Origin of the sequence: Klebsiella africana, from assembly GCF_020526085.1 — a bacterium.
GTDB lineage: Bacteria > Pseudomonadota > Gammaproteobacteria > Enterobacterales > Enterobacteriaceae > Klebsiella > Klebsiella africana.
Window position 1 is genome coordinate 4100126 of record NZ_CP084874.1, and the last position, 115343, is coordinate 4215468.

The following is a 115343-nucleotide window of genomic DNA, read 5'->3' on the forward strand; positions in this document are numbered from 1 at the left end:
TCGCGCAGCGGCGTGCCGTCGCTGAGATGTTCGGCATCGCGCAGCGTAAAGGCGTACCAGGCGCGGGCGCGGGGATACTCCTGCAGCAGGGCCGCCAGGGCCTGGATCTCGGCGAAGGACGGCAGGGTTTCACAGGCCAGCAGATCGGCGCCGGCATCCAGCAGCGCTTCGACGCGCGGGCGGTGGAAGGCCTGGAACTCTGCCGCGCTGCGCTGATAATCACCGCGATACTCCGAGCCATCGGCAAGAAACGCGCCATACGGTCCCACCGAACCGGCGACCAACAGCGTGCCGGCCTGCGGGTTCTCGGCGAGGTACGCCTCGCGCGCTTTGCGCGCCAGCTCGACGCTTTTGCCGATCAGCGCCCGGGACTGGGCCTCATCCAGCCCGCGCGCGGCAAAGCCCGCCGGAGTGGCCTGATAGCTGGCGGTGATCGCCACCTGCGCCCCGGCGCGAAAGTAGTCGAGATGCACATCGCGGATCAGCTGCGGGTTCTCCAGCAGCACTTTCGCCGACCACAGGCTGTCGGCCAGATCGCAGCCGCGGGCCTCAAGTTCGGTGGCCATGGCGCCGTCCAGCAGCACGAAAGGCTGGGCGGCAAGCAGGGCGGTAAACGGATTAGTCTGCGACATGTTGGGGCTCCTGAGTCATATTCCGTGAACGAGTAAGATACCAGGCACCATAGCACAGGGCCACAAAGGGGATCCCGCACCACAGCGCAATTCTCTGGCTCGGGTCAAAAGCGAGGCCCACGCAGGCCACCAGGCACAGCACAAACCCCAGCACGGGCACCACCGGATACCAGGGAGCGCGATACTGCAGATCGCTCAGCGCCTTACCCTGCTGCAGATGGCGGCGGCGGAACATAAAGTGCGAGGCGCAGATGCTCAACCACACCGCCACCACCGCAAAACCGGAGATCGCCGACAGCGCGACAAACACCGTATCGGGCGCCACCACGCTGGAGAACAGCGCCAGCACGCCGCCCAGCATACTCACCGACAGGGCGGTCACCGGCACGCCCCGTTTATTGACTTTGGCAAAGCAGGCCGGCAGCGTCTTCTCGTTCGACAGCGACCAAAGCATCCGCCCGGAAGCATACAGGCCGGAGTTAGCCGCCGACAGGATCGCCGTCAGGATCACGAAGTTGAACATGTCCGCCGCATAAGGGATGCCCACCTTTTCAAACACCAGCACAAAGGGGCTTTTCTCCACCCCCGCCTGCTGCATCGGGATCAGCGCCGCCAGCACAAACACGGTGCCGATAAAGAAAATAATCAACCGGGCGATGGTGGTGCGGATGGCGACCGGAATAACCTTATGCGGGTTTTCCGTCTCTCCGGCGGCAATGCCGATAAGCTCCGTCCCGGAGAAGGCGAAGTTCACCGCCACCATGGTCATCAGGATCGGCAGGCCGCCGTGCGGGAACCAGCCTTCGGCGGTGATATTGTGCAGGCCCGGCGCCGGGGAGCCATCCTGCATCGGAATGATGCCGAAAATGGCCGCGCCGCCGAGAATAATAAACGCGATGATGGTGATCACTTTCACCAGCGAGAACCAGAACTCGCCTTCGGCGAAGAAGCGCGTCGAAATGATATTAAGGCCGAAGATCACTGCGCAGAACACCACGCACCAGATCCAGACCGGCACCTGCGGGAACCAGTACTGCATGCAGAATCCCGCGGCGGTAAAGCTCGACCCGAGCGCCACCGTCCACGTCAGCCAGTAGAGCCACGCCACGGTATAGCCCGTCGCCGGGCCAAGGTAGCGCGCCGCGTAAACGTGGAAAGCGCCGGTCTCCGGCATCGCCACTGACAGTTCGCCGAGGCACTGCATCACCAGCCAGACCACCAGGGCGCCAATCAGATACGCCAGCAGCGTCCCGGCCGCGCCGGTGGTGGAGATGATATAGCCGGTATTAAAGAACAGGCCGGTGCCAATCACGCCGCCAAGCGACAGCATAATCAGATGGCGCGTTTTCATGGTGCGCTTCAGCTGCCCACCTTGTTGTTGTGTTGTGCTTTGCATTTTATTTTCTCACGCCAGCCCGCTTGCCCGGGTCATGATGCGTATAAACGTATAGACATCTAAACATCCAAAAGAAGAAGTGTTATACCGTGCCGCCGCTGAAAAAGCAAAGCCGCTGCACCAGGGCACGCGCCGACAGCGTGCAGCCTGCCCCATTTTTGCGCAGCGCCAGCGGGCGCACCACGCGCTGATGCCTTATCGCAGCAGACCACGTTCTGGCACTCTCTTTGCAGCCTGTCGTTCAGAACCTTTCTATCTGGCGAGGCAACACGTATGACAGAGCACACCACCACCTTAAAAAGAACGCTCGGCAGTTTTCGTTTATGGGGGATCGCCGTCGGACTGGTGATATCCGGGGAGTACTTCGGCTGGAGCTACGGCTGGTCGCAGGCGGGCACGATGGGGTTTATGGTCGTCGCCCTGGCGGTCGCCGCGATGTACTGCGCCTTTATTTTCAGCTTTACCGAGCTGACCACCGCCATCCCGCACGCTGGCGGCCCTTTCGCCTATGCCTACCGCGCCTTCGGGCCCACCGGCGGCTTTATCGCCGGTTTTGCCACCCTGATTGAATTCGTCTTCGCCCCGCCGGCCATCGCCATGGCCATCGGCGCCTACCTCAACGTGCAGTTTCCGGCGCTGGATCCGAAATGGGTCGCCTGCGGCGCTTACGTGATCTTTATGACGCTCAATATTCTCGGCGTCGGCATTGCCGCCACTTTCGAGCTGATCGTCACCCTGCTGGCCATCTTCGAGCTGCTGGTGTTCATGGGCGTGGTCGCCCCCGGCTTCTCCTGGAGCCACTTCACCACTAACGGCTGGGCGGGCGCGGAAAGCTTCAGCGGCCTGGCGCTGCCGGGGATGTTCGCCGCCATTCCGTTCGCCATCTGGTTCTTCCTCGCCATTGAGGGGGCCTCCATGGCGGCCGAAGAGGCCAAAGATCCGCAGCGCACCATTCCGCGCGCCCTGGGCGGCGGCATTCTGACGCTGACGGTGCTGGCGATCGGCGTGATGGTCTTCGCCGGCGGCGTCGGCGACTGGCGCGCGCTGTCCAATATTAACGATCCGCTGCCCCAGGCGATGAAGACGGTGGTGGGCAATGGCAGCGGCTGGCTGCATATGCTGGTGTGGCTGGGGCTGTTTGGCCTCGTCGCCTCCTTCCACGGCATCATTATGGGCTATTCGCGGCAGATCTACTCCCTGGCCCGCGCCGGCTATCTGCCCGCCGGGCTAGCGACCCTCAACCGCCGCACCCGCACCCCGCACCTGGCGATCCTCGCCGGCGGCGTGGTCGGTATCGCCGCGATCTTCTCCGACTCGCTGATCACCATCAGCGGCATGCCGCTGACCGCCTGTATCGTCACTATGTCGGTATTTGGGGCTATTGTTATGTATATCACTTCCATGGCGGCGCTGTTCAAACTGCGCCGTAGCGAGCCGAAGCTGATCCGCCCATTCCGCGCCCCGCTCTACCCGCTGGCGCCGGCCTTTGCCCTCGGCATGGCGGTGCTCTGCCTGGTGGCGATGGTCTGGTATAACCTGCTGCTGGCGCTGATTTTCGCGGCGATGATGCTCGGCGGCTACCTGTGGTTCCGCAAAACCGCAGCGGCCCGTGAACGGGCGCCAGTGGATCCTCAACTGCGCACGGTCTCCTGAGGAGGCGGCATGTATAAAACCACGCTATCGGGCCAGGTATGGCGCTTTGATAGTCTGAAAACGCTGATGGCGAAAGCGTCGCCGGCCCGCTCCGGCGACGCCCTCGCAGGGGTTATCGCCACCTCAGCCGAAGAGCGGATGGCGGCGAAAATGGCCCTCGCCGAGGTGCCGCTGACCGACATTCTCGACAACCCGCTTATCCCTTACGAGCAGGACGAAGTGACGCGCCTGATCCTCGACACCCATGATGCGCAGGGCTTTGCCGCCCTGCGTCACCTGACGGTCGGCGATTTTCGCGACTGGCTGCTGGATGATGCTACCGATACCGCCACGCTGCAGCGGGTCGCCCGCGCCATCACCCCGGAGATGGCGGCGGCGGTCAGTAAGCTGATGCGCAATCAGGATCTGATCCTTGCCGCCAGCAAATGCCAGGTGGTGACGCGCTTTCGCAACACCATCGGCCTGCCCGGCCACCTCAGCGTGCGCCTGCAGCCCAACCATCCTACCGATGACCTGAAAGGCATCGCCGCCAGTATGCTCGACGGGCTGCTGTACGGCGCCGGGGACGCGGTGATCGGCATCAACCCGGCCAGCGACAGCTTACCGGTGCTGGCGCAGCTGAACGTGATGCTGGACGATATTATTCAGCGCTTCGCCATCCCTACCCAGTCCTGCATTCTGACCCATGTGACCAATACGCTGCAGCTGATTGAGCGCGGCGCGCCGGTGGATCTGGTGTTCCAGTCGGTGGCCGGTACCGAAGCGGCCAACAGCGGCTTCGGCATCAACCTTGCCATGCTGCAGGAGGCCCGCGAGGCGGCCCTCAGCCTCAGGCGCGGTACCCTCGGCAACAATGTGATGTATTTTGAGACCGGCCAGGGAAGCTGCCTGTCGGCCAACGCCCACCACGGCGTCGATCAGCAAACCTGTGAGGCGCGGGCCTACGCGGTCGCCCGCCACTTTGAACCGCTACTGGTCAATACGGTGGTCGGCTTTATCGGTCCGGAGTATCTCTACGACGGCAAGCAGATTATTCGCGCCGGGCTGGAGGATCATTTCTGCGGCAAGCTGATGGGCCTGCCGATCGGCTGCGACGTCTGCTATACCAACCACGCGGAAGCGGATCAGGATGATATGGACACCCTGTTGACCCTGCTGTGCACCGCCGGGCTCACCTTCCTGATCGGCGTGCCAGGGGCGGACGATATCATGCTCAATTACCAGAGCACCTCGTTCCATGACGCGCTGTACGCTCGTCGTCTGCTGGGCTTAAAGCATGCCCCGGAGTTCGCCGACTGGCTGGCGAAGATGCAGATTATCGATCCGCACGGCGCGCTGCAGCTCACCGACGCCCGTCATCCACTGTTGTCCGTCCTGCCGCAAGGAGCCTCCGTATGAACCGTCCAGATGCCTGGAACCCGCTGCGTGAATTTACCGATGCGCGGATCGCCCTGGGGCGCAGCGGCGCCAGCCTGCCGACCCGCGAAGTCCTCAACTTTGGTCTGGCCCACGCCAGAGCGCGGGATGCCATTCATCAGCCATTCGCCAGCCAACAGCTGGTAGCGCCGCTGGCGGCGCTCGGCCTCGATGCCCTGACGGTGCGCAGCGCCGCGCCGGACCGTCACACTTATCTGCGGCGCCCGGATCTCGGGCGGCAGCTCGCCGACGAAAGCCGTGCCGACCTTGCCGCCAGCGGCGTCCGCCCCGCCGACCTGCTGCTGGTGATCGGCGATGGCCTCTCTTCCTGGGCGGTAGAGCGCCAGGCGGTGCCGTTGATCCGCGCCCTGCTGCCCTATCTGCAGACGCTGGGGATCGGCCTGGCGCCGGTGGTGCTGGCGCATCAGTCGCGGGTGGCCCTCGGGGATGAAATTGGCGAAACCCTGAAAGCCCGCGCGGTGGCGATCCTGATTGGCGAACGGCCGGGTCTCTCCTCGCCGGACAGCCTCGGCGTCTACCTCACCTGGCAGCCCCATCGTCAGCGTCTGGAATCTGAGCGCAACTGTATCTCTAATATTCGTCCGGAGGGATTAAGCCATGACGCAGCCGCCTTTAAACTGGCCTGGCTGCTGGAGCAGGCTTTTTTGCGCCGGCTTACCGGCGTGCAGTTAAAAGATGAAAGTGATAATCCGGCGCTGCATGGAAAAATAAAACCGTTGCCCCCTATAAAATAATAAGTCACGCCAGCCGCAGAAGAGATTTTTAATAGTACCGGGCGCACCTGAATATTATATTCGGGTGCGCGCTGAAATTGCCCGGCGGCGCTGGCCTGCGGACACCGTCCAACTGGTTTATATGGCGTGTTTTCCAGTCCGGGTAAGGCATCTATCGCCATCCGGCAAAATGCGTTCACCGCACCAAGAACCGAGTTGTCACCAGCCTTATGCCCTTCCCTTCAGGTAATAAGAATATTGCATGAGTAAAAACGAAACGGACGTTGTAAGGTAAATCCGCGCATTAAAAATATCCGTCATACTTCAAGTTGCATGTGCGTTGGCTGCGTTCTCTCTCCTCAGTCACTTACTTCTGTAAGCGCCTGGGGACTCGCTCACTTGCCGCCTCATGCGACTCGAATTATTTAGGGTATATATCTCGTTATCTATTCAACATAACAGCCAATAATTCGTCAGATACGCTGGCGAGTTATTCCGCAATGTTATGCAGTCATTGATGGTAATAAATAATCGACCGACGGAGAAATACCAATGAAATCGTTTTCCGGGAAAGCGTCTTTAATGGCCACGCTGATTGCCGCGCTGGTCGGCGCCAGCAGCGCGCAGGCAGCGGAAATTAAAATCGGGGTGGTATTACCCCTGAGCGGCGCCCTCAGCGGCTACGGCCAGCCGTCGCAGAAAGGGCTGGACATTATTCAGGCCATCACCCCAACGTTAAAAAATGGCGATACCATCAAGCTTATCGTTATCGATGATAAAAGCGACAAAGTCGAAGCGGCCAACGCCATGCAGCGGCTGGTCTCCAGCGATAAAGTGGATGCCGTGATCGGGGAAGTCACCTCCTCCAACACCCTGGCGATGACCAAGATCGCCGACGACAGCAAAACGCCGCTGGTCTCCTCCACCGCCACCAACGACCGCGTCACTCGCAACCATCCGTACGTCAGCCGGGTCTGCTTCTCGGACAGCTTCCAGGGGGTGGTCGGGGCCAATCTGGCCTCCCGCGATCTGAAAGCCAAAACCGCCGCCATCGTGTTTGACAGCAGCAACGACTACTCCGTCGGCCTGGCGAAAGCGTTCCGCACCCAGTTCCTGAAAAACGGCGGCACCATTCCCATCGAGGTCCAGGCCCCGGGCGGCAGCAAGGACTTTAAAGCCCAGCTGGCAAGCGTCAAGGCGAAGAATGTCGACATGATTTATATGCCGATCTACTACACCGAAGGGGCGCTGATTGCCGTGCAGTCTAAACAGCTGGGGCTCAACAAACCGGTGGTGGGCGGCGACGGTCTGGCCGCGGATCAAGTCTTCTTCGATGTCGGTAAAGACGCGGTCAACGGCTATATGACCACCGATTATTACTCGCCGAACGCCAAAGAGCAGACCCCGGCCGGGGAAACCTTCATCAAAGCCTGGGAAGCCAAATACCAGCAGCCGACCCATACCTGGGGCGCAATGGCGGCGGACGCCTATAACGTCATCGTCAACGCCATGAACCAGTGCAGCGATCCCCACGATCGGGTCTGCGTAAATGAAAAAATCCGCGCCACCAAAGATTTCCAGGGCGTGACCGGCACGCTGACGTTACAGAACGGCGATGCCATTCGCAGCGCGGTCATCAACGAAGTGAAAGATGGCAAGCTGGCGTTTCGTACCGTGGTTAACCCTTAAGTTGTGACGAGGCTACAAAATGGACGGCGCCATTTTTCTCCAGCAAGTGGTCAATGGAATGAGTCTTGGGGGCATGTACGCCCTGATTGCCATCGGTTATACGATGGTTTATGGCGTGCTACGGCTGATCAACTTCGCCCATGCGGACGTGATGATGGTCGGCGCGTTTAGTACGCTGTTTTTATTTTCTTCGGTTGGGCTACCCTTCGGGGTAGCCGTTTTCCTGACCCTCGGGCTGTGCGGTCTATTCGGCATGCTGATTGACCGGGTCGCCTATCGTCCGCTGCGTCAGGCCTCGAAAATCTCCATGCTGATCACCGCCATCGGTGTCAGCTTCTTCCTCGAAAACCTGTTTAACGTGCTGTTCGGCGGCAGCTCGCGTTTCTTCTCCGCCCCTGACTTTTTCAACCAGACCCGCGCCTTCGGCAGCGTCATCATTACCAACGTGGCGTGGATTGTACCGCTGATCACCGTCCTGCTGCTGCTAGCGATCCTCTGGCTGCTGTACCGCACCCGCTATGGAATGGCGATCCGCGCAGTGGCCTTTGACGTCAACACCGTGCGCCTGATGGGCATTGACGCCAACCGGATCATCTCCCTGGTCTTCGCCCTCGGCAGTAGTCTCGCGGCGCTCGGCGGCGTGTTCTACTCCATCAGCTACCCCACTATCGATCCCCTGATGGGCGTGCTTATCGGCCTGAAGGCCTTCGCCGCCGCCGTGCTGGGCGGGATCGGCAGCGTCACCGGCGCGGTGCTGGGCGGCTTTATCCTCGGTTTTACCGAGGTGGTCGCGGTGGCGATCTTCCCCGAACTGGGCGGCTATAAAGACGCTTTCGCCTTCCTGTTCTTGATTCTGGTCCTCTTGTTCCGCCCGGTCGGCATTATGGGCGACGAACGTCTGGAAAGGAGCCGTTTCTGATGCTCAACGCGACGACGACCGCCGGGGCGCAGCTGCGCAACCTGGCCATTATTGTCATCTGTATCGCGCTGCTGGCCGGAATCAACGTGGTTTTCAATGACTACATTGTTCGTGTCATCAGCACCATTTTTATCTTTATGATCCTCGCGGTCAGCTACAACCTGATCAACGGCGTGACCGGCCAGCTGTCGCTGGAGCCGAACGGCTTCGTGGCGGTGGGCGCCTACGTGACCGCCCTGCTGATCCTCTCCAGCGACAGCAAGATAGACATGTTTGAAATGGCCGCCCCCAGCCCGTGGATCCTCAGCCTGCACGCGGGTTTCCTCCCCGCCCTGCTGATAAGCGGCCTGTGCGCGGCGGCGCTGGCGGTGTGCCTCGCCGTACCGGTCTTCCGGGTGCGCGGTGACTACCTGGCCATCGTCACCCTCGGCTTTGGGTTTATCATCAAGATCCTCGCCATTAACAACCCGCAAATCACCAACGGCGCCATCGGGCTGAACGATATTCCGCAGCAGCCGCATCTCCTGTTCTGGTGCGGGCTGTTCGCCCTGCTGGCCACCGGCATGATCCTCCAGCTGGTGTGGTCGAAGTATGGCCGGATGATGAAAGCCATTCGCGACGATGAAGATGCGGCGATCGCCATGGGGGTCAACACCTTCCGCATCAAAACCTGCGCCTTCGCCACCAGCGCCTTCTTCGAAGGGATCGGTGGCGGTCTGCTGGCTTCGCTGCTGACCACCATTTCCCCGGGGCTGTTCGACTTTATGCTCACCTTCCAGCTGCTGATTATTATCGTTCTCGGCGGACTCGGCAGCACCACCGGCGCCCTGCTCGGCACCGTACTGGTGGTCGGCAGCGGCGAGTGGCTGCGCTTCCTCGACCAGCCGCTGCAGTTTTTTGGCCACGATCTCGGCGCGTATCCGGGCCTGCGAATGGTGGTGTTCTCGCTGCTGCTGCTGATCATCATGCTTTTCGCCCGCGAAGGGCTACTGGGAAAAAAAGAGATTTGGCAGATCGGAAGAAGGAGCCGCGGCTATGGCGGAAAATAAAGTCATCCTGCAGGTGCAGGACGTTACCATGCAGTTTGGCGGCCTGCGGGCCATCGACAACGTCAGCTTCCATGTTGACGAGGCGGAGATCTTTGGCCTTATCGGCCCGAACGGCGCGGGCAAAACCACTTTGTTTAACGTCATCACCGCCAACTATAAACCCACCTGCGGCAACGTCACCCTGGCGGGCACGTCGCTGAAGGGGCTGAAGCCCAACCAGGTGGTGAACGCCGGGATCGCCCGTACCTTCCAGAATATCCGTCTGTTTAACTCCATGACGGTGCTGGAGAACGTGATGGTCGGACTCGACCGCGCCAGCCGCTACTCGCTGCTGGAGGCGGCCCTGCATATTGGCCGCTACTTTCCGGCCGAGCGGGCGGCGAAGGCCAAAGCGATGGCCATTCTGGAGGACATCGGCATCGCCCACTTCGCCCATATGCAGGCCACAAACCTGAGCTATGGCAACCAGCGCAAAGTGGAGATCGCCCGCGCGCTGGCCACCGCACCGAAGCTGCTGCTGCTCGATGAGCCAGCCGCCGGGATGAACCCGAAAGAGACCGAGGATCTGGCTGAGCTGATCTTCCGCATGCGCCATGACTATCAGCTCAGCGTCCTGCTGATTGAGCACGATATGCCTTTCGTCAACCGCCTGTGCGAGCGGGTGATGGTGCTGGAGTACGGTAAGCCGCTGTTCAGCGGCCTGATGGCCGAGGCGATCCAGCATCCGGACGTCATTTCCGCTTATCTGGGAGACGCCAGTTATGCTTAACGCCCGGGAACTGAAGGTCTTTTACGGCGTGATCCAGGGGCTGAAAGGCGTCGATATCGACGTCTATGACCGGGAAATCGTCACCCTGATCGGCAGCAATGGCGCCGGTAAAACCTCCACCCTGAACGGGATCGTCAACCTGGTACGCTCCAGCGGGCGCGTCAGCTTCCTCAACGACGATATCTCACGCAGCCAGACCCACCAGATTGTGCGCCGCGGACTGGCGCTGGTACCGGAGGGACGTCGGGTCTTTACCAACCTGACCATCGAAGAGAACCTGCGCATGGGCGCTTACAATAATCTCGCCGGCTACAGCCGCCTGCGCGATCGTATGTACGCCCTCTTTCCACGGCTCAAGGAGCGGCGCCATCAGATGGCGGGCACCATGAGCGGCGGCGAGCAGCAGATGCTGGCCATCGCCCGGGCGCTGATGAGCGAGCCGGTGTTATTGATGCTGGATGAACCGAGCCTCGGGCTGGCGCCGAAAATTGTCGGCGAGCTGTTCGGCATCATTAAGCAACTGCGCGAAGAGAATATGACGGTGCTGCTGGTGGAGCAGAATGCAACGGCCGCGCTGGCGATCGCCGATCGGGCGTATGTCCTGGAGAATGGGCGCATCACCTTGTCAGGCGCGGCGCGGGAGATGCTGACTAATCCGGAAATTAAGCGGATGTATCTGGGGGGATAAGCGTGGTCAAAACTGCCTGGGCTGCGGCGGCGCATCCTGTGATGCCGCAACCTCAGGCAGTCTCGTGCTACACAAAGCACACCTCGTTCCAGTAGGCTTCACGCGTCCTGCGTCGCTCAGTATGTCTTATCATGACGGAACCACCGGGTTTCCACGTTGCCAATGTCCACGCCATAGAGGCTGGCCACCGGCAGGATCGCCTCCATGACGCGCTGGGTATCCTGCTGTCCGGCTTCACCGTTGGACAAAAAAGCCAGCCAGCCCGTTAACCGTTGCCACAATGCCACTTTCGTTTTCTCCTCTGTCGGGAAGCGAATCGCCTGGGTCTATTTCAACCACAGTTGGCCGGGGGCGGGAAATATTAATTCCGAATTTGCAATCCTGGCTGGCGCATATTACCCCCGTTCCTTTCCCCTCACCCTAACCCTCTCCCTGAGGGAGAGGGGACCGCCCGGCAATCGTTGCCGCCCCGGTATACACCGCGGGGCCACAGGGAAAGGCACATACCATTTTTAACGGATATGTTCTGATTGCTATGAAATGGCTCCTGAAACCTACGGGCGTGCAGCGGGCCCGATTCCCGCTGAAATCGGCGAACCGGAGGTCAGCAGACAAGGGCTGGCCGCCACGGAGGGCGGCCAGAGGCGATTCGAGACACGACGTCGAGTTGAGCCGACCGCAGGCTGATGACCGGGAGGTGAGCGTAGTGCGCAGCACCGATTTCTCTGCGGGACCGGGGGGATTGTAAAGGGGGAGACGGTTTTCTCCCCCTTTACCCGTTCACCGGCAAAGAACCACCAATTTCTCGCAAACGCAAAGTGAACGGAAAATTACCCCTACCCCTCCCACTCTCTCCGGAGGGAGAGGGAACCGCCCGGCGTTCGTTGCCGCGCCGGTAAAACGCCAGCGGCGCATAAAGAATACCCACATGTTTGTTAAGTTCTTTTTGGTTATAGATAAGAATTTTTTCTTCTTTGCCGCCGACGGGCAATTTGTGGGAGCGTGATGTCCACAAAACAAAACAGGGATTCAGGGGAAAAACTATGCGCAATAAAACCACAAAAATCGCACTGGCGCTGGGTATGCTGCTGCTCGCCTCGCAGGCACAAGCGGACCAGCTGGCTGACATCAAAGCCGCCGGTGTCGTAAAAGTCGCCACCTTCGACGCCAACCCGCCGTTCGGCTCCGTAGACGCCAAAACCCACCATATCGTCGGCTACGACGTCGATTTTGCCCAGGCGCTGGCGAAAGCGCTCGGCGTCAAACTCGAGCTGGTGGCGACGAACCCGGCCAACCGTATTCCGCTGCTGCAGTCCGGCAAAGCCGACCTGATCGTCGCCGACATTACTATCACCCCGGAGCGCGCCCAGGTTATTGATTTCTCAACACCGTATTTTGTCACCGGCCAGCAGTTCCTTGTGCCGGCCGGCTCTCCGGATAAGCTCGATGAGTACAGCAAAGCGCGCATCGGCGCGGTGAAAGGCACCACCGGCGAACAGGCCCTGCACCAGCGTTTCCCGCAGGCTCGCGTTCTCTCCTATGACGATATTCCGCTGGCCCTGACCGCCCTGCGCAACGGCAACGTCCAGGCCATCACCCAGGACAGCACCATCCTCGCCGGTCTGCTGGCGGAAGCACCGGATAAAGCCAAGTTTAAAATTCTGCCCGACCTGCTCAGCAAAGAAGAGATTGGCGTGGGCGTGAAGAAAGGCGAACCGGCCCTGCTGAAAGCCGTCAACGATGAGCTGGTGAAGCTGGAGAAAACCGGCGAAGCCGCGAAAATTTACGATGTCTGGTTTGGCCCTGCCACTAAAACGCCGCAGCCGCGCGCCTTTACCATAGAAGCGAAATAATATGTTCTCGGGTTTACTCTCCCACTCCGCGGCTCCGGCCGCGGATTTTTCACGTCTGCAGCGCGCCAGCATTACGTTTCGTGATGTGGCCAAGCGCTACGGCGATCATCAGGTGCTAAACGCGATCAACCTGCAGGTCGAACCCGGCGAAGTGGTGGCGATCCTTGGCCCTTCCGGTTCGGGAAAATCGACGCTGATCCGCCTGATCAACCAGCTCGAATCCTTAAGTGGCGGCGAGATCCTGATCGACGATAAACCTACCAGCCGGCTGAGCGGCAGCGCTTTGCGCCAGCTACGCAGCCGCGTCGGCTTTGTCTTCCAGCAGTTCAACCTTTACGCCCACCTGACGGCACAGGAGAACATCACTCTGGCGCTGGAGCGCGTCCACGGCTGGGGAAAAAGCGCGGCTCAGGAGCGGGCGCTGGCGCTGCTGCGCCAGGTCGGACTGGAAGAAAAAGCGCAGCAGATGCCGGCGCAGCTCTCCGGCGGCCAGCAGCAGCGGGTGGCCATCGCCCGCGCCCTGGCCTCCTCGCCGCAGATTATCCTGTTCGATGAACCCACCTCGGCGCTCGACCCGGAGATGATCGGCGAAGTGCTGCAGGTGATGAAAACCCTCGCCCACAGTGGGATCACCATGCTGGTGGTGACCCACGAGATGCAGTTTGCCCGCGAAATTGCCGACCGGGTGGTGTTTATCGACGGCGGCGACATCCTCGAAGTCGCCCCGCCGGCTGAGTTTTTCGCCCATCCGCAGCATGCCCGCGCACGGCGTTTTCTGCAAAAGGTGCTGGATCCGCTGCACCAGGAGAGCCTCGAGTGACGCCGATGCTTGACTGGCACGGCGTCCTGAGCGGGCAGCCGTTGCAATGGATTATCTCTGGTTTTCTCACCACCGTCTGGGTCAGCGTCGCCGGGATCCTGCTCGCCACCCTGCTGGCGGTCCTGCTGCTGGCCCTGCGCCTCGGCGGCGGCCGTGCGGGGCGCGGATTGGTGGCCGTGTGGGTCTCGCTGTTTCGCAATACTCCGCTGCTGGTCCAGCTGCTGTTCTGGTACTTTGCCGCCTGGAACCTGCTGCCGCTGGCGGTGAAGAACATGGTGAACGACGAGCACGCCTGGTCCATTCTGCCGGGTAACGTCTGGTGGCTAACGCCGGAATTTCTCTGCTCGATGTGGGGGCTGGGGGTCTTTACCTCCGCCTTTCTGGTGGAAGAGATCGCCTCCGGACTGCGCGCCGTCAGCCACGGGCAGCGGGAAGCCGCGCTGTCGCAGGGCTTTACGCCGTGGCAGGAACTGCGCTTTATCCTCCTGCCGCAGGGGCTGGCCAATGCCTGGCAGCCGATTGTCGGCCAGTATCTTAACCTGATGAAACTCTCGTCGCTGGCCAGCGGCATCGGCTTTGCGGAACTGACCTATCAGGTACGACAGATTGAGAGCTATAACGCGCATGCCCTGGAGGCGTTTGCCGTCGGCACCGCGCTGTACCTGGCGCTGGGGGTGGCGATGGGCGTGGCGCTAACGCGTCTCGGCCCGGGAAGAAAACTGCAACGGAGCGCCCAACATGAACGCTAATCTGGCGGTGATCGCCGATAACCTCGATTACCTGCTGTGGGGCCGGCTGGCGGAGGGCCAGCCCGGCGGCGTGGCGCTGACCCTGCTGATGGCCATCGGCGCCACCCTGCTGGCGCTGCCGGGAGGCATTGCGCTGGCGGGGCTGGCCTGGCGCTACGGCGGGCTGGTGCGGCGTCTGCTGTTTCTGTGGGCGGAAATTATCCGCGGCATCCCGCTGATATTTGTCATCTTCTGGCTGTGGTATCTGCTGCCGATGCTGACCGGCGGCGATCTGCCCGGCGCGGTGACCGTGACCCTGGCGCTGGCGTGGTTTACCGCCGCCTCGGTGATGCACTCGGTGCTGGCCGGGCTGCAGTCGCTGCCGAAAGGACAGTATGAGGCGGCGCTGACCCAGGGGTTCGCCCCCGGGCAAACGCTGCGCCTGGTGCTGCTCCCGCAGGCGCTGCGCAACGTTCAGCCCTCGCTGGTGGGGATTTTTATCGGCCTGCTGAAAGATACTTCGCTGGCGTTTATCGTCAACGTCCCGGAGCTGACCACCGTGGCCGGCCAGGTCAACAACCGGGTGCAGATCTATCCCCTGGCGATCTTCGTCTTCACCGGCGCGGTGTACTACCTGCTGTGCTGCGGTCTGAGCCTGCTGGCCAGCCGGCGCTTTACCCGCCGCGCGACCGCCGGATAAGGCTCACTCCGCGGGACGGGGCTTCAGCGGACAGGTATCGCTGATCTTAATAAATTTGTCGTTATAAACCAGATAGTGGTTCCCCGGCTGGCGCAACGCCGGCTGGCGAACCACGTCCCCGGGACGCAGATACCACGCGTCCCCCTCCTCTTCGGTCGAATCGCATCCGGGTTTAATCAGCAGCTTAAACCAGGTATTGCCGGTGTTGCTCACCGTCCCGGCCACCTTATCGAAAGACCATTTAAACTGCACCTCGCGCGGGCGCACCACCAGAATGGTATCCATCACCACCACCGGCTCCATGCTGACCTCGCCGCCGGTCGGGCTGCGCCTCGTCAGGTTGCGGGTGGGGATTTCGCGAAACGAGACCCGATAGTAGCGCTCGCGGTTATCCCGCGGCCCATGATAGTAAAATTTAAAATACTCGCTCTCACCTGCCTGCAGCACCAGCTGGCGGGGGGCGAACAGCAATTCGCCATCCACCGGCCGGGAGCGGACTTCGCTGCCGCCCGGGCGATCGATGGCGCTGACGGCGATGCGGTACAGCCGCGCGCTTTTATTGTTGTTGACCACCCGTTTGCTGGCGAAATCCGCTTCGGCCGGCAGGGAAAAGGTCAGGTTGCCGACCGAGATCGCCTGCGTCAGCGGCGCTGCCAGCAGGCAGCCCACCATCAGCAGGGCCTTAGTTAATGTTGCGCCACGTCGCCTGGACATGAATCTCTCCTGAAGCGCTGACTTCGCCAAACCAGCCGTTATCGTCTACCGTCCGCAGCGAAATGGCGTTATCCATCGGAATCGAGAATTTCACCGTGGTCTTATCCATTTGCCCCATTTCGCCGGAGATATCGGTCCACGGCGTGGTCAGCCACAGCGCATCGGTCATATCCCGCCAGCTGTCATCGCACCCGGCATCGTAGGTCTGCGTCGTGCCGCTGCGGGTGATAAAAGAGAGCGTCGCCGGGAACGGCACTTTCGCCGTACCGTCATCGGAGCTAAAGAGACAGTAGGAACGCCCGCCAATCACCTGCGCCGGTCCGCTCACCTTGATCAGCACTTCATCGGCGGCCGTTTTACCGCTGGTGGTGACGATATAGCCGAAATCGAGCGCCGGTTCGCCGCTGCCGACATACCCCTCGCGCGACGGCGCCGAGGTATATTCGTCGGAGATAATGCTGATGCTGAAATCACGGGGCTTGATAATCAGCGTGTTGGAGGTGGAAAACTCATACCAGCCCGACTCCGGTGAGGTGGTGTTCTGAAAGCGAAAGTTGAACAGATCCTTGGTGTTGATATCGCTGATCCCGAGGTTCACCATCTGCTTAAAGAAGTTGCTGGAGAAGAAAACATAGATCGAGTCTGAGCTCTTCATCTCGTTGAAGGTGTAGTAATAAGCGGTATTGCTCACCGGCTTCCATGAGCTGCCATTGAGGCTGAACTGCATATCATACGCCCCGACGGCCGAGGCCAGCGACGAGTTGGCGATTGCGGGGAAAATATGGATCGAGGTATTACTTAACCCGTTGGTCTGCAAGGTATAGTTGACCATCTTACAGCTTAATCCTGAGCGGCTGTCAATGGTCTGCGTCCGACAGTCGGCATTCCCTTCGCCCAGGGTCGGCACGCCGTCGCTGTTGATAAACACCTCTGCCAGCGAGTGGGTGTTAATCAAGCGCAGGTTCGCCGCTTTGGTGTGGGTGACGTTGCGCACATACCAGTTGCCGGAGGCCTGATCCTTACAGCGCGCGCCGCTGCTGGCATCATAGTTCACCGAGGTCTGACAGGCATTGATGGTCATCGTAAAGCTGCCGCCGACCGGCATCTGCTGCAAATATTGATAAAACGCGTCCGACATCATGCCGTGCATCCACTTCGCGCCGCCGCTGGTCACCGTCGCGCCATAGAACCCGCTGGCGTCGGTGGTTTGCGGCAGGATCAGGCTGGTGGCCATATCGCACCCGGCGTACCAGTTGATGCAGCGCAGGCCGGTTAAGGGGTGCGAAACCGGCGAGTTTTCCAGCCACATATCAAACTTCCAGTTGGCATTGAGCACGGTGTTGTAGCCGTTATCGATATAGCCAAGGCTCTGCTGATAGATGGTCCCGGAGCCGGTGTATTTTAAGCCGGTCCAGCGGTTAGCGCCGGTCATACGCGGATCCAGCACCCCGCCAGGGGTGACGAAAAAGTTGTCGTCGGAATTGTTTTCAACAAACACAAACTCGCGCGCCGGCGCATCCGACCAGGTGGTCTTGGTCACCGCCGCCCGGAGCGCGGCTACCGGCCAGAGCAGCGCGAGGATCGCCAGCGCCATCAGTGCATTAACTCTCATTCTCTTCTCCTGTCTGCTGCACCGCCGCCCACGACGAGAGGCCGCTGCAGACCACATCCCCGACCCAGACGGCGCCGCGCGCCTGGCTGAGCTCCAGCGCCACTTCGCAGGTTTTATTGCCGCCGTAGCTAAAATCGATAGTGGGGTATTTCTTATCCACGTCCATGACAAACTCACCGTTTTCATCGGTGCGGGTACGGCCGATATGGTTGTTAATCCGCGCATTTGCCAGCAGCGTACCGTCTTCCGCCCGAATACGACCGGAGACGGTGACCATCTGCTTCACCTCTGGCTCAATCACTGCGACGTTGCCCGGATAAAGGGTCAGATGACTCTTGCGCCCGCTGACGATGTCGTAGCTGTCGAGCGAGTTTTTGCTGTTCTGCAGCTCCACCTCATAGCGGCCATAGGGAGAGAGCGGCAGGTAGTTACGCTTGCCGCTGAGCGGGAAGATCCGCCCATTAACCCTGGCGCTGATCTGGCCATCGTCCTCCAGCCCGGTGTTGAAGATCACCCCGGCGTTACCGTCGGTTCGTCCGCTGGCGGCGATGTTTTTGCCCTGCCAGCCGACGCTGCCGCTGGCGGTGAGGTTGGTGTTGACGTAGCCGTCCGCCGCGCTGTTAACGTTCAGCGTGCCGCTGGCGTAGCGGGCGTCAAACTGGGCATACGCGCCGCCGCTAAGAGTTTTGTCATCCCCGGTATCGCCGGAGATGGCCCGCGACAGGTTGGCGCCGATGGTGCGAATAGTGCCTTCATCAAACTGCTTACGCGCTGAGAGGTTAGCCATGGTGTAGCCGTTCTGATGGGTCATCCCGGCGCTGAACCAGTTACCCAGCGGCAGCGACAGATCGAGGGCGATATATTTCCCGGTGTTGCCGCTGCTGTCGCCATTGTTATAGCGCTGGATCCCCGCCCGCAGGCCGAGCGATCCAAACGCGCCGCTGTAGACCGTCTGATAATAATCCGCGGTGTAGTAATGACTGTTGTAGCGGCGGTCATCGTTGTAGCTGACGCTGAACGTCCCCAGCTTCGACCACAGCGCATTCAGGTTGAGGGTGCCGCCGATCGCCCGGTTGTCGGCATCGCTGCGCCGCAATTGATCGCCAATCCGGGTCTTCTCCTGGTTAACCCACACTGAACTGAAGCCCCCCGGCAGCGTGGCGCTGATGCTACCGACGCTGCTCCAGGAACTGTCGCTGGCCAGCATATTCTGCAGGTTAACGTTGATCGACTCGCCCAGCGGCAGCGTCAGGCGGGTTTCACCCACCGCCTGGTTGTCGTAGCCATAGCCCGTTGCCGCCCAGCTCAGGGTGCTGAGCGACCCGGAGGTCGAAAGGCCCGCCAGCCAGCTCTCTTTTGCCGGCCGGGTCTTTTTTCCGTTTTCCGACCAGCGATCCATATGAAAGCTGCCGCCCCATACCTGCCACGCCAGCGGCGCGCCGATGCCGCGTCCCCGGCTGAACAGCTTATTGACCCGCTGGGTGCGTTTGCTGACCACCCGACCATTGACGATCACCTCCACTTCCACGTCGTAAATACCGTACGGCAGGCCACGGGTATCCACTTCATGGTTGCCCATGGCGAAGTTCTGGACGCTCAGCAACCGGCCGTCACGGGTGAGATGCACCTCGCCCGCCGCCGGTAAAAAAGCGATCACCGGCGTGGCCGACTGGCTGTTATCGAAGACGGTGGAGCTGGCCTGATTCCCCCAGGAAAGGCCGTAAATCTTGCCCGCCGAAATGGCGGTCATCGGTCCCAGGGACTGCAGGTTCCAGGTGTCGAGCATCCCGCCGGCAAAACGGTGGCCGGCGAAATCGCGCTCATACATGGCCTTATATAATTCACTGTCCTGTTGGCCGCTGCCGATCCCGTACAGCGAGCCGTCGAGCACCACGTGATGCTCCCGCAGCGCGGTGACGTTATTCAGCGACAGGTAGCTGGAGGTGTTGCTCCCGCCGTTGCGCATCTGGTTGTTATAGACGCCGAGGTTATAGCTCAGGTTACTGCTGAGGGTATTCACGCTGGACTGACCGATATCTTCGCTGCGCGAGCGCAGGACAGTGCCCAGCGCTTCACGCTTGACCACCAGTTGCAGCAGCAGCTGACGCAGGCTGAGGTCCAGCTGCGCGCTAGTAGTCAGGGGAATGGTGAGCGCCTCATTGAACGGAGCGTTGGCCAGGCCAATCAACTGCTGGCGGGTCTGTTCGCTAACGCTGGCGTTACCTTCACTGTCCTCCAGCTGGATCTGCCGGACGCGCAGCTGGCCGCCGTCCAGCCAGATAAAGGCGCTGCCGATCCGCTGATCGTCCCGGATGCCCTGGCTGCCGGCAAGATGAATATAGAGCGGGACACTCATGCCGTCCTGCAGCGCCTGGCTGAAGGCCTGCGGAATAATCACCCCACCAATCTGCTGCGCGCCTGGGGCAGCTGCGCTGGCGTCGGGCTGAACAAACAAAAAGATCATGCCAAAGGCGAGCCGTGTTTTCAGTCCTGGGGTAATCCGTCGTAGAGGCATCGTCGTTATCCATCTGCACAGCTGTCTATTTCACGGGAACAAACTGCTCACCCTGCCAAAGCGCAACCCGTCCTTTTTTATCCGCCGTGTCCACGCGCGTAAAACGGCGCGATTTACCCGGCATCAGGTAGTAATTCTCTTTGCACTCCTTACCGTCGGCGGCCTTCAGGCAGGGGCCGTAGGCGAGGATCCGCAGCGTCGCATTCCCGGTGTTGGTCAGAGAGCCGTTGGCGTACTGAAAGCGGTAGTTGACCTGCCGGGGCGCCACCACCAGGATGGTGCCGATGCGAGCGGAAGCAGTGGCCACCGCGCTGCGGTTGGCGTTATCGCGTTGGGCATCGCTGAGCGCCTGATCGAACCAGACAATGCGGTAGTAGCGCTCTTTGTCATCCGCCGGGCCTTTGTAGAAGAAGCGGATCACATCGCTGGCCTGAGCAGGTAGCAGCAGGCTGGCGGGGGTAAGCAGCACCTCATCCGGTTTGTCCATCGGGATAACCTGCCCGCCGTCCAGCGGGGAAGAGAGCCGTTCGAGATGGATATTGATCAGTCGACCGCTGTCGGTACTGTTTTTGATCGTTTTGCTCAGCGTGCTGCTGCCGCTGTTCATAAAGGATGAAATATCGCCGACATCCAGCGCCTGCGCCGGCGACACCCCGACAAGCAGCAGCCCGAGGGCCAGAAGGTGCTTTTTCATAACAATTCCGTCCGTGAAAAAAGCAGGGGGAGCGCCCCCTGCTGGTGCATCAGAAGGATCAGCTGGTCCAGGTGGCGTCGAACTGAACGCTGACGTCGCCGCTCCAGATCCCTTCCGGCAGGGTGCTGTAATCGGTCACTGCGGTGGTGCCGTTAGTGGTGCCGCTGATGATGGAGAAGGTAAAGCCATCCTGCGCGGTGGTACGGCCGGTCGCGTTGTAGCCGTTAGCCAGCGCGCTGAGGTTGCCGCCCAGCACACCGTTAGCGGTATCGATCATCACGGTATCACCGGTTTTTTCGACCGCGGCGCCGTTATAATCCACACCCACGCTCAGCGTGGAGCCGGAGGTGTCCAGCTGGGTTAAGGTGTTGGTGATAAGACGCGAGGTCAGCTTAAAGGCGGTCGCCGTTGCGTCACCCTCAATCGCCACGTCAAACAGACCTTTCTGCGAATTAAAACCTTTAATGCCTTCGGCGTACTGGAACGCCAGACTGCCGAGCGGGGTCACAACCAGCTTGCTGGTGGTGTCTTTTTTAGCGGTCGCCGACCAGGTTGCTACAGCCTGAGCCGTTACGTCAGCAGCCTGCGCTACGCCCATACCGGTAAACGCGGTTACCAGAGCTATTGCCAGAACCTTTTTTTTCATCGCTTTTTCATCCTGAGTTGAATTAAGGACATGATGTCCCGGTGAACCATTTAAAAAACAGAATTGCCTGGGTGTTACTGAACTAATTTATATATTTTGGAATACAGTTTGGCCTCGGCATTGCGCCGATGGGTATAAACCGTCTTCACACTACAATTTTCAATTCTGGCGATTGATTTCGGCTGCATGCCCTGAGCGGTCATGCGGATTATTTTCATTTCCCGGTCAGTAATTTTATCTTTCTTAATATCTTTGCGCAGAAACCTGCCATTAATAACATAGGCCAGCTCTTTTCGAATATCACGACTCAGGCCAACATATACCACGCCACGAATATCACTATTGTAATACCAGTAATTTGCTAAAGCTTCCGACTTTCTGGCCGCAATCAATACGACCTGTTTCCCCTTTACCGCGGAGAGCCATTCGCTATCGCGCCTGATAAATTCGTTTAAAGAAGCCGTATTGAGATTAATGAATACAAAATCTTTTCTGATTTTCTCCTGCGACAGATAAATTAGCTCGTCGATATCTACAATCAGTTCGGATAGCCCTTTATAGAAGTAGGAGTCATCGGCAGACCAAATATACTTATCGGAACAGCATTTATATTCCATATAGTTTTTAACCTCATAGTCCTTGAAGTAATCATTTTTTACAACTTCACTGCTTGCCAGGCCTACAAAGTTTACTGGCGTATTCGATTCCTTTAATAAACCGCCATAAAATGAAACACGCGTTACTTATCAATATTTGATAAACGAGATTTAATTATTTTTTGCTTGGAGTTGAATTTAAGTTTTTTCCTATGGAGTGTCAACATGCGGACAGGCGATGGATTTCGCATCTGGGTCAATATTTACAAAAACTGAAAATATCGTATTTTTGAGAAGGGGAAAAAGACATTTATTTTCATAAGGTTATTAACAATATAACCCTCGATTCTTATTTGGATTTTATATTGTCCAGGATCTTCACCCTCATATCTTAGGAATATTCTTAATGGCACTCATAAAGGAGTTATCGAATAAACCATAAATAACAAAAAAGAAAGAATATAAAACCAAAAAAACTCAATAACCAGGATGATTCACTAACATATAAGACGCATGAATAGATTAACGTGCCGCACAAAATAGTTATATATATGTTAATCCTGTCCAATGTTGAATGCTAAACAAAGGCAGACGCATTATCTATTCGATAAAACAGACCCGAATAACAAGATTAAGCGAAGATTGCTGATGGCGTTCTGCAGCTCTGCCCCAGCGCCATCCGAAAGCATAGCCGCTTTTCCGCGCTTCGCCAGTGGGCAGCGGCTGTCGCTCTTTCGCGCCTGTTCACGGTTTGTTCGCAATACCGTCATCGAATTTTCATATAAAGACCTATTAATAGTGGCCAGTTAATGACGAACCTGGACACTCTTATGAACAGCTCTCTTGCCGCAGTGGCCGAAACTGATTTTCAGGCGTTCACTGATCTCAATGTCGGCCGGCAGCGGAAGGTCTTAAGCGTGCGCAACCTGACTAAAGCCTATCATGCTCAGCACAAGGTGCTGGACGGCATCAGCTTTGACCTGCACGCCGGCGAAATGGTCGGGGTCATTGGCCGCTCCGGCGCCGGTAAATCGACGCTCCTGCATGTCCTGAATGGTACGCACAGCGCCAGCGGCGGCGAAATTCTTAGCTATCCGGAAGTCGGTTTGCCACACGATGTCTCACAGCTGAAGGGCCGCGCGCTCAATGCCTGGCGCAGTCAGTGCGGGATGATTTTTCAGGACTTCTGTCTGGTGCCGCGCCTCGACGTGCTCACCAACGTCCTGCTTGGCCGCCTGAGCCAGACTTCAACCCTGAAATCGCTGTTGAAAATCTTTCCTGAAGCCGACCGGGCGCGCGCCATTGCGCTGCTCGAGTGGATGAACATGTTGCCGCACGCGCTACAGCGGGCGGAAAACCTCTCCGGCGGGCAGATGCAGCGGGTAGCAATTTGCCGGGCGCTGATGCAAAACCCCGGGATTTTGCTGGCCGACGAACCTGTCGCCTCGCTGGATCCGAAAAACACCCAGCGCATCATGGATGTGCTGCGCGAGATTAGCGAGCAGGGCATCAGCGTGATGGTAAACCTGCATTCGGTAGAGCTGGTGAAGAGCTACTGCACCCGGGTTATCGGCGTCGCCAGCGGCCAGCTTATTTTTGACGATCATCCCTCCCGGCTAACGCAGGATGTGCTGCAGCAGCTGTACGGCGATGAAGTTAGCCAATTGCATTAATTTCACTCACACGGGCAACATAATGAAAAAATATATAACTGGCGCAGTTCGTTTATCCGCAGTGGTCGCGGGCATGATGATGGCATGGCAGGCGGCGGCAGCGCAGCCGAAAGAGCTCAATCTGGGCATTCTCGGCGGCCAGAACGCTACCCAGCAAATCGGCGATAACCAGTGCGTAAAGGCCTTCCTCGATAAAGAACTGAACGTGGATACCAAACTGCGCAACTCTTCCGACTATTCCGGGGTGATCCAGGGTCTGCTGGGAGGCAAAGTCGACGTGGTGCTAAGCATGTCCCCCTCCTCTTACGCTTCGGTTTATATCAATAACCCGAAAGCCGTGGATATCGTCGGCATCGCCGTGGACGACAAAGATCAGTCTCGAGGCTATCACTCCGTTGTGATCGTCAAAGCCGACTCCCCGTACAAAACGCTGGATGATTTAAAAGGGAAAGCCTTCGGCTTCGCCGATCCAGATTCCACTTCCGGGTATTTGATCCCTAACCATGCGTTTAAAGAAAAATTCGGCGGTAACGCCGACAACAAATACAACAACACCTTCTCCAGCGTTACCTTCTCCGGCGGCCACGAGCAGGACATCCTCGGCGTGCTGAACGGCCAGTTCGCCGGCGCGGTCACGTGGGCCTCGATGGTCGGCGATTACAACACCGGCTACACCACCGGCGCGTTCAACCGTCTGATTCGCATGGATCATCCGGATCTGATGAAACAGATCCGCATTATCTGGCAATCGCCGCTGATCCCGAACGGCCCGATCCTGGTGAGCAATGCGCTGCCGGCAGACTTTAAGGCGAAGGTCGTGGCGGCAGTGAAAAAACTCGACACCGAGGATCACGCCTGCTTTATCAAAGCGATGGGCGGTACCCAGCACATCGGCCCGGGCAGCGTGGCTGACTTTCAGCAGATTATCGATATGAAACGCGAGCTGGTGAGCGCGCGTTAATTCTGCCTCAACGCCGCCTGCTTGCCGCCAGGGTAAGCGGCGGCGCTACGTTGAAGATCCCCGACGCATGAAGACGACCCACACCGAATTTGAACGCTATTACCAGCAGGTACGCTCGCGGCAAAAGCGCGATACCGTCTGCTGGTCGCTACTCCTGCTGGCGCTCTATTTTGCCGCCGGCAGCGCTGCGGAATTTAATCTGCTGACCATCTGGCACTCGCTGCCCCACTTCTTTGACTATATGGCAGAGACCATTCCGCCCCTGAGTGTCGGTAACCTGTTCGCCGATGTGCAGACCAAAGGGTCGCTGGCCTGGTGGGGATATCGCCTGCCGATCCAGCTGCCGCTGATCTGGGAAACCCTGCAGCTGGCGCTGGCCTCAACGCTGGTGGCGGTCGCCATTGCCACGGTTTTCGCGTTTCTTGCCGCCAATAACGCCTGGTCCCCGGCGCCGGTGCGCTTTGCTATTCGCGTGCTGGTAGCCTTTTTGCGCACCATGCCCGAGCTGGCGTGGGCGGTGATCTTTGTCATGGCGTTCGGCATCGGCGCGATCCCGGGCTTTCTGGCGCTGATGCTGCACACCGTCGGCAGCCTGACCAAACTGTTCTACGAGGCGGTGGAAAGCGCACAAGACAAACCTGTACGCGGCCTGGCGGCCTGCGGCGCGTCGCCGCTGCAGAAAATCCGCTTCGCCCTGTGGCCGCAGGTGAAACCGCTATTTCTCTCCTACGGCTTTATGCGGCTTGAAATCAACTTCCGTTCGTCGACGATTCTCGGACTGGTGGGCGCGGGCGGCATCGGTCAGGAGCTGATGACCAACATCAAACTCGATCGCTACGATCAGGTGAGCATCACCCTGCTGCTGATCATTCTGGTGGTGTCGGCGCTGGACATGCTGTCCGGTCGTCTGCGCCTGTGGGTACTGGAGGGAAAAAAATGAGCATCTGGCACATGCAACCGGATATCGCCGCCAGCCGGCGGCAGCATAAGCAGCTCTACCTGGTCCAGGGGCGCTACCTGCGCTACGTCGGGCTGGTGGCGCTGGCCTGCGTGCTCTATTACGTTTGGTTTTTTCTGCAGTTCGGCATCAGCGGCGAACAGCTGACCACCGGCCTGCAGCAGATTGGCCGCTACCTGGCGCGGATGTTCGTCTGGCACGACTTCTGGAACTGGCCGTTCGGCTATTACTTCACGCAAATCGGCATCACCCTGGCTATCGTCTTCGCCGGGACGCTGACCGCCACGGTGCTGGCGCTGCTGCTCTCCTTCTTTGCTGCCCGCAACATCATGCGCGGCATGCTGCTGGGGACCCTTGCCCTGCTGATGCGCCGCCTGTTTGATGTGCTGCGCGGGATCGATATGGCTATCTGGGGGTTGATTTTCGTGCGCGCGGTAGGCCTCGGGCCGCTGGCCGGGGTGCTGGCGATCATCATGCAGGACACCGGTCTGCTGGGACGGCTGTACGCAGAAGGACACGAAGCCGTGGACCGTTCCCCCGGGCGCGGGCTGACCGCCGTGGGCGCGAACGGCCTGCAAAAGCATCGCTTTGGCATTTTTACCCAGTCGTTCCCGACCTTTCTCGCGCTTAGCCTGTATCAGATTGAATCCAACACCCGCTCCGCGGCGGTGCTGGGCTTCGTCGGCGCCGGCGGTATTGGGCTTATCTATGCCGAGAATATGCGCCTGTGGAACTGGGATGTGGTGATGTTTATCACCCTGCTGCTGGTGGCGGTGGTGATGATCATGGACACCCTTTCCGCCTGGCTGCGCCGTCGTTATATCGGCGGCACCGCGGTGCCGCTGTATCAGGGCGGACGCTAGCGCGCCTTTGTGCCGGATGGCGGCTGCGCCTTACCCGGCCTACTTGTCCGGCTCCGACTGTCTGTAGGCCCGGCAAGCAACTGCGCCGCCGGGCGATGGCATCAGGCACGGAGCTGCTTTTATGCCGGGTGGCGGCTGCGCCTTACCCGGCCTACTTGTCCGGCTCCGACTGTCTGTAGGCCCGGCAAGCAACTTGGACTGCACCCCAAAAGTTGGACACCCAACTGAGTAAGGTGCAGTTTTATGGCTAAACCAAAGTATTCCCCTGAAACAAAACTGGCTGTGGTTAATCATTATTTGTCCGGTAAAGACGGAGAACAGAGCACAGCCGACCTTTTTGGTATTGAAAGAACATCTGTCCGTCGCTGGGTCAGGGCATGGCAGTTCCACGGTGCAGAAGGCCTGACTGCAAAAAATAATCATTATTCCGATGAATTTAAACTCGTGGTCGTCCGGGCGGTTATCAGTGACCGCCTGACGATGCGTGAAGCGGCTGCCCGGTTTAATCTCTCCGCAGAAATACTTGTCCGGCGCTGGCTCGACGTGTACAACGATGCCGGAGCGGAAGGTCTTTTAAACATGCAATGCGGACGGCCCGGAAAAATGACAAAGCCAAAAAATATCCCACCACTGACAGATAAAGAGCTGGAAAAACTCTCCCCCGAAGAGCTCAGGGCCGAACTGCGTTATCTGCGGGCAGAGAATGCCTATCTAAAAAAGTTGAAAGCCTTGGTTCAGAGCGAAAAAAATGGCAAAAAGCCCTGATAATCAGTGAACTAAGGCATGAACACGCTCTGCGGGACCTTCTGCGGGCGGCCGGTATGTCCCGTAGTACGTGGTATTACAATATGAATGCACTGAAGCAAGGGGACAGGTATGCGGGTCTTAAAGAGAACATCAGGAAGATATACCACTATCACAAAGGTCGTTATGGCTACCGCAGGATCACGCTCGCACTGAGAAAACAGGGGCTGCGGATAAACCATAAAACAGTGCAGCGGCTGATGGCCGAACTGTCACTCCGGTCTGTGATAAGGGCTAAAAAATATCGTGCCTGGAAAGGGAGAACGGGCGAGGCCGCGCCCAATATCCTGAGCCGGAACTTCGGTGCGTCAAAAGCCAACGAAAAATGGGTAACAGATGTGACAGAGTTCCCGGTACAGGGAAAAAAGCTTTACCTGTCGTCAGTTCTCGATCTGTTTAACCGGGAGGTTATCGCCTACAGCCTGTCGGAAAGGCCGGTGATGGAGATGGTGAATACGATGCTGGACGGTGCGTTCCCGAAGCTCAGACCGGGAGATGCTCCGCTGCTGCACTCGGATCAGGGCTGGCATTACAGGATGAGGAGCTATCAGGAACGTTTAAAGGCGCATGGGATGACGCAGAGTATGTCGCGTAAAGGAAACTGCCTGGATAATGCAGTGATGGAAAACTTCTTCGGGACCCTGAAATCGGAGTGTTTTTATCTGAGGGAGTTCAGGAGTGTCAGTGCGCTAAGAAAAGCCGTAGAGGACTATATCCATTACTACAACAACGAGCGGATAAGCCTGAAATTAAAAGGCCTGAGTCCGGTAGAGTACCGAACCCAGGCTCTGAAAGCCGCTTAATATGAACCATCCAACTTTATGGGGTCAGTCCAACTGCGCCGCCGGGCGATGCCATCAGGCACGGAGCTGCGTTTATGCCGGGTGGCGGCTGCGCCTTACCCGGCCTACTTGTCCGGCTCCGACTGTCTGTAGGCCCGGCAAGCAACTGCGCCGCCGGGCGATGCCATCAGGCACGGAGCTGCGTTTATGCCGGGTGGCGGCTGCGCCTTACCCGGCCTACTTGTCCGGCTCCGACTGTCTGTAGGCCCGGCAAGCAACTGCGCCGCCGGGCGATGCCATCAGGCACGGAGCTGCGTTTATGCCGGGTGGCGGCTGCGCCTTACCCGGCCTACTTGTCCGGCTCCGACTGTCTGTAGGCCCGGCAAGCAACTTGGACTGCGCCGCCGGGCGATGGCATCAGGCACGGAGCTGCTTTTATGCCGGGTGGCGGCTGGCGCCTTACCCGGCCTACAGGGCTTATCCGGCCAGGAACGACTGAACCCGCAGAAAATTTATCCGCTCCGCTATTCCAGCCGCCAGCTCAGCACCGGCCAGCCGTATCCGGCACCCGCCGCCTGCAGCTGCGGACAGGGATTGACCAGCCGCACGCGATCCGCATGCAGGCACAGCGGCAGATCGTTAATGGAATCGGTATAGAACGTCACCTCGCCGTCATACTGCGGATGCGCCTCGCGCCACTGCGCCAGACGCGCCACCTTCCCCTGCTGATAGCTGGGGATCCCGGCAATGACCCCGCTGTAGCCGCCGTCGACCATCGCCACGTCAATGCCCAGCGCCTGATCGATCTCCAGCGCGGCGGCCACCGCCTGCACCAGCAGGCTAACCGAGGCGGAGATAATCAGCATCTGCTCCCCCTCGGCCTGCAGACGACGGATAAGTTCCCACGCCTGCGGATAGACCCGGGGCAGGATCGCCTCGCGCACGCAGCGGGCCACCAGCGCATCAACATCCGATTTCGGTATTCCGGCCAGCGGCGCCTGGATCAGGGCCACATAATCGACGATATTCATTTCCCCCCGGTCATAATCCGCCATCAGCCGCGCCTCGCGGGCAAGATACCCCTTCTGCGTCGCCAGCCCTTCACGAACCATAAACTGGCTCCAGACCGTACTACTATCGCCCTGTATCAGGGTGTTATCGAGATCGAAAATCGTCAGCGAGTTGCCCATGTGCTTTCCCTTGTTGATCAAAATAAGCGGCCGGGATCATGCGTAAAAAAGATGACAGGAGAATGAACCGGACGCCGCAGCGCCCGGCTCGCCATCAGCCGGCGCGCACCTTCGCGGTGCGGAACACCAGCACGATCCCGCCGATGATCGCCACCATACCGACCATCGCCGCCGCCGACAGCCGGTTGCCCAGCAGCAGATAATCCAGCAGGACCGTGATCGCTGGCACCAGATAAAAGAGGCTGGTGACATTGACAATATTTCCCGCGCTCAGCAGACGGTACAGCAGCAACTGGGCGACCACCGAGATCAACAGTCCGAGAAACAGCACCGGAATAATCAACCCGGCGTTAACGGTAAACTGGAAGCCGCTGACCGGGGCAATCAGCAGGCACAGCCCAAGACTGACAGCGTACTGCAGCGGCAGGACATCCGCTGGCGCCTGACGGCTGCGCTTTTGCCACAGCGCGCCAAAGGTCATCAGCAGCAGCGCCGCCAGCGCAAACAGGATCCCCACCATCGCCATCGGCGAGGCCGCCAGGCTGCGCCACACCAACAGAACCAGCCCCGCCAGGGCAAGCAGCAGTCCTGTCAGCCGCCGCCCCTGCAGGCGACGCTCCACCACGCAAAGCGTAAGGATGGGCTGGATCCCCATGATGGTGGCGATAAGTCCCGGCGTCACACCGTTAGCCATCGCCTCGAAATAACAGACCGAATAGCCGCCAATCAGCATCAGACCGGTAGCCGCTGTCTGCAGGCGGGTACCCGGCGCGGGCAGCCAGCGCCGACGGACGATGGCCAGCGGCGCCAGCGCAGCCAGGGCAACCAGAAAACGAAAGACCAGCAGCGCCATCGGCGAAGCGTTGTCCAGTCCCCAGCGAGTGAAGATGGCCGCACTGCCCCACAGCAGCACAAAAAGGGCCGTTGTCGCCTGCGAGGCGAGCAGAGAATAGCGAACGTGCATAGCATGCTCCAGAACGTCAAACACAAGGTATCAAGCGTCATACCGGCAGGTAAGCGCCTGCTAAAGACGGCGTTAAGCGCCGAAAACAACCCGGTCTGGAGGGGGAGGCGGTGGGCAGAGCGTGGTGAAGCAATGATGAGGCGCAGACGTCATCCACCCCGCGTCAAAAGCGGCGCCGGGCAAAGTCTCGCTAGAGATGGCGTAATGCGTCATGGAGTGCCTCGTGAAATGTTCTATCAGAATCCTGGCACAGGCCGTTCGGAAGTGACAACTGCCTTTTATGGGTGATCCCTCTCCGGGTTGTTTATTTTTAATCGTAAATAAACGTAAAGGCGGCCTCGGCTTATTCAGCCGTGGTTTTTAATCAGCTATAAAACAAAGCAGTCTGCTTGCTACTTCGAAAATAACGATATGAAGCCAAAACTGACGCATGCTCTCTTTTTAATTCCTTTTTTGTTGTTGGCAGGGTGCTCCTCCTCACCGAAACAGGCAAAGAACACAAAATCTCATGCGGATATGACCATTGATAGCGGATCAGACGATCTGATCCCGGTGGTGGCGGCCCTGCATGACCAGATGCACACCTGGCAGGGAACCCCCTATGAATGGGGCGGTACTGAACAAAGCGGCGTCGACTGCTCGGGTTTCGTCTGGCGCACGCTGAAGGATCGCTTTAACCTGCCGATGGAGCGGATCACCACCCGCGAGCTGCTGCACATGGGCGTGCGGGTTAATAAGCGCGATTTACGTCCCGGCGATCTGGTGTTCTTCCGCACCCGGGCCGGGATGCACGTTGGCTTTTACGATACCGATCATAATTTCCTTCACGCCTCGAGCAGCCAGGGCGTGATGCGCTCTTCGCTGGACAACCCTTACTGGGAATCGGCGTTCTACCAGGCGCGCCGTTTGCCGAAGGAGTATAACGCGCAGATCACCATGAACAGCGACACCCTGCATCTGGCGAAGAATCGCCGCTAAAAAAAAGCCGCAGCCAGGGCTGCGGCGGGTGGTTCTGCGGTTAATCAGAACTGGTAGGTCATACCCAGCGCGACGATGTCGTCATCGTTGATGCCGAGTTTGTTATCGCTTTTCAGCTGGTTGATTTTGTAATCCACGAATGCGTTCATGTTTTTGTTGAAGTAGTAGGTCAGGCCCACGTCAATGTAGTTAACCAGATCTTCGCTGCCAACCCCTTCGATATCCTTCCCTTTCGACAGCACATAGCCGAGGGACGGACGCAGACCGAAGTCGAACTGATACTGCGCCACTGCTTCAAAGTTCTGCGCTTTGTTGGCAAAACCGCCGCTGATCGGGGTCATCTTGCGGGTTTCAGAGTACATGGTCGCCAGGTAGATATTGTTGGCGTCATATTTCAGGCCGGTCGCCCAGGCTTCCGCTTTCGAACCCTGGCCACGAGCCAGCAGGTTCTGATCGTTGGTACGGTCGGAGCTGGTGTAGGCCGCGCTGACGGCAAAGTCGCTGCCGCCGAAGTCATAGCTTAACGAGGTGCCAACGCCGTCGCCGTTCTGTTTCTTCGCTTCACGGCCTTCGTTTTTCCCCTGGTACTGCAGGGTCAGATCCAGGCCATCCACCAGACCGAAGAAGTCGGTGTTGCGGTAGGTCGCCAGGCCGCTGGCGCGCTTGGTCATAAAGTTATCGGTCTGGGCAGAGGAATCGCCGCCGAATTCCGGGAACATATCGGTCCAGGCTTCCACGTCGTACAGGGCGCCAAGGTTACGACCGTAGTCAAAGGAGCCGTAGTTCTTCAGCTTCACGCCGGCGAACGCCAGACGGGTTTTCTGGCTGGAGTCGCTCTCTGTTTTGTTTCCGGAGAATTCAGATTCCCAACGGCCATAGCCGGTCAGGTCGTCGTTAATCTGCGTTTCGCCTTTAATACCGAAACGCACGTAAGTCTGATCGCCATCTTTGCTGTCATAGTCGCTGAAATAGTGCATGGCTTTGATCTTGCCGTACACATCCAGCTTGTTCGCGTTCTTATTATAAACTTCCGCTGCCTGCGTCGCTGTTGAAGCCACAAAGCCCATCATCATTAATGCCAGAGTACTCTTTTTCATTATTCAGTCCTGGTGATTTATTTATACGCGCTATTCAATTGCGGGCGCTCGCCCATCAAAAACTGGAGGTTTTTTAACGCCGGGATATTAAATATTTATGACAATATGGAACTTTTTATAAAAAAGAGTATTTAAATGTATCTGACATATTTTTGTCACATCCCCTCTCCAGAATGCCCGATCCTGCGCAATAAAATGGCGCGCCCGCCGCCCCGGGTGTTGGCAAGCGGGCCGACTCCTGCTACAACATCAGCTCGATATCGATATTCCTTTTGAACGGCAGAGAATCATGAGTGAAAGCCAGACGCTGGTGGTAAAACTGGGCACCAGTGTTTTAACAGGCGGGTCCCGTCGCCTGAACCGCGCCCATATCGTCGAGCTTGTGCGCCAGTGCGCACAGTTGCACGCCATGGGACACCGTATTGTCATCGTGACCTCCGGGGCCATTGCCGCCGGGCGCGAGCACCTTGGTTACCCGGAACTGCCCGCCACCATCGCCTCCAAACAGCTGCTGGCGGCGGTGGGACAAAGCCGTCTGATCCAGCTGTGGGAACAGCTGTTTTCTATCTATGGCATTCACGTTGGCCAGATGCTGCTGACCCGCGCCGACATGGAAGACAGAGAGCGGTTCCTCAACGCCCGCGACACCCTGCGCGCCCTGCTGGATAACAGCATCGTCCCGGTCATTAACGAAAACGACGCCGTCGCCACCGCGGAAATCAAAGTGGGCGATAACGACAATCTCTCCGCGCTGGCCGCGATCCTCGCCGGGGCGGATAAACTGCTGCTGTTAACCGACCAGCCAGGGCTGTTCACCGCCGACCCGCGCAGCAACCCGCAGGCGGAGCTGATTAAAGACGTCTACGGCATCGACGACGCGCTACGCGCCATCGCCGGCGACAGCGTCTCCGGACTCGGCACCGGCGGCATGGGCACCAAGTTGCAGGCCGCGGACGTCGCCTGCCGGGCGGGGATTGATACCATCATCGCCGCCGGCAACCGCCCGGACGTCATCGGCCACGCGATGGCAGGCCTGCCGGTAGGCACCTGCTTCCACGCCCAGGAGTCTCCGCTGGAGAACCGTAAGCGCTGGATCTTCGGCGCGCCGCCGGCGGGGGAAATCACCGTCGATGCGGGCGCGACCCAGGCGATCCTCGAAAGAGGCAGCTCGCTGTTGCCAAAAGGCATCAAAATCGTCAGCGGCAACTTCTCCCGCGGCGAAGTGATCCGCATCCGCAATAGCGAAGGACGCGACATCGCTCACGGCGTCAGCCGCTACAACAGCGATGCGCTGCGCCTTATCGCCGGCCAGCACTCGCAGCAAATCGATGCCATTCTGGGCTACGAATACGGCCCGGTGGCCGTCCACCGCGATGATATGATCATCCGTTAAGGAGCTGAAAATGCTGGAACAAATGGGCATTGCCGCCAAAGCGGCCTCCTGGCAGCTGGCGTTACTCTCCAGCCGGGAAAAGAACCAGGTGCTGGAAAAGATCGCCGATTATCTGGAAGCGCAGACCGACGATATTCTGCGCGCCAACGCGGAAGATTTAGCCGAAGCTCGCGCCAATGGCCTGAGTGAAGCGATGCTCGATCGCCTCGCGCTGACCCCGGCGCGCCTGAGCGGCATCGCCAGCGATGTGCGCCAGGTGTGCAATCTGGCCGATCCAGTCGGCCAGGTGATCGACGGTGGGCTGCTGGACAGCGGTCTGCGTATTGAACGTCGCCGCGTCCCGCTGGGGGTGATTGGCGTAATTTATGAAGCGCGTCCCAACGTGACGGTCGACGTCGCCTCCCTGTGTCTGAAAACCGGCAACGCGGCGATCCTGCGCGGCGGGAAAGAGACCTGGCGCACCAACGCCGCCACGGTGAAGGTGATCCAGCAGGCGCTGCAGGAGTGCGGTCTGCCGGCCGCCGCGATACAGGCTATCGAGAGCCCGGATCGCGCGCTGGTGGGCGAAATGCTGAAGATGGATAAATACATCGATATGCTGATCCCCCGCGGCGGCGCGGGCCTGCACAAGCTGTGCCGTGAGCAGTCAACGATCCCGGTGATCACCGGCGGGATTGGTGTATGCCATATCTTCGTTGATGAAACCGCCGAGATCGCCCCTGCGCTGAAGATCATCGTCAACGCCAAGACCCAGCGGCCGAGCACCTGCAATACCGTGGAAACGCTGCTGGTGCACCGCAACATCGCCGACACCTTCCTGCCGGCGTTAAGCAAGCAGATGGCCGAGAGCGGCGTCACCCTGCACGCCGCCCCTTCCGCCCTCCCCGCGCTGCAAAACGGCCCGGCGAAGGTCGAGCCGGTGAAAGCGGAGCAGTATGACGACGAGTATCTGTCGCTGGATCTGAACGTCAAAGTGGTGGCTGATATGGATGAGGCTATCGCCCATATCCGCGAGCATGGCACCCAGCACTCCGACGCCATCCTGACCCGCACCCTGCGTAACGCCAACCGCTTTATCAATGAAGTGGACTCTTCCGCAGTATATGTGAACGCCTCCACGCGCTTCACCGACGGCGGCCAGTTCGGCCTCGGCGCGGAAGTGGCAGTCAGCACCCAGAAGCTGCACGCCCGCGGCCCGATGGGGCTGGAAGCGTTAACCACCTATAAGTGGATTGGTTTCGGCGACGATACCATTCGTGCGTAAATGAGAACGGGCGATGCAAAAATAGGCAGTTGATTCCACTGGCTATTGACGCATCGCCCGCTAAGTTCTAACCTTTTGCCTCGTGATTCACGCTCGTGAACACCTCTTGCAGGGCCGATATAGCTCAGTTGGTAGAGCAGCGCATTCGTAATGCGAAGGTCGTAGGTTCGACTCCTATTATCGGCACCATTTCCAACTTTTCCTTGTCCTTCCGTAATTGATTTTCAGTCCATAGATACAGATATCATCACCGACACCGATAAACCGTGCCGCTTAATGTAACGTTTGTTTGCTGGCTTGAGCCTGTGCCATGATAGACGCTACCGGTCTGACCCGCTCTTTGGGTTAACAGTACCACGACGTTCCCCCCCATTTTCCACGCTTTATTTTTTAGATCATTGCGGGCCCCCGTCTCAAGGTTGCTATTTGACGTCCATCCTCCCGTGAAAAAATTGCCCTGGCTACCAGTCACGTCCCCTAAATAGGTACACGAAGCATCAGGTTCGTTATGTGTTATACGTACTCCCTCAGCACCATGTTGTAAGGAGTTAGCGCTACAAGCTGTTAGCATAAAAGCGGCCACAAAGACCAATTTTTTGTTCATGTTAGTTCCTTAATCAATTCTGCTAAAAATAATCAGTACTTGCGAAACCAGTCTAATGTTGAGGCGCATTGTGCTGGCAATAAAATATTGCTATCCCAGGAGATTCAAGGCGATATACGATTTAAAAATGATCGCAATATAAATGTCTTAAGGGACCATAATGTCTCTTACCGTAGTCATGATGTTTTATTTTTTTGAGATGGTGTATTCCTTGCCATAAACAGAGGCGTCTTTATGTATTAGAAACGATAACCTACGCTCACACCAAATGTGTTTGTATCGACGAAAAGTAATTTAGCGGTTTCCCATGAGAGGCCAAGGGAAAGATTCGTTAATGGATTAAAGATTACGCCTGCACCATAGGCAAAAGCATCTTCTGAAGAGGAATGATTATCGCGGTTTTTTATCTTCATTTCTGCCATGCCGACATTACCATACAAACTTATATAGTCATTAAACCGATAGGTCGGTCCAATCATTAACGAACTATAGCTGGTAGTATTATCCCCATCTTTATGTAACTTTCCCGCGTCCCATCTGTAATTTTGTACTTCATGACGAGTGGCGGTAAGAGAGGTTAACACTCCCCAGTCAGAATTGAACTCATAACGATATTTTAGTGTGAGTCCGCGAAGATCTTTACTGGCAGATTTCTTTAACGCACTAAGGTGGGTTTGGGCATAGCCAACCGAGAGAGTATGATTCTCCATCGCCACCGCTAATGCGGGCGAAAATAATAGTGCTGCCAAAATCCATGGTGAAAAAATACGCTGCATGTAAAGCTCCTTTTTGCTGAATAACTCAATGCTTATTAACAAGCAATGACCGTAGAAGGCCGATTGCGGCAGCAATATAACCAGAAAAATCGAGAGAAAGTTATGAAATTAGTCTTACATAAATTTTACCGTCAATTTCAGAAAAAGTATGATTCAGTAAGATGTTGATATTTATTGATAATAGCCAACTGGCAACGCAAACCCAGGTTCACTGCGAGGTACAAACGTTATATATCTGACGATTTATTGAGTACAAATAGGTACTATTACCGACTCTGGTGACTCTTATTTCATTAGCGGCACCAGGGTGCAGCAAGCGAAAATGTGCTAAAAAATCACCGGCAGTATCAGTTGAAAATACTTTTACCGAATCAACATCAAATGTATAAATCCCAGCTCCCGGCATTTTCAGGTTTTTTATATATACATCGCGATACAATACTTTTTTTTATCTGCTGGGTGGTGATGATGTCATATTGCAGCGTAATGCGTTTATTTTTGAAATCAAGGACGATATTGCCATCTGCCTGAAAATCCCCCGGCTGAACTGAGGTTACCGTCCTGGTAGTACATAAAAAAGCGTTCAAATCTGATAAAGGGTAGCGTTGCTGACGTACATGTATAATCAGTAACGCGAAGGATACCGCCAGGATAAGCAGCGTAATGCTGTTCAATACCGTTCTTTGATAGTGATGCATTTGGGCTCCGAAACATTCAGTTGATTCAGACACTGAACAAAAATATTGGTGTTAGGGACACGAATATAATAAATAAAATTGCCATTTTGCTTATAGACTTGCGGGCTCAGCTCGGAAAAAGCCCCCACCGCATCCTCAAGAGTACGGTTATCCTCTGTAACACCGTAAAAGGTATATCCGTTATAGGTCCCCAGTTCAGAAAAATAATCTGGCTTACTGTTATGGTATATATAAATCATTACCAGCAAGAATAACGTTGCGCCGATTAAAAAAAACCACTCTTTCCTGATGGTAAACGGAGAAATTTGCGCTGGCTCTGGCGATGCGTCTGTAACTGGCGCAACGGTATCGCTGGCGATATTTTGCATTGCAGGTGTTGAAGCATCAGGCAATGGTTCGATGGATACCGAGAGCGTTACGCCGACCTTAGGACGCGTTAATACCGCTGAGGCAGGAAGGCCGACCTTTTCAAATGAACCGCGTAACTGGTTGATTAATTTATAATAGCTCGCACTGGAAACCACAACGCCTTTTCGTCCCCATACCCAGGCAATCAAGTCATCTTTCTTAAATAACCCTTGATGGAAAGCAATGAGTAAATTGCATTCGGATTCAGAGATTCTCAAGCTTTCGCGATCGCACGACAGGGTCATCTTTTCGCAATCAAGAATGACTTTCTTATCAATTAGGTATTTTTTCTTACTCATAAGACCTTCTGTTAAGAATGCGTCGTTCAGGTTAAACCATTATGTTACCTCAGTGGTTACTGATTTATTGAACCTTTTTTGCATTTAATCCTGTCATTTTGCTCGTTGGCATGTGTATCAAGCCAGTGCGTAAAATCAGATGAACACATAGGCTTTGCATAAAGATAGCCCTGTATAAATCCTACGTTATGATTGAGGATATAGCTCAATTGATGTTCTGAACTCACGCCTTCCGCAACGATATTAAGACCGAGTTTATGGCTAAGCATGATAATGGTATCCAGAATAGGCACGTCGCTACCGCTGGTATCAATCGTATCGACAAAAGTACGATCGATTTTCAGATAATCAACGGGTAGCTGCTGGAGGTAAGAAAGCGAACAGTAGCCGGTGCCAAAATCGTCAATCGCTATCAATATGCCTTTCTCACGTAGCCGTATCAGCTTATCTGACACAAGTGCTGGTTGTACAATGAGGCTGCGTTCGGTGAGCTCCAGCATCAGACGCAGTTTACCTAATCTTGCCTGTAACAACTCAACGTCTTCAATAAAGCTCTCATGTACCAGGTGTTCAGGGGAAATATTAACGCTGATATAAAAGCCTTCGGCGACCTGCCACCTTTCGACATCCTGGGCGATGAGCTTAAACAGATGCCGTGAAAGCGGAACGATCATACCTTCGTTTTCTGCGGCGGTGATGAAGATGTCCGGTGTAATAAAACGACCATCGGGAAGAGGCCAACGCATTAATGCCTCTACCCCACCACAATTACCGCGTTTGACGTTAAATACAGGTTGATAATGCACCGTAAACTGCGCATTTTTCATACCACGGACAATTTCTCGCGCCATGGACATCCGCTTTTTCGACCAATGCCGGTAAAGAAACAGAGTCATAAATGAGAAGCAAAACGAGAGAGGGATAAAAATAAGCAGAGATCTCATCCAAACTGCCGTCAATGTGCCAAGAGGCGCAGCGACGGTAAGCGAAATTTTTCCGTCGTCAGTGACGTAATTCTGGGTCATCACGATTCGATCATACTGTGCTGGTTGACTGATAATGGCATCGCCTTTACCAAATCTCAGGCTGAAAACAGCCGCTCTCTCCTCTGAGAGTACATCCATCAGCTCCTGGACATAGCGAGAATCGACGATAACAAACGCCGCTTTATCCGCCGCGACTTGCTGTGTGTAAACCACCGCGGGCCTGCCAGGCCCACCGGCCATCCAGCTAAATGAACGAACCCACCTGGCAGGTAGCGGCGTTGGGAGCGTTTTACCTGGTGGCAGTGGAAAAGGATGCGCCTGCTCTCTGCTAACAAAGGAACAGAGCAGATTGCCCTTTTCCAGCAAACCAATATCACGGATATAAGGAGTAAAAGCGCGGGTACGGTTTAGCTCCAACAGGATTTCAGCGCAGGGCCTGTCCGCTAATTTTACGGCTTTCTCAGTGACCCGCCATGAAGCAGTTGAGACATCTTCACTAAAACGTAATAAGGTTTTCGCACTGAGGGCGACATCCTGTTTAAACTGCAGGACACTGACGAGCAGTGCTAACGTAATCATCATAACCAGCGGGACCAGCACTGCACACATGATAAACGATAGTTTTAGTTTCACTGGTTTCGCCTCTCATTCACGAATGGATGTGCTGACCGCAACATCCATTATGCTTTGGTGCTACCGCTGGTTGTGCAAAAATTATAGATCTGCCGGTTGAGTGAAAAAAGATAGGTTCGCTGACCAATTTTGTTGATCGTCAGCTCATTCACGGTTGTCGGTTGCAGAAGGCGCAGCCAGGAAAACATCTCCCCCGTCGTATCAGAATCAAATTTGTGTACGGCTTCAATCCGGAAAGTGTAGGTTTTCAGGCCAATGCGGTTAAGCGCACTGATGGTGATATCCTGAAAGAATAACCGCTGCTCCCGCTGTTGATCCTGCACGGCGTAATGAATAGCAATCCGATTGGACTTAAAGTCCAGCACCAATGTTCCGTTCAAGATTAACTCTCGCGGCTTTATATAAACAGTTGATTTAGCAGTGCAAATAAGATTACTCACTTCTTCCGTATCGCGTCTGGCGCCTCGATATACCTGCGTTGCCAGCACCATACATGCGCAGAGCAGACCACACAGGATGATCAGTAACGCTCTTTGATGGTAATGCATTTTGGTACCGCCGTTTCAACAGGATTCAGGCACTGCAAAAAAAGATTCATGTTCGGCTCGCGGAGGTAATAAAGATAATGGCCGTTCTGGCGACATAGCGGCAGCGTCAGGGTGTTATAGGCTGAAACTACCTCCTTAAATGTCACTTTATCGCTCGCCATCCTGAAGAAGAGATAGCCATCCTTATTGCCAAGCATCCTGAAACTGCTTTTATGTTTATTTTGCGCTGGCGCATGCTGAAATAGCATCGCTATAGCCGTTAACAGCATCATCAACATTGTCAGCACCAGAAGACGTATTTTGGCAGAAAATTTTTTATTCTCCGCGAGATGAGTCTGTCGGCTATCTTTATCCCGCGTTGTATCTCTGGTGTTTTCGCCTGCTTCTGAACGTTCTTTTTTGAACGGTTCTAACGGCAGTGACAATGAAACACCAATTCGGGGGCGAGTAACAATATCGGCCGCTTTCAGGCCAATGAGCGAAAAATTATTCCGCATCTGATTAATCAACTTATAATAACTTGATTCTGAGACACAACCTGCACGGTTCTTCCAGACGAAGTCAATAATATCTTCTTTTTTATATATACCACGATAGAAGGCCAGGAGTAACTTTGTCTCCGATTCTGAGATCTTAATAACTTTATTACCATTAGCCAATGTCATTCTGGCACTATCAAATATCACTTTCTTAGCGATTAACAACGATTCTTCATCCATGGCAAACCCGTTCTTCAATACACTTACTCTGTCGCCTGCCATATTAACACAGGGTAAAATGATTTCATCCACCTTAACATTCCCAATCTATTCATAACACATAACCCTTGGCTTAAGCCTTGCCGCTTACACTTAATAAAAACATTCAAATCAATAGGTTATTTTGTTTTATGAATTTTCCTTACCTTTGTTTGAATTTCAACACGCTAGCCGAGTAAGATAAATTTAAGGATTATTCAGAACATCAGTAAGCTCTTTTAAGAAAAGGGGGAGTAAGCTTGCCTTTAAAACATGATGGCACCGCTCGGTGATTGACTGCGTCGCTATACAACCTTATCACTGGGAACTGCACAATAAAATCACCAGGCGAGATACTATTTTGTTTTGCATTAACTTAAGGACGGTGTCTTTATCTGTTTCAATCGCAGAGTGAGCCTCGTTATTTAAAAGTGAATAGCAATAAAGGAAGAAACGACCATGTTCAAGAAAACCACGTTGGCTTTATTAACAGCCTCAGTTTTTATTTCCACCAGCGCGCTAGCCGTGTCTAATAATACTATTACCTTTCGCGGTGAAGTTTCTGATGAAACCTGTTCTGTAGCGATTAACGGCAATCAGGCAAAACCAATAGTTATTCTGCCGACGGTGAGTGCCAAGGAATTGGCGAAAGGCGGAGATGTCGCAGGTCAGGTGACATTTGATATTGGTCTCACCGGCTGCACGGGTAATGCCGATAGACCAACCAAAATCTCTACCGTCTTCGTTGGTAACCAGGTGACCAGCAACGGTAATCTCGGAAATACGGGAGACGCGACCAACGTTGAAGTACAACTCCTTGATACTGCAAATAAAGTCATCAACCTGACCAACGGCTTCAAAGGTGAAGGCGATCTTCAACTGAAGCCTGGAGAGACGGAAGCCAGCGCCACCTACACCGCGCAGTATTACGCCTCAGGAGCAGCATCGGCCGGTACGGTCGAAGCCACTCTCCAGTACGCCGTTTCCTACCTGTAAAACTCTCCGTGGTCCGGTGCTTGCCGTCGGACCTTTTTGATAGCAATGGAGTTGTTACGATGAAAAAGGATGCCCTCCGTTCAGGGCTACGCTATCTGGTGGTGCTGATAGCCCTGTTCTTTCCCGTTACCGGATCCTGGGCCAGCGTCACCATTGTAGGCAGTCGGATTATTTATTCATCGGCCGTCGCCTCAGTCGATGTACAGCTAAAAAATAACGATGACTTTCCCTATATCGTACAAACCTGGTTTGACAATGGCGATCTGCATACTGGGCCGGAGAACGCGAGCGGCATTCCTTTTATCTCTACACCGCCAGTATTTCGAATCCAGCCGAAATCAGGACAGATCGTCCGCGTAGTGTATAGCCAGAGTAAAGCGCTGCCGCACGATCGTGAATCGGTTTTCTGGTTCAACGCGTTGCAGGTGCCGCCGGCCAATATAGGTGGCCGCCAGCAAAATAAAGTGCTGGTGATGCTAAGGACGCGGATCAAACTCTTCTACCGGCCGGAAGGGATTGGTTCACCAGGTAATCTGGCGAAAAAACTGCACATCACCGTGGTACGTAATGCCCGAAAAGGCGCCGGTATTGTCATCAGCAATCCGCAACCCTGGTATGCATCCCTCAGTAATCTGAGCGTGAAAGTAAATGGTACTTCACGCCAGCTTAATGTCGACATGGTCCCCCCTTTTTCCAGTCGCACTTTCTGGATACCGGGTAACGTCAACGCCAGTTCACTTAACGGTACCGTCACCGTGACGGTGGTTAACGACCAGGGTGCAAGGATAAGCGAGCGTTATCATGTCGCTGAAGGTTAAATTCTCACGCCAAAATATCTTCGTTATCTTAGCCGTAGCCTGTGTTGGTCAGGCTTTCGGTGAAGAATATTATTTCGACCCCTCTCTGTTGCAGGGAACCGCTTACGGACAAGGTATGGCGAGTGTTAACGGACCCGACACCCCCGCCGGAGAGTATCTGGTTGACGTTATCGTCAATGGAACACTGATAAAATCCGGCGTAAAAATCCGCTTCAATCCAGTTAATGGCGGACAGCGCACCGAGCCCTGCCTTCCGTTATCGCTGATGCAGGCCGCCCAGGTTAAATCGCTCCCGGACAACGCGCTGCAAAATAGCTGTCGTCCGCTAAGGGAATGGGTATCCCGCGGTGAATGGCAATTTGATAGCGCGACGCTACAGCTCCGGCTTACGCTGCCGATGAGCGAGCTGATGCACAGGCCGCGCGGCTATATCCCGCCTTCGCAGTGGGACAGCGGCGCGCTGGCGCTGTTTTTACGCCATAACACCAACTGGACCCACACAGACAACACCAGTCAGCACTTCCGCTACCACTATTTATGGAGCGGCATCAACGTTGGCAGCAATATTGGCCTATGGCAGCTCCGCCATCAGGGGAACCTGCGCTATGCCGACAGTAACCAAAGCGGTAGCGCCTGGCATTATAATCGCGTGCGCACCTGGGTACAGCGGCCACTCACCGCAATCGACAGCATCATGGCATTTGGCGATAACTATACCGACTCCAGTTTATTCGGCAGCCTGTCGTTTGATGGTATTAAACTCGCCACGGATGAGCGCATGTGGCCGCAGGGTAAACGCGGCTATGCGCCGGAGGTGCATGGCGTAGCGTCAAGCAGCGCGCGGGTGGTCATCAAACAGCTAGGCAAAGTTATCTATGAAACCCATGTCCCACCGGGCCCGTTCTATATAGACGATCTTTACAACACCCGCTATCAGGGGGATTTGCAGGTTGAGGTGATTGAAACTACCGGAAAAGTATCACGCTTTACCGTCCCCTATTCCGCCGTTCCCGACTCGGTGCGCCCTGGTAACTGGCACTACGCTTTTGCTCTTGGCAAGGTTCGCCAATATTACCGCATCGACAACCGCTTTCTTGAGGGAACCCTGCAGCACGGGGTGAATAATCATTTCACGCTTAATCTTGGATCGCGTCTGGCGCATGATTATCAGGCCTGGCTGGCTGGCGGCGTTCTGGCAACCCGTCTGGGTGCGTTCGGTATGAATGCCACCTGGTCTGGCGCACGAGTGGAACATAACGATCGGCAGCAGGGCTGGCGCGCGGAGCTCAGCTATAGCAAGACCTTTTCCACAGGCACTAATCTGGTACTGGCGGCCTATCGCTACTCAACCGGCGGATTCCGCGATTTAGAAGATGTGTTTGGCGTCCGGCAACAGGAGCAAAACAGCGTTGTTTATTACTCCGATACCCTACACCAACGCCAACGTATTTCTGCAACCGTTAGCCAGCCGTTAGGTCGATTGGGAACGCTCAATCTCAGCGCCAGTACCGCTGATTATTACAATAACCGGTCGCGGATCACGCAACTGCAGCTGGGCTATAGCAACCAGTGGCGAAAAGTGAGTTATGGATTCAACCTTGCCAGACAGCGTTCCACCTGGGACGATGGCCGCTTCTACCACAGCGTTAACGAGCCGCAGGATCTCAACCAGCGGCAAAAATATACCGAGACAACGCTGTCGCTCACTTTATCCATTCCCTTTGACTGGGACGACAACCCGACATCTGTAGCGATGAATTATAACCAGTCGCGCGCGAACCGCTCCTCAACCCTGTCGATGAACGGAACCCGTGGCGAGCAGAGCGACCTCTCCTGGTCGGTCTACGGTGGCTATGAGCGCTATCGCAATGGAGAGGAAGGGACATCGACGACTTTTGGCGGCAATGTCCAGCAAAACACCCGTTTCGGCGCGCTGCGCGTGGGCTACGATCAGGGAAAAGACTATCGTCAGGTGGCGCTAGGTTCCTCCGGAACCATGGTGCTGCACTCCGGTGGCGTGACGTTCGGCCCCTACGCCAGCGACACGTTTGCATTAATTCACGCCGATGGCGCACAGGGCGCCGTCGTGCAGAATGGTCAGGGGGCGGTAATCGACCGTTTTGGGTATGCCATTTTGCCCTCGCTATCTCCCTATCGTCGCAACAACGTCTCACTCGATACCCGGCGGATGCGCAGCGATGCTGAGCTGACGGGGGGCAGTCAACAGGTGGTTCCCTATGCTGGCGCGATCGCCCGGGTGAACTTCTCGACGATTACCGGCAAAGCGGTGCTCATCTCGGTGAAAATGGCCGATGGCGGCATACCGCCAATGGGCGCCGAGGTTATGAATAGCGAAGGGGCCGTCATTGGGATGGTCGGGCAAGGCGGGCAGGTTTATGCCCGGATCAGCACACCCTCAGGCTCATTACTGGTGCGTTGGGGAAAAGGCGCCAACCGGCGTTGCCGTGTGCCTTACCAGTTCGATATGCATTCTCCTGAAAACGTGATTTATCTTACGACTACCTGCGAGAGGAAATAGTCTCATGCGTCATCTTCGCCGAACGTTGCTGTTTGCAGCTGGCCTGCTTTTCAGCACCGCGCCCTGGGCTAACTGCGTTAAGGTCACGGATAATAGTTTCCTTTCTGAGGCGGCGATTAAGGCGGGTTATACCGCGCGCTACTGGCGCGGCGCCTATGATGACAATATCGGTCATCTTGGTCTGCAGTCAGTCATTAGCGTTAGCGCAAATAATAAGTTCCAGCCTTCTGGTACTTTGCTTGCTAGTGCAGTGGCTAATTTCCTCACCGCCGGCGTTCAGACGCCCTACTCGGCAAAACAGGTGCTTTACCGCTGTGATTTGAAGGATGCCGGGCAACTGTACGAATTATATTCTACCAATGCCGATAACCCTTTTGTTGGAGGACGCCAGGCGAAAGAAGTTGAGGGGGCCTACTATGACGCGGAACGTAACGTCGCAGTACGGATGACCAATCTGAGTACTGGCGAATACTATAGCCGCTACTGGAAGCAGCGCCAGCTTACTGCCGATAGTTGGTTTCAGGACGATCGCGCAATCTATATTCCCGCAGGCGCATTTAGTAATGTCCTGTATGAGATGTTTAAAATCGCCGCCTCGGATCAGTATATTTATTCGGACAGAATCAACAAAGACCTCTATACCCAGCCGCGCGGTTATATCGCCTTTAAAGGGCCGGGCTTAATAACATCCGCTATTCAGCCCGGTATGGATCATGCTTCAAGCTATTATGGTTGGCCTGATTATTGGCCCGGTGCGTGGAGCACCTATAATCAAGTTACCTATATTCGCGGCGCAGCTTGCACCATTGAAGATTATCCGGCGACAGTGCTGCTTCCCACCATAACAGCAGAAGCGCTCTCTTCTGGCGAAAGCAGCGAGGCGCCTTTCAGTATAACGCTGGAGTGCGAAGCCGGCGCGATGTCTTCAACTCACCCCACAACCCAGGTTGCTAATGTCGCCATGGGCTTTTTAGTCAATCAGCCAGCGGCTGTTGCTGCCGCGCGCCGCCTGGGTCTGACGACGACCGGTGGCGGATTGACCTGGTTACTGGATACGCATTATGGCGAAAAGGGCGTGGCTTCCGGAGTAGGAATACGGATTTACGATGAGCGCGGTGCGCCGCTTAACCTGTTACCAGACAAAACGAGTACGGGAACGGGCAATGCCCGTGGCTGGTATGGGTATAAGGAGCTCACGGTACAAACCGGCAAAAAAGACCGCGGTTCGGTGGAAATCTGGCACGGTGATTTTACGGCCTCCCTTGAGGCGCTTGGAGGACAAACGGTAACGGTGGGGAGCGTGAATGCGCAGTTACAGGCAGTGGTTAGTTTTCAGTAAGGCTTTGTTAGCGCTACTGTTGCTGGCAGGCATCGCTCCGGCGCCGTTTGCTGCGGTTAATATTGATCGAACCCGGATCGTCTTTGCCGCTAATGATGTTGTCCAGTCGCTGACACTCACAAACGATAGCGTGACGCCGATGCTGTTACAGGTCTGGACCGATGCCGGAGAGACGGCCTCTTCGCCAGACAGTAGCCGCACGCCGCTGGTGGTCTTGCCCCCTGTCTTTAAAATGCAGCCGGATGAGTTGAGAACGCTTCGTGTGATGCTGAGCTCGCGCCGTAGTTTGCCTGGGGATCGGGAAAGCCTTTTCTGGCTTAATATTTACCAGATCCCCCCCGAGCAGAATGCAACAGACAGCGTCACTCGCAAATTAGTGTTACCCCTGCGATTACGGTTAAAGGTATTTATTCGTCCGCACAGCTTAAAGGCCCCCACCAGCAACGATGAGCGGAAACTATGCTTCAGTATCGCTTCGCAGGGCATCACGATAACCAATCCGACCCCGTGGTATATGAGCCTGGCTGTCGCGCCGATAAAGGGAATAAGCATCGGAAACATCATGCTCGCGCCGTATGAGCAGCGCGATGTCGCGCTTTCTACTATGCCAGCGGTGGGGTCAACAGTAGACTATGCGGTGATTAACGATTCGGGGAACTGGCGGACATATACCGCAACCATTATGGATAAAGAGATTTGAGCACCGTTTTTGATTACCTAGCGTGAATCAGAACCTCACTCTTCTGCCACTCTATTGCAAATGGCAGTTATGGCGGTTATCTGGTGCGGTCTGTGCAGTTCACGCTTCGCTCAAAGCATATATTTGTACGCAGGAAAAATGCTGAAAGTAAATGGTTCGTTTTGCTGGGATATTTGCATCTTATCCTTATTATTGCCACTCAACCTCATCTCTGTTGCCCTTACTGACGTTGCACTCGTTGCACATGATTTGCAGATTGGCAATATCGAGGGCTAAATGCGGGTAAAGAGAACGCGGTTTAATATGATCAACGTGCATCACCATCCCGTCACTGGCGCCGCGCCCGCATACGCAACATTTATTGCCGTAGCATTGGAATGCCTGGTAACGTAAACGCCGCCACTCCCGTGAGCGGTAGAACGTATCAGCCTCTTTAGCAGCTTGCTGCCGCAGCGCCTGCTCACGCCGGTACTGTTCGAATAAAATGACATGCCCTTCAGCTTTAGGGTAATTTCCCCAGGCATCCGTCGCTGGCGGTGTGTCGGGCTTCTCCTGTACCTTCGCCGTGTCCGGAGGATAGAGTTTGCCCGTAACCTTTTGTACTAGCTTGAAAAGTACCCATACGACTACGGCCAGAATGACTAACGTTTCCACTCCCTCGCCTTATTCTCGTTCAAAGATGATTGCTGCTATTTATTTTATGTAAGCGACATATTGATTGGCATTATACCCTTGTATCGATGAATTCGCGTTAGCGCAAGGCTCCCCCCCCCAGCTCATCCACCATCAGGCGACTCATCGCTTTTGTGCCCCTTCTCTCCCAACCGTACGTTGTAATCCCCCAGAACACGTCATGGTCAGCTACGACGAACTGAAGGTCTGAAGGTAGTCGGTAGCGCCTCACGACGCTACCGACATACCGGTTAACGCGCCATCAGAACAAATACGCCCCAGCCGAGATATTCCCGGGTCCAGGTAACGTGGTGCAGCGGCGCGGTAGTCAACTGCTGGCGAACCTCCGGCGCGAAGTCATCGTGCGGATTGGCCTCCAGCCAGCGGCGCATTGTCAGCCATTTCGCCGCTTCATAACGATCCCAGCCCTCCTGGTCGGCCAGCACCATCTCCACCACGTCATAGCCCAGTTCGCCAAAGTGGGCGACCAGCGCCGGCAGCGTCAGGAAGTCATCGGGTGACTGCGCGCCACAGGCAACCGCCTCTTCTGCCGTGGCCGGACGTTTGCGCCACCATGGCTCGCCGATGAGCAGCATGCCGCCTGGGTTAAGGCTCTGCTTCAGCAGTTCAATTGTGCCTGCCACGCCGCCGCCGATCCACGTTGCCCCCACGCAGGCGGCAATATCGCACGGCTGGCTGGCGACATATCCGCTGGCATCCTGGTGCACAAAGGTCACCCGGTCGCTGACGCCGAGCTCCTCTGCCCGGGTGGCCGCCTGCTGACTGAATAGCAGACTCATGTCCACCCCGGTGCCGACGATCTGATGATCGCGCGCCCAGCTACAGAGCATCTCGCCGGAGCCGCTGCCAAGGTCAAGAATGGTGGTGCCCGGTGCCATTCGCAGCGCCCGTCCCAGCGTGGCGTACTTTTCCGGGGTAAAAGGGTTATGAATACGGTGTTCGCTTTCACTGATAGTAAAAATGCGTGGGATATCGATCATGAGGTTTTCTCCTTGAGAGCCATACGCCCGGACAGCGACCCTGCCCGGGTCGCTATTTCAGCGGTTGTCCGGCTGCGCGCGAACGTTATTCAAACCGGTAGTGTTGATCCGGTACGGCTGGCCATTCACCGACTTAATCAGCTTTTTGGTTTTGAGCTTTTTGAAGACCGCAAGGGTGCAGTCGCTCAGCAACAGCCCTTCGCGGGTGTAGCATTCAACGGCGGTAATGCGGCCGGAGGTATCGCGGACGTGCGCAATACGGCCACCTTTGGCGAGAACGTGTAAAGTCCGTTGTTCCTGACGGGATAAATTCATACTGAAACCTGTTCATTATCATGTGCGAAAACATGCCTACACCCGCAGGTGTGTGCGTAAGGTTTAAGCGCAGCGATAATCAGTCCGGCCTGGGCAGGTCGGGAAGCTGATTATCTGATAATGACATTCTCCAGCATCGAAGCCTCTATGAGCATTGAAAGGTATTTACCCGCTGAATACTAACACCCTCGTTTCATAAGGGTATTGCACAGATTAAAAACTGTGATCGGTGTTACGATTTACCCTAAACCTTCTCCACATTTTGCGCTATCCGCCATCCGCTCTGTTCCTCAACGTTAGCCTCCACCTTATCCCCCCTCCGTATTGTTAAATAATTGTTGTCAGATCACAAAATGGAAACAAAAAGGCCATTTCGTACGCATTTTATAAAAATGTAGATATTTTTAATTTATGGCTACGAAATGAACATCACCCTGACCTTACAGCGAGGAACGATCCTGATGAACGCCCTGACCGCAGTAAAACCGACACCCGCGCCGGTAGCCCAACAATACCCCGGTTTTTCCGTCGCCCCTTCCGCCCAGTCGCCGCGCCTGCTGGAGCTCACCTTTTCCGCCGAAACGACCACGCAGTTCCTGCAGCAGGTCGCGCAGTGGCCGGTGCAGGCGCTGGAGTACAAATCTTTCTTACGCTTCCAGGTCGGCAAAATCCTCGACGATCTGTGCGGCAACCAGCTGCAGCCGTTGCTGATCAAAACATTGCTCGATCGTGCGGAAGGCGCGCTGCTGATCAATGGCGAAGGGATCGATCACGTCAGCCAGGCCGAAGAGATGGTCAAGCTGGCCACCGCCGTCGCCCACCTGATTGGCCGTTCCAACTTCGACGCCATGAGCGGCCAGTATTACGCCCGCTTCGTGGTGAAAAACGTCGATAATTCCGACAGCTACCTGCGCCAGCCGCACCGCGTGATGGAGCTACACAACGACGGTACCTACGTCGAAGAGCAAACCGACTACGTACTGATGATGAAGATCGACGAGCAGAACATGCAGGGCGGCAATTCCCTGCTGCTGCATCTCGACGACTGGGAACATCTTGACGAATTTTTCCGCGACCCGCTGGCTCGCCGCCCGATGCGCTGGGCCGCGCCGCCGAGCAAAAACGTCAGCAAGGATGTTTTCCACCCGGTGTTCGACGTCGATTCGCTGGGCCGCCCGGTGATGCGCTATATCGACCAGTTCGTCCAGCCAAAAGATTTCGAAGAAGGCACCTGGCTGAGCCGCCTATCCGACGCGCTGGAGACCAGCAAAAACATCCTTTCCATACCGGTGCCGGTGGGCAAATTTCTGCTCATTAACAACCTGTTCTGGCTGCACGGCCGCGACCGGTTTACGCCGCACCCTGACCTGCGCCGCGAACTGATGCGCCAGCGCGGCTACTTTGCGTATTCCACGAATCATTACCAGACTCATCAATAAGGGTTCTCAGGCGAAGGAATTGAGCGGATGTATGATTTCGTGATTATCGGCGGCGGCATCATCGGCATGTCGACCGCCATGCAGTTAATTGAGATTTACCCGGACGCCCGTATTGCCCTGCTGGAAAAAGAGTCCGGCCCGGCCTGCCATCAGACCGGCCACAACAGCGGCGTGATCCACGCCGGGGTGTATTACACGCCCGGCAGCCTCAAGGCGCAGTTTTGCCTCGCCGGCAACCGCGCCACCAAGGCCTTTTGCGAGCAGAACGGCATCCGCTATGACGTCTGCGGCAAAATGCTGGTTGCCACCTCGCCGCTGGAGATGGAGCGGATGCGCGCCCTGTGGGATCGCACCGCCGCCAACGGCCTGCAGCGGGAATGGCTGAGCGCCGGGGAGCTGCGTGAACGCGAGCCGAACATCAGCGGACTGGGCGGGATCTTCGTCCCTTCCAGCGGCATCGTCAGCTACCGTGAAGTGGCGGCGGCGATGGCGAAGATCTTCGAAGCGAAAGGCGGCACCATCGTCTACGACGCCGAAGTCAGCGCCCTGTCAGAACACGCCAGCGGCGTGGTGATCCGCACCCGCCAGGGCGGCGAGTATGAGGCCTCGACGCTGATCGCTTGTTCGGGCTTGATGGCCGATCGGCTGGTGAAAATGATTGGCGTCGATCCCGGATTTATCATTTGCCCGTTCCGCGGCGAGTATTTCCAGCTGGCGCCGCAGCACAACCAGATCGTCAACCATTTGATCTATCCGATCCCCGATCCGGCGATGCCGTTCCTCGGCGTCCATCTGACCCGCATGGTCGACGGCAGCGTCACCGTCGGCCCTAACGCGGTGCTGGCGCTGAAGCGCGAAGGCTACCGCAAGCGCGACATCTCGCTGGCCGATACCCTGGAGATCCTCACCTCGCCCGGCATCCGCCGGGTACTGCAAAACAACCTGCGCTCCGGACTGGGCGAAATGAAGAATTCGCTATGCAGAAGCGGCTATCTGCGGTTGGTGCAGAAATACTGCCCGAGCCTGACGCTGAGCGATTTACGCCCGTGGCCGTCCGGCGTGCGGGCGCAGGCCGTGTCACCGCAGGGCAAGCTGATCGACGATTTTCTCTTCGTCACCACCGCGCGTTCGATACATACCTGCAATGCGCCATCGCCAGCGGCCACCTCCGCTATCCCGATCGGCGCGCATATCGTCAGCAAGGTGCAGACCCTGCTGGCCAGCCAGAGCAATCCCGGACGCACGCTGCGTGCAGCACGTAGCGTGGAGACACTACACGCCGCTTTTACCCGTTAACCCCCTGAAGACAGGAAGCGATTATGCAACTCAACGATATGACACTGTTTCGCCAGCAGGCGCTGATCGATGGCCAGTGGCGCGATGCGCCCAACGGCGACGTGATTGCGGTGACCAACCCGGCCAATGGCGAGCAGCTGGGCAGCGTACCGAAAATGGGCGCCGATGAAACCCGCGAAGCGATTGAAGCCGCCAATCGCGCCCTACCCGCCTGGCGCGCTCTGACCGCCAAAGAGCGGGCGAACATTCTGCGCCGCTGGTTCGATCTTATGCTGGAGAATCAGGACGATCTTGCTCGCCTGATGACCCTCGAGCAGGGAAAACCGCTGGCGGAAGCCAAAGGCGAAATCAGCTACGCCGCATCCTTTATTGAGTGGTTCGCCGAAGAAGGTAAGCGCATCTACGGCGACACCATTCCGGGCCACCAGGCCGACAAGCGCCTGCTGGTGATTAAGCAGCCCATCGGCGTTACCGCCGCCATCACCCCGTGGAACTTCCCGGCGGCGATGATCACCCGCAAAGCGGGCCCGGCGCTGGCCGCGGGCTGCACCATGGTCCTGAAACCGGCCAGCCAGACGCCGTTTTCCGCGCTGGCGCTGGCCGAACTGGCCAATCGCGCCGGGATCCCCGCCGGAGTGTTCAACGTAGTCACCGGCTCCGCCGGCGCGGTCGGCGGCGAACTGACCAGCAACCCGCTGGTGCGCAAGCTCTCCTTTACCGGCTCGACCGAGATTGGCCGCCAGCTGATGGAGCAGTGTGCGAAAGACATTAAAAAAGTTTCCCTGGAGCTGGGCGGCAACGCGCCGTTTATCGTCTTTGACGACGCCGACCTCGACAAAGCCGTCGAGGGGGCGCTGGCGTCGAAGTTCCGCAATGCCGGGCAAACCTGCGTCTGCGCTAACCGCCTGTACGTCCAGGACGGGGTGTATGACCGTTTCGCCGAGAAGCTGCAGCAGGCGGTGGAAAAACTGCGCATTGGCGACGGCCTGCAGGACGGCGTAACCACCGGTCCGCTGATCGACGAGAAAGCCGTGGCCAAAGTTGAAGAACATATTACCGACGCCATCGCCAAAGGCGCGAAGGTGGTCACCGGCGGCAAACCGCACGCCCTGGGCGGCAATTTCTTCCAGCCGACCATCCTGGTCAACGTTCCCGACAGCGCCAAAGTGGCGAAAGAGGAGACCTTCGGCCCGCTGGCCCCGCTGTTCCGCTTTAAAGATGAAGCCGACGTCATTGCCCAGGCCAACGATACCGAGTTCGGTCTCGCCGCCTATTTCTACGCCCGCGATTTGAGCCGCGTGTTCCGCGTCGGCGAAGCGCTGGAGTACGGCATCATCGGCATCAACACCGGCATTATCTCGACCGAAGTCGCCCCGTTCGGCGGCGTTAAGGCCTCCGGCCTCGGCCGCGAAGGGTCGAAGTACGGCATCGAAGATTACTTAGAAATCAAATACATGTGCATTGGCCTTTAACAGGAGCGACGGATGAACAGCAATAAAGCAATGATGGCGCGTCGCAGCGACGCGGTCCCGCGCGGCGTCGGCCAGATCCATCCTATCTTCGCCGAACGCGCGGAAAACTGCCGGGTGTGGGACGTCGAAGGCCGGGAATATCTCGATTTTGCCGGCGGTATCGCGGTGCTCAATACCGGCCATCTGCATCCGCAGATTGTCGCCGCCGTGGAGGACCAGCTGAAAAAGCTGTCGCATACCTGCTTCCAGGTGCTGGCCTACGAGCCTTATCTGGCACTGTGCGAAAAGATGAACCAGAAGGTGCCCGGGGATTTCGCCAAGAAAACCCTGCTGGTGACCACCGGGTCGGAAGCGGTGGAGAACGCGGTGAAAATCGCCCGCGCAGCAACCGGGCGCAGCGGCGCCATCGCCTTCACCGGTGCCTATCACGGCCGCACCCATTATACCCTGTCGCTGACCGGTAAAGTAAATCCTTACTCCGCCGGTATGGGCTTAATGCCGGGCCATGTCTATCGCGCTTTGTACCCGTGCGCGCTGCACGGCGTCAGTGATGACGAGGCGATCGCCAGTATCCATCGCATCTTCAAAAACGATGCCGCGCCGGAAGATATCGCCGCCATCATTATTGAGCCGGTACAGGGTGAAGGCGGGTTTTATGCTGCCTCCCCGGCCTTTATGCAGCGCTTGCGCGCCCTGTGCGACGAGCACGGCATCATGCTCATCGCCGATGAGGTACAGAGCGGCGCGGGCCGCACCGGTACCCTGTTCGCCATGGAGCAGATGGGCGTGGCGGCAGATATCACCACCTTCGCCAAATCCATCGCCGGTGGCTTCCCGCTGGCGGGTGTCACCGGTCGTGCCGAGGTGATGGACGCCATCGCCCCGGGCGGGCTGGGCGGCACCTACGCCGGCAACCCCATCGCCTGCGCCGCCGCCCTGGCGGTATTGCAGATTTTCGAGCAGGAAAACTTGCTGGAAAAAGCCAACCAGCTCGGCGATACCCTGCGCCAGGGCCTGCTGGCGATCGCTGAAGATCATCCGGAGATCGGCGATGTCCGGGGTCTTGGAGCGATGATCGCCATCGAGCTGTTTGAAGAGGGCGACCACAGCAGACCGAATGCAAGACTCACGGCGGATATCGTCGCCCGCGCGCGCGACAAAGGCCTGATCCTGCTCTCCTGCGGGCCGTACTACAACGTACTGCGCATCCTGGTGCCGCTGACCATCGAAGAGGCGCAGATCGAGCAGGGGCTGAAGATCATCGCCGACTGCTTTACCGAGGCGAAACAGGCATAGAACAACAGACATGCGGACACGAAGTACGTTAGTAAGGGAATGAAGACGAGACCTGCAAAACAACAATAATACGCGTGCCCCGGCGCGGGAATGTCGGGGCGCTCTCCCAGGTGACACACTTCGAGAGGGTAAATGATGGGGCAACTGTCGCAATCACAGGATTTAGGGGCGGGGCTGAAGTCGCGCCACGTCACGATGTTATCTATCGCCGGGGTGATCGGCGCGAGTTTATTTGTCGGATCCAGCGTCGCCATTGCCGAGGCAGGCCCGGCGGTGCTGCTGGCCTATCTGTTTGCCGGGCTGCTGGTGGTGATGATTATGCGTATGCTGGCCGAAATGGCGGTCGCCACGCCGGATACCGGCTCCTTTTCCACCTACGCCGATAAAGCCATCGGCCGCTGGGCGGGGTATACCATCGGCTGGCTGTACTGGTGGTTCTGGGTCCTGGTTATTCCGCTGGAAGCCAATATCGCGGCGATTATTCTGCATTCGTGGGTGCCGGGCGTCCCGGTGTGGTTGTTCTCCCTGGTGATCACTCTCGCCCTCACCGGCAGTAACCTGCTTAGCGTTAAGAACTATGGCGAATTCGAGTTCTGGCTGGCGCTGTGCAAAGTGATCGCGATACTGGCGTTTATCGTACTGGGCGCGGTCGCCATTACCGGCTTTTATCCCTATGCCGAGGTCAGCGGCATTTCGCGCCTGTGGGATCACGGCGGCTTTATGCCGAACGGCTTTGGCGCGGTGCTGAGCGCGATGCTGATTACCATGTTCTCGTTTATGGGCGCGGAGATCGTCACCATTGCCGCCGCCGAATCGGACACGCCGGATAAACACATCGTGCGCGCCACCAACTCGGTGATCTGGCGTATCTCTATTTTTTATCTGTGCTCGATCTTTATCGTCGTCGCCCTCATCCCGTGGAATATGCCGGGGCTGAAGAGCATCGGTTCCTATCGCTCGGTGCTCGAGCTGCTGCATATTCCCTACGCGAAGCTGATTATGGACGGTGTGATCCTCCTGTCGGTCACCAGCTGTCTGAACTCGGCGCTGTATACCGCCTCGCGGATGCTCTACTCCCTGAGCCGCCGCGGCGATGCGCCGGCCATCATGGGCCGGACCAACCGCAGCAAAACGCCATACGTGGCGGTGCTGCTCTCCACCGGCGCGGCCTTCCTCACCGTAGTGGTGAACTATTATGCCCCTGCGAAGGTGTTTAAATTTCTCATCGATAGCTCCGGCGCCATCGCCCTGCTGGTCTATCTGGTGATTGCCGTTTCACAACTGCGGATGCGTAAAATCCTTCAGGCGCAAGGCGGCGAAATCCGTCTGAGAATGTGGCTCTATCCGTACCTGACCTGGCTGGTGATCGCCTTTATCACCTTCGTGCTGGTGGTGATGCTGTTCCGTCCGGCTCAGCAGCTGGAGGTGATCTCTACCGGCCTGTTAGCATTGGGAATTATTTGTACGGTCCCGATTATGTCGCGCTGGAAAAAGCTGGTATTGTGGCAAAAACTGCCGCTGCAAAATACGCGTTAACCCTGTTCCCGGCGCCCGCCGGGAAGAGTATTCAGGAGTAAGAACATGACCGCCATTCCCCAGGCGACGGCCATTGACGGGTACCGTTGGCTGAAAAACGACATCATCCGCGGGGTCTACCAGCCCGATGAGAAGCTGCGGATGAGCCTGTTAACCTCGCGCTATGCCCTGGGGGTCGGTCCGCTGCGCGAGGCGCTCTCGCAGCTGGTGGCCGAGCGGCTGGTGACGGTGGTTAATCAGAAAGGCTATCGGGTGGCGCCCATGTCGGAACAGGAGCTACTCGATATCTTTGACGCGCGCGCCAACATGGAAGCCATGCTGGTGCGTCTCGCCATCGAACGCGGTGGCGACGAGTGGGAAGCGGAGCTGCTGGCCCGCGCCCATCTGCTCAACAAGCTGGAGTCCTCTGACGCCAGTGAGCGCTTACTCGATGAATGGGACCAGCGCCATCAGGCGTTTCATACCGCCATCGTCGCCGGCTGCGGCTCGCAGTACTTACTCCAGATGCGCGAACGGCTGTTCGATCTGGCGGCGCGCTACCGCTTCATCTGGCTGCGCACCACCGTGCTGTCGGTAGAGATGCTGGAAGATAAGCATGTTCAACACCAGACCCTGCTGGACGCCATTCTGGCGCGCGATGCCGGGCGAGCCAGCGCGCTGATGCGCGAGCACTTACTGACCCCGATCCCGATTATTCAGCAGGCGATGGCCGGCAAGCTATAGTCGCCGGCAGAGTGAGTCAGAGGGCGGGGTTGGGAGTATGGGGGTGGCCAGAAAAGTTGCTCTTTCTCTGATAATTTCCCGGGCTTGCGTAGAGCCGTCGAATCCAAAGTCATGGATAGCGCAAAACGGTGCAATATTTATGGTTATTTTATTCATTGATAAGTCTACATTTTTTTAACCATTGCATCGACATTTCATAACACATAATCTATAGTTATTGGGATTTTATCCAACATCACGTTAATAAATAATTTTTCCCTACATCTCGACTAAATGATAAGAAAACATTATTTAATTGGCGATAAAATGAGCGAAAAATGACTGATAGCAAAATTAGAATTTATAGCACCCGCTACAGCAAGTTAATGAAATTGCTAGATTTTTTCTCTGTTAATATCTTTATCTACGTCTACCTTATTGTTCTCCACCTTACCACCACCCCCTCTTCCATATTACTTGGTATTATTTATTCACTCATTTTTATACGTACCAATGAGTATTTTCAGCTTTATACGGGACAAATGAAAGGAAGATACTTATCCATCATCGTGAAACTTTTTATAAGCGCCGGTGTGGGCGGTTTATTATCTTTTCTGTTAATCGTTATCGCTGAGCAACTGGCCAGTCGCCCTCTCTCAATTCATCATCTGGTATTAGCCAAAACCATTGCACTGTGCTCCGTTGCGGTTTTCATCAGTATGTTCTTCATTCGTGTCGTGACCAGTCGCTATTTTTTTAAGGGCAAGCGCAAAGTCGCCATTCTGGGAATAACACCCGCAGGGCAGGCGATACTTCAGGAACTGCATAAAGAATTCTCAGCTGAAGGTATCGACATTCGTTTCTACGAGGACCGTGCGGTGCAACGCGACAGTCGCCTTATCAACATCGATAAGGCAGGTAACTCACGGGACCTATTGGCGCTGGCGAAAAAAGGCGAGGTTGATGAAGTCTACATTGCGCTGCCGATGGTGGCCCAACAGCGTATTCGCCAGTTCCTGAATGAATTTTCCGATACTACAGTGGATGTTTTTCTGGTACCTGACCTCTTCTCTTACAGTGCTCATATTTCTCAGTTGCGGATGTTCGGTAATATTCAAACCATCAGTATTTTTACCTCACCGTTTGAAGGGGAAGGCGCGGTACTCAAGCGTATTGAAGATATTATTCTTGGTCTCTTTTTTACCTTGCTCAGCCTCCCGGCAATGCTGATAGTGGCGATAGGTATTAAGCTCACCTCGCCTGGGCCCGTGTTGTTTAAACAAAACCGCTACGGCCTAAACGGCAAACAAATTCAGGTGTGGAAATTTCGAACCATGCGGGTGATGGAGAACAGCACGTTAGTCACACAAGCCACGCGTAACGATCCAAGAATCACTAAATTCGGCGCTTTTTTGCGTAAAACCTCGCTTGATGAGCTGCCACAGTTTATTAATGTCCTGCAGGGACGAATGTCTATTGTCGGTCCGCGGCCACATGCCGTCGCCCATAATGAACAGTATCGCGTACTCGTCGAAAACTACATGATTCGCCATAAGGTTAAGCCAGGCATCACCGGGCTGGCGCAAATCAATGGCTTTCGCGGCGAAACAGATACGCTTGATAAGATGGAAAAACGAATCCAGTTTGATCTGCAATATATCCAGTCGTGGTCACTGTTACTGGATTTAAAAATCATCTTTCTGACTTTCTTTCGCGGTTTTGTAGGCAAAAATGCGTTCTAAAGGGATGGCTCTGACGGTGTTGCTTTATATTCCCTGGGTCCATGCTGACCTGCAGGGGAAACCGCACACCGGCATCGCCGGCATCGATTTCGAAAGTCAGCTCGGCTATGACATCGGCTACGATGACAACGTGACCTGGCAGCGCTACGACCAAAATAAAATCGGCTCCAGCTACCAGACCATTAAGCCGATGGTCAAAGCTATCGGCGAACGCTATGAGGACCGCTACCTGTTGATGTATTCCGGCGATTACCGCAACTATGGCAACGATAGCGCGGATAATCGCAACAACCATTTTTTTATGTTTAACGGCAAATGGCGATTTGGCAGCATGCACGGGCTGTCGCTGGATCTCGATGAGACGCTGGGCCATGAAGAGCGCGGCCGCGACACCACCGAAGGCTTTTTGCCCGAGCAGTTTAAAGAGTTTGGCATCAACAAGCCGATCGGCACCCGCTTCTTTAACAGCGAGCTGCGTTATAGCTACGGCGCGCCGGAAGGCCGCGGTAAAGTTGAAATCGCGCTACTGCATAAACAATTGCGCTTTCGCGACCTCGACAGCATCAAAAACGCCAGCGATGACTTTAACTATTACATGCACGATCAGGAGTGGCATGAAAACAGCCTGGTAGCCGAACTGTTCGACCAGAAAGCCAAAACGCTGCGCTACCGCTATAGCTTTATCACCAACCAGCGCCGCTACGAGCTGAATCCGCTAAAAGACAGTAATGAGTATTATCTGCTGCTCGGCATGAAGAATCGCCTGTCAGGCAAAACGGAAATTAACGGTAACGTTGCCTGGCTCTATAAAGAGTTTATCCATAATCCGGACTCACAGGGTTTTAACGGTCTGAACTGGGATATCACCGCCGACTGGAAACCGCTGGAGCCGATGAAGGTTAACTTACACAGCTCGCAGCGCATCAAGGACCCTACCGACTCCGGCGGCTATATCCTGGTGTCTAACTTCGGCGTCGGCTATGAACATCACTGGCTGGTGGATCGTTTCTCAACTCTGGTCGATTATTCATATATCACCGAAGACTATAAGCATCAGAGCAATAAGCGCAAAGATAAGTCCAATCTGCTGTCGCTGACCTTTAACTATGATTTCCGACCATCGATTAACTTTAAGCTGAAGCTGCAATGGAACACCATGCACTCAAATAAAGATACGGACACTTTTTATATTGGCCCGGAGTACTCACATGCGGTTGACCGCACCCTGGGCTACGACGATTCGGCCATTATTTTTATGACGCAGGTACAATTATGACCCTTTTTAACAGGACACTGATGATGCTTCCGCTGCTGGCGCTACTGCTGACAGGCTGCTCGACGCCGCCGCAGACCATTAAAACGCCGCCGGACGCCGTCTACCTTTTGGACCAGGGCGATGAAGTGAATATTACGGTCTCCGGGGAACAGGATCTGACGATGCGGGTAAAAATTGATAATAGCGGCAGCATTGATTACCCCTACATTGGCTCGCTGCTGTTGAAGGGTAAAACCCCTGAACAGGTGAGTAATGAAATCGCCGATAAGCTGCGCGGTAACTATCTGCAAGCGCCAATGGTTACGGTGAGCATTGCCGAATACCGTAAAGTGTATCTGCTCGGCGAAGTAAAAAAACCTGATGGTTATGCCTGGGAGCCGGGTTTAACGGCGGAAAAAGCTATTGCCCTGGCCGGCGGTTTCACCGACCGCGCCGATCGTCATGATATTAAAATTCGACAGGCCCGCGGCGGAAGGCTGCTGGAAAATGTCGCCGCCGACTCCTCCGTGCAGGCAGGAGATACCATCATTATTGGCATGAGTTTCTTCTGATATGGCAATTTCACTGGTCGAAAACGCAAAAAAGAAAGAAGGCTTTATCGACTTCACGCCTTATTTCAACAAAATTAAGCACAAGCTTATCTGGTGCCTGGCGGTGGTGATTGTTGCCGCTGTGGCATCGTTTATTCTGACGCGCTTTATGTCCTCCAGCTACACGGCGACTGCCACTGTGCTGTTTAAGGCGCAGTCGCAGGACGTTTCTCCCCTGCCGCGGTTGGAAAACTATGACTCCACGCGCAACGATTACTACGAGACCAAATACGCTTTAATGGGATCGCGGGTAGTACTCGACGCCGCGGTACGTAAATTAAAGCTGTATCAGGACAGCGAATTTAACGGTGGTGATAATCTTGATGAAGCCGCGCGCATCAATAATGCCATTCAGGCGCTGCAAAAAAGCCTGACTATTTCCGGCGTGCGCACCACCCAGCTGGTTGCCGTATCGATGGAAGCGAAATCGCCACAGAAAGCCGCCGATATCGCCAACGGCGTCGCCCAGGCCTTCATCGATTACAGCCTTCAGCAGAAGCAAAACACGTTGCTTCAGGCGCAGGGCTGGAACGAAAAAATGATGGACGACCTGAAAACCAAAATGGAGCAGCAGAAGGCAGACATCGACAACTTCCTCAAGCAGAATGGATTGCTGACCTTCCGCAGCGTGGATGGTTATGAGACCGAACGTATGGGTATTGCAATCAACCGTCTGGCCGACGCCACCCAGCGCCGCCTGAAAGCGCAAACGGTATGGGATAAGGTGCGTCGCCAGCAGGGAAAACCGATAGAACAGATCATTTCGTTGCCGGAAATCTCCAATCACGCTCAGGTGCAGGACCTGCGAATAGCGATGATCCAAACGCGACGCAATCTTTCCGAAGCGGCAAAGCACTACGGCCCGCAGCATCCGAAATATCTGCAGGCTCAGGCGCAACTGCAGGCGGTCAATGCCCAGCTTGGCCAGGTGCTGAGCGAGCTGTTTAACGGCCTGCGCCAACAGTATCAAATCGCCCTCGACGATGAGCAGCACTACCAAAAAATGCTTAACGACCAGAAGGCTGATTTCCAGGCGCTCGGCGCTAAGCGCGACCAGTACAACACCATGACCACCGCGTTAAATAAAACCGAAGAGTTGTATAAGTTGCTGTACCAGCGCGCCAACGAGCAGAAATTGTCGGAGACCTTCTCGGTACCGGATGAGGTAATTTACGACGCCGCCGTACCGCCGGATCGGCCATCTAAGCCACAGCGCGGCCTGTTGATCGTGATGATTACCATGCTGGCGCTGGCGCTGTATATCATGTACCTGATCGTCAGCACCGCGCTGGATAAAACAGTGAATAGCCTCAGCGAACTCAAAGCAAAAACCGCTCTCGATGCCAGCGGCGAATTCCCGCAGCTGACACAACTGGAGAATGTTAAGCAGATTTTCCACAACGTTCTGTATGCCGATATGATCCACAGTCTACGGCTGGCATTGCTCAATCAGCGCGATAAGCCCGCTACCATTCTGGTCACCTCGGTACAGTCCCGTTCCGGCAGTTCACTTATTGCTGAACTATTAGCCCGATCCGCCAGCAAATCTCGCAAAACGCTGCTAATTGACCTCGATTATCTGGCTTCTCAGGGATTGTCGGCAAAGTTTCCTCAGGATAAGCAAGGGTTTAGCCAGTTACTAAACGGCAGTTGTGCCCAAGAACAGGCAATCGTCAAGCTGGATGACAAGCTGGATTTTATGCCACGCGGCGATCTTCAGGACTCATCGCTACTTCTGCTCACTGCCGAACGTTTACCCAGCCTGCTGGCAGACCTGCATCAGACTTACGATACGCTGATCATCGACGCTCCAGCGCTGAACCAGGCTCAGGATAGCCTGCTGCTGGCGGCACAAAGCGATATTACTCTGCTGGTGGTGAAGGCTGGCGAGCAGGCTCCGCAGATCCGCAAAGCGGAACAACATCTGCAGAACGCGGGTAGTAGCCGGGTGGCGAGCGTGCTTAACCAGGTGCGCGAAGAACACCTGGAAACGCAGGAAGGTAAACGCCTGCTTGAGCGCAAGATGCACGAACTCATTGCTCCGAAATAGCGCCTATGAATCTGATTAAGAGTATTTCATCCATCGCCAGTTCATCGGTGCTTTCGCAGCTGATTGGCGCCTTTTCGGTCTGGCTTATCTCGCATCGCTACGGGATGGCGGAGGTCGGCCATTACGCGATGATTTACAGCAATGTGCTGATCGGCGCGCAGGTCTGTACCTTTGCTTCTCAGTTGCTAATCCCCCGTCAGGAGGATGACGAACTGGGACAAAACGTGGTGTTCTGCCTGCTACAGAGTCTGCTGATGGCCCTCCCCTGGGCGGTCATTACCGGGCTTATCTTCGAACTTAACATTGCGTTTCTCTATCTACTGACCTTTGGTTATGCGCTGGTGCTGGTGGCGGAAAACCTTTCCCTGCGCGGCGGCAATTATCCTTTCCTGACCTTCCAGCGCATTGCGGTGTCGCTGGTGGTCGCTATTGCGCTGCTGGTGATGCCCAACCCAACGCTGTTTTATCTGGCGTGGATGTTCGGGATCCTGCTGCTTCTGGTCACCTGCCTGATTCGCCTTTTTAACTTCAAAAGCTTAACGTTGCGCCACTTTTCGATTGCGACGAATCTGCGTTTTTTACGCGAGCACTGGCAGCATATCAGCCGCGTCGGCAGCGCCGAGGTGCTGGCGATGGCCAGTAATAACTTGCCGACGATGCTGATTAACATCTGGTTCTCGCCGCTGGTCGCCGGCTATTTTTCTGTAGTCAGCCGTTTCTGCCTGTCGCCGGTGATGATTATCGGTAACGCCGTTCGTAACTCCATTTTCTCTAAATGGTCGATGGATTTCCGCAACCACACCTTTAACTACCCGGAGTATAAAAAGGTTCGCCTGCTGTTGCTGGGTGCCGCCGCAGTCTGCATCCTTGGCATATGGATTGTCTATCCACTGGTGATGCGACTTGGCTTTAGCGAGGAGTGGCTGAAGTCGATTCCTACTTCGCGCTACATGTTGCCCTATCTGTTCGCCGCGCTGGCGGTCAGCCCGCTAACGGTGATTGAACTGATCTTTGGTTCCCGACGATACTTCCTACGTATTCAGATTGAACAGTTGCTGATTATCGTCATCGCCTTCATCGCCTTTCCATATCTTGGCGTCGGGTATGAAATCGCCCTACTGGCCTTCTCGCTTCTGACCTTTGCGCGTTACCTGTTCATTCTGCTTAAAATGAATCAGCGTGCGAAAACGCTTTCGCTGCAGGAGCAGAAAATATGCAGCTAAACGCCGGCCGCTATCTCGAAGCCTATGCCCTGATGACGCTAGTGTTCTGCGGGACGGTCCAGTATTTCACCGGTATCGCGGCCGTGCTGTGGCTGCCATTTTTTATGGTGCTGGTAATGGCGGTGCTGCTTCTGATGCAGAGCCGCCCGCAGCCGCTGAGGCTCACCGGGCGTGAAAAACTGATACTGGCCCTGTACCTAACCTTTATCATTCTCGGGTTGGTCTCCACCATACTGCAGTCGGGGATCGTGACCGCTATCGTCGGCTTTAAAAACGAACTGGCGCTCTCGCTTGTGATGTTGTGCATGCTGCTGGGCATGTTTAGTGAATCGCAACTGCACCGTCTGACCCGGCTGTTCTACTGGATCTACTATGTGCAGATCCCGGTGGCTATCTATCAAGTCATATTTATCGTACCGAAACGGGTGGCATTCCGCGGCGAAGATGAGAAATGGGACTCGGTGGTCGGCACCTTCGGCGGCGATCCCATGGGCGGCGGCAACACTGCGGCGATGGGGATGTTCTGCCTGCTGATCATGCTTATGAAAGTATCAGAGTTTAAGCATGGTATCTGCTCATTCAAATCGCTGGTTATCCATATCGCGCTGGGTTTCTTCCTCTGCGTGGTCGGTGAAGTGAAATTCGTGATTCTGCTGTCGCCGTTCCTGCTGGCACTGCTGTGGATCCTGCCCGGCTACGTGAGCGGCGTGAGTAAAGTCAGTCTGCGATCGCTGCTGATCATCGCCGCCGGCATGGCGCTATTAATATTTGTCGCCATTACCGTGTTGGCTTCCAACTATTCGTCGGCCTTCGGTGGCGACCCGACAAAAAGCGCGTTGTCGGTGTTTATCGATTCGCTGGGCTATATTTTTGATACTAACTATATTATGCCAAGCGGCGAACTGGGGCGTTTTACCACCGTCTTTTTCTGGCTACAACATAACGAACTATTTGGTCCAGGCGGCATGCTGTTTGGGTACGGCCTTAACGCCACCAACAGTGGCAGTACCGTCTCTCCGGGCTATATCGGCGCCTGGTATCACCTCATCCTCGACTCCACCGCGTTGAGCATGTTGCTGTGGGAAGTGGGGATTATCGGCATTATTCTTTTTATTGCCATGATCATCGCGGTTCTCGTCGCTATGCGGCCCAAAGAAACCTTTTCGCGTCATGATCTTAACCGTGAGGATCTGCAACTTCTCAGTTCGGCGCCAGCATTTTTCGTTTTTGTCATTGGCTGTCTACTCAGTCTGCCGTATAGCCAGATCCTGATGATCATGCCCATGCTACAGTTTTTATTATGGTTGTCCCTGGGGGCGCTGATTGTCATCCACCGCTCTGTCCTTTTGAACTCCGGTACCCACTATGAACAAAACGCCATCTATCACCGTCAGCATTAAAACCCTGAACGAAGCACGGGGCATCGAGAAAACGATCGACAGCGTGCGCAAACAACTGCAGCCCTATCCGCATCAGATCATCGTTGCCGACAGCTTATCGATGGATAACACCCGCGAACTGGCGATCGCGAAAGGCGCAATGGTGGTATGCCTGGATAACGCCGCCGACCGCTGCTGCGGCATCGGCCACCAGCTAGGCTGGCTGTATAGCGAAGGCGATTATCTGCTGCTGCTGGATGGCGACATGGAACTGGAGCCGGGCTTTTTGGATACAGCCGTCGAGTTTCTGCAAACCCACCCGGAATACGCAGGGGTGGCAGGTAACGTCGAGATGGACGATGCTTCGAACTATGAGTTCAAATCACGTAAGCAACGTCTTCATCTGATTTATCCGCTGGGCGATACCGATCATTTAGGCGGCGGCGGCCTTTACCGACGCGAGGCGATCGAGAAAATCGGCTACCTGACAAACCTCAATTTGCACAGCTATGAAGAGGCGGAGCTTGGCATTCGTCTGCTGGCGGCGGGATATAAACTACATCGTCTGGCTGTGCCCTACTTTAGCCATGTCTCCCATACCATGCCGACCTTTAAGATGCTGGCCTACCGTTGGAAGAACGGCTTCCTGTGGGCATCGGGGGAACTGCTGCGCACTAGCTGGGGCAAAGCGCATTTCCCGGCGGCACTGAGAATTGTGCGTAATGAGCTGATCTTCACCCTCTATCTTCTGGTTTTACTGGTCTGCCTGTTGACCTTTAACGGCAAAGTCATCGCCATAGCCCTGCTGCCGCTGCTGGCGTTTATCGCCCTGAAGGCAATTAAAAATAAATCGCTGCGCGATGGCGTGCAGAGCGCCATTAATTTATCGCTATTTTCAGCGGGACTATTGCGCGGCCTGATTAAAGCGGTCCGCGATCCGATGAAACGCCCGGCGGTGACCGTCTCGAATCCACAGCATATTGATATTGAAAATGAAAATTCTCTTCGTTAACAAATTCTTCTTTATCAAAGGCGGCGCGGAAACCGTTTATTTTCAGGAGCGCGACGCAATGCTGCAAGCCGGCTACCAGGTCGTCGACTTCAGCATGCATCACGCGGAAAATAAACCGTCGCCGTGGGAGGATTTTTTCGTCCATAACGTCGATTACCACAGCAGTCACGGCCTGATGAGCAAAATCAAAGCCGGGGTAGACTTTATTTATAATGCCGAGGCCTGTGCAAAGCTCAACACGCTTTTGTTACGCGAGCGGCCGGATATTGTTCATTTTCATAATATCTATCACCAGCTTACGCCTGCCGTTATCGGCGTGGCGAAACGCTTTGGCTGCAAAACGGTACTGACCGCCCACGATTACAAAATCGTCTGTCCTTCGTACACCATGCTGCGCGATGGTTATGTCTGCGAAGAGTGTCTGACCGGGTCGGTGATAAACGCCTTTCGTCACCGCTGCCAGCAGGGCGATACTTTCAAAAGTCTCCTGCTATCGCTGGAAGCCTACTGGCAGAAGTTCGCTAAGAATTACGCCATGCTCGACTGCATCATCGCCCCGAGCGAGTTTATGCGCCAGACCCTGCTGCGTAAGCTGCCCGACGCCCGCATTGAAGTGATCGTCAACGGTATTGATGCCGACAGCACCGTGCCCGGCGACACCGCAGGCGACTATTTTCTCTATATTGGCCGCCTGAGCCGGGAAAAAGGCGTACCGACGCTGGCGCAGGCGCAGAAAAAAATGCAGGAGAAGATGCCGCTTAAGATTGTCGGCGACGGCCCATTGGGCACAGACCTGCGCGCGCGTTTCAGCGGCCCACAGTTCCTCGGCTATATGAAACACGGCGAGGAGCTGAATAACCTTATTCGCGGGGCCCGCGCGGTAGTCGTCCCCTCTGAATATTATGAAAACTGCTCCATGTCAGTGCTCGAAGCCATGGCTTTTGGTCGCCCGGTGATCGGCGGCAATATTGGCGGTATCCCGGAACAGATCCGTGACGGCGTCGACGGCTATCTGATTGAACCCGGCAATAGCGACGCGCTGGCACAACTGATGGACAAACTGGCTGCAGACCCTGAGCTGGCCCGCAATATGGGAATTAACGCCCGCCAGCGGCTGGAAGAAAAATACGATCTCGCCCACCATATGCAGGTGCTGCAAGCGCTTTATCAGCAACTTGTCGGGGAGAAAAAATGACCATCAAAGTCACGGTATTAGGCACTCGCGGGATCCCCGATGTGCAGGGCGGTGTCGAAACGCACTGCCAGAATTTATACCCGGAAATCTATCGCCAGGGCAGCGCAGAAGTCTGCGTGATCGCCCGCTCACCGTATGTGAACTACTGCCGCAGTGAATACCATGGCGTTAAACTCAAGAGCCTGTGGGCACCGAAAAGCCGTAAATTCGAGGCCATTATTCACTCGACGCTGGCGGCATTCAGTACCTTATTCGACGGCTCCAACGTGGTTCATGTTCACGCCGTTGGCCCCGGCCTGGTGGTGCCGTTACTGCGTCTGCTGGGAAAACGCGTTGTCTTTACCCATCATGGCCCGGATTACGATCGGCAGAAATGGGGCCGGATGGCCAAAGAAATGCTGCGCCTTGGCGAAAAATGGGCGGTGAAATACGCCAATGAAGTGATCGTCATTTCCGAGGTCATCAATAATCTGATTAAGCACAAGCATGGCCGACATAACGCCCACGTTATCTACAACGGCGTGCGCCAGGCCGAACTGCCGCCTGCGGATCGGCAGACGACGATCCTCGATAAATACGGTCTAAAACCGGGCCAGTATATCGTTGCCGTGGCCCGTTTTGTCGAAGAGAAAGGATTGCACGATCTCGTTGCCGCCTATGCCGCCGCCGGGTGTTCGGTACCGCTGGTGCTCATTGGAGATGCCGACCACGCCGATGAATATAGCGAGCGTTTGAAGCAGCAGGCGGGCGCCACGCCAAATGTCATCCTCACCGGCTTTATCAGCGGCGCGCCGCTGCATACGCTTTTCTCGCAGGCCGGGCTATTCGTGCTGCCCTCTTATCATGAAGGATTACCAATCGCGCTGCTGGAAGCCATGTCGTGGTCGCTGCCGGTGGTGGTCAGCGACATTCCGGCCAACCTTGAAATTGGCCTGCCGCCAGCGGACTACTTTCCTGTCGGCAACGTTCCGGCTCTGACACAGAAACTGCAGCAATGGGCCGCAGGAGAAACAGCAGATTACCGTGAGTTTATGCCGAAGTACCGTTGGCCGGAAATTGCCGCGCAAACCGCGCAAGTCTATCAGCGCTTAACGTAAGCAGGTCACTCGTGCCGAAATCTACAGCTGAACTGGTGGTCGAGCGCTTTTATGCCGCGCTTGACCAGGAGGTGGAAACCTCATTAACCGCAGAGCAGAAACGGGGAATCGAGCAGGCGCTGGTGCGCGCCAACCTGGCGTCACGCCATCGCATCGATTTTCGCCACAGCTTTCCGTTCCTGCATCGCCGCTATTTCGTGGTTTTTCTTTTTGGCCGGGATCTGCGCAAGGTTTCGCGCGAGAGCACCCTGTTTGGGCGCATCTTCGCGACCCTGCTGATTACACTTGGCGTAGTGTTCGCCCTGCTGTCGATCCTGCTGGCGCTCTATATGCTGAAATCAGCATTAGGGATTGATGTATTTAAAAATTTCCACGTCGGTATCTGGACGTGGTTTGTTAATCTTCATGACCACATGACAAAGTGAATTGAGTATGGCGATATTGTCTCTGCCCAAAGCTAGCCTGTTTCGCGCCCTGCTGCTGACAGGCGCGTTGGCGTCAGCATCCGTTGGCGCGCAAACCACGGTCATCACCCCGCTTCCTTTCGATGGCCTGCTCACTAATCCGGGCATCGGCGTCGCCAGCTTCCATGATGGCTATGGTGAAAAACCAACCCGTGCAGAGTATCCCAATACCGGTTTTGAATACGATCGCTTCTACTGGAGCGAGCTGGAACCCCAGGAAGGGGTTTATAATTTCGCGCCGATCGATAACGCCTTTAGCGTCGCCGCCAGCCATCAGCCAGCCATGAACGTCGGCCTACGGGTAATGGCGCTTGACGAGCCGCAAACGGGATCGAAAATTCCCGACTGGTTGATCGCCAAAGGGATCAAGGGCCAGTGGGTCGCCGATGGCAAAACCTTCGTGCCGGATCTCAGCGATCCAACCTTTATCGCCTATGCGCAGAAACTGCTGAACGCCCTCGGTCAGCGCTATGACGGCAATCCGGAACTAGCCTTCATCGATATCGGTATGGTCGGATCCTGGGGCGAATGGCATAACTCCAACTTTAGCGACATTCCGCCGTTAATGGAGAAATACACGCCGGAGCAGCTCAATCGCTATGTTGATATGCATTTCGATAGCTTCCCGAAAACGCCGAAAGTCATGCTGATTAGCGGCGGCGATTCGCTGGCCTGGGCCAGCCGCCGCGGCGCGGGCTGGCGGGCGGACTGCTGGGGGGACTGGCATAATTTCTCCAGCGAGTGGAGCCATATGCGCGATGATTATCCGCAGCGGCTGGCCGCCGCCCAGGCCGCGGCGCCTGGTTTTGTCGATAGCTGGAAACGGGCGCCCGTCAGCCTTGAGATCTGCGGCTATATGAGCGAATGGCAGAGCGTGCAGCACTACACGCGTGAAGAGGTGCAGGCCACCTTCGACTGGGCGCTGCAGCAACACGCCAGCAGCCTGAACCTGAAATCGCGACCGATTCCGACGGAATACCGCGATATTGTCGACAAAGCCTTACTGCGAATCGGCTACCGGTTCCGGGTCAACAAACTCGCCTTCGAGACGCCGGTTAAGGCTGGTAAGCCGTTAGCGGTTAGTGTCACCTGGCGTAATGATGGCGTCGCCCCGGCTTACCTGTTCTACCCGGTACAATGGCGCGTGGTTAACGCCGCAGGCGCCACGGTTACCCAGTTAAAAACGCAGGATGATGTGCGCCGCTGGCTGCCGGGGGATATGCAAAGCACTGTCACTCTCACGCTACCCGCCTCGCTTCCTGCCGGCAATTACGCGCTGCAGACCGCCATTACCGATGCCCAGAGCAAACCGCGCCTCCAGCTGGCCAACGAAGGCAAAACCGCCGACGGCTGGTATCAACTGACCACGTTTTTAATAAAATGAGTGTTAGGGAAAAGTGAAGGTTAATGCCATAAGCCAGATTCTCCGCGAGATCACAGCCAACGGCAGTATGAAGGCGAAAACCGCGATTCTGCTCTATCGACTCGCGACGCTGTATCGTAGCCGCAACTCGTTTTACAAGCTGCTCGGCATGCTATTCGTTATTCTCAATAAACTGATTAACGAGTGCCTGTTTTGCGTCGAACTACCGTGGCAGACGCGGATCGGCTACGGACTGAAGCTGTACCATCCACATTGCATCGTCCTCAATCGCGGTACCGTAATCGGTAAAAACTGTATTCTGCGTCAGGGAACCACCATCGGCAGCCTGACGGATAGCGAAGGCCACGAAGGGGCAAGCCCGGTGATTGGCAATAACGTCGAATTCGGCGCCCACGCGATGGTCATCGGCCCGGTGAGGTTGGGTGATAATGTCAAAATTGGCGCGGGTACCGTGGTGACGAAAGATCTGGCCGCCGGACAAGTGGTAGTCAGTCAGCCGTTCCGGGTGTTGCACACTCATCGCGAGATGCAAGAATAACGACATGTAAAGCGTAACAACAGTATATCATTCCCGGGAGTCATCCGCTTCCCGGGACAGGAAGCGGATACCAGAGTATGGCTTACGCCCGCAGGCGAACCGGTTCGCTGAAATCGTCGGCCGGTTCCAGCTTCAGATTAAAGGTGGTCAGCAGCGCTGCCGCGCGCTCGTGAAACTCGCGCAGCGTTTTTTCCAGTCTGTCGCTCACTTCCGGGTCGTCAATGTCAACCGCCTGCCATGAACCTTCTTTATTGAACAGGCCAAACTGGTAGCTGTAGGTGAAACGTGACTCTTGTGCTTCCATTTCCATCCACCAGCCCCAGAACTCACGCTTCTCCGGTGCGGGCTTAACATTGACGCAAACTGCCAGGCAATCGAAAAAGAAACGGTTGTCATGGCACTGCTCTTCACGAATGTAAGGCCCCAGCGCCGTGAATTTCTTAATCAACTTACTTTTCGGGTGTCCACTCGGTAACGTCATTGCGATCTCCTTTAGTGATGCAACTGTTTTACCAAACCAATAGAATTTAGCAATAAATTAACCAAATCTATGATTAATCCAGCGGGCGATCTGTCGCAATGCGTGATCAAAATTGCGATACACCGGATTAAACGGGATCTCCAGCAGTTTGCCATCAGCAGATGACGAGGTGATTAACCGCGACTCCTCTTCGGGGCTGAACGGATCGTCCTTCCAGAAGCCGGAGAGCATCGGCGTCGGGCAACGGCGCCCCAGCAGTCCCTGGGTTTTTAACGAGTAGCGGTTGAGCTCCACGCGCAAAGCTTCATCGGACGCGTCATGCATGCCCAGCCGCGAGGCCAGCACGTCAAGATACATCTCCGGCACGCGCCCCTGATGCAGGGGATCCACCAGCAGACCATGAACGACCGGACCCAGACAGGCTACAGCCTTCAGCCGCTGCGGCTCAAGATAGCCCAGACGCACCGCGATATTGGCGCCAAAGCGGAAGCCGAAAGCGGCGACCCGGGTATGGTCAATCCACGGCACATTTTCCAGATGGCGCAGCGCGTGCTGATGCAGCAGGCTGGTGTCCTGATTTAACGTCCATTTTGACGAGAAGCCGATGGAGGGCATATCAATGGTCAGCATGGCAATGCCGAGCGGTGAGAAGTAGTTCTCATACAGGTTGTAATAATCGGTCTGCAGCGAGTCCAGCCCGCCGCACATCAGCACCGTCGGAAACGGCCCCTCGCCTTTTGGCATATGCAAAAAGCCGGTTATCGGCGAGCCACCGGGGATGGTGAACTCCAGCTCGCGCAGCGAGCCAGGCAGCCGCTGGGCGGCTTCTTCATACGCCCGGTTGGCTAAAGCCTGCGCCTGTTCGGCCAGCTCATCGCCTTTAATATGCGGATAAGCGGCAATGCTATACAGGTTCGAGGCATGCAGCCAGTGGCGGCCGCTCAGCAAAGGATCGGCTTCCTGCCCGGCCTTTTGCTGCCACTGCATAGCTTCTTTCGCCCACTCGAAGATCCAGTTGCCGCCGCGATAGCCGATGACGGTATCGAACAGCTCAGGATCGGTTCGTTCGGCCTCGCTCATCACAATGCGCGCTTGCACATCGAGGATCTCCTGCGGAGTTACGCCGCGCCAGATCCACATCAAACGGTTGATCAGACGGTACCAGTGATCGACGTGATTGCCGCTCAGCGCCGACTGCATCGCCTGGGGTTTTCCAGCAGAAAACCGACGCACCAGCGTAGAAGTTTCGGGATGTTTGAAGCGAGGTTTAAACAGCGTTTCGCTGAGGTTAGCCTGTGACATGTGCAGTCTCCGTCGTAGTGCCACTCCGGATATTGTAACCTGCTAAAGGATAAAAAAAACCACGCCCGGCAAGCCGGGCGTGGTAAATAGCACTGTCCTGTAGAATTAACGACCTGCGATAGGCGGTACAAACACCACGCCCATATCCCACGGCTGTTCAATCCAGGTATCCTGCGGAATATCAACCACGTAATCGTCTACCAGCGGGCGGCCTGCCGGCTTGGCGAAAATGGTGACAAAGTGCGCTTTTGGATACATTTCGCGGATCGCCACGGCGGTACCGCCGGTATCCACCAGATCATCGATGACGATAAAGCCTTCGCCATCGCCTTCCGCACGTTTCAGCACTTTCAGCTCGCGCTGGTTATCATGGTCGTAGCTGGAGATGCATACGGTATCAACATGACGAATGCCCAGTTCACGCGCCAGTAAGGCCCCCGGTACCAGTCCACCGCGGCTGACGGCAATAATGCCTTTCCATTGCTCAACCGGCAGCAGACGGCTGGCCAGTTTGCGGGCGTGAATCTGCAACATGTCCCAGGTGACGACGTATTTTTCGCTCATGTGAAGTGTCCCAGCCTGTGTAATACGGCTTAAATAATGTTCGAGGGGGAAAATGGTTGCGCGAGATTATAGAGATCTGACGCACTAAAAACCAGTGTTAAGCGGTTTGCGCAACGCTTTTTGCGTTGTTTACACTACCTGCGGCGGTGGAAAGTGGTATTCTCAACCCCATCGCGCAAGCCCGGGCTTGTTGTGTATTTTAACGCTAACCCTCGTCCTGCAACCGCTGTATGCAGGAGTCTGTAAGGAGACTTACCGTGTCTGAACTGTCTCAATTATCCCCGCAACCGCTTTGGGATATTTTTGCCAAGATTTGCTCCATCCCGCACCCGTCCTATCACGAAGAGCAGCTCGCCGAGCACATCATGGGTTGGGCAAAAGAAAAAGGCTTACACGCGGAACGCGACCAGGTTGGCAACATTCTGATTCGTAAAGGCGCGACTGCCGGTATGGAAAACCGTAAGCCGGTAGCGCTGCAAGCGCACCTCGATATGGTGCCGCAGAAAAATAACGACACCGTCCACGACTTCGTTAAAGATCCGATCCAGCCATACATTGACGGCGAATGGGTGAAAGCGCGCGGCACCACGCTGGGCGCGGACAACGGCATCGGAATGGCGTCCGCACTGGCGGTACTGGCCGACGACAGCGTCGCTCACGGCCCGCTGGAAGTGCTGCTGACCATGACCGAAGAAGCCGGTATGGACGGCGCGTTTGGTCTGCAGGCCAACTGGCTGCAGGCCGATATTCTGATCAATACCGACTCCGAAGAAGAAGGCGAAATCTACATGGGTTGCGCCGGTGGGATCGATTTCACCTCTAACCTGGCGCTGACCCGCGAAGCGATTCCGGCCGGCTTCCAGAGCTTTAAAGTAACCTTAAAAGGGCTGAAGGGCGGCCACTCTGGCGGTGATATTCACCTGGGTCTGGGTAACGCCAACAAGCTGCTGTCGCGCTTCCTCGCCGGCCACGCCGATGAGCTGGATTTGCGTCTGGTCGATTTCAACGGCGGTACGTTGCGCAACGCCATCCCGCGCGAAGCATACGCGACCGTCGCCGTCGCCGCGGATAAAGCCGATGCGCTGAAAGCGCTGGTGAATACTTACCAGGCGTTGCTGAAAAACGAGCTGGAGGCCAAAGAGAAGAACCTGGTGGTGCTCCTGGAAGCGGTCGATAACGACAAAGCGGCGCTGACTCAGGCTTCCCGCGACGGTTTCATCCGCCTGCTGAACGCCACGCCGAACGGGGTGATCCGCAACTCTGACGTGGCGAAAGGCGTAGTGGAAACCTCGCTGAACGTCGGCGTCGTCACCATGACCGATGACAACGTACAGATCCACTGCCTGATCCGCTCGCTGATCGACAGCGGTAAAGACTATGTCGTCAGCATGCTGGATTCTCTGGGTAAGCTGGCGGGCGCGAAAACCGAAGCCAAAGGCGCATACCCTGGCTGGCAGCCGGACGCCAACTCGCCGGTGATGCACCTGGTGCGCGAGACCTATCAGCGTCTGTTCAACAAGACGCCGAACATCCAGATCATCCACGCCGGTCTGGAATGCGGACTGTTCAAAAAACCGTATCCGGAGATGGACATGGTCTCCATCGGGCCAACCATTACCGGCCCGCACTCCCCGGATGAGCAAGTCCATATCGAGAGCGTCGGCCAGTACTGGACGCTGCTGACCGAGCTGCTGAAAGCCATTCCGGCTAAATAAGCCCCACAACCGGCGGCGGCCCGCCGCCGGTTTTACCCCGCATCACCTTAGCGCCACGCGTTTTTCCATCCGGTAATTAATAAACCACTCCCCGCGCGCCGCCACCCGCTGCTCAGCCACCACCTTAAAGCCATGAGCCGTAAAACAGGGCTTTGCGGTAATGCTGGCGTCCACCGTCAGGATTTGCGCTGGATACTGAGCGCAGAGCGCCTCGATAAGCGCGCCGCCGATACCCTGGCGGGCACGATCCGGCGAGACGAACAGCAAATCGATATGCGTCCCGATGGCGGTGATAAAGCCAACCGGCTGGCTGTTGACCACGGCCACCAAGCCGATTGAGTCGGCCAGCTTTTGTCGCCAGCGCGTCTCATCCACCTGTGCCCAGGCCGCGATCTGCGCCGGGGTATAGTCCCGGCTGGCCGTTTCCCGCACCGCGCGCAGGAAGATCTGGCAGAGCAGTGGCAAATCGCTGTCGCGGTAAGCACGAATATCCATGGTTAAATCCCTAATAAAAGCTGCCTTTCCAGCTGCGGATCGAGCAGCGTCACGTGAAGCCCAACCAGGCGCACGCCCCGTCCGCCGCGGCGCTCATCCCAGGCTTTGTGCGCGGTCGCGATCAAATCCTCTTTGTTCAGCCGCGGCCAGACGTGCTCCTGAGTGGTCAGCTGGAAGTCATTGAATTTCAGTTTAATGCCCTGGCGGGCGATCAACAGGTCCGGTTTGACCTTCGCCAGCCGCCGCTCCAGTTCGGGATAGAGGTTTTCGATAATCGCTTCGCACTCCGGCCAATGGTGAATATCTTCCGCTAAGGTGCGCTCCACGCCCACCGATTTACGTTGCCGATCGTTATGGATTTCCCGCTCATCAATCCCGTGGCTGCGCTCCCACAGGATCCGTCCGAATTTACCGAAGCGCTTAAGCAGCATCGCCAGATCGCTGTTCTGCACATCGCCACAGGTTCGCAGGCCCATATTTTCCAGCTTCGCCGCCGATACCTTACCGACGCCGGGTATTTTCGCCAGCGGCAGCGCCCGCACAAACTCTGCCACCTGATGGGGAGCGATAACGAACTGGCCGTTGGGTTTATTCATATCTGAAGCGATTTTAGCGAGAAACTTTACTGGCGCCACGCCCGCCGAGGCGGTGAGATGCAGCTCCCGTTCGATGGTTTCGCGGATCTCCTGAGCTATCAGAGTGGCCGACCCGTGACAATGCACGCTGTCGCTGACGTCAAGGTAGGCTTCATCCAGCGACAACGGCTCAATGCGGGAAGTATAGCGGGAGAAAATTTCGCGGATATGGTTCGAGGCTTCTTTGTAGGCATCGAAGCGGCCGGGAAGCAACGTGAGATGCGGGCACAGCTTGAGCGCTGTCGCCGTCGGCATGGCGCTGCGCACGCCAAACTTACGCGCAGGATAGTTCGCGGTACTAATCACGCCACGCTGTACCCGACTGCCGCCTATCGCGAGGGGAATATCGCGCAACGCTGGGTTGTCGCGCATCTCAACCGCCGCAAAGAAACAGTCCATATCGACATGGATAATTTTACGCATCGTCAGACTCAACACTGTATACCCATACAGCATAGCAAAATCAGATGCGAATTTTATGCTTTTTTTATTTCATCGGCTAAAAAAGCGGTTAAAACATAAAACTGCAATAAATTATGTTTATTTTCATTGAGTTAAAAGATAAATCAGGAATATATAATCATGAAGAAAATACTTACCGCGCTTTGCCTGCTGGCCACCGCCAGCGCCTGGGCTGCTCCACAGCTGATAGCCCACCGCGGCGGCACCGGCGATGCCCCGGAAAATACCCTGCCGGCCATTAAGCTGGCGCTGGAGAATGAGGCCGAAGCCATCTGGGTGACAGTGCAGTTAAGCCGCGACGGCGTACCGGTGCTCTACCGGTCAAGCGATCTCTCCGCCCTGACCAATGCCGAGGGTAAGGTCTCCAGCTTAACTGCCGCCGAGCTGGCGAAAGTCGACGCTGGCTGGAAATGGGGTGATGAAAGCCACCCATGGCGCGGTAAGCAGGCCACTATTCCGACCTTGCAAAGCGTTTTACAGCACTGGCCGCACACTTTTTTCTATATCGATATCAAATCTCCGGATGCCGACCCGACCGTGATGGGCCAGCGTCTGCTTGAAGTGTTAAAAGCCACCAACAGCCTCGATCGCGTGCGGATCTATTCCACCGAAGACCGCTATATCGCCGCCCTGCCGCCAGCCATCCCTCGCTTTGTCACTCGCAGTGAAACCCGCACCAGGCTTGCCAATATTTCGCTCAGCCATCAGTGCCAGCCAGGGCGTCAACGCGATGGTGAGCAGTGGTATGGACTGGAGCTGAAGCGTAAAGTCGAGGTGGTGGAGAAATTCACCCTTGGCGAAGGGATCTCCCCGGCGACGCTCACCTGGGATAAAGAGGCGATGGATTGCTTCCGCTCGCAGGGTAAAGCGCACATTATCTTCTTCGGCATCAACAGTGTGGAAGATTACCGCACGGCGAAGGAACTGGGCGCCGACGGGGTGATGGTGGATTCTCCGGAGCAGGCGAAAAGCTGGCAGTAAGGGAGTCAACGGCTAAAAAGGCCGCGAAAGCGGCCTCACATTGCTGGCATGTTGTTGCCGGGTGGCGGCTGGCGCCTTACCCGGCCTACAAAACCGAAGCAGCAGACCCGGCAAGCGCAGCGCCACCGGGCCTAAATGGCCAAAGATTACAAAATACGCTGCTGCTGGCGCTGCGCCTCGCGGGCGAGACGTTTCTTACGCGCGTCGCACGGTTCCGGACAGTCGCAGACTTTCTCCAGCCCCAGCGAGGCGATCCCGCCGCAGCTGCCCTGGATGCTTTTACGCTTCACCAGGTAACCCAGGGACATACCGAGGATCACCAGCGCAAAAATCACAAAGGTCGCGATAAATACTGTCAGCATCGTCAGCCTCCAAAGTCGTCGAGCATGATGTTCTCATCTTCGACGCCCAGGTCTTTGAGCATTTTAATCACCGCGGCGTTCATCACCGGCGGCCCGCACATATAGAATTCGCAGTCCTCCGGCGCCGGATGATCGCGCAGATAGTTTTCATATAGAACATTATGGATAAAGCCGGTATGCCCGGTCCAGTTATCTTCCGGCAGCGGATCGGAGAGCGCGACGTGGAAGGTGAAGTTTGGATTGTCACGCGCCAGCTGCTCGAACTCTTCATCGTAGAACATCTCGCGCAGCGAACGGGCGCCGTACCAGAAGCTTATTTTGCGCGTGCTGTGCAGCCGCTTGAGCTGATCAAAGATATGCGAGCGCATCGGCGCCATGCCGGCGCCGCCGCCGATAAACACCATCTCGGCGTCGGTCTCTTTAGCAAAGAACTCGCCAAACGGCCCGGAAATCGTCACCTTATCGCCAGGCTTCAGCGACCAGATATAGGACGACATGATCCCTGGCGGCGCATCCGGTACCTTCGGCGGCGGCGTGGCGATACGCACGTTGAGCATAATGATGCCCTTCTCTTCCGGATAGTTAGCCATCGAGTAGGCGCGCAGGGTCGGCTCTTTCACCTCAGAGACGTAGCGGAACAGGTTGAACTTATCCCAGTCCGAACGGTATTCATCGGGAATATCGAAGTCAGCATAGGCCACTTTATGCGGCGGGCATTCAATCTGAATAAAGCCCCCGGCGCGGAACGGCACCACCTCCCCCTCCGGGATCCGCAGCTTGAGCTCTTTAATGAAAGTGGCTTTGTTATCGTTAGAGATAACGTCGCACTCCCATTTTTTGACGCCGAAAATCTCTTCCGGCAGCTCAATCTTCATGTTCTGCTTCACCGCGACCTGACAGGCCAGACGGCAACCGGCTTTGGCATCCCGCTTGGTTATATGCGATAGCTCGGTCGGCAGGATATCGCCGCCGCCCTCTTTAACAGTCACCCGACACTGGCCGCAGGAGCCGCCGCCGCCGCAGGCGGAAGAGACGAAGATTCCGTTGCTGGAGAGCGTGTTCAGCAGTTTGTCACCCGCCGGGGTGCGGATCTGTTTATCCGCTTCGTTATTGATCTCAATAACCACGTCGCCCGCGTTCACCAGCTTTGAGCGCGCTGCGAGGATAAGCCCCGACAGCACCAGCACAATCAGCGTGAACATCACGACGCCAAGAATAATTTCCATACTTATTCGCCCTTATAGCTGCACGCCGGAGAAGGACATAAAGCCCAGCGCCATCAGTCCGGTGGTGATAAAGGTGATCCCTAACCCGCGCAAACCGGCGGGCACGTTGGCGTACTTCATTTTTTCGCGGATCCCCGCCATCGCCACGATCGCCAGCATCCAGCCAATGCCGGAGCCGAAGCCGTAGACGATGGATTCGGGGAAGTTGTAATCGCGCTGCACCATGAACGACACGCCGCCGAAAATTGCACAGTTGACCGCAATCAGCGGCAGGAAGATCCCCAGCGCGTTGTACAGCGCCGGGAAGTATTTATCGAGGATCATCTCGAGGATCTGCACCAGCGCAGCGATCACCCCGATAAAGGTGATGAAGTTCAGGAAGCTAAGATCGACGCCTTCCACCAATGCGCCGTCGCGCAGCACCAGGTTATAGACCAGGTTATTAATCGGTACGGCCAAGCCGAGCACCACGGTCACCGCAACGCCGAGACCGAACGCGGTGGAGACCTTTTTCGACACAGCGAGAAAAGTGCACATCCCGAGGAAGAAGGCCAGCGCCATGTTCTCGACGAACACCGCGCGGACAAACAGGCTGATGTAATGAGCCATCACCGATTACTCCTTTTCCTGCTGTTCAGGCTTCCAGCTACGCAGGGCCCAGATCAGCAAACCGATAATGAAGAACGCGCTCGGCGCCAGCAGGAACAGGCCGTTCGGCTGATACCAGCCGCCGTTCTGCACTGTCTCCAGCACCGTGATACCGAACAGCTTGCCGCTGCCGATAAGCTCGCGCAGGAAGCCGACGATAATCAGGATCGCGCCATAGCCGAGACCGTTGCCAATACCATCCATAAAGCTCGCCAGCGGCGGTGACTTCATGGCGTAGGCCTCGGCGCGGCCCATCACGATGCAGTTGGTAATGATAAGCCCGACGAATACCGACAGCTGCTTGGAGGTCTCATAGGCGAAAGCCCGCAGCAGCTGATCCACCACGATAACCAGCGAGGCGATGATTGCCATCTGCACGATGATGCGCACGCTATTGGGAATATGGTGGCGAATCATCGAGATAAACATGCTGGAGAATGCCGTCACCAGCGTCACCGCGATAGTCATCACGAAGGCGGTTTCCAGTTTCGTGGTTACCGCCAGCGCGGAGCAGACGCCCAGCACCTGCAGGGCGATGGGGTTATTGGCGATAAGCGGCCCCACCAGCACGCGCTTCACCTCTTTCATATCGCTCTGTTCAGCCATTATTCAGCTCTCCCTCACGCACCTTTTTCAGGAACGGACCAAAGCCCAGTTCGCCCATCCAGAAATCAAAGCTATGCTGCACGCCGTTTGACGTCAGCGTGGCGCCGGATAAACCGTCAACCGCGTGGAGATCGCCTGCGCGCGCGCCGCCTTTTACCACCTTCAGCGACGGCATACCGTTGTCATCCAGCACCTGCTTACCGACAAACTGCTGACGCCAGTTCGGGTTTTCCACCTCGCCGCCCAGCCCCGGCGTTTCGCCCTGATCGTAGTAAGTAATGCCTTTCACCGTGCGGCCATCGACGTCCAGCGCCACGAAGGCATACATCATCGACCACAGGCCGTTGCCATAAATGGGCAGCACCACCTGCTCAATCTTCTGCTGCGCGTCGCGCACCAGGTAAATTTCCGCCAGATTACTGCGTCGCTTTATACCAGCCGGATCCTGACTGGCATCCAGGGCCATACTCTGCTGCGGATCCTTCAGCGCCTGAGCCTGATTAAATTTCCCCGGGTCTTTCTCCAGCAGTTCGCCGGTCGCCAGATTCACCAGCCGCGGGGTTATGCGCGCCGCGAAGGTATCGGCTACCGCATCGGCATCCATGCCGGGCTGCATCAGGCCGGCAACGGCCAGAATATTGCGCTGCTTATCCAGCGCCCGCTGCGCCTGCTGGCGGGATTTCAGCCCCACGGCCGAGCCCGCCACCACGATGGAGCAGACCAGACAAAGCACCAGCACCACCAGCAGCGTTTTGCCGATGCTATCGTTACTTTTCTTCTCAGCCACGCGACTTCCTCCGCTTAATATTGGCCTGCACCACCAGGTAATCGAACAGCGGTGCGAAGAGGTTGGCGAAGAGGATCGCCAGCATCATCCCTTCCGGATAAGCCGGGTTCACCACGCGAATCAGCACGCACATCACGCCGATCAGCACGCCGTAACTCCATTTCCCTTTATCGGTAAACGAGGCGGATACCGGGTCCGTCGCCATAAACATCATCCCGAAGGCAAAGCCGCCGAGCACCAGATGCCAGTACCATGGCATAGCGAACATCGGGTTGGTGTCGGAGCCGATAACGTTAAACAGCGTGGCGGTGGCGATCATGCCGATCATCACCCCGGCGACGATGCGCCAGGACGCGACGCGGCCAAAGAGGATGATCGCCCCGCCAATCAAGATCATCAGCGTCGAGACTTCGCCAATTGAGCCGGGAATGTTGCCGAGGAAGGCATCCATCCAGCTCACCGGCACGCCAGTCGCCACGTTCACCAGCGCTTCGCCACCGCCGCTGGCCCACTGGGAAAGCGGCGTGGCGCCGGAGAAACCGTCTGCCGCCGTCCATACCAGGTCGCCGGAAATCTGCGCCGGATAGGCAAAGAACAGGAACGCGCGCCCCGCCAGCGCCGGGTTGAGGAAGTTGCGTCCGGTACCGCCGAAAAGCTCTTTGGCGATCACCACCCCGAAAGAGATCCCCAGCGCCGCCTGCCATAGCGGCAGCGTGGGCGGGACAATCAACGCGAAGAGAATCGAGGTAACGAAAAAGCCTTCGTTAATCTCATGTTTGCGCACAATCGCGAACAGCACTTCCCAAAAGCCGCCGACGATAAAAACGGTGATATAGATCGGCAGAAAGAAGACCGCGCCCAGGGTCATCATGCTGAGCCAGCCGGCGTCAGCGCTGAAGCTGACGCCTAACCACTGGGCGACGCTGTAGTGCCAGTTGTTGGCGATCGCCTGCTGCAGCTGTTCCGCGCCGTACAGTTTGTGCAGCGCCGGAATGGTCTGCAGCCCAACGTTATACATGCCCCAGAACATCGCCGGGAATACGGCAAACCACACGAGGATCATCATCCGCTTGAGGTCGATGGCGTCGCGCACGTGCGCCGCGCCGCGGGTCACCTGCCCCGGCGTGTAGAAGATGGTCGCCGCCGCTTCATACAGCGGGTAATATTTTTCCAGCTTGCCGCCATGCGTGAAATGCGGCTCAAGTTTCTCAATCAGGTGCTTTAAGCCCATCTCTTATCCTTCCTGCTCAATCTGGGTTAACACACTGCGCAGCGCCGGACCGTATTCATATTTGCCCGGACAAACGTAGGTGCAGAGCGCCAGATCTTCCTCATCCAGCTCCAGACAACCCAGCGCCTGGGCGCTGTCGGTGTCCCCGGCCAGCAAATCGCGCAGCAATATGGTCGGCAGAATATCCAGCGGCATCACCCGCTCGTAGTTGCCGATCGGCACCATCGCCCGCTGGCCGCCGTTAGTATCTGTGGAAAAATGAAAGCGCTTGCGCTTGAAGAAATGACCAAGGGTGGTGCGGGTAATCGAGAACTTCTCTTTGCCCGGCATCACCCAGCCAAACAGCTCTTTTTCCCGACCTTCCCGAACCACGCTCACCTGCAGATGGAAGCGCCCGAGGAAAGCGTGCGGGCCATGGGCGCGGGTGCCGCTGAGCACCGAGCCGGAAATGACGCGGTTTTCGCCCGCTTCCAGTTCGCCTGCCAGCAGATCGTCCAGGCTGGCGCCCAACGTCGTTTTGACCAGCCGCGGCGACTTTACCTGCGGGCCGCCGAGCGCAATTATCCGTTCGCAGTTCAGCTCACCTTCAAGGAAAAGCTTACCAATAGCGATCGCATCCTGATAATTGAGGTGCCAGACCTGCTTATTCAGACTAACCGGCTCGAGGAAATGAATGTGCGTTCCCGGCAGCCCCGCCGGGTGCGGCCCGGAGAACTGATTAAAACAGACCTGGCCGAGAGGATGACCGCCCAGCTTGCCGCCGCTGGGCTGGCAGACGTGCACTTTCCCGTCGGTCAGACGCGTCAGCACGGTAAGTCCGGCGTCAAAGGCGGCGCGTTCGGCCAGAATAATCGGCTGCGGCTCCGCCGCCAGCGGATTGGTATCCATGGCGTTAACAAAGATAGCGGCCGGCACACTGCCGGGGAGCGGCGTTTTGCTGAACGGCCGGGTGCGTAGCGCCGTCCACAGACCCGACACTAGCAGCTGCTGCTGTACGGTGTCTCGCGGCAGGTCGGCCAGCGCGTCCGCGGCGTAACGGGTAAACGCCACCGCGTCATTGCCCTCGATATCAATCACCACCGACTGCAACACGCGCCGTTCACCGCGATGGATCGCGCTGACGACCCCGCTCGCCGGGGCGGTAAAGCAGACGCCGGGGATCTTTTTATCTTCGAACAGGATCTGACCTTTTTTGACCCGATCGCCTTCTTTGACCGCCATGGCGGGACGCATCCCGACGTACTCTTCACCGAGTAGCGCGACGCGCTTCACCGCTGGCGCGGGAGAAATCTGCTGTAATGGCATGCCAGCTATGGGCAAATCCAGCCCTTTCGTGATTTTAATCATATCGTTAGCAGGTATCCGTAACCTCAACCCCGACACAGGCCGGGGCCAGCTTATTGACAGAATGGCAGAGAAGAAAGGGCGAAACAGCGCCAGTGGCGCTCAGAACGGAAGAGAAGCATCCTTTCTTGCTCTGGTGATGAACCGGCGCAAGTGTAACATTTCGTGAGCGACGGCTGTAGCGCGAGGGGCAATAAGTGCTTCTAAAATGCGAGCTATTGCGCAAAGTTCTCACTGTGTTTTTGTCGCAGGCAGGTTATAAAGTGAGGCTAAATTGTAAACGCCGCCACGTCGCTCTTGCGAAAAAATGCCGTGATGCTAATGTGAGCGCTCTAAATCCAGAAAACTCTGATTTCGGGTCTCTCTTGCCGTCCTGGCAATGTGGCTATTTTGTTTTATCAAGGAACAAGCAGTATGCGCAAAATCGCATTATTTATTGCGATGCTTCTGCTGCCGTGCGTGTCATTTGCCGGGCTGCTCAGCAGCAACAGCCCGACGACGCCGGTTAGCAAAGAATACAAGCAGCAATTAATGGGTTCACCGGTTTACATTGAGATCTTTAAAGAAGAGCGCATGCTCGACCTTTACGTCAAAATGGGTGAAACCTACCAGCTCCTCGACAGCTATCGGATCTGCAACTACTCCGGTGGCCTCGGTCCTAAACAGCGCCAGGGCGATTTCAAGAGTCCGGAAGGGTTCTATAACGTCACCCGCAGCCAGCTCAAACCCGACAGCCGTTTCTATAAAGCGATTAACATCGGCTTCCCGAACGCCTACGATCGCGCCCATGGTTATGAAGGGAAATACCTGATGATCCACGGCGATTGCGTCTCTATCGGCTGCTACGCCATGACCGACAGCGGGATCGATGAGATCTTCCAGTTCGTGACCGGCGCCTTAGTCTTCGGCCAGCCAAGCGTGCAGGTGAGTATCTATCCGTTCCGCATGACTAACGCCAATATGGAACGCCACAAATACTCCTATTATGCGGATTTCTGGAAACAGCTGAAGCCTGGCTATGACTATTTCCAGCAGACCCACAAACCGCCGATTGTGTCAGTGACCGACGGCCGCTATGTGGTGAGCAAGCCGCTCAGTCACGAGGTTGTCCAGCCGCAGCTGGCCTCAAACTATACGCTCCCCGAGACAAAATAACGCCCACTCGCCTGGCATGATCTTGTGCCAGGTTTCATTGGCCGTCAGCGGCTGCGTGGCGATAACCGTGACCACATCGTTGGGTGTGGTCTCGCGTTGAAAGTCGATCTCCACATCCTGGTCCAGCAATTTTGCCACGCCGAACGGCGCCCGCCGGGTGATCCAGTGCAGATTGGTCGAGCAGAACGCCATCACGTAGCGCCCGTCCGACAGCAGCATGTTGAACACCCCTTTCTCACGCAGCTCACCCGCCAGGATAGCAATATACTTGAAAACGCCCAGCATATTGCCCGGCGTGCGCGGGTAGCGCTCGGTTAAGCGGTGCAGCAGCCAGCAGAAGGCCTTTTCACTGTCGGTTTCACCTACCGGGTGGAAATTTCCGGTTTTCAGCGACTTATAGCCTTTGAGCTGCCCGTTATGCGCATAGGTCCAGTTACGCCCCCACAGTTCACGGGTGAACGGATGGGTGTTCTCCAGGGCCACCATCCCGCGATTGGCCTGACGGATATGGGCGACAACGGAACAGGACTTAATCGGGTAATCCTGGACCAGTTTCGCGATCGGCGACTGAAAGCTCGGCTGCGGATCTTTGAATGTGCGACAGCCTTTACCTTCATAGAAGGTGATGCCCCAGCCGTCTTTATGCGGCCCCGTCCCGCCGCCGCGCTGCACCAGCCCGGTAAAGCTAAAACAGATATCTGTTGGCACATTGGCGCTCATCCCGAGCAGTTCGCACATAGGTCACCTCACCATCACAAATCATGACGGCGCCGGAACGAGGCCGCCGTCAACAGTACACACTCGCCTGCCTGTTAGCCTTTCGCCATCTCTTTTTCGATCAGCATAATCAGGATATGGATCACTTTGATATGGATCTCCTGGATGCGGTCGGCGTAGCCAAAGTGCGGCACGCGAATTTCAACATCGGCGGACCCCGCCATTTTGCCGCCGTCTTTACCGGTCAGGGTGATCACTTTCATCCCCTGCGCGCGAGCGGCTTCAATCGCCTTGATCACGTTGCCGGAGTTGCCAGACGTGGAGATACCGAGCAGCACATCGCCCGCACGGCCGACGGATTCAACGTAGCGAGAGAACACATACTCATAACCAAAATCATTGCTCACGCAGGAGAGGTGGCTGACGTCGGAGATCGCGATGGCCGGGTAACCCGGGCGGTTTTCGCGATAACGTCCGGTCAGCTCTTCCGCAAAGTGCATCGCATCGCAATGGGAACCGCCGTTACCGCAGGATAGCACTTTCCCACCCGCCTTAAAGCTATCCGCCAGCAGGACAGCGGCACGCTGGATAGCATGGATATTGGCTTCGTCCTGCAGAAAGTTAGCCAGCGTTTCCGCGGCTTCGTTCAGTTCGTTACGAATAAGATCCTGGTACATGAGGATAATCCTTCAGTATGAGTGGAATAACCCTGGCAGTGTACCGGATAGCCGCCGAAGCGAGAAGCAGAAGGCAGCGTTATCCCCCGCCCTTTTGATTTTATGTGCCGCTTTTGCATACAACAATGTGAGCAAGGTTGTAATTATTTTGTAAACACATTGCTAAATAAAAACGCATGCACTACAACCAATACATCACAAGTGGTCAGACCTCCTACAAGCTCAGGGAGCATTTCTCTATGATGATTTTGAGTATTGTTGCAACCCTCGTTTTACTCGGTGCGCTCTTCTATCACCGGGTCAGCCTGCTGCTCAGCAGTGTGATTTTGCTCGCCTGGACCGCGGCGCTCGGCGCGGCCGGGCTGTGGAATATCTGGCTGCTGCTGCCGCTGGCAATTATTCTGTTGCCGTTCAACTTTGCCCCAATGCGTAAATCCATGATTTCCGCACCGGCATTTCGCGCTTTCCGTAAGGTGATGCCGCCGATGTCGCGTACGGAAAAAGAAGCCATCGACGCCGGCACCACCTGGTGGGAAGGCGATCTGTTCCGCGGCAACCCTGACTGGCACAAGCTGCATAACTATCCGCAGCCGCGCCTGACCGCCGAAGAGCAAGCTTTCCTCGACGGCCCGGTGGAAGAAGCCTGCCGGATGGCAAACGACTTCGCCATCACCCACGAAATGGCCGACCTGCCGCCAGAGCTGTGGGCCTATCTGAAAGAGCACCGCTTCTTCGCGATGATCATTAAGAAAGAGTATGGCGGGCTTGAGTTCTCGGCTTACGCTCAGGCACGGGTACTGCAGAAACTTTCTGGCGTCTCCGGCATCCTGGCGATCACCGTCGGCGTCCCGAACTCGCTGGGCCCGGGCGAATTGCTGCAGCATTACGGTACAGAAGAGCAAAAGAATCATTATCTGCCGCGTCTGGCTCGCGGTCTGGAAATCCCCTGCTTCGCCCTCACCAGTCCGGAAGCGGGCTCTGACGCCGGCGCTATCCCGGATACCGGCGTGGTGTGCATGGGCGACTGGCAGGGTCAACAGGTGCTGGGGATGCGCCTGACCTGGAACAAACGCTATATCACCCTGGCGCCAATCGCCACCGTGCTGGGGCTGGCCTTCAAACTCTCTGACCCGGACCGTTTGCTGGGCGGTGAAGAAGAGCTGGGCATCACCTGCGCGCTGATCCCCACCTCAACGCCGGGTGTGGAAATTGGCCGTCGCCACTTCCCGCTGAACGTCCCGTTCCAGAACGGCCCCACTCGCGGTAAAGATATCTTCGTGCCGATCGATTACATCATCGGCGGCCCGAGCATGGCTGGCCAGGGCTGGCGTATGCTGGTTGAGTGCCTGTCCGTGGGTCGCGGCATTACTCTGCCGTCCAACGCCACCGGTGGTCTGAAATCCGTCGCCATGGCGACCGGCGCTTACGCCCATATTCGCCGCCAGTTCAAAATCTCCATCGGCAAAATGGAAGGGATTGAAGAGGCGCTGGCGCGCATCGCCGGTAACGCCTATGTGATGGACGCCGCGGCGTCGCTGATCACCTACGGCATTATGCTCGGCGAGAAACCGGCGGTACTGTCCGCGATTGTGAAATATCACTGCACTCACCGCGGCCAGCGATCCATTATCGACGCGATGGATATTACCGGCGGGAAAGGCATTATGCTGGGCGAAGGTAACTTCCTCGCCCGGGCCTATCAGGGCGCGCCTATTGCCATCACCGTTGAAGGCGCGAACATTCTGACCCGCAGCATGATGATCTTCGGTCAGGGAGCCATTCGCTGTCATCCATACGTGCTGGAGGAGATGGCCGCCGCGCAGAATAATGATCTGAACGCCTATGACAAGCTGCTGTTCAAACACATCGGCCATGTCGGCAGTAACAAAGTACGGAGTTTCTGGCTGGGCCTGACCGGCGGACGCACCAGCAGCGCGCCGACCCGTGACGCTACCCGTCGCTACTATCAGCAAATGAACCGTCTGAGCGCCAACCTCGCGCTGCTGTCAGACGTGTCGATGGCGGTACTGGGCGGCAGCCTCAAGCGTCGCGAACGTATCTCCGCGCGTCTGGGCGATGTGTTAAGCCAGCTGTACCTGGCCTCGGCGGTGCTGAAACGCTATGACGATGAAGGACGCAATGAAGCCGATCTGCCGCTGGTTCACTGGGGTGTGCAGGATGCGCTGCACCAGGCTGAACAGGCCATCGACGATCTGCTGAAAAACTTCCCGAACCGTCTGGTGGCAGGCGTAATGCGCCTGGTCATTTTCCCAACCGGCCGTCATCATCATGCGCCGTCGGATAAACTGGACCATAAAGTCGCTAAAATTCTGCAGGTGCCCAGCGCCACCCGCTCCCGCATCGGACGCGGTCAGTACCTGACGCCGAGCGAGCATAACCCGGTTGGTCTGCTGGAAGAGGCGCTGCTGGAAGTGATGGCGGCCGATCCTATCCACCAGCGGATCTGCAAAGAGTTGGGTAAAAATCTGCCGTTCACCCGTCTGGATGAGCTGGCACATAACGCGCTGGCCAAAGGATTAATTAATCAGGAAGAAGCCGCTATTCTGACCCGTGCAGAGCACAGTCGCCTGCGCAGCATTAACGTCGACGACTTTGCGCCAGAGGAGCTGGCAACGCAGCCGGTAAAGCTGCCGGAAAAAGTACGCAACGTTGAAGCCGCATAATAAAACAACGACCACATCACACGCCGGGCGGGGAATTTTCCCCGCCTTTTTTTCGTTATCTCCTTCGTCGAGGCTTCTGTCAGTAGCATTTTTTTAACAAAATATTCCGCTGACCGCTGCGAGGCTGATATGGTGTTACAGTTAACCTAACCCCCTCATGAGAATGGAGTTGACCATTGTGCCTGGCCTGAAAATTACGCTGTTGCAACAACCGCTGGTCTGGATGGACGGCCCTGCCAACCTGCGCCATTTTGATCGTCAACTGGAAGGAATTATCGGGCGCGATGTGATTGTTTTACCGGAGATGTTCACCACCGGCTTTGCCATGGAAGCGGCAAAACAGTCTTTACCCGAAGCCGACGTGGTGGAGTGGATGCATGCCCGGGCCGCGCAAACCCAGGCGCTGATTGCCGGCAGCGCCGCGCTGCAAACCGAGCGCGGCGCCGTTAACCGCTTCCTGCTGGTCGAGCCCGATGGTACGGTGCACCATTATGATAAACGGCATCTGTTTCGGATGGCCGATGAACATCATCACTATGAGGCTGGAAACCAGCGCGTGGTCTTTGAATGGCGCGGATGGCGGATCCTGCCGCTGGTCTGTTACGACCTGCGCTTCCCGGTATGGTCGCGAAATCTGAACGACTATGATTTGGCACTGTATGTCGCCAACTGGCCGGCGCCGCGCTCCCTGCACTGGCAGTCGCTGCTGGTCGCCCGCGCCATTGAGAACCAGGCCTACGTCGCCGGCTGTAACCGGGTTGGCACTGACGGCAATGGCCATCATTACCGCGGCGATAGCCGGATTATCAATCCCCAGGGGGAGATTGTCGCCACCGCCGATCCGCATCAGGCCACCCGTCTTGACGCCGAGCTGTCGCTGACGGCTCTCCAGGAATATCGCGAAAAATTTCCCGCCTGGCGCGATGCCGATCCTTTTACCCTCGATTAATATTTCCTCCGCTTTCTTCCCCATTTAGCGGCTAAAGAAAGCGGAATTTTGACTGTAAGCACACCACACAATATTTGCCGGGCGCTTTTCATTTCTGTTCTACACTGATTAAAAGACTCCATAACCAAACGGGCGGAGATCACCTTCAACTCACATCTGTGTTGTAAATCATGAATTTTCTGTTGCTGGCGTGTTTTGTTAAACAACGCTGAGCGTTGGCGTAAGAATATTATGTGAGCGTAATAGAAAATGGATAATAATAATCTGCTGTTAATAGAGAAACGGCTGGTCACCCGTTTTCTCGATATGTTTATTCGGTTCGGGCTTATTCTGGCGCTGGCCTCATTCTGTTTTACCGTCTTTTCTCCCTTTATCAATATGATGCTCTGGGCGCTGATTCTCGCCGTAGCGCTCTATCCTTTACATCAATATTTTGCCGGACTCTTAGCAGGTAAACAGGGACTGGCGTCAGCGGTACTGGTGTTGTTAGGTATTTTACTGATCGTCATCCCCACGGTGCTGATGATCACCTCGCTGGCGGAAAGCGCCAGCGCCATGATTGATAAGATGGGCAACCAGAGCTTTACCATTCCCCCACCCTCTTCGCGTATTGCTGCTTTGCCGATCGTTGGTGAACGGCTGAGCGACCTGTGGATGAAGGCTTCTGTAGATCTTCCGGGACTGCTCAGTAATTACCGCTCGCAAATCGGCGAAATCGCTAAACAGTTCCTCAGTATTTTAGCCAGCATGGGCGGCGGGCTGATTGGCTTTATTATTTCGTTTATCGTCTCGGGAATTATGATGGCCTGGGGCGCAGCGGGCGCCATCAGCGCCCAGCGTATTGCCATTCGTATTACCGATGAGAATAAAGGCGTGACCCTCAGTCGCCTGTGCACCAGCACCATCCGCGCGGTCGCCCAGGGCGTCATCGGGGTGGCACTGATCCAGGCGCTGCTGGTCGGTGTGATCATGCTGATAGCGAACATACCCGCCGTCGGGATCTTCTTTATTCTTGCCCTGATCCTCGGCATTGCCCAGGTGCCGGTGATCCTGGTGACGGCCCCGGCCATTGCACTGATGTGGAGTCTCGGCACCCACAGTACCGGCATGGATATCTTCTACACCATCCTGCTGATCGTCGCCGGCATGGCCGATAACGTCCTCAAACCGTTGCTGCTGGGGCGCGGCGTCGATGCGCCGATGCCGGTGGTGTTGCTGGGCGCGCTCGGCGGAATGGCCTCTAACGGCATTCTCGGTATGTTCCTCGGCGCCACCCTGCTGGCCATCGGTTACCGGATCTTCATGACCTGGGTAAATGAAGGACAACCCGCTCTGCCGCAGGATAAATAACATCGAGGGAGCATCACGCTCCCTTCACTTATTCCATAAACATACGCACCGCACACCAGATTAGCAGCAGCGCCAGCAGCAAATTTAACTTTCTGCCATGACGTTCAAAAACCGGCTGAAACAGCTGCCCGGCCAGCGCCCAGCAGAGATTACCGCCTATCCCAATTGCCGACAGCAACAGACCTGTCACCACCAGCCAGAATGGCTCGCGGGTCACCGGCAAAACAAAGGTCGACAGGGCCGTGATGCCGTACAGGATAATTTTTACATTCACAAACTGCAGCCCCAGGCTGGCCCAGAAGCTGACAGGCCGCTCCTCCTGCCCACCGCTGGCAGGATCGCTACGGGCAATGTGCCAGGCCAGCCACAGGATATACCCCGCGCCGACCCAGCGTAGCAGGGAGGTTATCCCCTCATCCAGGGTAACGAGAGTGAACGTCAGCCCGGCACAAATCAGCATGATGATCACAAACCCCAGGCTCATGCCGGCCAGAACCCGCATGCTCCGTCGAAAGCCGTGCGCGGTGACGCTGCTCAGCGCCAGAATATTATTCGGCCCGGGCGTCAGGGCGGTGATCAGGGTGTAAGTTAAAAAGGCGCTAATCAGGGTAGGTGTCACGTGTTTTCTCCTCTTGACTGGCAGACAGTACCCGAAGCTGATAATTTAAAAAAATGAATGTTTTTTCATTCTGAATTCGAGAATGTCGATATAAAGAGGAAATATGGATCTGCGACGCTTTATCACCTTCAAAACGGTTGTCGAAGAAGGATCCTTTCTGCGCGCCTCACAGAAACTGTGCTGCACCCAGTCCACCGTAACCTTTCATATCCAGCAGCTTGAGCAGGAGCTCGCCATCCCGCTGTTTGAGAAAATTGGCCGGCGGATGTGTCTCACCGCCGCCGGTAAAAATGTCCTGCCGCACGTCTACGATCTGACCAAAGTGATGGCGTCGATTCGCCAGGCGGCGCGCCAGGACGATGAACCCGGCGGCGAACTTCGCGTCGCCACTGGTGAAACCCTGCTGGCGTACAAAATGCCGCCGGTGCTGCAGCGTTTTAAGCAACGCGCCCCAAAGGTCCGCCTGTCACTACAGTCGCTCAATTGCTACAGCATCCGTGATGCCCTGCTCGCTGACGAAGTCGACCTGGGGGTGTTTTACCGGGTTGGCAACGATGATGCGCTCACCATGATGGAACTTGGCCCGCAGCCGCTGGCGCTGGTCGCGTCTGTCGATCTAGCGCCGGTCGACTTCCTGCGTCCGCAGCAGCATATCCCGCTGAGCTTTATCATCAACGAGCCCCAGTGTGTGTTTCGGCAGATTTTTGAAAGCACCCTGCGCCAACGCGGTATTACTATGGAGAACACCATCGAGCTTTGGAGTATTGAGAGTATCAAGCAGTGCGTGGCGGGCAATCTGGGAGTAAGTTTTCTGCCACGCTTTGCGGTAGAGGAGGAACTCAAACGCGGGACACTGATTGAGCTGCCGTTCAGCGGGACGCCGCTGACGATCCATGCGCTCTGTGCCCATCACGCCGGGAAGGCAATCAGTCCGGCGATGCGGGTATTCATGCAGTGTATGCAGGAGGAACAAGAGGCGCGCTGAAATTCGGCGACGAAAACGACGAAAGCCTGAATCATTGCTGATTCAGGCTTTCTGAATAGTGGCGGAACGGACGGGACTCGAACCCGCGACCCCCTGCGTGACAGGCAGGTATTCTAACCGACTGAACTACCGCTCCGCGTTGTTGTTCCGTTGGGAACGAGGCGAATATTACGGATTCCCCTCTACCCCGTCAACGCTTTTTCTACCATTTTGAATCGTTTGCTGCAAAAATCGCCCAACCGCCTACTTTTAATCCATTTGAGGGGCTATCAGGCACGCCACAGGCAGCTTCCGCCTTTCTTTTGTACCAGGTCGAGGCGCGATTCATGGTTCACCAGCTCCTCATCAGAGGCATAAACCACCCGTAACTGGCTGGCGGCGCGGACGACGCGCTGAATGCCCATCTCTCCCGCCTGCTGCTGGCTTTCGCCTTCCATAGAGAACGCCATCGAAGTCTGGCCGCCGGTCATCATCAAATAGACATCGGCAAGGATCTGGGCATCGAGTAATGCCCCGTGCAGCGTACGCTTGCTGTTATCTATTTCGTAGCGCGAACATAACGCATCGAGGCTGTTGCGCTTGCCGGGGAACATTTTCCGCGCCAGCGCCAGACTGTCGGTGATTTTACAAAAGGTCTCGGTTTTTCCGATGCCGCGGTTCAGCTTACCGAACTCATAATCCATAAAGCCGATATCGAACGAGGCGTTATGGATCACCAGCTCCGCGCCGCGGATGTAATCCATAAACTCATCAGCCACGTCGGCAAAGGTGGGTTTGTCCAGCAGGAACTCATCGGCGATCCCGTGCACGCCGAATGCTTCAGGATCCACCAGCCGATCGGGCTTCAGATAGACATGGAAATTGTTACCGGTCAGGCGGCGGTTGATCACCTCCACGGCGCCGATCTCAATGATCTTGTGTCCTTCGTAATGCGCCCCGATCTGATTCATACCGGTGGTTTCGGTATCGAGAACAATCTGGCGCGTAATTGCAGTGCTCATAGCGGTCATTTATGTCAGACTTATCGTTTACAAATCGATTTCAATTACAGGAAGTCTACCAGAGATGCTCAAACAGGTAGAAATTTTCACCGACGGCTCTTGTCTGGGAAATCCAGGACCCGGCGGTTACGGCGCCATCATGCGCTACCGCCAGCACGAAAAAACCTTTAGCGCCGGCTACCGTCTGACCACCAATAACCGCATGGAACTGATGGCGGCAATCGTCGCTCTCGAAGCGTTAAAAGAGCATTGTGAGGTGGTGCTCAGCACCGACAGCCAGTACGTCCGCCAGGGGATCACCCAGTGGATCCACAACTGGAAAAAGCGCGGCTGGAAGACGGCAGAGAAAAAACCGGTAAAAAATGTCGACCTCTGGCAGCGGCTGGACGCCGCGCTTGGCCAGCATAAAATTAAATGGGAATGGGTGAAAGGCCACGCCGGCCATCCTGAAAACGAACGCTGCGACGAGCTGGCGCGCGCGGCCGCCTCTCATCCCACGCTGGACGATGTCGGCTACCAGCCGGAGAGTTAATTCTGCCCCTTGCGCCACTGCCGGGTGGCGCCGACTGCCGGCCGCAGCTGGGTTTTCGCTTTACCGGATTTCATCGGATTGAGTGTCAGCGGAATGGTCCGTTTGCGGGCGACAATCAACTGTAAACAGCCCAGCGCCGGCAGATGGGTGCTCAGCAATTTGCCGCCATGGCGCGACCAAGGCAAAACCTGGTAACGCCCATAGTGCAGCACTTCAAAGTTGAGCAGCGCCAGCCAGTCCAGCTGGCGCGTCAGCGTAAACATACGGCTATTATAAGGCGTACCTTTGCGCAGGACCGGCACCAGCTTACGCAACCCCATCAGGCTGACCGGATTAAACCCGGTCAGGATCATCCAGCCATCATCAATCAGTACACGATCGGCTTCCCGCAGCAGACGATGCGGATCGCTACACCATGGCAACGTGTGCGCCAGCAGGCAGGCGTCAACGGACTTTTCGGCAAAGGGTAAATGCAGCGGGTCAGCCCGGACCTGCATCGGGTTTCCTGCCAGCGAGACATTGACCTGGTGCGAGATGGCGCAAGCTTCGGTATTGATTTCCGCGCTCAGATTGCCAATCTTAAGCAAATGAAAGCCATATAATTTAGCCAGCCACGGTTTCATCTGCTGCTCCAGCGTTTCGCGATAGTATTCGCCCCACGGCATACTGGACCAATGCTCAGGCGCTGTCACTGTGTGAGGTATCCTTGCCGGCTTCATCGCCACCTTCCGCTACGCTTTAGAGGTAATTTATGAATCTTATCAGTATTCCCGCGTTTCAGGACAACTACATCTGGGTTCTCACTGAGAATAACGGCCGCTGCATCATCGTTGATCCCGGCGAAGCCGCACCGGTTCTGGCGGCCATCGAGGAAAACCAGTGGCAGCCCGAGGCCATTTTACTGACCCACCACCATCAGGATCACGTCGGCGGCGTAAAACAATTACGTGAAAGGTTCCCTTCTATAGTGGTTTACGGTCCGGCGGAAACCCAGGATAAAGGCGTCACTCAGGTGGTAGGCGATGGCGATCGGCTGTCAATTCTCGGGCACGCTTTTTCCATTTTCTCCACGCCAGGTCACACATTAGGACATATCTGTTACTACAGTGAACCTTATCTGTTCTGTGGCGACACGATGTTCTCCGGCGGCTGTGGAAGGCTGTTCGAAGGTACTGCAGAGCAAATGTATCAATCATTTATGAAAATTAACGCCCTTCCTGAAGAAACCCTCATATGTTGCGCACATGAATATACGTTAGCGAATATGAAGTTTGCTTTAAGTATCCTGCCAGATGATAGGGATATAAACGATTACTATCATAAAGTTAATGAGTTACGTGCAAAAAAACAAAAAACACTACCCGTAACTCTGAAAAATGAGCGGCGTATAAATTTATTTTTACGCGTAAATGATGTTGATTTAATTGATAAAATTAACAAAGAAACAAATTTGCAACACTCTGTGGCGCGATTTGCATGGTTAAGGTCAAAGAAAGATGACTTCTGATATTTAATTCTTGTCATCGGCCAACTTCGCCGTTATCCTTGGTCGTCTTTTAAGCAACTATTGACACACACATGAAGGCACGAGCGATATTACTCGCCTCTGTCCTGCTGGTGGGGTGCCAGGCGTCTAAGCACGATGGCACCGTCGAACAGCGAGCACAGAGCCTTTCTGCGGCTGGTCAAGGGGAAGCAGGTAAGTTCACAAGTCAAGCGCGCTGGTTAGATGATGGAACCTTCTACGCGCAAGACCAGGATCTGTGGACTTCCATAGGCGACGAGCTAAAGATGGGAATACCGGATAATCCCCGGATTCGCGAACAGAAACAGAAGTACTTAAGAAATAAGAGCTATCTCCACGATGTAACTTTACGGGCAGAGCCGTATATGTACTGGATAGCCGGGCAGGTTAAGAAACGTAACATGCCAATGGAACTGGTATTACTACCCATAGTGGAGAGCGCTTTTGACCCACACGCGACGTCTGGCGCCAATGCCGCAGGCATCTGGCAGATCATTCCGAGCACAGGGCGCAATTATGGTTTAAAACAGACCCGCAGTTACGATGCGCGTCGTGATGTTGTCGCGTCTACTACCGCGGCGCTGGACATGATGCAACGTCTGAACAAAATGTTCGACGGCGACTGGTTGTTAACGGTCGCGGCATATAACAGCGGCGAAGGCCGGGTCATGAAGGCAGTAAAAGCGAACCGTTCGCGTGGCAAACCCACCGATTTCTGGTCGCTGTCTCTGCCGCATGAAACGAAAATCTACGTACCGAAAATGCTGGCATTGAGTGACATCCTCAAAAACAGCAAACGTTACGGCGTAAAGCTGCCTACGGCTGATGAAAGCCGTGCGCTGGCGCGCGTTCGTCTCGATAGTCCGGTTGATATCTCTCAGCTCGCGGACATGGCCGGTATGCCGGTCAGCAAGCTGAAGACGTTTAATGCGGGCGTAAAGGGATCAACGCTGGGCGCTAGCGGGCCAAAGTACGTCATGGTGCCACAGAAGCACGCCGCTCAGCTGCGTGAATCGCTGGCCTCTGGCGACATTGCCGCTGTACAGCCAACGCAGCTCGCAGACAACACGCCGCTGACCAGCCGTAGCTATAAGGTACGCTCCGGCGACACCATTTCCGGGATTGCCTCCCGTCTTGGTGTGACAACCCGCGATCTGCAGCAGTGGAATAACCTGCGCGGTTCTGGGTTGAAGGTTGGACAGAACCTGGTTATCGGCGCTGGCAGCAGCGCCCAGCGTCTGGCGAACAACAGCGATAGCATCACCTATCGCGTTCGCAAAGGCGATTCGCTGTCGAGCATCGCCAAACGTCACGGCGTTAATATTCGCGACGTGATGCGCTGGAACAGCGATACCGACAACCTGCGGCCAGGCGATCAGCTAACGCTGTTTGTGAAAAATAGCGATCGACCAGAGTCCTGATACCTCAGGTTCGATAAAAAGGCACCGACTTCCCCCGGTGCCTTTTTTGTTGCCCGCGTTAAACCGCTTTATGCGCTTCGAACAGAATGGTATCGCTGGTAAACGATCCGTCTGCCTGTAACTCAAAGTAGGCTTTGACCTCCGCCGAAGCGCTCTGTTGATATAAGCGAATCGCCTCCACCAGCGGCTCAGGAGTACGCATCCGCGCCACCCATGAGCTGAACTCCAGCGGCAGGCGATCGGTCGATAAATGATTAATCACCAGACCTGCGTCATTGGCCAGCGCCAGCCACTCGCCGCTGGAATAATTACGCACGTGCGAGGTATCGCGCAGCGCTTCCACGGTCTGCAACCAGACATCACGTACCGGGTGACCCGGCGACATCACGTCCATTATGATCATCACCCCGCCTGGCTTGAGAACACGTTTCACCTCACGCAGCGCCTGGCCAACGTCATGCCAGTGGTGGGCGGAGTAGCGGCTAATCACCACATCAAAGCTGACATCAGCGAACGGCAGCGTTTCGGCGTACCCCTGCTGGGTCACGATATTGCTAAAACCTTTCTCCTTTGCCGCGGTGGCAACGACCTCCAGCATCTGGCTTGATAAATCATAGGCGGTCACCTCGGCAACCTGTCCCGCCGCGGTAAAGCTGGCGTGCCCTGCCCCGCAGCCCATATCCAGCACTTTCGCCTGAGGGAAATCAGTCAGCCGTTCAGCCAGCCGCTGCAGATCGCGCCCGGAGGCATGTACGGCGCTGGTCAAATAGGCGCTGGCCTGGGAGCCGAACTGCTTTTCGACGTTGTCATGGTGAGAGCGTGTTGTCATTGTGTTGTCCTTCGGTTGTGTGAGTAATTTAGGGCAGCATCATGCTGAACGCAGACCTGCCCGATGGCAGGCCTGACATACCTTAAATTAATCAGGCTTGCCGGGACTGAATTCGACTAGTAGCGGGTTGTGATCGGAGGCGCGGGTCACCAGCACGGAAGCATCGTGTACGCTTAACCCACGATAGAACACAAAATCGAGCGGACGACCAAACGCGCGGCGGCGCTGATCGTCAGAGAAACGAACTTCGCGTAACGACATCTCACGCGCAAAGCGGTACAGCGCGTTCATTCGCGGCCGGCTCCAGGCATTGAAGTCCCCGGCCATGATCACCGGCCCGCTGTGATGGGCGATCTGATCGCCGATCGGCAGCAACTGCTTGCTGTAGACATCGACGCCAAGACTAAAGTTGACGGCATGAATATTCACCACCATTAACAACCGCGCATCCGGCAGTGGATAGACGGTTACTAAGGCGGATTTAGGCAGGCGCAAAATGGGTTCGCGTTCGCGCAGCGGGCAGCAATAGATGGGGTGAGCAGAGGCCAGCGTCATGACTCCGGAAGGATGCTGCGGCAGCACCAGAGCGGGTACCTGATCGGCTGCCAGATAGTTAGTGGTCGCGAACCTGACCAGCTCAGGCGTCGTCTGCGCCTCCTGCAACAAGACTAAATGGGCATCTTTGCCAAAATTCTTGAGCACCGACTGCCACTCTGCGCGCTGCTGCTTGAAGATATTCCATACCAGCACGCGGATCTTTTCATCGCTGCTTAACGGCGTACCGGCGGGATAAACCGGACTCACGCCCGCAAACGCCCCCGGAGGCAATATTCTCTCCGCAGGTTGTCCGGCGACGTAGCGCATGGCATAGGTATTCTTTCGCAATTTGGGCATTGATCCTCGATAACAGAAACCAGCCCGACAACGACTGGTTCTTCTGTTATAGGGATTTTCCCACCCACTTTCAATGCAATTTGCGATTAACGCTTAACCTTCGATAGAAACCGCTGCTGAACGGCGCGGCGATTTATCTAAACGACCGCTGAGTCCCACCAGCAGCAAGGCGACCAGCACAATCACCGCGCCAATCCACGGCGTCTGCGCCAGGCCGTACCGCTCAACCGTCTGCCCGCCGACGATTGACCCCAGCGCGATACCGATATTGAAGGCAGCAATATTCAGGCCGGAAGCGACATCGACAGCCCCGGGGGTGTACTGTTCGGCTTTTTGCACCACGTACACCTGCAAACCCGGCACGTTACCGAAGGCGAAGATGCCCATCACCAGTACCGTCGCCAGCGCGGCATAGTGGATGCTGGCGGTCAACTGGAAGACCAGCAGCAGCACCACCAGCGCGGCGAAGATAAACTTCAGCGCGGAGACGGCGCCATGCTTATCGGCCAGTTTGCCGCCCCATACGTTACCGATAGCCACCGAGACACCATAGCCCAGCAGGATCCAGCTCACCGCTGACGGACTGAAACCCGCCAACTCCTGCATCATCGGCGCAAGGAAGGTAAAGGCGGTAAACACGCCGCCGTAGCCCAACGCGGTAATGGCGTAGATCATCAGCAGGCGTGGATGAGTTAAGACTTTCATCTGATCGCGCAGGCTGGCGCTGGCGCGGCCTGGAATATTATTCGGCACCAGAATCAGACTGCTGATAAGCGCAATCACGCCCAGAATTGATACCGCAAGGAACGTTTCCCGCCAGCCAAAATGCTGACCGATAAAGGTGCCAAAGGGAACGCCAGTCACCAGCGCAACCGTCAGGCCGCCGAACATAATGGCAATGGCCGAGGCCGCTTTTTCTTTTGCCACCAGGCTGGTAGCAATTGTCGAACCGATAGAAAAGAACACGCCGTGTGCCAGGCCGGTCAGCAGTCGCGCCAGGATCAGCGTTTCATAGCCCGGCGCCTGCCAGGCCAGCACATTACCCGCCGTAAACAGGACCATCAACGCCAGCAGCAGCTGTTTACGCGGCATCCGGCCAGTCAACGCTGTCAGCACCGGGGCGCCGATCGCCACGCCCAACGCGTAGATAGAGACCAGTAGTCCCGCAGACGGCAAAGAGATAGACAGTTGCTGGGCAATGGTCGGGACCAGGCCGACAATCACAAATTCAGTGGTGCCAATTGCGAAGGCACCGATAGTTAAGGCAAATAGCGCCAGTGGCATAATTTACTCCGTAGCATCAGGATTAAGATGACACGTAGTATGAAGGGTTGTATAAATAACAAAAACTATCAAAGTATCAATAGAATTTTGCTACAGGTGCAATAATGAGAGCCACATCAGAGGAGATCGCCATCTTTGTGGCGGTGGTGGAAAGCGGGAGTTTCAGCCGGGCGGCCGAGCAGCTCGGCCAGGCTAACTCCGCCGTCAGCAGGGCGGTCAAAAAGCTGGAATCAAAGCTAGGCGTAAGCCTGCTCAATAGGACTACCCGCCAGCTCAGCCTGACAGAAGAAGGCGAGCGCTATTTTCGCCGGATGCAGGTGGTCTTGCAGGAAATGGCGGCGGCAGAGAACGATCTGCTGGAGACGCGCACCACGCCGCGGGGCCTGCTGCGGGTAGATGCGGCAACCCCGGTGATGCTGCATTTTCTCATGCCGCTGGTGAAGCCATTTCGCGAGCGCTACCCGGAAATGACGCTGTCGCTCGTCTCGTCTGAGACGTTTATTAACCTGATTGAACGAAAAGTGGATGTGGCCATTCGGGCCGGGACCTTAACGGATTCCAGCCTGCGCGCCCGACCGCTGTTTACCAGCTATCGTAAGATCGTCGCCTCGCCCGACTATGTCGCGCGCTACGGTATGCCGCAGCATCCGTCCGATCTGAAACAGCATCACTGCCTCGGCTTCACCGAGCCGGTATCGCTGAATACCTGGCCGGTCTCCTGCTGCGATGGCCAGCTGTTAGAGATCGAAGCGGCGGTGTCATCCAATAGCGGCGAAACGCTCAAGCAGCTGTGCCTGACCGGCAACGGTATTGCCTGTTTGTCGGATTATATGGTGGATAAAGAGATTGCCAGCGGAGAGTTTGTCGAGCTACTGGCCGATAAGCGCTTACCGGTGGAGATGCCCTTCAGTGCGGTGTACTACAGCGATAGGGCCGTCAGTACACGTATCAGGGCGTTTATTGATTTTCTGAGCGAACACGTAAAACAGCTCCCGAAGGAGCTGTCGTAGTACCTTCTGATGGGCATGCCGGGAGCGGGAGATTAATCCCACTGCGGCGCCAGACCTTCCGGGCTCACCAGACGATCGTTGCAGTCCAGCGCGGCGATCGCTTTACGATCTTCATCATCCAGTTGCAGATCCAGTGCCTTCAGGTTGCTGGCCAGATTGTCACGCTTGGTGGACGATGGGATAACCGCATAGCCTGCGCCCATCGCCCATGCCAGGATAACCTGCGCCGGTGTCGCACTATGTTTCGCTGCGATACGGGCAATTACTTCATCTTTCAGCGCCTTACCGTAAGCCAGCGTCATGTAAGAGGTGATATGAATGCCGTGCTCACGTGCCCAGTCAACGACTTTACGGTTTTGCAGGTACGGCGAGAGCTCAATCTGGTTGGTCGCAATGTTTTCAGCGCCAACGGCGGCAATCGCACGCTCCATCAGCGGAATCGTAAAGTTGGAGATACCAATCTGACGGGTCAGACCCAGCTTCTTCGCTTCCATCAGGGCTACCATAAACTCTTCAACGGCAACCGCATCGTTCGGTGACGGCCAGTGGATCAGCGTCAGGTCAACATAGTCCGTACGCAGCTTCTGCAGACTTTCTTGCAGGCTGGCAATGAGTTTGTCTTTGCTCAGGTTCTCGATCCAGATTTTGGTAGTGATGAACAGCTCATCACGCGGCACGCCGCTTTCGGCGATGGCCTGACCCACCGCGGCTTCGTTGTCGTAGATCTGCGCGGTGTCGATGGCGCGGTAGCCCAGCTCCAGCGCGGTTTTTACGGATGCGATAACAACATCATCTTTCAGACGGAAGGTGCCAAGACCAAATGCAGGGATTGCCATGATTTTCCTCGTTATTTCTTCATTTCAGTTAACGGATGAGATTATGGCTGATGGTGTGGAGGGGAAAAAGAGCGATTAATGCAGAGGATTTTTGCTGAATTAGCAATAATCGAGAACAGATAAAACAAAAAAGCCCTGAGCAAATGCTCAGGGCTCTTAATAAGTGGCGGAACGGACGGGACTCGAACCCGCGACCCCCTGCGTGACAGGCAGGTATTCTAACCGACTGAACTACCGCTCCACCGAATTTCTTCGCTTTATTACCACCGGTTGTCACCCCGGCTTACTGCAATTTGATGCCTGGCAGTTCCCTACTCTCACATGGGGAGACCCCACACTACCATCGGCGCTACGGCGTTTCACTTCTGAGTTCGGCATGGGGTCAGGTGGGACCACCGCGCTAGTGCCGCCAGGCAAATTCTTTGTGCTCGTCCTGTGTCTTTTGCGCTCATACTGCGTTGGCTGCTCTCGCGAGTGTCAGTCACATACTTATGTATGCTCCTTCCATCGTGTCGTTTGCCGCCTTGTCTCAGCGCAAAATCCTTCGGACTCTGAATCAGAGCTGAAAATCTTCTCTCAAATCGCCAAAACATCTTCGGCGTTGTAAGGTTAAGCCTCACGGTTCATTAGTACCGGTTAGCTCAACGCATCGCTGCGCTTACACACCCGGCCTATCAACGTCGTCGTCTTCAACGTTCCTTCAGGAGACTTAAAGTCTCAGGGAGAACTCATCTCGGGGCAAGTTTCGTGCTTAGATGCTTTCAGCACTTATCTCTTCCGCATTTAGCTACCGGGCAGTGCCATTGGCATGACAACCCGAACACCAGTGATGCGTCCACTCCGGTCCTCTCGTACTAGGAGCAGCCCCCCTCAATTCTCCAGCGCCCACGGCAGATAGGGACCGAACTGTCTCACGACGTTCTAAACCCAGCTCGCGTACCACTTTAAATGGCGAACAGCCATACCCTTGGGACCTACTTCAGCCCCAGGATGTGATGAGCCGACATCGAGGTGCCAAACACCGCCGTCGATATGAACTCTTGGGCGGTATCAGCCTGTTATCCCCGGAGTACCTTTTATCCGTTGAGCGATGGCCCTTCCATTCAGAACCACCGGATCACTATGACCTGCTTTCGCACCTGCTCGCGCCGTCACGCTCGCAGTCAAGCTAGCTTATGCCATTGCACTAACCTCCTGATGTCCGACCAGGATTAGCTAACCTTCGTGCTCCTCCGTTACGCTTTGGGAGGAGACCGCCCCAGTCAAACTACCCACCAGACACTGTCCGCAACCCGGATTACGGGTCGACGTTAGAACATCAAACATTAAAGGGTGGTATTTCAAGGTTGGCTCCACGCAGACTGGCGTCCACGCTTCAAAGCCTCCCACCTATCCTACACATCAAGGCTCAATGTTCAGTGTCAAGCTATAGTAAAGGTTCACGGGGTCTTTCCGTCTTGCCGCGGGTACACTGCATCTTCACAGCGAGTTCAATTTCACTGAGTCTCGGGTGGAGACAGCCTGGCCATCATTACGCCATTCGTGCAGGTCGGAACTTACCCGACAAGGAATTTCGCTACCTTAGGACCGTTATAGTTACGGCCGCCGTTTACCGGGGCTTCGATCAAGAGCTTCTCCTTACGGATAACCCCATCAATTAACCTTCCGGCACCGGGCAGGCGTCACACCGTATACGTCCACTTTCGTGTTTGCACAGTGCTGTGTTTTTAATAAACAGTTGCAGCCAGCTGGTATCTTCGACTGGTCTCAGCTCCGTCCGCAGGGACTTCACCTACACACCAGCGTGCCTTCTCCCGAAGTTACGGCACCATTTTGCCTAGTTCCTTCACCCGAGTTCTCTCAAGCGCCTTGGTATTCTCTACCTGACCACCTGTGTCGGTTTGGGGTACGATTTAATGTTACCTGATGCTTAGAGGCTTTTCCTGGAAGCAGGGCATCTGTCACTTCAGTACCGTGGTACCTCGTCATCACACCTCAGCCTTGATTATCCGGATTTGCCTGGATAACCAGCCTACATGCTTAAACCGGGACAACCGTCGCCCGGATGACATAGCCTTCTCCGTCCCCCCTTCGCAGTAACACCAAGTACAGGAATATTAACCTGTTTCCCATCGACTACGCCTTTCGGCCTCGCCTTAGGGGTCGACTCACCCTGCCCCGATTAACGTTGGACAGGAACCCTTGGTCTTCCGGCGAGCGGGCTTTTCACCCGCTTTATCGTTACTTATGTCAGCATTCGCACTTCTGATACCTCCAGCAACCCTCACAGGTCACCTTCGCAGGCTTACAGAACGCTCCCCTACCCAACAACACATAGTGTCGCTGCCGCAGCTTCGGTGCATGGTTTAGCCCCGTTACATCTTCCGCGCAGGCCGACTCGACCAGTGAGCTATTACGCTTTCTTTAAATGATGGCTGCTTCTAAGCCAACATCCTGGCTGTCTGGGCCTTCCCACATCGTTTCCCACTTAACCATGACTTTGGGACCTTAGCTGGCGGTCTGGGTTGTTTCCCTCTTCACGACGGACGTTAGCACCCGCCGTGTGTCTCCCGTGATAACATTCTTCGGTATTCGTAGTTTGCATCGGGTTGGTAAGTCGGGATGACCCCCTAGCCGAAACAGTGCTCTACCCCCGAAGATGAATTCACGAGGCGCTACCTAAATAGCTTTCGGGGAGAACCAGCTATCTCCCGGTTTGATTGGCCTTTCACCCCCAGCCACAAGTCATCCGCTAATTTTTCAACATTAGTCGGTTCGGTCCTCCAGTTAGTGTTACCCAACCTTCAACCTGCCCATGGCTAGATCACCGGGTTTCGGGTCTATACCCTGCAACTTAACGCCCAGTTAAGACTCGGTTTCCCTGCGGCTCCCCTATACGGTTAACCTTGCTACAGAATATAAGTCGCTGACCCATTATACAAAAGGTACGCAGTCACACCCGAAGGTGCTCCCACTGCTTGTACGTACACGGTTTCAGGTTCTTTTTCACTCCCCTCGCCGGGGTTCTTTTCGCCTTTCCCTCACGGTACTGGTTCACTATCGGTCAGTCAGGAGTATTTAGCCTTGGAGGATGGTCCCCCCATATTCAGACAGGATACCACGTGTCCCGCCCTACTCTTCGAGTTCACAACCTGTGCATTTTGGTGTACGGGACTATCACCCTGTACCGTCGGACTTTCCAGACCGTTCCACTAACACACAAGCTGATTCAGACTCTGGGCTGCTCCCCGTTCGCTCGCCGCTACTGGGGGAATCTCGGTTGATTTCTTTTCCTCGGGGTACTTAGATGTTTCAGTTCCCCCGGTTCGCCTCGTTAACCTATGTATTCAGTTAACGATAGTGTGACGAATCACACTGGGTTTCCCCATTCGGACATCGCCGGCTATAACGGTTCATATCACCTTACCGACGCTTTTCGCAGATTAGCACGTCCTTCATCGCCTCTGACTGCCAGGGCATCCACCGTGTACGCTTAGTCGCTTAACCTCACAACCCGAAGATGTTTCGTAAAACATCAACGTGTCGCGAAAATTTGAGAGACTCGAACACACTTAAACAGTGTGTCGTTTCAATTTTCAGCTTGATCCAGATTTTTAAAGAGCAAAACTTCGCAGTGCACCTTTTCAGGTTCACTCTGAAGTTTTCTTGTGTTCGCAGTAAAGATGGTGGAGCTATGCGGGATCGAACCGCAGACCTCCTGCGTGCAAAGCAGGCGCTCTCCCAGCTGAGCTATAGCCCCATCGAATGAATCTCTTTAACCTTAATTCGTTTTCGGGCGCGGCGTGGTGAAGCGAAGCATACTGAAGTATGCGAGCTTTGCCACAACAAAGCACGAGAGCGAATTTGGTAGGCCTGAGTGGACTTGAACCACCGACCTCACCCTTATCAGGGGTGCGCTCTAACCACCTGAGCTACAAGCCTGCAGAGATTACTTACTGCTCTATTTTCATCAGACAATCTGTGTGAGCACTACAAAGGCAGGTTCTTTAAGGTAAGGAGGTGATCCAACCGCAGGTTCCCCTACGGTTACCTTGTTACGACTTCACCCCAGTCATGAATCACAAAGTGGTAAGCGCCCTCCCGAAGGTTAAGCTACCTACTTCTTTTGCAACCCACTCCCATGGTGTGACGGGCGGTGTGTACAAGGCCCGGGAACGTATTCACCGTAGCATTCTGATCTACGATTACTAGCGATTCCGACTTCATGGAGTCGAGTTGCAGACTCCAATCCGGACTACGACATACTTTATGAGGTCCGCTTGCTCTCGCGAGGTCGCTTCTCTTTGTATATGCCATTGTAGCACGTGTGTAGCCCTGGTCGTAAGGGCCATGATGACTTGACGTCATCCCCACCTTCCTCCAGTTTATCACTGGCAGTCTCCTTTGAGTTCCCGGCCGGACCGCTGGCAACAAAGGATAAGGGTTGCGCTCGTTGCGGGACTTAACCCAACATTTCACAACACGAGCTGACGACAGCCATGCAGCACCTGTCTCACAGTTCCCGAAGGCACCAAAGCATCTCTGCTAAGTTCTGTGGATGTCAAGACCAGGTAAGGTTCTTCGCGTTGCATCGAATTAAACCACATGCTCCACCGCTTGTGCGGGCCCCCGTCAATTCATTTGAGTTTTAACCTTGCGGCCGTACTCCCCAGGCGGTCGATTTAACGCGTTAGCTCCGGAAGCCACGCCTCAAGGGCACAACCTCCAAATCGACATCGTTTACGGCGTGGACTACCAGGGTATCTAATCCTGTTTGCTCCCCACGCTTTCGCACCTGAGCGTCAGTCTTTGTCCAGGGGGCCGCCTTCGCCACCGGTATTCCTCCAGATCTCTACGCATTTCACCGCTACACCTGGAATTCTACCCCCCTCTACAAGACTCTAGCCTGCCAGTTTCGAATGCAGTTCCCAGGTTGAGCCCGGGGATTTCACATCCGACTTGACAGACCGCCTGCGTGCGCTTTACGCCCAGTAATTCCGATTAACGCTTGCACCCTCCGTATTACCGCGGCTGCTGGCACGGAGTTAGCCGGTGCTTCTTCTGCGGGTAACGTCAATCAACAAGGTTATTAACCTTATTGCCTTCCTCCCCGCTGAAAGTGCTTTACAACCCGAAGGCCTTCTTCACACACGCGGCATGGCTGCATCAGGCTTGCGCCCATTGTGCAATATTCCCCACTGCTGCCTCCCGTAGGAGTCTGGACCGTGTCTCAGTTCCAGTGTGGCTGGTCATCCTCTCAGACCAGCTAGGGATCGTCGCCTAGGTGAGCCGTTACCCCACCTACTAGCTAATCCCATCTGGGCACATCTGATGGCATGAGGCCCGAAGGTCCCCCACTTTGGTCTTGCGACGTTATGCGGTATTAGCTACCGTTTCCAGTAGTTATCCCCCTCCATCAGGCAGTTTCCCAGACATTACTCACCCGTCCGCCGCTCGTCACCCGAGAGCAAGCTCTCTGTGCTACCGCTCGACTTGCATGTGTTAGGCCTGCCGCCAGCGTTCAATCTGAGCCATGATCAAACTCTTCAATTTAAGTTTGATGCTCGTGAATTAAACTTCGTAATGAATTACGCATGTTCACTCAGAGACTTGGTATTCATTTTTCGTCCGAGGACGTTAAGAATCCATGTCACTTTGAGTGCCCACACAGATTGTCTGATAAATTGTTAAAGAGCAGTTGCGACGCGCTTTAGCGCTCTGTCGCGAGGTGGCGTATATTACGCTTTCCTCTTTCAGAGTCAACCCTGAATTTCAGGATTTTTCTCTTCAACCGAACCGGCTGTTTGTGTGAAGTGATTCACATCCGCCGTGTCGATGGAGGCGCATTATAGGGAGCTCTCCGGGAATGACAAGCGGAAAAATACAATTTTATTTCAACCGCTCATCTTTTAAACGCAACGCTTATTTTTGCTGCTTTTTAATCGCCGCCGGCAGCTCTGCCAGGCTATTTAGCACCCAGTCAGCCGCTTTTTCCGCTTCTTTAGTCAGGGGCTTACCGGTACGCACCAGCACTTTAGTACCGACATCCGCAGCCGCTGCCGCCTGCATATCTTCCAGTTTGTCCCCTACCATATAAGAAGCAGCCATATCGATATGCAGATAATCGCGGGCGGAGATCAACATCCCCGGATGCGGTTTACGACAATCACAGGTCTGACGGTACTCCTCCATCGCACCCTGCGGGTGATGCGGGCAATAATAGATACCGTCCAGGTCGACGCCACGGTCTGCCAGAGACCAGTCCATCCATTCGGTCAGCGTTTCAAACTGGGCTTCGGTAAATTTACCGCGGGCAATACCGGACTGGTTAGTGACCAGCACCAGCGCGTAGCCCATCTCTTTTAGTTCGCGCATCGCGTCAATGACGCCATCGATAAATTCAAAATTGTCGATTTCGTGGACGTAGCCATGATCGACATTAATAGTGCCGTCACGGTCGAGAAAAATTGCGGGTACTGACTTTGCCACCGGTTTGCTCCTGAAAAAGGCTAGTGCCGCTAGTATCGCATGTTTCCGCATGCAAGAAAGTGCTCATTATAAAGAGTCAGATTGATTTAGACGTCTGGATGCCTTAACATCCATTTCATTGCCAGGCATCGCCTGGATACGGCAGAAGAAAATGCCACGGCAAACGGCTAAACGATAATAAATAACTGATGATTAAACTTTCCAATATCACCAAAGTATTCCAGCAGGGGAATCGCAGCATTCAGGCGCTGAATAACGTCAGCCTGCATGTCCCTGCCGGACAGATTTACGGCGTCATCGGTGCCTCCGGCGCTGGTAAAAGTACGTTGATTCGCTGCGTTAACCTGCTGGAGCGCCCGACCGAGGGCAGCGTACAGGTTGACGGTCAGGAGCTGACTGCCCTGTCAGAAAAAGAGCTAACCCGCGCTCGCCGTCAAATTGGCATGATTTTCCAGCATTTTAACCTGTTGGCCTCGCGGACCGTTTTCGGCAACGTGGCATTACCCCTGGAGCTGGATAACACGCCGCAGGCTGAAATCAAACGCCGTGTCACTGAGCTGCTGGATCTTGTCGGCCTGGGTGATAAGCACGACAGCTACCCGGCCAATCTCTCCGGCGGCCAGAAACAGCGCGTCGCTATTGCCCGCGCGCTGGCCAGCAACCCTAAAGTATTGCTGTGCGATGAAGCCACCAGCGCCCTGGACCCGGCCACGACCCGTTCCATTCTCGAACTGCTGAAAGACATTAACCGTCGCCTGGGACTGACCATTCTGCTGATCACCCATGAAATGGATGTGGTGAAGCGCATCTGCGACTGCGTGGCGGTCATTAGCAACGGTCAACTGATCGAGCAGGATACGGTGAGCGAAGTCTTCTCCCATCCGAAGACGCCGCTGGCTCAGCAATTCATTCAGTCCACGCTGCACCTCGACATTCCGGATGACTACCAGGCGCGCCTGAAACCTACCGCCATAGCGGATAGCGTGCCGATGCTGCGCATGGAATTTACCGGCCACTCCGTCGATGCGCCGCTGCTCTCTGAAACCGCGCGTCGCTTCAACGTGAATAACAACATTATCAGCGCGCAGATGGATTATGCCGGCGGGGTGAAGTTCGGCATCATGCTCACCGAAATGCACGGTACACAGGAAGACACTCAGGCGGCCATCGCCTGGCTGCAGGAACATCATGTAAAAGTAGAGGTATTGGGTTATGTCTGAGGCAATGATGTGGCTGCTGTTGCGCGGCGTATGGGAAACGCTGGCAATGACTTTTGTCTCTGGCTTCTTCGGTTTTGTCCTCGGCCTGCCGGTGGGCGTGCTGCTGTACGTGACCCGTCCGGGGCAAATCGTCGCCAATGCCAAACTGTACCGCACGCTGTCAGCACTGGTGAATATTTTCCGCTCCATCCCGTTCATTATCCTGCTGGTCTGGATGATTCCATTTACCCGCGTGATCGTCGGTACTTCTATCGGCCTGCAGGCAGCGATTGTGCCATTAACGGTTGGCGCCGCGCCGTTTATCGCCCGCATGGTGGAGAACGCCCTGCTGGAGATCCCCACCGGCCTTATCGAAGCCTCCCGCGCGATGGGTGCCACACCGCTGCAGATCGTGCGCAAAGTCCTGCTGCCTGAAGCGCTGCCAGGTCTGGTCAACGCCGCCACCATCACGCTCATCACGCTGGTGGGCTACTCCGCCATGGGCGGCGCGGTGGGCGCTGGTGGCCTGGGGCAGATTGGTTATCAGTATGGCTATATCGGCTATAACGCCACCGTGATGAATACCGTACTGGTATTGCTGGTTGTTCTGGTTTATTTAATTCAATTCTCTGGCGATCGCATCGTCCGGGCTGTGACTCACAAATAACGTTATTGGCAGACAACACTCATTCTTACAGGAAGGAAATAACATGGCCTTTAATTTCAAAACCTTTGCGGCAGTTGGCGCGTTAATCGGTTCTCTGGCGCTGGTGGGTTGCGGTCAGGATGAAAAAGATCCGAATCATATTAAAGTCGGCGTTATCGTCGGGGCGGAACAGCAGGTCGCGGAAGTTGCGCAGAAAGTAGCAAAAGAGAAGTATGGCCTTGACGTTGAACTGGTGACCTTCAACGATTACGTGCTGCCAAACGAAGCGCTGAGCAAAGGCGATATCGACGTGAACGCTTTCCAGCATAAACCGTACCTCGATCAACAGATTAAAGACCGCGGCTATAAGCTGGTGGCTGTCGGCAACACCTTCGTCTACCCAATCGCGGGTTATTCGAAGAAAATCAAATCGCTGGACGAACTGCAGCCGGGCTCGCAGATCGCCGTCCCGAACGATCCGACCAACCTCGGTCGTTCCCTGCTGCTGCTGCAGCAGGTGGGGCTGATCAAACTGAAAGACGGCGTGGGCCTGCTGCCGACCTCGCTGGACATCGTCGAGAACCCGAAAAATCTGAAGATTGTTGAGCTGGAAGCGCCACAGCTGCCGCGTTCTCTGGACGATGCGCAGATTGCGCTGGCCGTCATTAATACCACTTACGCCAGCCAGATTGGCCTGACCCCGGCGAAAGACGGCATCTTTGTTGAAGGCAAAGAGTCTCCTTACGTGAACCTGATTGTGGCGCGTGAAGACAATAAAGATGCTGAGAATGTGAAGAAATTCGTTCAGGCTTACCAGAGCGATGAAGTTTACGAAGCAGCGAACAAGATCTTTAACGGCGGTGCCGTGAAAGGCTGGTAATCTTTTCTCACCGTAATATCATTCAGGACGGGCTTCACGCCCGTCTTGTCATTTATGCAAGCACCTGATTCAATAACGCCCTGTTTTTTATTCATTGAGGAAATACTATGCGTGCTTTACCGATCTGTTTGTTAGCACTCATGTTAAGCGGTTGTTCCATGCTAAGCAGATCTCCCGTTGAACCTGCTCAAAGCACTGCAACCCCCCCGGTTAAATCGGAGCCAAGCAAACCACGCGCCACCCGCCCGGCGCCGGTACGTATTTACACCGATGCGTCAGAACTGGTAGGTAAACCGTTCCGCGATCTGGGTGAAGTGTCTGGCGAGTCCTGCCAGGCCTCGAATCAGGATTCTCCGCCGAATATCCCCACCGCGCGCAAGCGCCTGCAGATTAATGCTGCGCGTATGAAAGCCAATGCTGTCCTGCTTCACCGCTGCGAAGTGACCAGCGGTACGCCAGGCTGCTACCGTCAGGCCGTTTGCCTGGGTTCAGCGCTTAACGTCTCGGCGCAATGAGCGCATTTCAGTTCGCGCAGATAGGCGTCATCCGTTCGCCGTATAAAGAGAAGTTTGCCGTTCCTCGCCAGCCAGGCCTGGTGAAACACGGCGGCGGAGAACTTCATCTGGTCGCGCCCTATAACCAGGCCGACGCCGTGCGTGGCCTGGAGAGCTTCAGCCATCTGTGGATCCTGTTTGTGTTTCATCAGACAATGGAAGGCGGTTGGCGTCCGACGGTGCGACCTCCCCGACTGGGCGGCAATGCGCGGATGGGCGTCTTCGCCACCCGTTCAACGTTTCGCCCTAATCCCATCGGCATGTCGCTCGTTGAGCTCAAGGGCATTCGCTGTCAGAAAGATCAGGTAATACTGGAACTCGGCAGCCTCGATCTCGTCGACGGGACGCCGGTGGTTGATATCAAACCGTATCTTCCTTTCGCCGAAGCCCTGCCGGACGCCAGCGCCAGCTATGCGCAGCAGGCGCCGCTGGCGGGTATGAACGTCAGCTTTACGCCGGAAATAGACGCACAGTTACTCACGCTGGAAAAACGCTACCCACATATCAAAGCGTTTATCCGCGAGGTGCTGGCGCAGGATCCGCGTCCGGCCTACCGAAAAGAGGAACAAGCAGGAAAAACGTATGCCGTCTGGCTGCTGGATTTCAACGTCCGCTGGCGGGTGATTGCCTCTGGTTTTGAAGTCTTTGCCCTCGAAGCACGCTAATTTTATTTTCCTCTCTTTTGGCATCTTTGCCACACTGGTAAACTAAACCACTTTTTTGTTTCAGGCTGGGCAACCAGCCTGTTCCGCTCGTTTAACTGGAACCGTTACAACATGCGTACTAGCCAATATCTGCTCTCCACTCTGAAGGAGACACCTGCCGACGCCGAGGTAATCAGCCACCAGCTGATGCTGCGCGCCGGGATGATCCGCAAGCTGGCCTCCGGGTTATATACCTGGCTGCCGACCGGCGTGCGCGTCCTGAAAAAAGTCGAAAACATCGTGCGTGAAGAGATGAACAACGCCGGTGCGATCGAGGTGTTAATGCCGGTCGTTCAGCCTTCTGAACTGTGGCAGGAGAGCGGTCGCTGGGAGCAGTACGGCCCGGAACTACTGCGCATTGCCGATCGCGGCGATCGTCCGTTCGTCCTCGGTCCAACCCACGAAGAGGTTATTACCGATCTGATCCGCAACGAGCTGAACTCCTATAAACAGCTGCCGCTGAACTTCTATCAGATCCAGACCAAATTCCGCGATGAAGTGCGCCCGCGTTTCGGTGTGATGCGCTCCCGTGAATTCCTGATGAAAGATGCCTACTCTTTCCATACTTCGCAGGAATCGCTGCAGGAAACCTACGACGCGATGTATGCCGCTTACAGCAAAATCTTCAGCCGTATGGGGCTGGATTTCCGCGCGGTACAGGCTGACACCGGTTCTATCGGCGGCAGCGCCTCCCATGAATTCCAGGTGCTGGCGCAGAGCGGTGAAGACGATGTGATCTTCTCCGACAGTTCCGACTACGCGGCAAACATCGAGTTTGCCGAAGCCGTTGCGCCGAAAGAGCCGCGCGCCGCCGCCACCCAGGAGATGACCCTGGTCGATACGCCGAACGCCAAAACCATCGCCGAGCTGGTGGAGCAGTTCAACCTGCCGATCGAAAAAACGGTGAAAACCCTGCTGGTGAAAGCGGTTGAAGATAGCGCTTCCCCGCTGGTTGCCCTGCTGGTGCGCGGCGATCACGAGCTGAACGAAGTGAAAGCGGAAAAACTGCCGCAGGTCGCCAGCCCGCTGACCTTCGCCACCGAAGAAGAGATCCGCGCCCTGGTGAACGCCGGTCCGGGATCCCTGGGCCCGGTGAACATGCCGGTTCCGGTGATTATCGACCGTACTGTAGCAGTGATGAGCGATTTCGCCGCTGGCGCCAACATTGATGGCAAACACTACTTCGGCATCAACTGGGACCGCGATGTCGCCACCCCGGAAGTCGCCGATATCCGTAACGTCGTCGCCGGCGACCCGAGCCCGGACGGTAAAGGTACCCTGCTTATCAAACGCGGTATCGAAGTGGGTCATATCTTCCAGCTGGGGACGAAGTACTCCGAGGCGATGAAAGCCGCGGTTCAGGGCGAAGATGGCCGTAACCAGATCCTGACCATGGGCTGCTATGGTATCGGGGTGACTCGCGTGGTAGCGGCAGCGATTGAGCAGAACTTTGACGATCGCGGTATCGTCTGGCCGGATGCGATTGCGCCGTTCCAGGTAGCGATCCTGCCGATGAACATGCACAAATCTTACCGTGTGCAGGAGCTGGCGGAAAAACTGTACGCCGAGCTGAGCGCCCAGGGTATTGAAGTGCTGATGGACGATCGTAAGGAGCGTCCGGGCGTCATGTTCGCCGATATGGAGCTGATCGGCATTCCGCACACCATCGTGCTGGGCGATCGGAACCTCGACAACGATGATATCGAATACAAATATCGTCGCAACGGTGAGAAGCAGCTGATTAAGACCGGCGATATTGTGGAATATCTGGTTAAAGCGATAAAAGGCTAACACCCACCCCAGGGCCCTGAACGGATGTCAGGGCCTTTTTTTTACAAGGACAGTACCCATGACTGCACATCTCCTCCGCAGCGGACTGCTTACTTTTGCCCTGCTCCTGCTTACCGCCTGTACCCTGGACGTTGGCCGTAGCTTCCCTTCCACATCTGCTACCGATGACCATTCATCATCCTGGGCTATTACCCTCCAGCGTCAAAGCTCGATTGCCGGTAGCGGACTGCGCGAAATCGCCGAAAGCGACCTGCGCTCCGGCGACCTGCTGTTCTCCTCCAGCCTGGGCGTCACTTCGCTTGGGATCCGCGCCTTCAGCGCCTCTTCTGTAAGCCACGTCGCACTGTATCTTGGCGAAGGTCAGGTTGCGGAAGCCACCGGCGCCGGCGTACAAGTGATTACCCTTCAACAGGCGCTGGCGCACAGCGATAAACTCTTTGCTCTCAGGGTGCCTGACCTGACGCCGGACCAGGCAACGGCGATGAAAAGTTTTGCCTGGCAGGTCAAAGACAGCGGGTATAACTATCGCGGCATTATTCAGTTTATCCCTTATATGGTCACCAAACCGCTCTGCTCGCTTAACCCCTTCTCACGAAACTTTCGCCAACAGTGCGTCAGCGGCCTGGCCAAAGCGCAGCTGGGCGATGCGGCAAGCGCCGACAAGAAAGCGTGGTTTTGCTCGGAGTTTGTCAGCGAGGCCTTCGTCAGAGCCGGGCATCCGCTGACGCTCGCGCAGGCGGCGTGGATCAGTCCTTCCGATCTGCTGCACATGCGGGAAGGAGACGTCGCCACGTTTAAACCCGAAACGCAGCTAGAGTATGTCGGACATTTGAAACTGGGAGTTTATCTTCAGGCCGGTAAGCTGGTAGGGCTGAACAAACCGAAGGACAGTGCGGAGTAAAGAAACGATTGACGCTTTTCCGCCAGCCAGATCCACGCTCACTCTTGATGTGACAGGGCTAATAACAGGAGTAAGTAGGTGGTACTGCGCGGGATCATCCCCTGCCCGTTACCGGACAGGGGCCTGACAATCAATGGCTGCAGTCTTTACCGGGAATAAATTTGCCGGCTTGATCCGTCATCAGCGTTTTCATCATTTCGCCGGTGTCCGGGTTCGCCTCGAGGGTAAAGTGCCCCTCCACCACCAGCAGCACCGGTCGTGAATCATTGCCGCGGGCAGCAGCATAATCCCGCTCAAGCTGGGCATTGTTCGCCACCGCGACGCGTTTACCGGTCGCGCAATCGGTAAAGGTTGCCGCATCG

The 115343-nt window shown here is 55.9% G+C and carries 106 protein-coding genes, 5 tRNA genes, 3 rRNA genes and 2 pseudogenes (2 of these 116 running past the window's edge); 62 read left to right on the plus strand and 54 right to left on the minus strand.

Annotation, left to right across the window (positions count from 1 at the left end; translation table 11 throughout):
• The 3 genes from mmuM to LGL98_RS19820 form a co-directional block, all read right to left on the minus strand.
• Positions 1–632 carry the 5' portion of a homocysteine S-methyltransferase gene (gene mmuM / locus LGL98_RS19810; protein ID WP_136033582.1) on the minus strand. 301 nt of this gene lie to the left of the window's left edge, so only the first 632 of its 933 coding nucleotides appear in the window; its start codon is at positions 630–632; its stop codon lies off the left edge, out of view.
• Entirely contained in the window at positions 619–2028 is a 1410-nt protein-coding gene (gene mmuP / locus LGL98_RS19815; RefSeq protein WP_136033584.1) for an S-methylmethionine permease, read from the minus strand. Before mmuP ends, mmuM begins: the two co-directional genes overlap by 14 nt.
• An 82-nt stretch (positions 2029–2110) precedes the next feature.
• Positions 2111–2227, minus strand: a complete 117-nt coding sequence (locus LGL98_RS19820) for a hypothetical protein (RefSeq protein ID WP_226651871.1) — start codon at positions 2225–2227, stop codon at positions 2111–2113.
• Positions 2228–2301: 74 nt separating this feature from the next.
• Here LGL98_RS19820 and eat point away from each other — a divergent pair, with 74 nt between their 5' ends.
• From eat to eutC, 3 genes are read left to right on the plus strand one after another with little or no spacing between them, the layout of a single operon-like run.
• Positions 2302–3681 (plus strand): ethanolamine permease, encoded by a 1380-nt coding sequence (gene eat, locus LGL98_RS19825; protein ID WP_042939282.1) that lies wholly within the window; start codon positions 2302–2304, stop codon positions 3679–3681.
• Between the two features lie 9 nt (positions 3682–3690).
• Positions 3691–5079, plus strand: coding sequence for an ethanolamine ammonia-lyase subunit EutB (locus LGL98_RS19830; protein ID WP_136033586.1), 1389 nt, complete (start codon positions 3691–3693; stop codon positions 5077–5079).
• Entirely contained in the window at positions 5076–5852 is a 777-nt protein-coding gene (gene eutC / locus LGL98_RS19835; RefSeq protein ID WP_136033588.1) for an ethanolamine ammonia-lyase subunit EutC, read from the plus strand. The genes LGL98_RS19830 and eutC overlap by 4 nt, the downstream gene beginning before the upstream one ends.
• Before the next feature lie 429 nt (positions 5853–6281).
• On the opposite strand, the pseudogene LGL98_RS19840 reads toward eutC, so the two are convergent.
• Positions 6282–6421 (minus strand): annotated as a pseudogene (locus tag LGL98_RS19840) (hypothetical protein).
• On the opposite strand from LGL98_RS19840, the gene LGL98_RS19845 reads away from it, so the two are divergent.
• Genes LGL98_RS19845 through LGL98_RS19865 form a run of 5 tightly spaced genes read left to right on the plus strand, consistent with a single transcriptional unit; the run spans position 6414 to position 10945 of the window.
• Complete coding sequence (locus LGL98_RS19845) at positions 6414–7520, plus strand: ABC transporter substrate-binding protein (RefSeq protein ID WP_168435375.1); 1107 nt, start codon at positions 6414–6416, stop codon at positions 7518–7520. The pseudogene LGL98_RS19840 and the gene LGL98_RS19845 overlap by 8 nt on opposite strands.
• 19 nt (positions 7521–7539) lie before the next feature.
• Positions 7540–8439 (plus strand): branched-chain amino acid ABC transporter permease, encoded by a 900-nt coding sequence (locus LGL98_RS19850; protein ID WP_002890128.1) that lies wholly within the window; start codon positions 7540–7542, stop codon positions 8437–8439.
• On the plus strand, positions 8439–9488 hold the full coding sequence (locus LGL98_RS19855; protein WP_136033592.1) for a branched-chain amino acid ABC transporter permease: 1050 nt from the start codon (positions 8439–8441) through the stop codon (positions 9486–9488). Before LGL98_RS19850 ends, LGL98_RS19855 begins: the two co-directional genes overlap by 1 nt.
• On the plus strand, positions 9475–10257 hold the full coding sequence (locus LGL98_RS19860) for an ABC transporter ATP-binding protein (RefSeq protein ID WP_136033594.1): 783 nt from the start codon (positions 9475–9477) through the stop codon (positions 10255–10257). Before LGL98_RS19855 ends, LGL98_RS19860 begins: the two co-directional genes overlap by 14 nt.
• Positions 10250–10945 (plus strand): ABC transporter ATP-binding protein, encoded by a 696-nt coding sequence (locus tag LGL98_RS19865; RefSeq protein WP_136033596.1) that lies wholly within the window; start codon positions 10250–10252, stop codon positions 10943–10945. The genes LGL98_RS19860 and LGL98_RS19865 overlap by 8 nt, the downstream gene beginning before the upstream one ends.
• Before the next feature lie 116 nt (positions 10946–11061).
• On the opposite strand, the gene LGL98_RS19870 is transcribed toward LGL98_RS19865, so the two are convergent.
• Positions 11062–11232 carry a hypothetical protein gene (locus LGL98_RS19870; protein ID WP_002890108.1) on the minus strand — a complete coding sequence of 57 codons (171 nt, stop codon included), beginning with the start codon at positions 11230–11232 and terminating at the stop codon, positions 11062–11064.
• Between the two features lie 756 nt (positions 11233–11988).
• Here LGL98_RS19870 and LGL98_RS19875 point away from each other — a divergent pair.
• Genes LGL98_RS19875 through LGL98_RS19890 form a run of 4 tightly spaced genes read left to right on the plus strand, consistent with a single transcriptional unit; the run spans position 11989 to position 15046 of the window.
• Positions 11989–12798, plus strand: coding sequence for an ABC transporter substrate-binding protein (locus tag LGL98_RS19875; protein WP_002890106.1), 810 nt, complete (start codon positions 11989–11991; stop codon positions 12796–12798).
• Position 12799: 1 nt separating this feature from the next.
• Positions 12800–13618 carry an amino acid ABC transporter ATP-binding protein gene (locus LGL98_RS19880; protein ID WP_008805322.1) on the plus strand — a complete coding sequence of 273 codons (819 nt, stop codon included), beginning with the start codon at positions 12800–12802 and terminating at the stop codon, positions 13616–13618.
• Complete coding sequence (locus tag LGL98_RS19885; protein ID WP_168435376.1) at positions 13615–14367, plus strand: amino acid ABC transporter permease; 753 nt, start codon at positions 13615–13617, stop codon at positions 14365–14367. The genes LGL98_RS19880 and LGL98_RS19885 overlap by 4 nt, the downstream gene beginning before the upstream one ends.
• The gene (locus LGL98_RS19890) at positions 14357–15046 is read left to right on the plus strand and encodes an amino acid ABC transporter permease (protein ID WP_008805320.1); all 690 of its coding nucleotides are present in this window, start codon (positions 14357–14359) and stop codon (positions 15044–15046) included. The genes LGL98_RS19885 and LGL98_RS19890 overlap by 11 nt, the downstream gene beginning before the upstream one ends.
• 3 nt (positions 15047–15049) lie before the next feature.
• Here the strand turns inward: LGL98_RS19890 and LGL98_RS19895 are convergent, their stop codons facing one another.
• The 6 genes from LGL98_RS19895 to ecpR form a co-directional block, all read right to left on the minus strand.
• Positions 15050–15760, minus strand: a complete 711-nt coding sequence (locus LGL98_RS19895) for a fimbrial biogenesis chaperone (RefSeq protein ID WP_065808292.1) — start codon at positions 15758–15760, stop codon at positions 15050–15052.
• Positions 15729–17372 (minus strand): fimbrial adhesin EcpD, encoded by a 1644-nt coding sequence (ecpD, locus tag LGL98_RS19900; protein WP_136033598.1) that lies wholly within the window; start codon positions 17370–17372, stop codon positions 15729–15731. The genes LGL98_RS19895 and ecpD overlap by 32 nt, the downstream gene beginning before the upstream one ends.
• Positions 17362–19887, minus strand: a complete 2526-nt coding sequence (gene ecpC, locus LGL98_RS19905) for a fimbrial usher EcpC (protein WP_136033600.1) — start codon at positions 19885–19887, stop codon at positions 17362–17364. The genes ecpD and ecpC overlap by 11 nt, the downstream gene beginning before the upstream one ends.
• A 25-nt stretch (positions 19888–19912) precedes the next feature.
• Positions 19913–20581, minus strand: coding sequence for an EcpB family pilus assembly chaperone (locus tag LGL98_RS19910; protein WP_136033602.1), 669 nt, complete (start codon positions 20579–20581; stop codon positions 19913–19915).
• A 58-nt stretch (positions 20582–20639) separates the two neighbouring features.
• A complete protein-coding gene (gene ecpA / locus LGL98_RS19915; protein WP_136033604.1) occupies positions 20640–21227 on the minus strand; it encodes a common pilus major fimbrillin subunit EcpA in 588 nt (195 codons plus the stop codon).
• 74 nt (positions 21228–21301) lie between these two features.
• Positions 21302–21844, minus strand: a complete 543-nt coding sequence (ecpR, locus tag LGL98_RS19920) for an ECP biosynthesis operon DNA-binding transcriptional regulator EcpR (RefSeq protein ID WP_058330490.1) — start codon at positions 21842–21844, stop codon at positions 21302–21304.
• Between the two features lie 809 nt (positions 21845–22653).
• On the opposite strand from ecpR, the gene phnC reads away from it, so the two are divergent.
• The 5 genes from phnC to LGL98_RS19945 all read left to right on the plus strand — a co-directional run bounded on the left by phnC (position 22654) and on the right by LGL98_RS19945 (position 27885).
• Positions 22654–23496 (plus strand): phosphonate ABC transporter ATP-binding protein, encoded by an 843-nt coding sequence (gene phnC / locus LGL98_RS19925; RefSeq protein WP_136033606.1) that lies wholly within the window; start codon positions 22654–22656, stop codon positions 23494–23496.
• Positions 23497–23518: 22 nt separating this feature from the next.
• The gene (phnD, locus tag LGL98_RS19930; RefSeq protein ID WP_136033608.1) at positions 23519–24457 is read left to right on the plus strand and encodes a phosphonate ABC transporter substrate-binding protein; all 939 of its coding nucleotides are present in this window, start codon (positions 23519–23521) and stop codon (positions 24455–24457) included.
• 67 nt (positions 24458–24524) lie between these two features.
• Positions 24525–25397, plus strand: a complete 873-nt coding sequence (phnE, locus tag LGL98_RS19935; RefSeq protein WP_136033610.1) for a phosphonate ABC transporter, permease protein PhnE — start codon at positions 24525–24527, stop codon at positions 25395–25397.
• The gene (gene phnE, locus LGL98_RS19940) at positions 25394–26278 is read left to right on the plus strand and encodes a phosphonate ABC transporter, permease protein PhnE (protein WP_136033612.1); all 885 of its coding nucleotides are present in this window, start codon (positions 25394–25396) and stop codon (positions 26276–26278) included. The genes phnE (LGL98_RS19935) and phnE (LGL98_RS19940) overlap by 4 nt, the downstream gene beginning before the upstream one ends.
• 243 nt (positions 26279–26521) lie before the next feature.
• A protein-coding gene (locus LGL98_RS19945) for an IS3-like element ISKpn1 family transposase (RefSeq protein ID WP_113772100.1) occupies positions 26522–27885 on the plus strand; the annotation gives its coding sequence in 2 pieces (ribosomal slippage) (positions 26522–26990 and positions 26990–27885; 1365 coding nt in all).
• Between the two features lie 503 nt (positions 27886–28388).
• On the opposite strand, the gene LGL98_RS19950 is transcribed toward LGL98_RS19945, so the two are convergent.
• Both LGL98_RS19950 and LGL98_RS19955 read right to left on the minus strand, forming a co-directional pair.
• Positions 28389–29054, minus strand: coding sequence for an HAD family hydrolase (locus LGL98_RS19950; protein ID WP_136031926.1), 666 nt, complete (start codon positions 29052–29054; stop codon positions 28389–28391).
• A 94-nt stretch (positions 29055–29148) separates the two neighbouring features.
• Complete coding sequence (locus LGL98_RS19955; protein ID WP_136031928.1) at positions 29149–30018, minus strand: DMT family transporter; 870 nt, start codon at positions 30016–30018, stop codon at positions 29149–29151.
• Between the two features lie 411 nt (positions 30019–30429).
• Between LGL98_RS19955 and LGL98_RS19960 the strand changes: the two genes are divergently transcribed.
• Positions 30430–30996: a C40 family peptidase gene (locus tag LGL98_RS19960; RefSeq protein WP_004191825.1), complete on the plus strand. Its 567-nt coding sequence runs from the start codon at positions 30430–30432 to the stop codon at positions 30994–30996.
• Between the two features lie 44 nt (positions 30997–31040).
• Here LGL98_RS19960 and phoE read toward each other — a convergent pair whose 3' ends face one another.
• Entirely contained in the window at positions 31041–32093 is a 1053-nt protein-coding gene (gene phoE / locus LGL98_RS19965) for a phosphoporin PhoE (RefSeq protein WP_004144576.1), read from the minus strand.
• A gap of 289 nt (positions 32094–32382) precedes the next feature.
• Here phoE and proB point away from each other — a divergent pair, with 289 nt between their 5' ends.
• The 3 genes from proB to LGL98_RS19980 all read left to right on the plus strand — a co-directional run bounded on the left by proB (position 32383) and on the right by LGL98_RS19980 (position 34939).
• The gene (proB, locus tag LGL98_RS19970) at positions 32383–33486 is read left to right on the plus strand and encodes a glutamate 5-kinase (protein ID WP_004144574.1); all 1104 of its coding nucleotides are present in this window, start codon (positions 32383–32385) and stop codon (positions 33484–33486) included.
• 10 nt (positions 33487–33496) lie between these two features.
• The gene (proA, locus tag LGL98_RS19975; RefSeq protein WP_136031929.1) at positions 33497–34750 is read left to right on the plus strand and encodes a glutamate-5-semialdehyde dehydrogenase; all 1254 of its coding nucleotides are present in this window, start codon (positions 33497–33499) and stop codon (positions 34748–34750) included.
• Positions 34751–34863: 113 nt separating this feature from the next.
• Positions 34864–34939: transfer RNA gene (locus LGL98_RS19980), tRNA-Thr, on the plus strand.
• Positions 34940–34997: 58 nt separating this feature from the next.
• Here the strand turns inward: LGL98_RS19980 and LGL98_RS19985 are convergent.
• The 7 genes and pseudogenes from LGL98_RS19985 to LGL98_RS20015 form a co-directional block, all read right to left on the minus strand.
• Positions 34998–35354, minus strand: coding sequence for a DUF4156 domain-containing protein (locus tag LGL98_RS19985; RefSeq protein WP_136031931.1), 357 nt, complete (start codon positions 35352–35354; stop codon positions 34998–35000).
• Positions 35355–35593: 239 nt separating this feature from the next.
• On the minus strand, positions 35594–36130 hold the full coding sequence (locus LGL98_RS19990) for an Ail/Lom family outer membrane beta-barrel protein (RefSeq protein ID WP_136031933.1): 537 nt from the start codon (positions 36128–36130) through the stop codon (positions 35594–35596).
• 208 nt (positions 36131–36338) lie between these two features.
• Positions 36339–36828 (minus strand): annotated as a pseudogene (locus tag LGL98_RS19995) (hypothetical protein).
• Entirely contained in the window at positions 36801–37535 is a 735-nt protein-coding gene (locus tag LGL98_RS20000) for a winged helix-turn-helix domain-containing protein (RefSeq protein ID WP_136031935.1), read from the minus strand. The pseudogene LGL98_RS19995 and the gene LGL98_RS20000 overlap by 28 nt, the downstream one beginning before the upstream one ends.
• Positions 37536–37591: 56 nt before the next feature.
• The gene (locus tag LGL98_RS20005; protein ID WP_136031937.1) at positions 37592–39154 is read right to left on the minus strand and encodes an EAL domain-containing protein; all 1563 of its coding nucleotides are present in this window, start codon (positions 39152–39154) and stop codon (positions 37592–37594) included.
• Between the two features lie 47 nt (positions 39155–39201).
• Positions 39202–39702, minus strand: a complete 501-nt coding sequence (locus tag LGL98_RS20010; RefSeq protein WP_136031938.1) for a hypothetical protein — start codon at positions 39700–39702, stop codon at positions 39202–39204.
• Entirely contained in the window at positions 39675–40421 is a 747-nt protein-coding gene (locus LGL98_RS20015; RefSeq protein ID WP_168435310.1) for a winged helix-turn-helix domain-containing protein, read from the minus strand. The genes LGL98_RS20010 and LGL98_RS20015 overlap by 28 nt, the downstream gene beginning before the upstream one ends.
• Before the next feature lie 477 nt (positions 40422–40898).
• On the opposite strand from LGL98_RS20015, the gene LGL98_RS20020 reads away from it, so the two are divergent.
• Genes LGL98_RS20020 through LGL98_RS20040 form a run of 5 tightly spaced genes read left to right on the plus strand, consistent with a single transcriptional unit; the run spans position 40899 to position 46831 of the window.
• Positions 40899–41435 carry a fimbrial protein gene (locus LGL98_RS20020; protein WP_136031942.1) on the plus strand — a complete coding sequence of 179 codons (537 nt, stop codon included), beginning with the start codon at positions 40899–40901 and terminating at the stop codon, positions 41433–41435.
• A gap of 59 nt (positions 41436–41494) precedes the next feature.
• Positions 41495–42253: a fimbria/pilus periplasmic chaperone gene (locus LGL98_RS20025; RefSeq protein ID WP_136031944.1), complete on the plus strand. Its 759-nt coding sequence runs from the start codon at positions 41495–41497 to the stop codon at positions 42251–42253.
• Positions 42237–44792 (plus strand): fimbrial outer membrane usher protein, encoded by a 2556-nt coding sequence (locus LGL98_RS20030; protein ID WP_136031945.1) that lies wholly within the window; start codon positions 42237–42239, stop codon positions 44790–44792. Before LGL98_RS20025 ends, LGL98_RS20030 begins: the two co-directional genes overlap by 17 nt.
• A gap of 4 nt (positions 44793–44796) precedes the next feature.
• Positions 44797–46131: a fimbrial usher protein StbD gene (stbD, locus tag LGL98_RS20035; protein WP_136031947.1), complete on the plus strand. Its 1335-nt coding sequence runs from the start codon at positions 44797–44799 to the stop codon at positions 46129–46131.
• Positions 46097–46831 carry a fimbrial assembly chaperone gene (locus tag LGL98_RS20040; protein ID WP_136031949.1) on the plus strand — a complete coding sequence of 245 codons (735 nt, stop codon included), beginning with the start codon at positions 46097–46099 and terminating at the stop codon, positions 46829–46831. The genes stbD and LGL98_RS20040 overlap by 35 nt, the downstream gene beginning before the upstream one ends.
• Positions 46832–47020: 189 nt before the next feature.
• On the opposite strand, the gene LGL98_RS20045 is transcribed toward LGL98_RS20040, so the two are convergent.
• The 3 genes from LGL98_RS20045 to LGL98_RS20055 form a co-directional block, all read right to left on the minus strand.
• The gene (locus LGL98_RS20045; RefSeq protein ID WP_136031951.1) at positions 47021–47485 is read right to left on the minus strand and encodes an HNH endonuclease; all 465 of its coding nucleotides are present in this window, start codon (positions 47483–47485) and stop codon (positions 47021–47023) included.
• Positions 47486–47754: 269 nt separating this feature from the next.
• Entirely contained in the window at positions 47755–48504 is a 750-nt protein-coding gene (locus LGL98_RS20050) for an SAM-dependent methyltransferase (protein ID WP_168435308.1), read from the minus strand.
• A gap of 57 nt (positions 48505–48561) precedes the next feature.
• Positions 48562–48819 (minus strand): YjhX family toxin, encoded by a 258-nt coding sequence (locus LGL98_RS20055; RefSeq protein ID WP_095033418.1) that lies wholly within the window; start codon positions 48817–48819, stop codon positions 48562–48564.
• 461 nt (positions 48820–49280) lie between these two features.
• Between LGL98_RS20055 and glaH the strand changes: the two genes are divergently transcribed.
• The 18 genes from glaH to LGL98_RS20145 all read left to right on the plus strand — a co-directional run bounded on the left by glaH (position 49281) and on the right by LGL98_RS20145 (position 70510).
• The gene (gene glaH / locus LGL98_RS20060; protein WP_136032023.1) at positions 49281–50258 is read left to right on the plus strand and encodes a glutarate dioxygenase GlaH; all 978 of its coding nucleotides are present in this window, start codon (positions 49281–49283) and stop codon (positions 50256–50258) included.
• 27 nt (positions 50259–50285) lie between these two features.
• Positions 50286–51554 carry an L-2-hydroxyglutarate oxidase gene (lhgO, locus tag LGL98_RS20065; RefSeq protein WP_136031952.1) on the plus strand — a complete coding sequence of 423 codons (1269 nt, stop codon included), beginning with the start codon at positions 50286–50288 and terminating at the stop codon, positions 51552–51554.
• Positions 51555–51577: 23 nt separating this feature from the next.
• Positions 51578–53026, plus strand: a complete 1449-nt coding sequence (gene gabD / locus LGL98_RS20070; protein WP_136031954.1) for an NADP-dependent succinate-semialdehyde dehydrogenase — start codon at positions 51578–51580, stop codon at positions 53024–53026.
• Between the two features lie 12 nt (positions 53027–53038).
• Positions 53039–54322 carry a 4-aminobutyrate--2-oxoglutarate transaminase gene (gabT, locus tag LGL98_RS20075; RefSeq protein ID WP_136031957.1) on the plus strand — a complete coding sequence of 428 codons (1284 nt, stop codon included), beginning with the start codon at positions 53039–53041 and terminating at the stop codon, positions 54320–54322.
• Between the two features lie 135 nt (positions 54323–54457).
• Positions 54458–55858 (plus strand): GABA permease, encoded by a 1401-nt coding sequence (gene gabP, locus LGL98_RS20080; RefSeq protein WP_002889795.1) that lies wholly within the window; start codon positions 54458–54460, stop codon positions 55856–55858.
• Positions 55859–55903: 45 nt separating this feature from the next.
• Positions 55904–56581: a DNA-binding transcriptional regulator CsiR gene (gene csiR, locus LGL98_RS20085; protein ID WP_136031959.1), complete on the plus strand. Its 678-nt coding sequence runs from the start codon at positions 55904–55906 to the stop codon at positions 56579–56581.
• 317 nt (positions 56582–56898) lie between these two features.
• Positions 56899–58302 (plus strand): undecaprenyl-phosphate glucose phosphotransferase, encoded by a 1404-nt coding sequence (locus tag LGL98_RS20090; RefSeq protein WP_136031961.1) that lies wholly within the window; start codon positions 56899–56901, stop codon positions 58300–58302.
• Positions 58292–59578, plus strand: coding sequence for an outer membrane beta-barrel protein (locus tag LGL98_RS20095; protein WP_136031963.1), 1287 nt, complete (start codon positions 58292–58294; stop codon positions 59576–59578). Before LGL98_RS20090 ends, LGL98_RS20095 begins: the two co-directional genes overlap by 11 nt.
• Positions 59575–60129 (plus strand): polysaccharide biosynthesis/export family protein, encoded by a 555-nt coding sequence (locus LGL98_RS20100; RefSeq protein ID WP_168435309.1) that lies wholly within the window; start codon positions 59575–59577, stop codon positions 60127–60129. Before LGL98_RS20095 ends, LGL98_RS20100 begins: the two co-directional genes overlap by 4 nt.
• Before the next feature lies 1 nt (position 60130).
• Positions 60131–62218, plus strand: a complete 2088-nt coding sequence (locus tag LGL98_RS20105) for a GumC family protein (RefSeq protein WP_136031964.1) — start codon at positions 60131–60133, stop codon at positions 62216–62218.
• A gap of 5 nt (positions 62219–62223) precedes the next feature.
• Positions 62224–63441: a lipopolysaccharide biosynthesis protein gene (locus LGL98_RS20110; RefSeq protein ID WP_136031966.1), complete on the plus strand. Its 1218-nt coding sequence runs from the start codon at positions 62224–62226 to the stop codon at positions 63439–63441.
• Complete coding sequence (locus LGL98_RS20115; RefSeq protein WP_136031968.1) at positions 63432–64841, plus strand: capsular biosynthesis protein; 1410 nt, start codon at positions 63432–63434, stop codon at positions 64839–64841. Before LGL98_RS20110 ends, LGL98_RS20115 begins: the two co-directional genes overlap by 10 nt.
• A complete protein-coding gene (locus LGL98_RS20120) occupies positions 64807–65832 on the plus strand; it encodes a glycosyltransferase family 2 protein (RefSeq protein ID WP_136031971.1) in 1026 nt (341 codons plus the stop codon). Before LGL98_RS20115 ends, LGL98_RS20120 begins: the two co-directional genes overlap by 35 nt.
• Entirely contained in the window at positions 65813–67027 is a 1215-nt protein-coding gene (locus LGL98_RS20125; protein WP_136031973.1) for a glycosyltransferase family 4 protein, read from the plus strand. The genes LGL98_RS20120 and LGL98_RS20125 overlap by 20 nt, the downstream gene beginning before the upstream one ends.
• Positions 67024–68124 carry a glycosyltransferase family 4 protein gene (locus LGL98_RS20130; RefSeq protein ID WP_136031975.1) on the plus strand — a complete coding sequence of 367 codons (1101 nt, stop codon included), beginning with the start codon at positions 67024–67026 and terminating at the stop codon, positions 68122–68124. Before LGL98_RS20125 ends, LGL98_RS20130 begins: the two co-directional genes overlap by 4 nt.
• An 11-nt stretch (positions 68125–68135) precedes the next feature.
• Positions 68136–68549, plus strand: a complete 414-nt coding sequence (locus tag LGL98_RS20135) for a hypothetical protein (protein WP_015704480.1) — start codon at positions 68136–68138, stop codon at positions 68547–68549.
• A gap of 7 nt (positions 68550–68556) precedes the next feature.
• A complete protein-coding gene (locus tag LGL98_RS20140; protein WP_136031977.1) occupies positions 68557–69972 on the plus strand; it encodes a DUF4832 domain-containing protein in 1416 nt (471 codons plus the stop codon).
• A gap of 67 nt (positions 69973–70039) precedes the next feature.
• Complete coding sequence (locus LGL98_RS20145; protein ID WP_136031979.1) at positions 70040–70510, plus strand: serine acetyltransferase; 471 nt, start codon at positions 70040–70042, stop codon at positions 70508–70510.
• 82 nt (positions 70511–70592) lie between these two features.
• Here LGL98_RS20145 and crl read toward each other — a convergent pair whose 3' ends face one another.
• The 3 genes from crl to gpt form a co-directional block, all read right to left on the minus strand.
• On the minus strand, positions 70593–70991 hold the full coding sequence (gene crl / locus LGL98_RS20150) for a sigma factor-binding protein Crl (RefSeq protein ID WP_136031981.1): 399 nt from the start codon (positions 70989–70991) through the stop codon (positions 70593–70595).
• 57 nt (positions 70992–71048) lie between these two features.
• On the minus strand, positions 71049–72293 hold the full coding sequence (gene frsA, locus LGL98_RS20155; protein ID WP_002889742.1) for an esterase FrsA: 1245 nt from the start codon (positions 72291–72293) through the stop codon (positions 71049–71051).
• Between the two features lie 105 nt (positions 72294–72398).
• Entirely contained in the window at positions 72399–72857 is a 459-nt protein-coding gene (gene gpt / locus LGL98_RS20160; protein ID WP_002889733.1) for a xanthine phosphoribosyltransferase, read from the minus strand.
• Between the two features lie 257 nt (positions 72858–73114).
• Between gpt and pepD the strand changes: the two genes are divergently transcribed.
• Positions 73115–74572 carry a cytosol nonspecific dipeptidase gene (gene pepD / locus LGL98_RS20165; RefSeq protein WP_025714958.1) on the plus strand — a complete coding sequence of 486 codons (1458 nt, stop codon included), beginning with the start codon at positions 73115–73117 and terminating at the stop codon, positions 74570–74572.
• Positions 74573–74614: 42 nt separating this feature from the next.
• Here pepD and LGL98_RS20170 read toward each other — a convergent pair whose 3' ends face one another.
• Positions 74615–75067, minus strand: coding sequence for a GNAT family N-acetyltransferase (locus tag LGL98_RS20170; protein ID WP_136031983.1), 453 nt, complete (start codon positions 75065–75067; stop codon positions 74615–74617).
• A 2-nt stretch (positions 75068–75069) separates the two neighbouring features.
• A complete protein-coding gene (gene dinB / locus LGL98_RS20175; protein ID WP_136031984.1) occupies positions 75070–76125 on the minus strand; it encodes a DNA polymerase IV in 1056 nt (351 codons plus the stop codon).
• Positions 76126–76284: 159 nt separating this feature from the next.
• Between dinB and LGL98_RS20180 the strand changes: the two genes are divergently transcribed.
• The gene (locus tag LGL98_RS20180; protein ID WP_136031986.1) at positions 76285–77145 is read left to right on the plus strand and encodes a glycerophosphodiester phosphodiesterase family protein; all 861 of its coding nucleotides are present in this window, start codon (positions 76285–76287) and stop codon (positions 77143–77145) included.
• Between the two features lie 146 nt (positions 77146–77291).
• On the opposite strand, the gene nqrM is transcribed toward LGL98_RS20180, so the two are convergent.
• Genes nqrM through LGL98_RS20215 form a run of 7 tightly spaced genes read right to left on the minus strand, consistent with a single transcriptional unit; the run spans position 77292 to position 83352 of the window.
• Positions 77292–77507 carry a (Na+)-NQR maturation NqrM gene (gene nqrM / locus LGL98_RS20185; protein WP_136031988.1) on the minus strand — a complete coding sequence of 72 codons (216 nt, stop codon included), beginning with the start codon at positions 77505–77507 and terminating at the stop codon, positions 77292–77294.
• 2 nt (positions 77508–77509) lie between these two features.
• Positions 77510–78733 (minus strand): NADH:ubiquinone reductase (Na(+)-transporting) subunit F, encoded by a 1224-nt coding sequence (gene nqrF / locus LGL98_RS20190; protein ID WP_136031990.1) that lies wholly within the window; start codon positions 78731–78733, stop codon positions 77510–77512.
• Between the two features lie 12 nt (positions 78734–78745).
• Positions 78746–79342 (minus strand): NADH:ubiquinone reductase (Na(+)-transporting) subunit E, encoded by a 597-nt coding sequence (gene nqrE, locus LGL98_RS20195; RefSeq protein ID WP_004177335.1) that lies wholly within the window; start codon positions 79340–79342, stop codon positions 78746–78748.
• Positions 79343–79348: 6 nt separating this feature from the next.
• A complete protein-coding gene (locus LGL98_RS20200) occupies positions 79349–79987 on the minus strand; it encodes an NADH:ubiquinone reductase (Na(+)-transporting) subunit D (RefSeq protein WP_002889716.1) in 639 nt (212 codons plus the stop codon).
• Positions 79980–80774, minus strand: coding sequence for a Na(+)-translocating NADH-quinone reductase subunit C (locus LGL98_RS20205; protein ID WP_136031992.1), 795 nt, complete (start codon positions 80772–80774; stop codon positions 79980–79982). Before LGL98_RS20205 ends, LGL98_RS20200 begins: the two co-directional genes overlap by 8 nt.
• The gene (locus tag LGL98_RS20210) at positions 80767–82005 is read right to left on the minus strand and encodes an NADH:ubiquinone reductase (Na(+)-transporting) subunit B (protein ID WP_136031993.1); all 1239 of its coding nucleotides are present in this window, start codon (positions 82003–82005) and stop codon (positions 80767–80769) included. The genes LGL98_RS20205 and LGL98_RS20210 overlap by 8 nt, the downstream gene beginning before the upstream one ends.
• 3 nt (positions 82006–82008) lie before the next feature.
• Entirely contained in the window at positions 82009–83352 is a 1344-nt protein-coding gene (locus LGL98_RS20215) for a Na(+)-translocating NADH-quinone reductase subunit A (protein ID WP_136031995.1), read from the minus strand.
• A 411-nt stretch (positions 83353–83763) separates the two neighbouring features.
• On the opposite strand from LGL98_RS20215, the gene dpaA reads away from it, so the two are divergent.
• Complete coding sequence (gene dpaA, locus LGL98_RS20220) at positions 83764–84504, plus strand: peptidoglycan meso-diaminopimelic acid protein amidase (protein ID WP_025714966.1); 741 nt, start codon at positions 83764–83766, stop codon at positions 84502–84504.
• On the opposite strand, the gene LGL98_RS20225 is transcribed toward dpaA, so the two are convergent.
• On the minus strand, positions 84475–85242 hold the full coding sequence (locus LGL98_RS20225; protein ID WP_136031999.1) for a class II glutamine amidotransferase: 768 nt from the start codon (positions 85240–85242) through the stop codon (positions 84475–84477). The two genes, dpaA and LGL98_RS20225, sit on opposite strands and share 30 nt — an antisense overlap.
• Positions 85243–85316: 74 nt before the next feature.
• Positions 85317–85898 carry a D-sedoheptulose 7-phosphate isomerase gene (gene lpcA, locus LGL98_RS20230; RefSeq protein ID WP_004145825.1) on the minus strand — a complete coding sequence of 194 codons (582 nt, stop codon included), beginning with the start codon at positions 85896–85898 and terminating at the stop codon, positions 85317–85319.
• A 239-nt stretch (positions 85899–86137) separates the two neighbouring features.
• On the opposite strand from lpcA, the gene fadE reads away from it, so the two are divergent.
• The 3 genes from fadE (at position 86138) to LGL98_RS20245 (ending at position 90881) form a co-directional block, all read left to right on the plus strand.
• Entirely contained in the window at positions 86138–88582 is a 2445-nt protein-coding gene (fadE, locus tag LGL98_RS20235; RefSeq protein WP_136032002.1) for an acyl-CoA dehydrogenase FadE, read from the plus strand.
• A gap of 178 nt (positions 88583–88760) precedes the next feature.
• On the plus strand, positions 88761–89531 hold the full coding sequence (locus tag LGL98_RS20240) for an amidohydrolase (protein ID WP_136032027.1): 771 nt from the start codon (positions 88761–88763) through the stop codon (positions 89529–89531).
• Positions 89532–89780: 249 nt separating this feature from the next.
• Entirely contained in the window at positions 89781–90881 is a 1101-nt protein-coding gene (locus tag LGL98_RS20245) for an AI-2E family transporter (protein WP_136032004.1), read from the plus strand.
• Between the two features lie 28 nt (positions 90882–90909).
• On the opposite strand, the gene eamB is transcribed toward LGL98_RS20245, so the two are convergent.
• Entirely contained in the window at positions 90910–91500 is a 591-nt protein-coding gene (gene eamB / locus LGL98_RS20250) for a cysteine/O-acetylserine transporter (RefSeq protein ID WP_136032006.1), read from the minus strand.
• Between the two features lie 103 nt (positions 91501–91603).
• On the opposite strand from eamB, the gene LGL98_RS20255 reads away from it, so the two are divergent.
• Entirely contained in the window at positions 91604–92485 is an 882-nt protein-coding gene (locus LGL98_RS20255; RefSeq protein WP_136032008.1) for a LysR family transcriptional regulator, read from the plus strand.
• Between the two features lie 59 nt (positions 92486–92544).
• Here LGL98_RS20255 and LGL98_RS20260 read toward each other — a convergent pair.
• A tRNA-Asp gene (locus tag LGL98_RS20260) sits at positions 92545–92621 on the minus strand.
• 133 nt (positions 92622–92754) lie between these two features.
• Positions 92755–93486: a DNA polymerase III subunit epsilon gene (gene dnaQ, locus LGL98_RS20265; RefSeq protein WP_004204621.1), complete on the minus strand. Its 732-nt coding sequence runs from the start codon at positions 93484–93486 to the stop codon at positions 92755–92757.
• A 64-nt stretch (positions 93487–93550) separates the two neighbouring features.
• On the opposite strand from dnaQ, the gene rnhA reads away from it, so the two are divergent.
• A complete protein-coding gene (rnhA, locus tag LGL98_RS20270; protein WP_136032010.1) occupies positions 93551–94018 on the plus strand; it encodes a ribonuclease HI in 468 nt (155 codons plus the stop codon).
• Here rnhA and LGL98_RS20275 read toward each other — a convergent pair.
• The gene (locus LGL98_RS20275) at positions 94015–94737 is read right to left on the minus strand and encodes a class I SAM-dependent methyltransferase (protein WP_136032012.1); all 723 of its coding nucleotides are present in this window, start codon (positions 94735–94737) and stop codon (positions 94015–94017) included. The genes rnhA and LGL98_RS20275 overlap by 4 nt on opposite strands.
• Positions 94738–94769: 32 nt before the next feature.
• Here LGL98_RS20275 and gloB point away from each other — a divergent pair, with 32 nt between their 5' ends.
• Positions 94770–95525, plus strand: a complete 756-nt coding sequence (gene gloB, locus LGL98_RS20280) for a hydroxyacylglutathione hydrolase (RefSeq protein WP_136032014.1) — start codon at positions 94770–94772, stop codon at positions 95523–95525.
• Positions 95526–95596: 71 nt separating this feature from the next.
• On the plus strand, positions 95597–96964 hold the full coding sequence (gene mltD, locus LGL98_RS20285; RefSeq protein WP_002889632.1) for a murein transglycosylase D: 1368 nt from the start codon (positions 95597–95599) through the stop codon (positions 96962–96964).
• Between the two features lie 58 nt (positions 96965–97022).
• On the opposite strand, the gene LGL98_RS20290 is transcribed toward mltD, so the two are convergent.
• The 3 genes from LGL98_RS20290 to LGL98_RS20300 all read right to left on the minus strand — a co-directional run bounded on the left by LGL98_RS20290 (position 97023) and on the right by LGL98_RS20300 (position 99971).
• Complete coding sequence (locus tag LGL98_RS20290) at positions 97023–97793, minus strand: class I SAM-dependent methyltransferase (protein ID WP_136032016.1); 771 nt, start codon at positions 97791–97793, stop codon at positions 97023–97025.
• 87 nt (positions 97794–97880) lie between these two features.
• Positions 97881–98678 (minus strand): endonuclease/exonuclease/phosphatase family protein, encoded by a 798-nt coding sequence (locus LGL98_RS20295; RefSeq protein ID WP_004204614.1) that lies wholly within the window; start codon positions 98676–98678, stop codon positions 97881–97883.
• Positions 98679–98780: 102 nt separating this feature from the next.
• Positions 98781–99971: an MFS transporter gene (locus LGL98_RS20300; protein ID WP_136032017.1), complete on the minus strand. Its 1191-nt coding sequence runs from the start codon at positions 99969–99971 to the stop codon at positions 98781–98783.
• 104 nt (positions 99972–100075) lie between these two features.
• Between LGL98_RS20300 and yafC the strand changes: the two genes are divergently transcribed.
• Positions 100076–100981: a DNA-binding transcriptional regulator YafC gene (gene yafC / locus LGL98_RS20305; RefSeq protein WP_117126542.1), complete on the plus strand. Its 906-nt coding sequence runs from the start codon at positions 100076–100078 to the stop codon at positions 100979–100981.
• A 32-nt stretch (positions 100982–101013) separates the two neighbouring features.
• On the opposite strand, the gene dkgB is transcribed toward yafC, so the two are convergent.
• The 8 genes from dkgB to gmhB form a co-directional block, all read right to left on the minus strand.
• Positions 101014–101817 carry a 2,5-didehydrogluconate reductase DkgB gene (gene dkgB, locus LGL98_RS20310; RefSeq protein ID WP_136032020.1) on the minus strand — a complete coding sequence of 268 codons (804 nt, stop codon included), beginning with the start codon at positions 101815–101817 and terminating at the stop codon, positions 101014–101016.
• 164 nt (positions 101818–101981) lie between these two features.
• A tRNA-Asp gene (locus LGL98_RS20315) sits at positions 101982–102058 on the minus strand.
• A gap of 57 nt (positions 102059–102115) precedes the next feature.
• Positions 102116–102231 (minus strand): 5S ribosomal RNA (gene rrf, locus LGL98_RS20320).
• A 191-nt stretch (positions 102232–102422) separates the two neighbouring features.
• Positions 102423–105324: ribosomal RNA gene (locus tag LGL98_RS20325) — 23S ribosomal RNA — on the minus strand.
• A 177-nt stretch (positions 105325–105501) separates the two neighbouring features.
• A tRNA-Ala gene (locus LGL98_RS20330) sits at positions 105502–105577 on the minus strand.
• A 105-nt stretch (positions 105578–105682) separates the two neighbouring features.
• A tRNA-Ile gene (locus LGL98_RS20335) sits at positions 105683–105759 on the minus strand.
• Positions 105760–105830: 71 nt separating this feature from the next.
• Positions 105831–107370: ribosomal RNA gene (locus LGL98_RS20340) — 16S ribosomal RNA — on the minus strand.
• The 16S, 23S and 5S rRNA genes sit together here with 3 tRNA genes alongside, the layout of an rRNA operon.
• Before the next feature lie 369 nt (positions 107371–107739).
• Positions 107740–108306 carry a D-glycero-beta-D-manno-heptose 1,7-bisphosphate 7-phosphatase gene (gene gmhB, locus LGL98_RS20345; RefSeq protein ID WP_136029097.1) on the minus strand — a complete coding sequence of 189 codons (567 nt, stop codon included), beginning with the start codon at positions 108304–108306 and terminating at the stop codon, positions 107740–107742.
• 188 nt (positions 108307–108494) lie between these two features.
• On the opposite strand from gmhB, the gene metN reads away from it, so the two are divergent.
• The 7 genes from metN to LGL98_RS20380 all read left to right on the plus strand — a co-directional run bounded on the left by metN (position 108495) and on the right by LGL98_RS20380 (position 114981).
• The gene (gene metN / locus LGL98_RS20350) at positions 108495–109526 is read left to right on the plus strand and encodes a methionine ABC transporter ATP-binding protein MetN (RefSeq protein ID WP_136029094.1); all 1032 of its coding nucleotides are present in this window, start codon (positions 108495–108497) and stop codon (positions 109524–109526) included.
• Positions 109519–110172: a methionine ABC transporter permease MetI gene (locus LGL98_RS20355; RefSeq protein WP_002889448.1), complete on the plus strand. Its 654-nt coding sequence runs from the start codon at positions 109519–109521 to the stop codon at positions 110170–110172. The genes metN and LGL98_RS20355 overlap by 8 nt, the downstream gene beginning before the upstream one ends.
• A gap of 43 nt (positions 110173–110215) precedes the next feature.
• The gene (metQ, locus tag LGL98_RS20360; RefSeq protein WP_002889445.1) at positions 110216–111031 is read left to right on the plus strand and encodes a methionine ABC transporter substrate-binding lipoprotein MetQ; all 816 of its coding nucleotides are present in this window, start codon (positions 110216–110218) and stop codon (positions 111029–111031) included.
• 107 nt (positions 111032–111138) lie between these two features.
• Entirely contained in the window at positions 111139–111546 is a 408-nt protein-coding gene (rcsF, locus tag LGL98_RS20365) for an Rcs stress response system protein RcsF (protein WP_002889443.1), read from the plus strand.
• On the plus strand, positions 111543–112250 hold the full coding sequence (gene tsaA / locus LGL98_RS20370; RefSeq protein WP_004178661.1) for a tRNA (N6-threonylcarbamoyladenosine(37)-N6)-methyltransferase TrmO: 708 nt from the start codon (positions 111543–111545) through the stop codon (positions 112248–112250). The genes rcsF and tsaA overlap by 4 nt, the downstream gene beginning before the upstream one ends.
• A gap of 111 nt (positions 112251–112361) precedes the next feature.
• The gene (proS, locus tag LGL98_RS20375) at positions 112362–114080 is read left to right on the plus strand and encodes a proline--tRNA ligase (RefSeq protein ID WP_004151928.1); all 1719 of its coding nucleotides are present in this window, start codon (positions 112362–112364) and stop codon (positions 114078–114080) included.
• A gap of 58 nt (positions 114081–114138) precedes the next feature.
• The gene (locus LGL98_RS20380; RefSeq protein WP_136029092.1) at positions 114139–114981 is read left to right on the plus strand and encodes a YaeF family permuted papain-like enzyme; all 843 of its coding nucleotides are present in this window, start codon (positions 114139–114141) and stop codon (positions 114979–114981) included.
• 130 nt (positions 114982–115111) lie between these two features.
• On the opposite strand, the gene nlpE is transcribed toward LGL98_RS20380, so the two are convergent.
• Positions 115112–115343, minus strand: the 3' end of a protein-coding gene (gene nlpE / locus LGL98_RS20385) for an envelope stress response activation lipoprotein NlpE (protein WP_136029090.1). Its footprint extends 467 nt past the window's final position; only the last 232 of its 699 coding nucleotides appear in the window; its start codon lies beyond the right edge, outside the window; its stop codon occupies positions 115112–115114.

Coding starts and splice junctions, on each gene's coding strand:
- mmuP (WP_136033584.1), bottom strand. CDS start 2,028: ATGCAAAGCACAACACAACAACAAGGTGGGCAGCTGAAGCGCACCATG.
- eat (WP_042939282.1), top strand. CDS start 2,302: ATGACAGAGCACACCACCACCTTAAAAAGAACGCTCGGCAGTTTTCGT.
- LGL98_RS19830 (WP_136033586.1), top strand. CDS start 3,691: ATGTATAAAACCACGCTATCGGGCCAGGTATGGCGCTTTGATAGTCTG.
- eutC (WP_136033588.1), top strand. CDS start 5,076: ATGAACCGTCCAGATGCCTGGAACCCGCTGCGTGAATTTACCGATGCG.
- LGL98_RS19845 (WP_168435375.1), top strand. CDS start 6,414: ATGGCCACGCTGATTGCCGCGCTGGTCGGCGCCAGCAGCGCGCAGGCA.
- LGL98_RS19850 (WP_002890128.1), top strand. CDS start 7,540: ATGGACGGCGCCATTTTTCTCCAGCAAGTGGTCAATGGAATGAGTCTT.
- LGL98_RS19855 (WP_136033592.1), top strand. CDS start 8,439: ATGCTCAACGCGACGACGACCGCCGGGGCGCAGCTGCGCAACCTGGCC.
- LGL98_RS19860 (WP_136033594.1), top strand. CDS start 9,475: ATGGCGGAAAATAAAGTCATCCTGCAGGTGCAGGACGTTACCATGCAG.
- LGL98_RS19865 (WP_136033596.1), top strand. CDS start 10,250: ATGCTTAACGCCCGGGAACTGAAGGTCTTTTACGGCGTGATCCAGGGG.
- LGL98_RS19875 (WP_002890106.1), top strand. CDS start 11,989: ATGCGCAATAAAACCACAAAAATCGCACTGGCGCTGGGTATGCTGCTG.
- LGL98_RS19880 (WP_008805322.1), top strand. CDS start 12,800: ATGTTCTCGGGTTTACTCTCCCACTCCGCGGCTCCGGCCGCGGATTTT.
- LGL98_RS19890 (WP_008805320.1), top strand. CDS start 14,357: ATGAACGCTAATCTGGCGGTGATCGCCGATAACCTCGATTACCTGCTG.
- LGL98_RS19895 (WP_065808292.1), bottom strand. CDS start 15,760: ATGTCCAGGCGACGTGGCGCAACATTAACTAAGGCCCTGCTGATGGTG.
- ecpD (WP_136033598.1), bottom strand. CDS start 17,372: ATGAGAGTTAATGCACTGATGGCGCTGGCGATCCTCGCGCTGCTCTGG.
- ecpC (WP_136033600.1), bottom strand. CDS start 19,887: ATGCCTCTACGACGGATTACCCCAGGACTGAAAACACGGCTCGCCTTT.
- LGL98_RS19910 (WP_136033602.1), bottom strand. CDS start 20,581: ATGAAAAAGCACCTTCTGGCCCTCGGGCTGCTGCTTGTCGGGGTGTCG.
- ecpA (WP_136033604.1), bottom strand. CDS start 21,227: ATGAAAAAAAAGGTTCTGGCAATAGCTCTGGTAACCGCGTTTACCGGT.
- ecpR (WP_058330490.1), bottom strand. CDS start 21,844: ATGGAATATAAATGCTGTTCCGATAAGTATATTTGGTCTGCCGATGAC.
- phnC (WP_136033606.1), top strand. CDS start 22,654: ATGAACAGCTCTCTTGCCGCAGTGGCCGAAACTGATTTTCAGGCGTTC.
- phnD (WP_136033608.1), top strand. CDS start 23,519: ATGAAAAAATATATAACTGGCGCAGTTCGTTTATCCGCAGTGGTCGCG.
- phnE (WP_136033610.1), top strand. CDS start 24,525: ATGAAGACGACCCACACCGAATTTGAACGCTATTACCAGCAGGTACGC.
- phnE (WP_136033612.1), top strand. CDS start 25,394: ATGAGCATCTGGCACATGCAACCGGATATCGCCGCCAGCCGGCGGCAG.
- LGL98_RS19950 (WP_136031926.1), bottom strand. CDS start 29,054: ATGGGCAACTCGCTGACGATTTTCGATCTCGATAACACCCTGATACAG.
- LGL98_RS19955 (WP_136031928.1), bottom strand. CDS start 30,018: ATGCACGTTCGCTATTCTCTGCTCGCCTCGCAGGCGACAACGGCCCTT.
- LGL98_RS19960 (WP_004191825.1), top strand. CDS start 30,430: ATGAAGCCAAAACTGACGCATGCTCTCTTTTTAATTCCTTTTTTGTTG.
- phoE (WP_004144576.1), bottom strand. CDS start 32,093: ATGAAAAAGAGTACTCTGGCATTAATGATGATGGGCTTTGTGGCTTCA.
- proB (WP_004144574.1), top strand. CDS start 32,383: ATGAGTGAAAGCCAGACGCTGGTGGTAAAACTGGGCACCAGTGTTTTA.
- proA (WP_136031929.1), top strand. CDS start 33,497: ATGCTGGAACAAATGGGCATTGCCGCCAAAGCGGCCTCCTGGCAGCTG.
- LGL98_RS19985 (WP_136031931.1), bottom strand. CDS start 35,354: ATGAACAAAAAATTGGTCTTTGTGGCCGCTTTTATGCTAACAGCTTGT.
- LGL98_RS19990 (WP_136031933.1), bottom strand. CDS start 36,130: ATGCAGCGTATTTTTTCACCATGGATTTTGGCAGCACTATTATTTTCG.
- LGL98_RS20000 (WP_136031935.1), bottom strand. CDS start 37,535: ATGAGTAAGAAAAAATACCTAATTGATAAGAAAGTCATTCTTGATTGC.
- LGL98_RS20010 (WP_136031938.1), bottom strand. CDS start 39,702: ATGCATTACCATCAAAGAGCGTTACTGATCATCCTGTGTGGTCTGCTC.
- LGL98_RS20015 (WP_168435310.1), bottom strand. CDS start 40,421: ATGGATGAAGAATCGTTGTTAATCGCTAAGAAAGTGATATTTGATAGT.
- LGL98_RS20020 (WP_136031942.1), top strand. CDS start 40,899: ATGTTCAAGAAAACCACGTTGGCTTTATTAACAGCCTCAGTTTTTATT.
- LGL98_RS20025 (WP_136031944.1), top strand. CDS start 41,495: ATGAAAAAGGATGCCCTCCGTTCAGGGCTACGCTATCTGGTGGTGCTG.
- LGL98_RS20030 (WP_136031945.1), top strand. CDS start 42,237: ATGTCGCTGAAGGTTAAATTCTCACGCCAAAATATCTTCGTTATCTTA.
- stbD (WP_136031947.1), top strand. CDS start 44,797: ATGCGTCATCTTCGCCGAACGTTGCTGTTTGCAGCTGGCCTGCTTTTC.
- LGL98_RS20040 (WP_136031949.1), top strand. CDS start 46,097: ATGCGCAGTTACAGGCAGTGGTTAGTTTTCAGTAAGGCTTTGTTAGCG.
- LGL98_RS20050 (WP_168435308.1), bottom strand. CDS start 48,504: ATGATCGATATCCCACGCATTTTTACTATCAGTGAAAGCGAACACCGT.
- LGL98_RS20055 (WP_095033418.1), bottom strand. CDS start 48,819: ATGAATTTATCCCGTCAGGAACAACGGACTTTACACGTTCTCGCCAAA.
- glaH (WP_136032023.1), top strand. CDS start 49,281: ATGAACGCCCTGACCGCAGTAAAACCGACACCCGCGCCGGTAGCCCAA.
- lhgO (WP_136031952.1), top strand. CDS start 50,286: ATGTATGATTTCGTGATTATCGGCGGCGGCATCATCGGCATGTCGACC.
- gabD (WP_136031954.1), top strand. CDS start 51,578: ATGCAACTCAACGATATGACACTGTTTCGCCAGCAGGCGCTGATCGAT.
- gabT (WP_136031957.1), top strand. CDS start 53,039: ATGAACAGCAATAAAGCAATGATGGCGCGTCGCAGCGACGCGGTCCCG.
- gabP (WP_002889795.1), top strand. CDS start 54,458: ATGGGGCAACTGTCGCAATCACAGGATTTAGGGGCGGGGCTGAAGTCG.
- csiR (WP_136031959.1), top strand. CDS start 55,904: ATGACCGCCATTCCCCAGGCGACGGCCATTGACGGGTACCGTTGGCTG.
- LGL98_RS20090 (WP_136031961.1), top strand. CDS start 56,899: ATGACTGATAGCAAAATTAGAATTTATAGCACCCGCTACAGCAAGTTA.
- LGL98_RS20095 (WP_136031963.1), top strand. CDS start 58,292: ATGCGTTCTAAAGGGATGGCTCTGACGGTGTTGCTTTATATTCCCTGG.
- LGL98_RS20100 (WP_168435309.1), top strand. CDS start 59,575: ATGACCCTTTTTAACAGGACACTGATGATGCTTCCGCTGCTGGCGCTA.
- LGL98_RS20105 (WP_136031964.1), top strand. CDS start 60,131: ATGGCAATTTCACTGGTCGAAAACGCAAAAAAGAAAGAAGGCTTTATC.
- LGL98_RS20110 (WP_136031966.1), top strand. CDS start 62,224: ATGAATCTGATTAAGAGTATTTCATCCATCGCCAGTTCATCGGTGCTT.
- LGL98_RS20115 (WP_136031968.1), top strand. CDS start 63,432: ATGCAGCTAAACGCCGGCCGCTATCTCGAAGCCTATGCCCTGATGACG.
- LGL98_RS20120 (WP_136031971.1), top strand. CDS start 64,807: ATGAACAAAACGCCATCTATCACCGTCAGCATTAAAACCCTGAACGAA.
- LGL98_RS20125 (WP_136031973.1), top strand. CDS start 65,813: ATGAAAATTCTCTTCGTTAACAAATTCTTCTTTATCAAAGGCGGCGCG.
- LGL98_RS20130 (WP_136031975.1), top strand. CDS start 67,024: ATGACCATCAAAGTCACGGTATTAGGCACTCGCGGGATCCCCGATGTG.
- LGL98_RS20140 (WP_136031977.1), top strand. CDS start 68,557: ATGGCGATATTGTCTCTGCCCAAAGCTAGCCTGTTTCGCGCCCTGCTG.
- LGL98_RS20145 (WP_136031979.1), top strand. CDS start 70,040: ATGAAGGCGAAAACCGCGATTCTGCTCTATCGACTCGCGACGCTGTAT.
- crl (WP_136031981.1), bottom strand. CDS start 70,991: ATGACGTTACCGAGTGGACACCCGAAAAGTAAGTTGATTAAGAAATTC.
- frsA (WP_002889742.1), bottom strand. CDS start 72,293: ATGTCACAGGCTAACCTCAGCGAAACGCTGTTTAAACCTCGCTTCAAA.
- gpt (WP_002889733.1), bottom strand. CDS start 72,857: ATGAGCGAAAAATACGTCGTCACCTGGGACATGTTGCAGATTCACGCC.
- LGL98_RS20170 (WP_136031983.1), bottom strand. CDS start 75,067: ATGGATATTCGTGCTTACCGCGACAGCGATTTGCCACTGCTCTGCCAG.
- dinB (WP_136031984.1), bottom strand. CDS start 76,125: ATGCGTAAAATTATCCATGTCGATATGGACTGTTTCTTTGCGGCGGTT.
- LGL98_RS20180 (WP_136031986.1), top strand. CDS start 76,285: ATGAAGAAAATACTTACCGCGCTTTGCCTGCTGGCCACCGCCAGCGCC.
- nqrM (WP_136031988.1), bottom strand. CDS start 77,507: ATGCTGACAGTATTTATCGCGACCTTTGTGATTTTTGCGCTGGTGATC.
- nqrF (WP_136031990.1), bottom strand. CDS start 78,733: ATGGAAATTATTCTTGGCGTCGTGATGTTCACGCTGATTGTGCTGGTG.
- nqrE (WP_004177335.1), bottom strand. CDS start 79,342: ATGGCTCATTACATCAGCCTGTTTGTCCGCGCGGTGTTCGTCGAGAAC.
- LGL98_RS20200 (WP_002889716.1), bottom strand. CDS start 79,987: ATGGCTGAACAGAGCGATATGAAAGAGGTGAAGCGCGTGCTGGTGGGG.
- LGL98_RS20210 (WP_136031993.1), bottom strand. CDS start 82,005: ATGGGCTTAAAGCACCTGATTGAGAAACTTGAGCCGCATTTCACGCAT.
- LGL98_RS20215 (WP_136031995.1), bottom strand. CDS start 83,352: ATGATTAAAATCACGAAAGGGCTGGATTTGCCCATAGCTGGCATGCCA.
- dpaA (WP_025714966.1), top strand. CDS start 83,764: ATGCGCAAAATCGCATTATTTATTGCGATGCTTCTGCTGCCGTGCGTG.
- LGL98_RS20225 (WP_136031999.1), bottom strand. CDS start 85,242: ATGTGCGAACTGCTCGGGATGAGCGCCAATGTGCCAACAGATATCTGT.
- lpcA (WP_004145825.1), bottom strand. CDS start 85,898: ATGTACCAGGATCTTATTCGTAACGAACTGAACGAAGCCGCGGAAACG.
- fadE (WP_136032002.1), top strand. CDS start 86,138: ATGATGATTTTGAGTATTGTTGCAACCCTCGTTTTACTCGGTGCGCTC.
- LGL98_RS20245 (WP_136032004.1), top strand. CDS start 89,781: ATGGATAATAATAATCTGCTGTTAATAGAGAAACGGCTGGTCACCCGT.
- LGL98_RS20255 (WP_136032008.1), top strand. CDS start 91,604: ATGGATCTGCGACGCTTTATCACCTTCAAAACGGTTGTCGAAGAAGGA.
- dnaQ (WP_004204621.1), bottom strand. CDS start 93,486: ATGAGCACTGCAATTACGCGCCAGATTGTTCTCGATACCGAAACCACC.
- rnhA (WP_136032010.1), top strand. CDS start 93,551: ATGCTCAAACAGGTAGAAATTTTCACCGACGGCTCTTGTCTGGGAAAT.
- LGL98_RS20275 (WP_136032012.1), bottom strand. CDS start 94,737: ATGAAGCCGGCAAGGATACCTCACACAGTGACAGCGCCTGAGCATTGG.
- gloB (WP_136032014.1), top strand. CDS start 94,770: ATGAATCTTATCAGTATTCCCGCGTTTCAGGACAACTACATCTGGGTT.
- mltD (WP_002889632.1), top strand. CDS start 95,597: ATGAAGGCACGAGCGATATTACTCGCCTCTGTCCTGCTGGTGGGGTGC.
- LGL98_RS20290 (WP_136032016.1), bottom strand. CDS start 97,793: ATGACAACACGCTCTCACCATGACAACGTCGAAAAGCAGTTCGGCTCC.
- LGL98_RS20300 (WP_136032017.1), bottom strand. CDS start 99,971: ATGCCACTGGCGCTATTTGCCTTAACTATCGGTGCCTTCGCAATTGGC.
- yafC (WP_117126542.1), top strand. CDS start 100,076: ATGAGAGCCACATCAGAGGAGATCGCCATCTTTGTGGCGGTGGTGGAA.
- dkgB (WP_136032020.1), bottom strand. CDS start 101,817: ATGGCAATCCCTGCATTTGGTCTTGGCACCTTCCGTCTGAAAGATGAT.
- metN (WP_136029094.1), top strand. CDS start 108,495: ATGATTAAACTTTCCAATATCACCAAAGTATTCCAGCAGGGGAATCGC.
- LGL98_RS20355 (WP_002889448.1), top strand. CDS start 109,519: ATGTCTGAGGCAATGATGTGGCTGCTGTTGCGCGGCGTATGGGAAACG.
- metQ (WP_002889445.1), top strand. CDS start 110,216: ATGGCCTTTAATTTCAAAACCTTTGCGGCAGTTGGCGCGTTAATCGGT.
- rcsF (WP_002889443.1), top strand. CDS start 111,139: ATGCGTGCTTTACCGATCTGTTTGTTAGCACTCATGTTAAGCGGTTGT.
- tsaA (WP_004178661.1), top strand. CDS start 111,543: ATGAGCGCATTTCAGTTCGCGCAGATAGGCGTCATCCGTTCGCCGTAT.
- proS (WP_004151928.1), top strand. CDS start 112,362: ATGCGTACTAGCCAATATCTGCTCTCCACTCTGAAGGAGACACCTGCC.
- LGL98_RS20380 (WP_136029092.1), top strand. CDS start 114,139: ATGACTGCACATCTCCTCCGCAGCGGACTGCTTACTTTTGCCCTGCTC.